This is a genomic window from Leifsonia sp. AK011, from assembly GCF_013410945.1.
Lineage (GTDB): Bacteria > Actinomycetota > Actinomycetes > Actinomycetales > Microbacteriaceae > Rhodoglobus.
This window is the reverse complement of sequence record NZ_JACCCH010000001.1, coordinates 566288-681630: the sequence shown is the minus strand read 5'-3', so window position 1 is coordinate 681630 and position 115343 is coordinate 566288. Positions and strand designations below refer to the sequence as shown.

Here is a 115343-nt window from a genome sequence, read left to right as displayed (position 1 = left end):
TCGACCGGGCTGCTGCTCGCGACAACCTCAGGGGTTATGGCGGCACCGCTTCCCCGTACAGACGATACGAACTGCTGGTATGCCGGAAGACAGTCCTCGACGACCACATCGGAGAACGTACCGGCCGGCACATCCGCGGTCAGAGTGGGCGTGAGGCGGTAGTCGACGGTGTTTCCCGCGGTGTACTGCGGTACCGCAGTCCCGGTGAACTCGCCGGTGCTCGGGTTGCGCACCTCCTTGGTGAGGCGGGCGATAGCCGCGCCGAGAATCAGGCGGTCACCGAACTTGCCCGTGTTCGCTTCGAAGTCGTAGGCAGAGAGGGTGGTGTCCACGTCGGAGGCGATGATCTGCGACGGCGTGAGAACACCCTCGACGAGCTTCTGCGCCGTGTAGTTGGGCAGATGATCGCCGACCTCGTAGTTGTCGAGCACACGAAGAGCGATGTCGATTCCGATCGCCGTGAGGTCCCCGTTGGGCGACGCCTTGTCGGAGAAGGTGGCTCGCACCCGGTTGACGCCTGAGTACGTGCCATCCGGCTGGAGAACGGCTCCGGGTACAGCAGCGGGGTCGTCGTACCAGATGCCGTTGTCACAGGCCGAGTCCGCTCCCGGACCGAAGGCGCCAGAGCTGTACTGGATGCTGAGGTTGTCGAGCTCAGCGAGGCTCGTCTGGTACTGCGCGTTGTAGTAGAAACCCCACACGAACGCCGCGTCGCCGCCGGAGTTCAGTTTGTCCTGGAATCCGCGGTACGTGCCGGGCGCGAGGGCGAACGCCGCTGGATCCCAAGCGTCACACACCAATGTCGTGCGTGAGTAGGTGGTGCCGGAGCCCGGTGGAATGTAGTGGACGTAGTACAGGGTGCTCATGACGGTCTGCCCGGGAAGAACCACCGTGTTGCCGTCGTGAGCGAGCCCCGACCCGGGCGGACCATCGAAGATGTTGAGACTGTACTGGGAACCGGGCGTGTTGGCGGGGTCACCGTACAGCCCGGTGAAGAACTTGTCGTAGCTGCCCGCATTGCGAAGGGTCGACTGGCCGACGCGATTGTTGTTCTCGGGCACGGGGTCGACATTGGGCTGACCGCTGATGTCCACGCCGGAGAGCTCACCGAAGGTGTTCTCCCAATTGAGAGTCCAGATGTTGTTGGAGTTGATTCCGAGATCGAGGATCGCGTCGGTCGGGATCTCCATGTAGAAGGAGGTCGAGACAACGTACGCGAGATCCGCCGGCAGGGCACTCGTGTTGTCGGAGCTCCGAGTCGGAACCGAATAGGCCGACGTATCGGCGCCGACGATGCTGACGTTGACCGGGGTGCCGAGTCCGCCGGGCTGGGTGCAGGTGACCGTGCCGCTGTTGCTGACGGCAGTAGACCCACCCCCCGTTGTACCGGGCAGGAGATTCCCGCTCGCTCTCAGGATGTCGCAGTAGGTGAGCCTGGGGGCGTACTTGGTCATCGGGTCCGAAGCTGCCAGCCATGCTGCGGAGCTTGTCGTGCCAGGGCCGTAGAAGGCGTCGGGTGAGATGTCGTCGGTGAAGGTGATCGGGTTCGCCGCGGTCGCTACGAGCGGCGAAACGCCCTTCGCGTTGTTCGGCGCCGTGATGGTGAGCGGAAAGAGCACTGCCATGCAGGTGCGGGAGACGTCAAAGCTGCAAGGCTGGGTCGCCTGGTAGAGCGGCCCAGTGTTCTCGGTGGTCGATGCGCTGCGCTTGGAGAGGTCATATTTCGGAGCCGAACTCACGCTGTGAGAAACCTCAGGCGAGACCACCGGGGTTGTGACCTGAGTGCTCACCGCAGAAGCAGAGACCGGGCCGAGCACGGTGCCGTTGGGCACCTCGGTGCGGACCTTCGCCGTGAAGGTGTAATCGAGAGACGTGCCGGGGCTCTCACCATTGACGCGACACACGACCGTCTGCTGCGGAAGGGAGAGGTACGACGTCGCGCTGAGGGGGAGCACCGGCGCGCCCACCGTTGCTGGCGTGACGGATGACCCGGAGAGACAGAACGGGGGCAGCGAGACCAGCTCTTCGCCCTGCGGGAGGGTGAAGGTGATCGTGGGATTGGTCTGGGCTTCGTCGCCCTCGTAGCGGATACCCACCTTGTACGCGACCGTGTCATTGGTGCGCACGATCTCGTCCGAACCACTGACGTCGTTGCCTGCTGCGGCGGTTGCGTCGAACGGGGCTGTTCCCGTGGTCTGGGTGAGCGTCAGCTGCAGCGTTGCTGCAGCGTAGGCCGGCGAGGCGGCCAGCGTCCCGGCGAGGATCGCGGAGACGGTCAGTGCTGTTGCGGTGGCGATTCGGGAGTGAGGAGTGTGGGCGCGCGGCATCCCGCACCTCGTTTCGTTGCTAGACGGAAAAGGTGACGGAGAGTTGCGGACCCCCACGGCGAGAGTATCGGTAATACCCCGCAGCCCGGACAGTCCCCCAAAGGGGGGACACGACATCTCCGGGCCGCGCCTACTCCCCGCCTCATGCCCGGGCGTATGCTCGCGGGCATGACCGAGCAATCGTCCCGCCGCCGCTGGCTCGGACTGGTTTTCATCAGCATCGCCGTTGCGCTCATCATCGTCGATTCGACAATCGTCAACGTCGCGATTCCGTCGATCGTGGACGACCTGGAGATCTCCTCCACGCGGGTGCAGTGGGTGCAGGAGACCTACACGCTCGTGTTTGCCGCGCTCCTGCTCGTCTTCGGAACCCTCGCCGACCGCTTCGGTCGTCGGCGCCTACTTCTCATCGGTGTCGTGATCTTCTCCCTCGCCTCGGTGCTGGCCGCCCTTTCCACGAGCGGCGAGCTGCTCATCGGCTCACGCCTGCTGCAGGGGCTCGGCGGCGCCATGATCCTGCCGTCGTCGCTGTCGATCATCAACGCCACCTTCCGCGATCGCGAGCGCGCGATCGCCTTCGCCATCTGGGGTTCGACCATCGGCGGCATGGCGGCCGTCGGGCCCCTGCTCGGCGGCTGGCTCACCACGTACTACTCGTGGCACTGGGCCTTCGGCATCAACGTTCCGCTCGGCGTGATCATCGTGATCGGGGTCTTCGCGTTTGTTCAGGAGTCGCGCGAGGAGGGAGCACCCCGCCGCATCGACGTCGTCGGCGCGCTGCTCTCGGTCGTGCTGTTCGGCTCGCTCGTATTCGGACTCATCGAGGGTCGCACCTACGGCTGGTGGTTCAGCGACAGCCCGCCATCCTTCTGGACGCTGGATGTCTCGCCCATCCCGTTCGCGTTCACGCTCGCCATTGCGGCCGGCGTGGCCTTCGTGCTGTGGGGACTTCACCGCGAGCGCGCGGGACGCAGCACCATGCTCGCGTTCGGCCTGTTCTCGATCCCCTCGTTCCGCAACGGCAACATCGCGGCCCTCGTGGTCTCGCTCGGTGAGTTCGGCATCATCCTCTCGCTGCCGCTGTGGCTGCAGAACGTGCTCGGGTACGACGCCCTGCAGACCGGTTTCGTGATCCTCGCGCTCGCGATCGGCTCGTTCGTGGCCAGTGGTTTCGCAGGGGCGTTCGGCAACCGGATCTCTCCCGTCACGATCGTGAGGGTGGGCATCCTCGCGGAGATCGTGGGCCTGCTGGCGGTGGGGCTCTCGCTCAGCACCGGCGCCTCGTGGCTGCAGGTGGTGCCCGGGCTGTTCGTCTACGGCTTCGGCGTGGGGCTCGCGACGGCGCAGCTCACGAGCGTGATCCTCAAGGACGTGCCCATCTCCGAGAGCGGCCAGGGGTCTGGCACGCAGTCGACGTCGAGGCAGGTGGGCCCCGCACTCGGCATCGCGATTCTGGGCACCATCCTGTTCACGTCACTCGGCACGGGCCTGCAAGCGCGGCTGGAGGATCAGGCATCCATCCCCGCCGACGTACGCACGCAGATCGTTGACGCCGTCGTCGACTCGGCGGGCTCGGCGATTCCGGGCCTCGAGGCGAAGTCGCCGGATGCCGCGACCGACGCCCGCGAGGCTTTCACCGACGCGACCCGCTACGCGACCTTCTCGGCGGCGGGATTCCTCGCCCTCGGCTTCCTCGCAACCCTCCGCCTCCACGGCGAGCGCCCCCGCCGCGAGGACCCCTCCCCCGGCGCCGCGTCGCCCACCCCGGGGGCCGCGACTCCCGTCTGACCGCGGCTCCTGTCCGAGCGCCGCTCCCGTCTGATCCGGCTCCTGTCCGACCCCCAAAGAGCGCGCTGATTGACGTTATGCGCGCAAAATTGCGCACACCTTGTCAATCAGCGCGCTCTTTGGGGAACTACGGAGAGGCACGTGCCGCCGCAACAGCACGGGATGCGAGAGCCGAGGTGGCTCCGTTTGCTCAGGCTCGGACGGGCTTGGCCGGGGCCTTCTCGGGGATGGGGGCGGTTCCCGTCTCGCGCTGGTGCGCGTAGTAGGCCCTGGCCTCATCCTGGCGCTCCTTCTCGGCGCCGAGAGCGATCGGCGCACCGATCAGCTCGGGGCTGAGCTCGAACGCCGCGATGAGCGGCAGTGCGTACTCGCGCAGGCGCGGCAGGAGTCGGTCGTCGATGTAGCTCGTGATCGCCTGCGCCCGCTGCGCCGAGATACGCCCGTGGATGAGGTACCACGCTGCGTGCTTCTCGATGAGGCCGAGACCGAAGAGGTCGCGCAGCCACGTGAGCACCTGACGGGTGTCGGCATCCTCGATCCCCTCGACCGCCTCCGTGAACGCCTCCCACTGCAGCAGCTCGCCGTGGGCGCGCGCCGCCTCGATGAGCGCGTTCTGGTTGCTGTTGAACAGCTGCGCCGCCTCCATCTTGGGGAGCTTGTTCGCGTCGCGCAGGCGTCCCGCGATCTCGGCGATCATCGTCTGCACGCGGTCCGTCAGCAGCTGGCGCTGCGCGTCGGCGTCGCGCACGTAGCCGACCGACCGGGCGGTGGAGCCGAAGTCGACGATGGACTGGGCGAGCTTGCGGAGTCCGGTGCGGTTGATCGTGGCATCCCCCACCTGGCCTGCGACGTACTGGGCGAGCGCGCCAGCATCGGCACCAACGAACTTGCGTGAGTAGTCGGTGAGGAGGCGCTTGGCTACGAGCTGCAGCAGCACGTTGTTGTCGCCCTCGAAGGTCGCGTAGATGTCCAGGTCGGCACGCAGCTGGGTGAGACGGTTCTCGGCGAGGAAGCCGTTGCCGCCGCAGGCCTCGCGCGCCTCCTGCAGGATGTCGAGTGCCGCCCAGGTCGACAGCGGCTTGAGCGCCGCGGCGAGGGTTTCCAGGTCCTGCCGGTCCTCGTCGGTGTCCTCGCGCCCGCTGAAGACGGCGTCGAACTTCTCGAGGAACACGTCGTGCGCGAAGCTCATCGCGTAGGTCTCGGCAAGGCGCGGCAGCAGGCGGCGCTGGTGACGCTGGTAGTCGAGGATGACCTCCTCCTCCGTATCGCTCGCCGCCGTGAACTGGCGGCGCTGCGATCCGTAGGAGATCGCAATGGTCATGGCCAGCTTGGATGCCACGACCGAAGCCCCGTCGAGCGAGACCCGACCCTGCACCAGGGTCCCCAGCATCGTGAAGAACCGGCGGCCCGGGCTCGCGATCGGCGAGGAGTACGTGCCATCCTCAGCCACGTCGCCGTAGCGGTTGAGCAGGTTCTCGCACGGGACCCGCACGTCGGTGAAGTGCAGGCGCCCGTTGTCGATGCCGTTGAGGCCGCCCTTCAGACCGTCATCCTCGCCACCGATGCCGGGGAGGAAGTTCTTGTCCTTGTCGCGGATCGGCACGTAGAACGCGTGCACACCGTGGTTCACGCCCTTGGTGATGAGCTGCGCGAAGACCACGGCAGCTTCGCCGTGGAGGGCTGCGTTGCCGAGGTAGTCCTTCCAGGCCGCGCGGAACGGAGTGTTGATGACGAACTCGCCGGTCGCCTCGTCGTAGGTGGCCGTGGTGCCGACCGCCGAGACATCCGAACCGTGACCCGTCTCGGTCATCGCGAACGCGCCGGGGATCTCGAGGCTCATGATGCCGGGGAGCCACTTCTCGTGGTGCTTCTCGGTGCCGAGGTGCATGACGGCCGCACCGAAGAGGCCCCACTGCACGCCCGACTTGATCTGGAGTGACGGGTCGGCGAGGAGGAGCTCCTCGAACTGGGCGATGTTGCCGCCGTGGTCCTCGAGGCCGCCCACGTTCTTGGGGAACGCCTTGTGCACGGCCTTGGACTCGACGAGGATCCGCAACTGCTCAAGCACGCGCTCCCGGTGCTCGGCCATCGTCTGGCCGGGGATGCGCTGCATCGCGGGGGTGGCGGATAGTTCGCGGGATGCTCGGCGCTCGTCGGCCCAACGCCCGAGGAGTCGCTGGCCGAGGGCCGCGACATCCACCGTGGGCTTCTCCGGCGCCTTCGCCGGAACCTTGCTGGTGCGATCGATTGTCTGGCTCATGACGTTAACGTACGACTGCTACAACGAATGCGTGAATGTGCCGTAGGTGTTGCACGAAGCCGGGTCGGGTGCGCCGCCACGACGTTGGGCACTCCGCACAATTGAGCGCGGTAGCGCGGTTGGCCGCCCCCTCTTCCGGCGACCAACCGTGCCACTGCTATCTGTCGCTAGGCCCGCGAGCGCGACCGCACGAGAGCGAGCCCTCCGAGCGCAGCGGCACCGAGGGCGAGGAGTGCAACCCAGGCGCTTGAGGAGCTGCCCGTGGCCGCGAGCACCGGGGTGTTCGGCGTGGGCACACTCGGCGTCACGCCATCGACGACGCACTCGCCCGAGAGGTCGGGGCCGGGCACCGCGACGGGCACCTGGTCAAGATGCGTCGTGATCGCGGCATCGTTTCCCGTGTTGATGGGCGTGAGGATGTCGGAGTTGTAGATCCAATCCGCATCGTTGTTCTGCCCCTGGAAGATCGCAGCGCCGTCAAGATTGACGTCGCCGCCCACATACCGGCGGTCGATGTAGCTGGGGCTCTGCAGCACGTTGTCAGCGGAGGTCAGCACCGTGCTCTGGAGCACCTCGGTGTCGTTGCCGCCTCCCTGGAAGATCACGGCGCCATTGTGGTCGACGTCGCCCCACCAGAGGGATGCGACGCCGCCCGAGATGTAGCGTTCGCTGCCGTCATAGTCGACTCCCGAGACATCCGTGCGATCCCACACGTCGAAGGCGGGATCGGCGAAGTCGACGAGCGGAGTAGTGGCGCCGAGCGTGACGGGGGTGGCGGTCATGACGCCCAGGTGATTGCGGTGCTCGATCGCAACGTAGTAGTCGCCGGCCGGGACCGAGAACTGTGCCGCCCGGGCAAGGTCGCCGTCACGCTGGACGAGGATCGCATCGGTCGCGACGACCTGAGTGGGGTCGGTGGGAAGACGAAGCTCGACGAGCACCCAGTCGACCACATCGTCGGCGGGTGCAGCAGCGGTGGCGAGGTCGCCGGTCGCGCCCTCACCGCCGTGCAGGTAGAAGCCGAGAGCCGAGTAGGGCTCGGTGGACGGAAGCACGGGCACGCCGTACGCCGCGCCGGTACGGAGGTCGTCGCGCATGAGTCCCGTCTGAGCGTCGAAGGCTCCGCCGAGAACGACGCGAGCGTCGAGCGTGAGAGGCACGCAGTCGTCAGCGACCGCGGCGGTGGGCAGCGCGGCGAGGCTCAGCGCGCTGACGGTGAGGGCACCGAACGCGGCTGCGCCGATGCGGGTGCGAGTGGTGGTGAGCATGAGTCGTCCCCTGAGGTGTGCGGTGAAGTGTCAATGCGATGACAGATATGAGAGAGGCGTCCGCTGGTTTCATGACGCGATTTCAGGAGCAGGGTTATCCCGGCAGTGTTCGCGCCACCGCGGGTACGCTGGATTGATGACGCTGCTGCGCTCGGATCGCTCCACGATCGACGAGATCCTCGAGCGTGTCGCGGCGGGAGGCCGGGCATCCGTTGACGACGCGGAAGCACTCCTCCAGGCACGCGGCGATGACCTCGAGCGGATGCTGCACCTCGCGTCGCACCTGCGTGACACAGGCCTCGCTCGCGCCGGTCGCCCCGGGGTCATCACGTACTCGCGCAAGGTGTTCCTGCCGGTGACGACCCTGTGCCGTGACCGCTGCCACTACTGCATCTTCGTCGACACCCCCGGCCAGCTGCTCAAGCTCGGCAAGCCCGCCTACATGAGTCGCGAGCAGATCCTGCAGGTCGCACGCGAGGGCGCCGCTCTTGGGTGCAAGGAGGCGCTGTTCACACTCGGCGACCGCCCGGAGGAGCGCTGGCCAGAGGCCCGGGCGTGGCTCGATGAGCACGGCTACGAGTCGACCATCCACTACGTCGCGCACATGGCACAGGCGGTGCTCGAGGAGACCGGGCTGCTGCCGCATCTCAACCCCGGCGTGATGACCGCTGCGGAGCTCGAGTACCTGCGGCCGTTCGCGCCGTCGATGGGCATGATGCTCGAGACGACGTCGACCCGGCTGTACACGGAGAAGGGGCAGGTCCACTACGGCTCGCCCGACAAGGACCCGGCGGTACGCCTGCAGGTGATCGAGGATGCCGGGGCCGCCCGTGTTCCGTTCACCACGGGCATCCTCGTGGGCATCGGCGAGACCGTGCGTGATCGGGCGGAGTCCCTCATCGCGCTGCGCGATGCGGACGATCGGCACGGACACGTGCAGGAGGTCATCGTGCAGAACTTCCGTGCGAAGCCCCACACGGCGATGCAGGGCGTTCCGGACGCCGAGCTGCTGGAGTACGTGGCGGCCGTCGCGGTCGCACGCATCGTGATGGGGGCGGATGCTCGCATCCAGGTTCCACCGAATCTCTCCGACGCCAGCGAGTTCGAACTGCTGGTGCGGGCCGGCGCGGACGACTGGGGTGGCGTGAGCCCCCTGACCGCGGACCACGTGAACCCCGAGCGGCCGTGGCCGCAACTGGAGGACCTCGCGGCGTCCACCGCGCGGTTCGGCTTCGAGCTGCGCGAGCGTCTGACCGCGCATCCCGAGTACCTGAACGACGAGTGGGTCGACGCGGGGCTTGTCGCGCGGGTGGTGGAGATGGCGGATGAGCGAGGGTTGGCAGCGACTCGTGGGATGAGTCTCGAAACCTCGCAGGGTGATGACGTTGGTGAGGTTTCGAGACGCCCGCTGCGCGGGCTCCTCAACCAGCGGGACGAGCCCCTCGACGAGCTTGTGGCACGGGCCAACGACCTGCGGCGGTACACCGTGGGCGAGGCGGTGAGCATCGTCGTCAACCGCAACCTCGACTCGTCGCGGTTCGCCGAGTACGGCATCGAGGGCGCGGCAGCGGTAGCCCGCGACGCCTGGGAGCTCGGTGCTACCGAGCTGTGTGTGCAGGGCCTCATGCCCGGAGGGGAATACCTCGAGTTGGCCCGGGCCGTGAAGAGCGCCGCGCCGGGCATCCACCTGCACGCCTTCCGCCCTGCGGACATCAACGACTTCGCCACCCGCAGCGGCCTGTCGTTGGATGCCGCGCTCAAAGCGCTCCGCGATGCGGGTGTCGACACCATCCCCGGTACTGGCCTCAAGATCCTCGACGAGCGCGTGCGTAGCCGGATCGCCCCCACCGACCTGCCGATCGAACGCTGGGTCGAGGTCATCACGGCGGCCCACCGAGTGGGCTTCCGCACGAGTTCCGTCATGTTCTATGGTCACGGCGAGACCGCCGAGCAGCGCATCGCGCACCTGGAACGACTCATCGAGATCCAGGACGAGACCGGTGGATTCACGGAGTTCGTGCCCATCCCCTTGCCCGGGTCGACGGTGAGCCTCGACGAGCATCGCGCGGTACATGCCGTGTCGCGCATACTGCTGAACGGGCACATCCGTCATATCCAGGTGCCGTGGACGCGGCTCGGGTTCGAGGCATCCGCCGCCATGCTTCAGGCCGGCGCCGACGACCTCGGCGGAACCCTCCTCGACGGCCGGGTGCGGCCGGAGTTCGGCGTCGAGTTCGGCCAGGAGCTGACCCTCGACCACGCGCGCAGGATCACGGGCAAGCTTTTCCGCCCCCTGCGCCAGCGCACCACCACCTACGGGGAACCCGACAGGAAGCTCGCATGACCCATGTGCGGGTCGCCATCATCGGCGCGGGCTTCGCGGGTCTCGGCGCGGCCATCGCGCTGCGCCGCTCCGGCGAGGAGTCGTTCGTCGTGATCGAGCGCGGCGAGTCGGTCGGCGGCACGTGGCGTGACAACACCTACCCCGGCGTCGCGTGCGATGTTCCCTCGCACCTCTACAGCTACTCGTTCCTGCCGAATCCTGGCTGGTCGAACGTCTTCGCCCGGGGCGGCGAGATCCACGCCTACCTCCGCCGCGCCGTCGTGAGCGAAAGCCTGGGCGACCACCTGCGTCTCGGCACCGCGATGACAGCCCTCCGCTGGGACGACGAGTGGGCGGTCTGGCGGGTCACGACGAGCGGCGGGAGCCTCACGGCCGATGCCGTGATCCTCGCGGCCGGGCGACTCACCGAGCCGCGCATCCCCGACCTCCCCGGCATCGAGACGTTCACGGGCGACATGATGCATACGGCCCGCTGGCGAGACGACCTCGAACTCGCGGGCAAGCGCGTGGCCGTGGTGGGCACGGGAGCCTCGGCGGTGCAGTTGGTTCCGGAGCTGGCCGGGGTGGCGGCATCCGTCACCGTCTTCCAACGCAGCGCGCCCTGGATCGTGCCGCGCCCGGACCGCGCCTACTCCTACGACGAGCTGAGCGAGTTCGCGAGCGACCCCGACGCCGTCGAGCGGGTGCGCACCGCCCAGTTCTGGGAGGGCGAGGCGATGTTCGCAGCCCGGGCTGGCGACCCAGCTGCAATCGCCGCGGCCCGGCAGGAGGCCCTCGATCACCTGCACTCCCAGGTGGCGGATGCCCGCCTCCGCGCTGCGCTCACCCCCGACTACGAGATCGGCTGCAAGCGGCGGCTCATCTCCAACGACTACTACCCGGCGGTCGCGAGCGGTGCGGTGCAGCTCGAGCCCTCAGCCCTCGCATCCGTGGACCAGGGCACGCTGGTTGCGGCGAGCGGCGAGCGCTATGACGCCGACGTCGTGATCTTCGCGACAGGCTTCGAATCCGCCGAACAGCCCTACGCGCATCTCGTCGAGGGTATCGGCGGCGTCACCCTTGCCGAGCACTGGAGCAACGGGATGACCGCCTTCGCGTCGACCAGTGTGCACGGGTTCCCCAACCTCTTCGTCGTCAACGGCCCCAACGCGGGCCTCGGACACAACTCGGCGATCTACATGATCGAGACGCAACTCCAGTACGTGCTCGGCGCACTCGGGCACCTCACCGAGGTCGGTGTGCTCGAGGTGAGTGCCGAAGCGGAACGCTCGTACGCCGCGGAGATCGACCGCATGGCCGAGCCCACGGTGTGGCTGAGCGGATGCGACAGCTGGTACCTCGATCCGCGTAGCGGGCGCCTCACCCTCCTGTGGCCGGGGTCGGCCAAGGAGTTCCGTGAGCGCAATGGCACGTTCGATCCGGCCCCGTACCTGCGGCCTCCGGTCAGGAGCAACACGCAGACGCGCACGGTAGCGCCGCCGGCATCCGTCGATCAGGCGCTGTCGGTCGGCTGGTAGCAGCAGGAATCACCGAAGGAGACACAGATGAAGCACCCCATCCGGTTCGGATACAAGGCCTCGGCCGAGCAGTTCTCGCCCACGGACCTGCTGCGGTACGCCGTGCTCGCGGAGGAGGTCGGGTTCGACTCGATCTTCGTCTCCGACCACCTCCAGCCGTGGAACCACGACGGCGGGCACGCACCGGCCGCCATCCCGTGGCTCGGCGCGCTCGGCGCGTCGACCGACCGCGTGCTCATGGGAACGTCGGTGCTGACGCCCACGTTCCGCTACCACCCCGCGGTCATCGCCCAGGCGTTCGGCACGCTCGGCTCGCTCTACCCTGGGCGCGTCATTCTCGGTGTTGGCACGGGTGAGGCACTCAACGAGGCCACCCTCGGCATCCCGTGGCCGGAGCCGCCGGAGCGCTTCGCTCGCCTCAAGGAGGCGCTGGGGCTCATCGAGAAGCTGTGGTCGGAGGAGCGCGTCACCTTCGACGGCGAGTACTACCGCACAGTGGATGCCACGATCTACGACCGGCCCGAAACGCCCGTGCCCGTCTACATCGGCGCCGCAGGGCCTGCAGCAACACGACTGGCCGGACGCATCGCGGACGGCTTCATCACGACCTCCGGCAAGAAGCGCGAGCTCTACACCGAGACGCTGCTGCCGGCACTGGCCGAGGGACTCGAGAAGGCCGGACGGTCGAGCGACGACGTCGACACCCTCATCGAGGTGAAGGTGTCGTTCGATCACGACCACGAGCGTGCGATGCAGGACACCCGATTCTGGGCCCCCCTGGCACTCTCGCCCGAGGAGAAGATGGGCGTGGAGGACCCGATCGAGATGCAGAGGCTGGCGGATGCCCTGCCCATCGAGCGCGCGGCATCCCGTTTCATCGTCTCAACGGACCCCGACGAGCACGTCTCGCGCATTCAGGAGTACCTCGACCTCGGCTTCAAGCACCTCGTGTTCCACGGCCCGGGCCACGACCAGGAGCGCTTCCTCAAGCTCTACGGCGACGAGATCCTGCCGAGGTTGCGGTCCAACCCCGCGGGTTGAGGAGCGACCGAAGGTCGCGTCTCGAAACCTCACCACCGAAGCTATTCGGATGTGAGGTTTCGATAACGCCGGGCTTCGCCGCGACTACTCAACCCACGAGGTGGAGTGTTACTGCGCCGACCAGCCCCCGTCGGAGGCGAGAATGACGCCCGTGATGTTGGTGGCGTCGTCGCTCAGCAGGTAGGTGATGGATGACGCGAGCTGCGCCGCCGTCGCGGGCGTCGGGATCGACCCCAGCAGGCCGCCCACTCGCTCCTCACCGAGCTCCGAGTCGAAGCTCGCCTGGATGTTCGTGAGCACCGGACCGGGCGCGACCGCGTTCACGCGGATGCCGAGGTTCGCGTACATGAACGCCGAACTCTTGGTGAGGCCGACGACAGCGTTCTTCGACGTCGTGTAGGCAAGGCCCGCGGCCGATCCGCGGAGCGCCGCCTCGGAGGCGACGTTCACGATCGACCCGCGGTGGGCCGCGAGCATCACGGGCAGCACTGCGCGGGTGAGGCGGAACGGCCCCTCCACATTCACGCGCATCACACGCTCCCACACAGCATCGCTGACCTCGTGCAGCGGCGTCATGTTGTCCATGATTCCGGCGACGTTCGCGAGGCCGTCGATGCGGTCACCCGCCGCCGCGACGATGGCCGCGACATCCGCCTCCTTGCTGATGTCGCCGACAACGGTAACGACATCGAAGTCGGCGAGTGTCGCGGCCAGCTCGGTGAGGCGATCCGCGACGACGTCGGCCGCGATCACGCGTCCGCCCTCACGTGCGATGCGGGATGCCGTGGCAAGCCCGATACCGGACCCTGCACCCGTCACGATCACCGTCTTGCCCGCGAAGCGCCCGGGAGTGATGGTCTCGACCCATTCCTCAAGTTCGGGGGCGGCGGCAGCCTCTTCCGCGGCGGGCGCGCTCGGCGCGACACCCGCGGCTGCCTCGGCAGCTCGCACCTCGGCGACGAGACCATCGACGATCTCCTGCGTCATCATGCCGCGGCTCATCGGGACCAGTCGCTTGAGCGCGAGTCGCCGCACGGGCTTCAGCTGGTCGACGGACCCGCCACCGGACTCCACGAGCTTGGTGAGGATGGGGCCGCCGATGGGGTCGGCGAGCCAGTCGGCGATGGAGGACTTGTCGGTCAGTGGTGAGGCCACGGTGTTCTGCTTTCCCTCGGGGTCGTATGCGGACAACCTTGTCCGGTTAGAAGAGATTATGCACCCGCACCGTGCAGGGCGAAAGGTCTTTCGGCCTACGGCAGGTGAATCCTCAGCATCGCGAGCGAGCGGCTCACGATGGCGGGGCGCTCCTCCGGGAGCGCTCCGTTGAGGGCACCCGCGAACATTCGAATGGACAGCATCACGTCGTCGATGTCGTAGCTCGACGGCACGGTTCCCGCCGCCCTGCCCGCCTCAAGGGTCGGGACGAGGATGCCACGCATGCGCCGCTCGAACTCACCCAGATGCGGGTCGTCGCGGAGGGTCGCGGTCAGCTCGATGAGCGCCGCAGCCTCGGTGACCTGCGCGACGACCTCGCCCAGGACATCGGCGAGGGTGCCGCCGCGCTCGACGATCGCGTCGAGGTCGTCGAGGTTGCGCTCGAAGGCCGCGAAGGCGAGCTCTCCACGCGAGCGGAAGTGGCGGTAGAGCACACCCTGGCTGACACCGGCGCGCTTCGCGATGGCGCTGAGGGGGGCATCCGCTCCCTGCTCGGAGAAGACCTCGGTCGCGGCCCGCAGCAGGGCGGCGCGGTTGTCGGCGGCCGCTGCTGGCCCCCGGTTGCTGCGCGCGGTGCTGGTCACTGGTGAAGTGTACGACTCGCGACCGGTGACCGACGCGAGCGAGAGGTGCCCAGAGTGACGAGAGGTGTGCACATGTGCGCGCTGGTTGCCAACCAGCGCGCTGATTGTGGATAGAACGGGAGCGGAGCGGGAGCGGGGCGCTACTCGTCGGGCGGGTAGTCGTCGTCGGGTGGGTAGTCGTCGAAGGGGGGCGCGTCGTCGGGCTCGGGCGCGAAGGTCGTGACCGGAGCCTTGGCGGGAGCGGCAGCGGGGGCAGCACTGGGCACGGATGCCGCGGCCGGCGCACCGCCGGGCTCGGGTATCGCACCGCCCGAAACCACCGCGAGCAGAGCTTCGCCGTACTGCTCCAGCTTCTTCTCCCCGACACCGCTGATCTCGGCCAGCTCGGCGAGGGTGGACGGCTCGGTCACCGCGATGCCACGGAGCGTGGCATCCCCGAACACGATGTACGCGGGAACCCCCTGAGCCCGAGCCTCACCCGACCGCCACTCTCGCAGGCGCTCGAAGAGGGGCAGGGCATCCGTCGGAAGGTCGGCCTTGACCGCCTTGCGCGCAGCCTTCGACTGCTTGGGAGCCTCGCGCCGCAGCAGCACGGGGGTGTCGCCCGAGAGCACGGAGCCGGAGGTCGGCGTGATCGCGAGCACCCCGTATTCACCCTGCACCGCGAGGAGCCCGCGCGCGAGGAGCTGGCGCACGACGCCGCGCCACTCCTGTTCGCTGAGCTCCTGGCCGATGCCGTAGGTGGAGATCTCGTCGTGGCGTCCGCGGGTGATGCGGTCGTTGGTCTTGCCGAGAAGGATGTCGATGATGTGGCCTGCGCCGAACTTCTGGTTGCGCTCTCGGTCGAGGCGCACGACGGTCGAGAGGAGTTTCTGCGCGGGCACCGTGCCATCCCACGTCTCGGGCGGAGCGAGGCAGGTGTCGCAATTGCCACAAGGCTCAGAGGTCTGCCCGAAGTACTGCAACAGCTGGACGCGGCGACACGAGATCGTCTCGCACAGGGCGAGCATCGCGTCGAGGTGGGCGGAGAGGTTGCGGCGGTGCGCGAGGTCACCCTCGGACTGGTCGATCATGCGGCGCTGCTGCACGACATCCTGCAGGCCGTACGCCAGCCAGGCCGTCGACGGCAGCCCGTCACGACCGGCTCGACCGGTCTCCTGGTAGTAGCCCTCGACCGACTTCGGCAGGTCGAGGTGGGCGACGAAGCGCACGTCGGGCTTGTCGATGCCCATCCCGAACGCGATGGTGGCGACCATCACGAGGCCGTCCTCGCGGAGGAAGCGCGACTGGTTCGCGGCACGCAGGCCCGAGTCGAGACCCGCGTGGTACGGCAGGGCCGGGATGCCGTTCTCGACAAGGAAGTCAGCGGTCTTCTCCACGGATGCCCGCGAGAGGCAATACACGATGCCCGCGTCGCCGGGGTGCTCGGTGCGCAGCAGCGAGAGCAACTGCTGCAGCGGCTGTGCCTTCGACTCGATGCGGTACTGGATGTTCGGCCGGTCGAAGCTCGACACGAACTGCTTCGCATCCCCGAGGTCGAGTCGCTGCGCGATCTCCGTGCGGGTGGCCGCCGTTGCGGTGGCCGTGAGCGCGATGCGCGGCACGGTCGGCCAGCGCTCGTGGATCATCGAGAGCCCGAGATACTCCGGCCGGAAGTCGTGGCCCCACTGCGACACACAGTGCGCCTCGTCGATGGCGAAGAGCGCGAGCTTCGCGCGGTCGAGCAGCCCGGACGCGGCGCGCAGCCGCTCGGGGGCGAGGTACAGGAGGTCGAGTTCCCCGGCGATGAGTGCGGCTTCGACGCGTGCGCGCTCCTGCGGGGACTGCGTCGAGTTGAGGAAGGCCGCACGCGCCCCGACGGCGGCGAGGGCATCCACCTGGTCCTGCATGAGGGCGATGAGCGGCGAGATCACGACGCCAGTGCCCTCTCGCACGAGCGAGGGGATCTGGTAGCACAGCGACTTGCCGCCACCGGTCGGCATGAGCACGAGGGCATCCCCGCCGTCGATGACGGTCTGGATGATCTCGCCCTGCTGCCCGCGGAAGCTCGAGTACCCGAACGTCTTCTCGAGGACGCCGAGCATCTCAGCGGTACCGGGTGCGGGCGTCATGAGGCCAGCCTAGGCGTGGCCGCCGACCCCACCACCCGCCAAAGGGCTCGATGGGGAGAGCTCAGGCCTGGGGATGCCAGCCGCCACCGCCGCGGTCAGGGTCGCTTCGTCGAACGGGCCCTCGTAGCGGACACCGCCGATGAAGAACGTCGGTGCCTGCTCGAGGCGCATGGCCGCGGCATCCGCGATGTCCTCCTCGAGACGTTCGCGACCGATTCCGCGACGACGATCCTCCTCGAATCGCCGCAGGTTGAGCCCCGCCCTGGCTGCGGCGCGGCGCATCTGGAGGTCCGACTCGATCGGTGCCTCTCGGATGAGTTCGTCGTGCAGCTCCCAGAACCGACCCTGCTCGCCCGCGGCCTCCGCGGCGAGCGCGACGTCTCGGCCCAACGGCTCGTCCAGGGGCAGGTGCCGGTAGGCGTACGCGATGTCCCGGCCGAAGCGCGCCTGCATGGCGCTGCGAACTTCAGCGGCGGTGGGCATGAACGGGCTCCCGTAGTTGCCGTACTGAACGACCGTCATCGCCGCGTGTGCCGGATCTCCGAGCACGTGATCGCGAGTCGGGTCGAGCGGTCGCACCAGGATCGTGCGATCTGGCGCGCCCCGACGCTCCCGCGAGGAGAGGAGTCCGAACGCCACCGACCCGAGCGCGGCGGCGATGACCGTGGCAGTCAGCACACCGATCTGTGCACGCTGAACGAGCAGCGGGTTGTCGAAGGCGAGCTCCGTGACGAACAGCGAGATCGTGAAGCCCATGCCGGCGAGCGTGCTCAGGGCGAGGATGTGACGCATGCCCAGGGCGCCACCGAGTGCCCCTGGCCTCACCCGTGTCACGATCCACGTCGATGCGGTGATCGCCACGATCTTGCCGACCACGAGACCCAGGATGACGGCCCAGGTGAGCTGGGAGGCGAACGCGTCCGCGAGGGAGTCCCCCGTGATGCGCACACCCGCGTTGGCGAGGGCGAAGACCGGGAGGATCATCCAGGTGACATAGGGGGCGAGCATCCGATGGGCTCGCTCGTTGACCGAGACCGCGCGCGAGAGTGACTCCTCTGCACTGCGAGCCGAGGTCGCGCTCGGCGAGATCTGGAAGGCACGGACGTGCTCTCGCGCCCGGCGAAGGTCGGCGAGCCGCGTCGGGAAGATGGGCAGCAGGAAGGCGATCGCGACCCCCGCGAGCGTGGCGTGCACCCCGGAGAGCAGGAACCCCACCCAGACCAGAACCGAGGGGATCAGGTACAGGATGCCGCGCCACACCCCCAGCCAGCGCATGACCCCGATCGCGATCAGCCCCAGGACAGCCAGGGCCAGAGGCAGCGGCGTGAAGTGGTCGGTGTACGCGAAGGCGATGACCCCGAGCGCTCCGACGTCGTCCGCGACCGCGAGCGTCACGAGGAAGACGCGGAGTTGCGGTGGCATCGCGCGACCGACGAGGGCGAGCATCCCGAGCACGAAGGCGGTGTCGGTCGAGACCACGATGCCCCACCCGCCGACGGCATCGCTCCCCCAGGTGAGCCCCGCGAAGAACAGGGCCGGAATGACGAGTCCCGCGAGCGCCGCGATGACCGGGACGCTTGCGCGTCTCCAGTCCCGCAACTCCCCGAGTTCGAGCTCACGCCGCACCTCGAGTGTCACGTGCGCGAAGAACACCGCCATGAGCGCGTCGTTGACCCAGTGGCGCAGGTCGAGGCTGAACGTGAACTCACCGAGTTCGAACCCCAGCGAGAGGTGCCAGAACTCGGAGTAGGTGTCGCCCGGCAGGTTGGCCCAGACGAGCGCGACCACGGTGGCGGCGATGAGCACGAGCGCCCCGCGCAGTGCCTCGGGGCTGCTGCGGATCCGCGCCAGCAGCGTCACGACCCTCCCCCCGTCGGGAGGAGTACGACCTCCGCGAGATTCGTCCCACGCGGAAGCTCGGCCGCCACTCGGACCACCGCGGCCATGGCCTCCGGCGTTACGGCCGACTCCGAGCGACCAAACCTTGGATCGGCGGCGGGGCTCTTCTCGGCGGCATCCGGCCTGCGGAAACCCGGGGCGATGAGGTGCACGCGCACACCCCGTGCGCCGTATTCCCCGCGGAGTGTCCTCGCGAGCTGGGACACCGCACTCGACACGGCGTTGAACACGGCGAACTGCGGTGCGTGGTCCTCCTGGCTCACCGGTCCGAACAGCACGAGGTCAGCGGTCCGCCCCGTCGATGCCCCCTCGAGGAGCGGGTCGGCCAGGATCTGCGTCGCGTGGAGCACGCCGCGCAGGTTGACGTCGATCATCTCGGCCCAGTCGGCGGGAACGCCATCCTCGAAAGCTGATCCCGTGATGACGCCGGCGAGCACCACCACGAGATCGATGTGGCCGAAGTGGTGGAGGGCCGCTGCTCGCGCATCGTCGAGATCGAGGGGGGACGTGACATCCGCGACGATGCTCAGCACGCGATCGCCCGCCGCAAGTTCCCTCCGCAACTCGGCCAGGCGTTCTGCGTCGCGCGCGATCATGGCGACGCTCGCGCCCGAGCCCAGAAGCTCCCGGCATACCGCCCGACCGATCCATCCCGTTGCTCCCAGCACGACCGCGACGCGGCCCTCCAGCGTCATGCTCGGCTCCGCGCCGCGAACGGTGCGAGCCGCTCCCAGTACAGCTCGGTGAGCGCCTCCCGGTTGGCCGAGTCGGTTACCTCTGCGCTCGGCGCGACGACGTGATCACCCTCGAGATACGAGCCCGATGCCACGTCAGCCGTCGCGGCGAAGAGAACATGCTCGGCACCGACCCTCGGCGGACCCCCAATACGCCCCATCATCGCCGAGCTGAGGGGCGTGTCGTTCAGCCCGGGGCAGAGCGCGACAACCGTCGTGGACGTGCCTCGCAGTTCTTCGGCAAGCAGCGTCGACCACGTGACCATGGCGAGTTTCGCCCTCGCGTAGGCGGCGACGGGTGTGTAGTCCAGAGCCAGATCGATGTCGTCGAAATGGAAGCGCTCAACGCGGTGCGCCGACGACCCGACATTCACGATCCGGGCGTGCTCCGTGAGCGACGGCACGAGCAGCCGAGTGAGGAGCGCAGCCGCAAGCGCGTTGACCTGCAGGGTGCGTTCGAACCCGTCGACCGTGACGATCCGCTCCGGAGCACCCGGCACGCCCGCGTCATTGATGAGCAGGTCGATTCCGTCGGGAGCGAGGGCACGGATGCCACCTGCCGCCTCGGTCACGGCATCCAGCCGGGTGAAATCGCACGAGACGTACTCCACCGCGGCCCCGCGTCCTCGCAGCTCAGCCACCAGTGCCGTGACGGAACCCTCGGGCTCCGGACCCTGCACGATCAGCCGGTCGCACCGAGTCACGAGAAGCCGAGCCGTCGCCTCGCCGATGCCGCTCGTGGCTCCCGTGAGAACGACGGTGCCCCAGCGGGTCACAGGGCGTACCCGCCGGAGACCTGAATGTCCTGGCCCGTGATCCACGCGGCGTCATCCGAGACGAGAAAGGCGATCACCGAGCCGATGTCCTGCGGCTCACCGAGACGCCCGAGCACGGTCTTCGCGACGAGCGGCGGGATCACCTCGGGGTACTTCTCGAAGGCGTCATCCCCCAACCGGGTCCGGGTCGGTCCCGGCGCGATCGTGTTCACGCGGATGCCGCGCTCCCCGAGTTCGCGCGCCATGAACCGGCTCGCCGTGATAAGTCCCGCCTTCATGCCCGCGTATCCCGAGTACCCCGGCTCGGTGTCCCCAGGCCGCACGGAGCTGCTCGACACGCTGAGGATCGATCCGCCGTCCTCGAGCATCGGCAGGAGGGTTTGCGCGAGGAAGTACGGGCCGCGGAACAGCACGCGGTAGTAGGCGTCGAACGCGTCCTCGGTCATCTCGGCGAAAGCCATACCCCCACCGAAGCCCGCATTGTTGACGAGCGCATGGATGCGGTCGACGCCCCAGGTGTTCTGGACGACCGCGGCGAGCGACTTGCGGAATTCGGGGAAGGTGGTCGTGTCGCTGACGTCGAGCTTCAGCGAACGCGCGCGCCCGCCGAGCTCCTCGATCATGGCAACGGTCTCGTCGGCGCCCTCCGGCCGTGAGTTGTAGGTGACGACGACTCCGGTGCCGCGACGGGCGATCTCGATGGCGGCGCTGCGGCCGATTCCTGCGGTGCCGCCCGTGACGACGGCGACGGTGGTTGTGGTGTGAGTTGTCATGTATCCAGACAACTCCGGCCGGTCCATCGGGCGTTAGGGCGTTCCCATCGAGCTCTTGCCCAATCCTGCTCACTTCGCCATGAACGTACTAGGGCCGTGCTTGGATGTGAACCATGGGACTTGCAGAACTCCGAACCCTCATCGAACGCGTCGCCGATGACGCAGAGGGCATCATCCCCACAGCCATCCCGGGCGTCGTCGTCTCGCGCATGACCAGTTCACGACCCGAGGACGAGCCGACGACGGGGACTCTCCTCGCGGTTGTCGCCCAGGGCACCAAGCGACTCTCGGTGGGCTCGAGCGTTCACGACTACGGTCCAGGCGACTACCTCGTGGCGTCGGTCGATCTTCCGGTGTCCGGCCAGTTCGCGGATGCCACACCCGAACATCCGGCATTCGGCTTCGGTCTCGACCTGCGCGCCGAAGTGGTTGCGGAGCTCATGCTCGGTCCTGCTGCGGCCGAGTTCGCCCGCAGCGGTCGGGGCGAGCCTGCACCGCCCGCAGTCGCCGTGGGGGTGGCATCCGCTCGGCTGCTGGATGCCACGTGCCGCATGCTGCTCCTGCTCGACGAGCCCCGCGACATCCCCGTACTCGCACCCCTCATCGAGCGGGAGATCCTCTGGCTCATCATGACGGGCAGCCAGGGCGCCACCGTGCGCCAACTCGGCCTCGCCGACAGCAGCCTGGCGCGCGTGCGCCACGTCGTTCGGCGGATGCGCGAGAACTTCTCCGAACCCGTACGCGTCGATGAGCTCGCCCAGCAGGCCAGCATGAGCACGTCAGCCTTCCACCGGGCCTTCCACGCGGTCACCGCGATGAGTCCGATCCAGTACCAGAAGAACATCCGCCTGCAGGAGGCCCGCTTGCGCTTGCTCGCCGACCCGACCGACATCGCCGGGGTCGCGTTCGCGGTCGGCTACGAGAGTCCATCGCAGTTCAGCCGCGAGTACCGCAGGCAGTTCGGGGCGCCGCCGAGCCAGGACGTGCTGGCCCTGCGCGGGTAGGCGCACCACCGACACTGGGCGGCGACCCTGAGTATCCAACGCCCCCCACTACCCTGAACACAATGTCCGCACCGAACCCCTTCCTCTACCTGCAGAAGAACGCCGACGAGAACCCGCGCGGCGTCTTCCTGTACACGCCGACACAGACGATCACGAACGCGGACGCCGTCGTCCACGCGAAGAAGATCGCCTACGAGTTGCGGCGCCTCGGGGTGAAGCCCGGCGACATCGTCGCGCTCGACCTGCCCGACCAGCTGAGCATCATGTTCACGGAGGCGGTCTACCACGAGGGTGGCATCAGCACGGTCATCCCGGATGACGCGACCATCGACCCGCGCGTGCCCGTGACGTGGCTGTTCACCAACCGCGGCACCACTCCGCCGAGCACGGCGCAGGCTGTGCAGGTCGACGCCCGCTTCCTGCAGCAGGTCGACGAGAATCCCTACGGCATCCGACCCAGCGAGGAGCCCATCGAGACCCTCCGCATCGTGTTCTCGAGCGGTACCACGGGCACTCCCAAGGCGATCGCGCTCGGCCGGCGAATGGAGATGCTCATGGATGCCGCGCTCCCCCGGTGGTTCCAGGGCAGCCCGTATCTCTCCCTCATGGACACCGGCACCGTCGCGGGTATCGGCGAGTTCTTCCTCAGCGTGAAGGGCGGGCAGCCCTTCCTGAGCGCCGGCGGGGCATCCCCGACGGTCCTGATCGACATGATCGACAAGCACCAGGTGAAGACACTCAAGGGCTCGCCCGCGCAGGCGGTGGCGATCATCGACGCACTCGAGGCTCAAGGGCGCACCCTGCCGAGCGTGCAGATGGCGATGCTCGCCGGCACGGTGATGCCTCCAGCCGCCACCGAGCGGGCGCGACGCGCCTTCGAGGGATGCCTCGTGCTCACGAGCTACGGATCGACCGAGGCCGGCGGCGCGACCACCCGCGCCTACGAGTCCGACGACCCCTTCGACGTCGGCCACGTGGACCAGGGGTCGATCGTCGAGGTCGTGGACGACGACGGCAGCCCCGTGCCCACGGGAACGGTCGGCGCGATCCGCCACCGCAGCCCCGGCATGGCCGAGGGCTACCTCGGCAACCCGGAGGCCTCAGCTGAGGTGTTCCGGGACGGCTGGTTCTACCCGGGCGACCGCGGCTACTTCCGCGAGGACGGCGGGCTCACACTCGCGGGCCGCGACTCGGAGGTGCTCAACGCCGGTGGCGTGAAGTTCGACCCGAACGTGCTCGACCACGCCGCGCAGGAGCACCCCGGAGTCCTGGATGCCGCGAGCTTCGCCTTCACGTCGGCTTCCGGCCTGCTCCAGGTGGGCATCGCCCTCGTGACCACGGATGACGCGGATGCCCCGGCCCTCGTCGAGCGGCTCAAGGCGCAGTTCGGACCCGCCGCTCCCACCCTCGTCGCGCGCGTGGACGAGATCCCGCGCGGACGCACGGGCAAGCCGCTGCGTCGCGAACTCGCGGAACGCTACGGCGCCGTGTGACCGACGCCGCCCGGATGCCCGGGCGGGCGAGGTGCGCTAGGCCTGGCGACGGCGACGCGAGGCGGCGATGAAGAGCCCAGCGCCCGCTACGAGTGCAGCGAGGCCGATCGGCAGGGCCGCGGCATCCGCGGTCGAGCCGGTCGCGGCAAGGGCTGCCGTCCACTTCGCGTAGTACGTGGTCGACGCGCTGAGCGGCGCCGTGAAGTCAGCGGGAACCGTGAGCGCGGCATCGGCGAACCAGCCATCGAAGCTGTAGCCGGACGCCTTGGGGTCGGCGGGCTTCACCGGAGCGGTCCCCGCGATCACCGTCTGCGATGCGGGGGCGACGCCATGGCCCTTCACGTCGAACGTCAGGGCGACCGTTGCACCATTCCAGCGGGCGATCACAACACCATCGGCACCAGCGCGAAGCTCAGCGCTCTGGGTGGTCGTGAGACCACCTCCGCCACCGCCGCTGTTGGCAACCGGCGCGAAGAGTCCCGTGCCGAGCGCATCGACAGGCCCGCCGGCTCCACAGCCGGGGATGCCCTGCACGGTCGCCGATCCTGCAGCACCGCCGCCGCCGAAGCAGCGGTCGTCGGCAGCGAAGAGGGAACCATCGACGGAAGCGACGAGATCGCCGACGACCACGCCATCGCCGCCGTTCTCAGCGTCGGCGTTTCCGCCAGCTCCGCCACCGCCGGCGAGCGTGCCGCTCGACCCGGAGAACTCGCCGTCTCCGCTCGCGCCACCCGCGTTGCTGCTCTCAGAAGTGACGGCGTCGTCGCCGTTCACGGCCGTCGCGGACGTGGTGCCGTCGTCGGCGCTCGTGTCAGCGCCACCCGCGGCACCTACCGTGACATCGATGGGATCGGCGGAGCCACTGAAGTCGACGTACGTGACCTGGCCGCCCCCGCCCGCTGCGGCGTATCCGTTCGTGTTCGGTGCAGTCTGGTCGGCACCCGATCCGCCTGCGCCCACGAGGAGCATCTCGAGCTGGGTCGCCGAGGCGGGAGCAGTGAAGCTCGTCGTGCCCGAGGTGAAGCTCAGCTCGCAGACACCCGGTGCGATAAGCGTGCCCTCACCGCAGGCATCAGTATCGGCTGCGCTCGCGGGAGCCACTCCGAACATGAGCGTGGAGGCGCCAGCGGTGGCGGCCGCGGCGAAAATAGTGGCGGACTTGCGGGCGGCGAGCTTCATGGCGTCTCCAAGGTAGGCGTGCGGTGCCTGGCGCGAGTCGATCAGCTACTGCCGCATCGAAACTCCAGCGCGAGAGTTCTGATGATTATGGCAGACCGAGGGCGGATGGGGGACCCCACCCGCCCTCGGTACTTGCTAGAGATCTAGCCGCAGGACTTCAGGTTCTGGGCGTCCACCGACACGGAATCCGTGCCGCCCAGGACCGTGGCGGTCTGCACGTCGAGTGTGTCGAGTGCATCGAGCGCGCTCTGCGGCACGCACTGCGGTCGAACGATGAAGAGCGGGATGCCCTCCACCCCGGCGATCGCGGAGGCCGCGAGCGCATCCGGGAAGTTCAGCCCCGTCGAGATGAACACCTGGTCGGCGCTCTCGAACGCGTCGAGGTTGATCGCCACTGCCGTCTCGAACCGGTCGATCCCCGAGAGACGAACGGCGGGAGCGATGTCGTTCAGGTCGTCGAACAGCGCGTCGGTGACCGTGAGGTTCGAGCCAGTCACCTTGAGGGATTCGACACCCAGGCCCTCGAGGAGCTCGGTGGTCGCGGCATCCAGCGCCGTCGCGTTGCCGGGCACGAGCACAACGGGTGCGTCCTGTGCGCCCGCGGCGGCACCCGCGGCGAGCGCGTCGGGGAACGTCTGGCCGGTCGCGACGTACGCGAGCGATGCGGTGCCGAAGACGTCCTCGGCGATCATCCGGGATGTCTCGTACCGATCGACCCCCGCATAGCGCGTCATGTTCGGCGCACCCACCATGGCCTCCAGCGACGCGAAGACGTCGGCGGACACGGATGGCTCGCCACCGACGACCACGATCCGCTCCGGGTCGAGGCGCTCGAGCTCGGCGGCCACCGCCGCGGGAATCTCGTTCTGCCGCACCAGCAGTAGTGGTGCGCCCTCGTGCGCGGCGGCGGGACCAGCGGACAGCGCGTCGGGGTAGGTCTGCCCCGTCGCGATGTACACAACGTCCGCGGTGTCGTACGCCTGCGAGAGCTCGACGGCCGTCGCGTAGCGATCCTCGCCCTCGACCCTGTCGATCTTCTCGTCGAGCGAGGTGATCGGCAGCTCCACCGGGACGCTGGTCTCGGTACCGGGCACGGTGATCGTGAGCGGCAGGGTGCCCGTGGCATCCGCCGGGATCTCGACGGTGACGACCGCGCGGCCGACCTCGTCGGTGGTGTCGACGATCGCCGGGTCGATGGTCGCCGTGCCGAGCTGCTGAGCTCCAGCGCTCACCACGACGCTGCCCGTACGCGGCCCGTCCTTGCTGAACAGCAGCGACGAGAGCGTGAGGGTGACCTCGTCGCCGGGGTTGTAGCCGAAGGCTCCCGGGGACGACACCTGAACGCCGACGGCGCGCTGCGCGTAGTCGGGGGCCGCCGTCGGGAACTCCTCAAAGTACTCGACCATGCTCGCGAGGTCGACCTTGCCGGAGTCCGCGCTGTTGGCGCCGAGCGCGAAGGCCCCGAAGTTGTCGCCACCGGAGGCCAGGAACGAGTTCACCGTGACCTTGTAGCTCGCGGTCGGGTCGAGGGGTGCGCCATCCAGCCAGATGCCCGTGATGCGGCTGCCCGCAGCACCGATCGGGTTGTAAGTGTACGTAAGCCCCTCCGAGATGCCGAGCTTGAGGAACGGGCGGCTCGCGCCGCTCGGCTGCCACTGCTGCTCGAGTGCCTGGCGGATCTGGTCGCCCGTCAGGTCCTTCGTGACGAGGGTGTTGGCGAAGGACTGCACGGCAGCCGCCTCGGCGTAGGTGACCACACCCGTACCGTCACCCGGGGTGTTGGGGTTCACGGCGTACTTGAGGTCGGCGCGAAGACCGCCCGGGTTCATGAAGGCGATCTGCGAGCCGGCGGACTCCGTCGCCCAGAGCTGCACGTCGGCGACGAAGTTGCCGAGCGTGGACTCCGCGCCACGGTTCTCGGTTCCTGCTGCCTGGACGCCGCGGTTGAAGTCGGCGGTGATGTCTCCGAGCTTCACCGAACCGCGCTCGACAGCCACCGCGACGGCGTCCGACACGATCTCAGCCACCTCGGCGTTCGGCGGGTACGCGCCGAACAGGTTCTTGATCTCGGCGACCATCGACACGAGCTCACCCGTCGCAGGGTCGATCTGGATCGTGGTGTGGCTGAACTTCTCGCCGTACTGGCCAGAGGAGAGCACAGGGCGCGTCCTGTCGGTGCCGGGGATCGGAACGTTGTGGTTGTACGCGAGGTGGGTGTGGCCCGAGATGATCGCGTCGACGTTGGCGTTGGCGCCGGTCACGATCCGGCCGAACGGAGAGTCGTCGGTGGCGCTGGAGATGTTGGTGGTGGCCGCACCCTCATGAACGAGGAGCACCACAACATCCGCTTCACCGTTGGCGGGGTTGCCGTCGCTGAGCTGGTCCGCGACGCGGTTGACGGCGGGGACCACGGGACCGACATCGATGGATGCGATGCCCGCTGGGCTCACGAGGCTCGGCAGCTCCTCCGTCACCGCGCCGACGAACCCGACGGACACATCGCCGAACTCCTGCACGTAGTACTCCTTGAACGCGGGCGTCGTCGTGCCCTTGTTGTAGAGGTTCGCTGCGAGGTAGTCCCAGTCTGCGAGCGGTTCGATGCGATCGACGACGTCGTCGACTCCGTGATCGAACTCATGGTTACCGAAAGAACTGGTGTCGAGGCCCATCACGTTCAGCGCCTCGATGGTCGGGACATCCTGCTGGATGAAAGAGGTGAAGGTCGAGGCGCCGATGAGGTCGCCCGCCCCGACGAAGAGGGTGTTCGGGTTTGCAGCGCGATACGAGTCGACCATCCCCGCGAGCACCGCGGCACCCGCGATAGGGGAACTCGCCTCGAGACGACCGTGGAAGTCGTTGATGCTGAGCAGATCGATGGTGACCGGGTCGGCGGCGTGCGCTGGCGCGGTGCCGACTCCGGTGAGAGCGAGCGCGAGGACGGCCGCTGCGGCGATCCTCTTCGTGAATGGATGGGGGGATCGCATGTGTTTCTCCCTGCAGAGTAGCCGTGCGTCGGGTGTGCCCCCTTTGGGGGCCACCTTCGAGCGTAGGCAGGGGGTGCGACAGAAGTCGAGGGCCCAGTCGGACTATTCACGAAGCCGTAACGGGGCGTTCGAGCGGGCGCCCCGTCACGACCGTCCCGTCTAGAAGACGCCGTTCCCGTGGGGCAACTGGGCAGGAACTGCCGCAACGAGGCTCCAGCGCTCGACGGCCCGGTCGCCCTCCACCCGCCACAGGTCGTTGAGGATCGCCGCGGCATCGCCCGCTGTTCCCTCGGAACGCGTGAAGACGAAGTCCCCCTCCGCGATCACTTGTCGCACCGTGCCCACCACGTACGGGCCAGCTGCTGCGAGCGCCGGGGCGTGGTCAACGGCTGCGGACCGGGTGCCCGCGGAGAGCAGGCCCAGCACGACTTCGCGATTGTGATCGGCGGGTCCCTGTGAGGGCTCGGTAGGACCATCCACGGCGGCCCGCTCGTCCGGGCTCGTCGAGGGGGCGAGCGCGTCCCAGTGTTCGACGATGCGACCGTCCTGCACTCGCCACACGTCGAAACCGACGACGGGGCCGGGACCGTATCCGAAGTACAGTCCGTGGGTCACAACGAGGTCGCCGTCCGACACCGCACGCACCAGTTCGTAGCGGAATCCCGGCGGCAGCTGGGCGAGCAGGTCTCGGACGCCCTCGAGCCCGTCTACACCCAGCGCCGAGTGTTGCACATACACGGGGCCGAAGTAGTCGTCGATCGCGCTCGCATCCTTCTGGCCGAAGAGTCGACCGACCGCGGTGACGACCGTCTGCTTGGGAGTGGTCATTGTTGTTCCTTTCGTGGAGTCGTCGGCGCTCAGTCGAGCGTCAGCACGACCTTGCCGGGGGCGTGCTTGGTGGCGTGGGCCCGCGCCGCCTCGGGGAGGGGGTAGGTGGCCGCGACCGTTGGTCGAAGAGCCCCGGATGCCGCGAGCCCTGCCAGCGCTGTCATCCCGACACGGTCAGACTCGACGAACAGCCCGGCGATGCGGATCCCCGACTCCCGGGCGCTGGGGACGGCGGGCGCGAGACTCTGGGGCAGCGTCGAGACGAGGATGCCCCCGGGCCGAAGCACGCGCAGGGCCTTGAGCGGGTAGTCGGCGCCGACCACGTCAAGTACGACGTCCAGATCGGACAGCACCTCGGCGAAGTCGACCGCCCGGTAGTCGAGCACCTCGTCCGCACCGAGGGCGCGGACCGCGTCCACATTCGACCCCGAGGTGAGGGCCACGACGCGCGCGGCGAGGTGTGATGCGATCTGCACGGCGAGATGCCCGACCCCGCCAGCTGCCCCCGTGATCAGCACGCGATCGCCCGCAGCGAGGTGCGCGGTCTCGGCGAGTGCCTGCCACGCCGTGAGCCCCGCGAGCGGAAGAGCAGCCGCCTGGACATGCGTGAGCGCCGCAGGCTTGGGCACGAACGCCCGTGCGGGTCCGACGGCGAACTCCGCATACGCACCTCCGCCCCGGGGGAACGGCAGGAGCCCGAAGACCTCGTCGCCCGGGCTGTGGACGGTGACACCCGGTCCAACGGCGGCGATCACGCCCGAGACATCCCACCCCAGAACGAAGGGAGGCGGCCCACTGAAGATGCCGGTACGACGGTTCATCGCATCAGCGGGGTTGACACCCGCCGCGTGAACCCGGATGAGGACCTCGCCGATCCCGGGCTCTGGGCGATCGATGCGGGAGACATGCAGAACGTCGGCTTCGCCGAGCGCATCCTGGGTGATGGCGTTCATTGTTTCTGGCACCGTTTCACGCTAGAAGTCCGGCGGAGGCGAGCCAATGACTGGAATGTCACCTTTCGATACAATTGCGCCATGACTGGTACCGGCCCTCACCGCGTCGTCGTGCTCGCGCAGGAGGGCGCCTACCCCTTCGAACTCGGCATCCCCTCGCGCATTTTCGGAGCCGCAGATGGGGCATACGATGTGCAGCTCTGCACTCCCACCGGCCGGGCGATCACCACCAACGCCGGCTTCGACGTGGTGCCGAACGTGTCTCCCGAGGTCCTGCGCACAGCCGACACTGTGATCGTCGCGCCCGTCGACCCCCGGTTCCTGCGGCGTGAGCTTTCCGCCGAGATGGCTGCGGCGCTGGAGCTTGTGCCAGATGATGCCCGGCTGGTGTCCATTTGCACCGGAAGCTTCACCCTCGCGGCGGCAGGCCTCCTCGTAGGACGAAGGGCCTCCACTCACTGGCAGTGCACCCCGATTTTCCGCGACTGGTACCCCGACATCGAGCTCGATGAGAACGTGCTCTTCACGGGAGACGGATCCGTCGTGACCTCAGCGGGTGCGGCATCCGGAATCGACCTGTGCCTGCACCTCATCCGGGAGGATCACGGCGTGGAGATGGCCACGCGTGCCGCCCGCCGCTGCGTCGTCGCGCCCTATCGCGGTGGCGGCCAGGCTCAGTTCATCGAGCGACCAATCCCGGACGCCCCCGACCTGTCCACGTCGACGACGCGGGAGTGGGCGCTCGAGCGGCTCGACGACGACCTGACGATCGCGCGACTCGCACATCACGCGCACATGAGCGAGCGGACCTTCGTGCGACGCTTCCGCGCCGACACGGGTCTCGCCGTGCGGGAGTGGCTGACGCAACAGCGCCTGGGTGCGGCCCGCAGGCTGTTGGAGACGACTGACCTCGGAGTCGATGCCATCGCGGCGGAGGTGGGGTACGCGACCGGAACCTCGCTGAGGCGTCACCTCGCGTCGCACCTCGGTGTGTCCCCGAGCACCTACCGGCGAGCACATCGCTCGTAGCGAGCCCTAGGTGATCGGCAGGCCCACCACCACAACCAGCCCGCCGCCCGCGCGCGGCGTGAGGTCGATCGTGCCGCGGTGTGCACGCACGATGGATGCCGCGATCGCAAGCCCCAGGCCCGCTCCGGTTGCTCGCTCCCCCGCGGCTCGCACACGCCCAGCCCCGCGCACGAACGGCTCGGTGAGCACCGCAACCGCGGACGGATCGATCACCACCCCCGAGTTCTCGACGCGCAGGTAGGCGAGCCCAGCACCGGTCGAGGTCGACACCCGCACCTCGCCGCCCTCGACGTTGTGAACGAGGGCGTTGCGCACAAGGTTGGAGACGAGTTGGGAGAGGAGCGCGGCATCCCCGCGAACCCGCGCGGGGTCGCAGCGGACCGTGACGTCGAGCTCCCTGAGCTCCGCGTCCTCGCGCATCTCGTCGACCGCGACCTCGGTGAGAGCGGCGAGATCGACGTCCTTCGTCTCGCGCGTGCCGTTGTCAGCACTTGCGAGGTCGAGGAGAGCTTCGGTCAGGGCGATGGAACGCTCGTTCATCGCGGCAATGCGAGCGAGAAGGGTGTCGACATCCCGGTTCTCGTCCGCCTGGGCCACTTCGATCATCGTGCGTGTGACCGCCAATGGCGTGCGGAGCTCGTGCGACGCGTTGGCGGCGAAACGTCGGTACTCGTCGACGGAGGCCTGCACCCTGTCCAGCATGCCGTCGAAGGTGTCGGCGAGGTCGGTCAGCTCGTTGGAGGCGCCCGGCATTCGGATGCGATGGCTCAGGTCCCCGTCGCTCACGTGTCGCGCCGCATCCGTGATCCTCGTGAGGGGCGTGAGCACCTGCCCTGCGAGAACCCAGCCGCCGACCAGACCCACCACGGCGAGGCCGACGAGACCCCACGCTGCGTAGCGGAGGTAGACCTCGAGGAGGTCTGACCGGTCGGGAACGAAGTCGCCGTTGAGGTCGTAGATGTAGCCCTCGGGAACGAAACGCAGCAGAAGCAGGCCGGCCACGAACATCACCAGTCCGGCCGCGACCACGAAGCCGGCATAGCTCAGGGCAAGCCGTGTGCGGATAGACAGCCCCTGCTGCCGCTCACTCATCGGTGCCACCGATCCGGTAGCCGACTCCTGCGACGGTCTGGATGAGCCACGGTTCGCCGAGGCGCTTGCGCAGGGAGGAGATCGTGATGCGCACCGCGTTCGTGAAGGGGTCCGCATTCTCGTCCCACGCGCGCTCCAACAGGTCCTCCGCGCTGACCACGCCGCCCTCGGCGAGCATCAGCTCCTGGAGCACCGCGAACTGCTTGCGCGTCACCGCCACGTAGCGACCGTCGCGGAACACCTCACGCCGGAACGGGTCCAGCCGCAATCCGGCCGCCTCCATCACCGGAGGCCGACCCGTGTGCCGACGCCGCTCAAGGGCGCGGAGCCGCAGCACGAGTTCCCGCATCGCGAACGGCTTCGTGAGGTAGTCGTCGGCCCCGCTCTGGAACCCGGACTCCAGGTCGTCGAGCCGGTCCGCCGCGGTGAGCATCAGGATGCGCGGGCCTCCCGTCGTTGCGGAAAGCTCCCGAGCGATCGCATCACCGTCCGGGCCCGGGATGTCGCGGTCGAGAACCACCACGTCGTACTCGTTGATCGACAGCAGTTCCAGCGCGGCATCCCCGTCGTGCGCGAGGTCGGAGGCGATCGCCTCAAGCCGAAGGCCGTCTCGAACGGCCTCGGCGAGGAACACCTCGTCCTCGACGATCAGCACCCGCATGGCTCCACGATAAGTCGGGGCGAGTATCGCGGGCGTATGAGATTTGGGATACGTCACGGCAACACCCGGTCGCGTGGGATCGGATGCATGCAGAGAAGAAGCACCTTCCAGAAGACCCGAGCCCGGCACAGCCCCGGCGGAATCGCGCTCGTGGCGATCGTGTCAGCGCTCGCCATCGTCGCGGTGGCGTGCGGGGTTCTCGCCTACCTCTCACTACCGAAATCAGACGCGGTCACCCTCCCACCGATCGGCGAAGCGCCTGTCGGGCTCGTGGGAGAGGATGACGGCGTCATCCCCGAGATGTCCGGGTTCACCGTCGACACTGACGTACAGGCGATCGCGAAGCTGGATCCGGAGCTGCGCGCGGCCCTCGCAGCGGCCACCGCCGCAGCAGCCGAAGACGACCAACCGATCTACATCAACAGCGGCTGGCGCAGCACTCGGTACCAACAGCAGCTCTTCGACGAAGCCGTCGTCACCTACGAGAGCGAGGAGATCGCCCGGCAGTTCGTGGCGCCGCCCGACCTCTCGGCGCACACACGTGGTCAGGCCGTGGACATCGAACCGCTCGATGCCCAGCTCTGGCTCCAGGAGCACGGCTACGAGTTCGGCCTCTGCCAGATCTTCGCCAACGAGCGCTGGCACTACGAGTTGGCGACCACCCCCGGCGGTACCTGTCCGGACATGCTGACGGATGCCTCAGAGCTCGGCGATTGAGCCAGGGGCCGCAAATCGCGCTTATCGAAGAGACTTCGATTTCCTCCATGCAGGGAAACCGAAAGTGACTGGCTACGGACTACGACCTCTAGGACCGACGTTCTCGATGGCATCATCTCCGGCGTCACCGAATCGGTCGGGGCCGCGTTCTGCCCGCAAGTCCAACAGAACGAATTCGCCAAGAGCGCTAGCGGTCTACCGGCCCAGCTGGCCGCAGGAGGATGTCAGCGAGGCCCCAATCTGGACCACGTCCCATGTAGTGAGCCCGGGTCATCTTGTGCGATGCTTTACTGCAAATACCCGAGGCGGACATCGATGACCCGAGAGAATGATGTTTTTGTGGAGGTTCTGCCGGACTCGGCAGTTCCAGACTTTCTAGAGCTGTGCAGGCTGCGATCCATGCGGCCCGATACTTTTCCGAGCAAGGAGCGGCTGACCCGGCTTTTGGCGTCGCCCGGCGCTATACTCCTCGGCTTTCGACGTCGCGGCCGATCGGAACTCGTGGGGGCAGCTGTGGTCTACCTCCTGAACGGCGCCGCATCAAGGTCGTTTGCCAATGGCGAATGGCTGGACGCTCGCTTCGTCGAAGTGCAACATCTCACCAGCACAGCCGCTACTAGCGCCTACATCTCGAACATCGTTTCGCGCGACGGGCACGGCAGTGACGTCGCCTCCCGCTTCGCCCAATGGATGGGCGATCGCAACTATCCAATGATCTACGCCCGACCGGCGACCCAAGCGGGTCGCCGGCTCGCGAGACGTTTTGACTTCAAGCCTGTGGGCGAGGGCCACGGAGTCTGGAGCCGTCCTCCCGACCCAGACAAGCTCGAAAAGCGAGTGCAGTCGTCTAGCAAACAACGTCTTGGACAATACGATCGACACTCTGCTGGCACGGCGCGAGTGTCTCGTGTGCTGAACTTCTTGGTTTTGATCCTTGCAGTGCCCCTGATGGTCGGGACACCGCTCCTCGTGTGGATCGCAGCACCAGCGTTGTTCGCTCAGTACGGATCCCACGTATCCCAGCTGGGAGCGCCGATCGCAGGTACCGCTGCGACTCTCGGCGGTTTAGCTTCCACCCTCTTCTTCTTAACTGCCCAGTTGAGAGTCACGGGATTCAGGCAATACGGAATGACCGCCATTTACAGAGCGCGCGCGTACGCCCCGCTCCTCATACTCACCGCTTCTACTATCGGTCTCAGCTTATGGTCGCTGATACTCAACACGCGGGGGGAGACCCAAGCTTGGGCGATCGCTCTGTCCATGATGGCTCTCACTTCGCATGCGCTCCTCGTCACGATCATCTTGTCGCTAAGCCTTCGTCTTGTGACCAACATGGACCCAGTTAGTCTCGCGCGACACTTCGCGCTTTCGATTAGGGGCTCGGACGGTAGCGAGTGGGGGGTAGTGCGGGTTTCGCCTTCGTCCAGCGAAACTGGCTACAAGGTTTCCATCAACCCCAACCGCACAAACTTCGGACTCCGTGACCCGCTCATGCCGATCCATGAACTAATACTCGAGGCAGAATCGCAACGCTACGGGCAAATTCTGAGCGTCATGGCTGAGCGCATCACGCGCATCTATCGTCTCAGGTGGACCATGCAATTCCCTGACGCAGAGGCATGGAGTCTGCTGCCCTCAATCGGCTGGTCGGGACGAATCCATCACACGTTCTGGCGGCGGAAGGAGGAGGCATTCTTGCCGATGCAAGATCGGCTTCAACTAGTACTACTTATACTTCACTACTTCAGGCGAGTACATCAGAACACCAATCTGAAGGCGAAGCTGGACACGCGCAGACAGGCCGCTCAGTTCGTGTTGGCTCGGCTCGCAGCCGTCTTGGTTCTGGGGAATCAACCAGGCCGCTTTGGAAGGTACCTTGCTCGTGTTCGCGAGCTGAATGCACGAGAGACCTCGTTTTGCGACCGGGTCGCTCTGCGAATGACGCGCAAATCAGTTGCTAGCGCGGAGAGACGCCGTCGGGAAGTAGCTCATGTGGTCACTCACTGCATCGACGCAATCCTCGGCATCAGCGTGGATTACGCACATCCGGCCAGTGAGGAAGCCAGTTGGCCGCACGGATATGGTGAGGGGTTGCGCGGCCTCATTGCCACGGTGAAGCTGTTGCACAATGCCGGATATGACACGCAGGCAGAGCATGGTGCTCGAGCCTTGGCGTGGATTAGAGCCCAGGCGCACAGTCCGCTTCTCGAGTCGAGAATCCAAGACCTTGCGATCACTTTCGCCGCCTATCCCACGCTCCAAGAGATCTTCAATGGGGGAGCTTCCGCTCAACCCCCGTTCTCGCCAACCAACCCGTGGACCCATATCGGAGCCCGAGCAATGAGCTCCTCGCAGGCCTGACTTGGGTCGGCGTCGACTGGGCTATGCCTCGTAAACCTGCGGCGATTCCTCGGGCATCACCGATTCGGTCTGACCCGCGTACTGGGCCGAGATGCGTCGGTACGACTTGGTCAGGAAGGCGAGCGCTGCGGCGAGCACCATCACGAGCCCTGCGATGAGGAACACGAGAGCAATGCCGCGGGCCTCGCCCTCACCCAGCAGCCAGCCGAAGGTGGAGCGCCCGGCATCCGTGTCCATGAACGGGATGATGATGAACTCGGCGATCGGGGCGATGAGGAAGGCCGTGATGGGCGCGGCCGCCGACTCGAACGCCTGCGCGAACCCGAACACGCGCCCCTGGGTCGCGAACGGAACGACCTTCTGGATGACCGTCTGCTCCGCCGCCTCGACCGCCGGGATGATCGCCATGTAGACGAAGATGCCCGCGGCGTACAGCCACCAGAACTCGCGGATCGTGAAGGTCGCACCGAGCAGGCCCATGAGGATCACGAGCAGCAGCATCGTCTTGATGGGATTCGTGCCGAGGCCGAACTTGGCGATGAACAGGCCACCCACGATGAAGCCGGTGGATGTCACGCCCAGCACGATGCCCCACAGCTCCACCGGGAACAGCTCGAGGCCGTAGGGGTCCATGAGCGCCATGTACACGCCACCGATGAAGTTGTTGAACGTCGAGAAGATGATGAGGGCGAACAGGCCGGTCGCGGCGCGGACAGCGGTGATGCTGCCGCGGAGGTCGATGAACGGCGCGCGCTCGGAGACCTCCGGCTGCTCCTCCGGGATGCGCAGGAAGAGCAGGTGCACCAGGGCCACCGCGGTGAGGGCGATCGCGATGAGGAGGGTCCAGCCCATCCCGAGCAGTCCGATCGAGAGGCCGCTGAACACGCTCGTGACCATGAAGGCGACACCCTGCACCGTGCCGACGAGTCCGTTCGCGTTGGCGCGGCGGTCCTCCTTCACGAGGAGGGTGACCGTGGTGGAGAGCGCGATGTTGCGCATGTTCTCGACCACGGCACCGAAGAGAATGATGCCAGCGAAGAGCCAGAACATCGGGCTGCCGAGACTGAGCAGGGTACTCTCCGGGAAGAGTAGGTAGATAACGCCGGCCACCGCGAACGCCGCGAGCGTGACGGTGCCGGCGAACAGCATGACGGCGTGCTTGCGGTGCCGGTCGACAATCGTGCCGAAGACCATGGAGAAGATCGCGACGAGCAGCATGTACGCGCCGCCGATGATGCCCGTGGCGAGCACGGAGCGGGTCTCGAGGTAGACCCAGAACGTCAGCGCGAACCAGAGGTAGCTCGTGGTGATGTTGGCGAGCGCGGTGTTGACGAGGATCTGCGCGAAGGTGCGCATGCCGTCGGCTGGCGGCTCATGAGTCGAGGGCGCCGACGCGCCAGCTTCGGCAGTGACGTCGCCGGAGGGGGAAGTCATAATTCCTCCACTTTATGTGGACAGCGTTTACATGTCGAGTGCGAAGTTCGACCTGTGGAGAAGCTACCCGCGACCACCGTCACTCGAGCCGCGTCATCCCGTCGCGAGGCGATCGAGCTCCTCACGAATGCGTCGCAGGTGGTCAGGCGAGACCTTGTAGCCGGCCTCCAGCTCGGCGAGCCTCGTACGCAGTGCCTCGAGTTCCTCCTCGTGGGGGCTGACGGATGCCGCCCCGCTCCCCGGCGCAGGATTCTTCGCGACCTCCTCCCGAGCCTGGTCCATGGCGTTGAGCACGATGCCGATCAGCACATTGAGCACCGTGAACACGATGAAGAACATGTACGAGAGGAAGTAGAGGAGCGCGAACGGCGTGATGTCGAGGCCGCTGAGAAACGCGTCGGGAAAGTTCTCGAGCGTGAGCATCACCGTGAGCGTGAGAAAGGCGGTGCCCAGGTTGCCCCACCGATCCGGGTCGGCCGCACCGAAGAGGTACACACCGGCCATCGCGTAGATGAACATGAGGAACCCGATGAGCACCGCGAGGTTGGCGAGCGGCGCCACCGACTTGACCATCGAGAGCATGAGGATGCGCGCCTCAGGCAGGAAGCGGAAGATCCGCAGGATGCGCATGAGGCGCACGAGACGGAAGACCACGGTGCCGTTGCTGAGGAACGGGATCAGCAGCACCACGAGGAAGTCGAACACGTTCCACGGGTTGCAGAAGAACATCCACGGCTTCGTCCCATAGGAGATGATGCGCAGCAGCAACTCGATCGAGTAGAAGATGATCGCGAAGAGGTCGATGGCCTGGGCGACCGCGACGACGGAGGGCGCGACATCCTGGAACGTCAGGATGCCCAGCGAGACCGCGTTGGCGATGATGACGGCAATAACGACGATCTCAAATGCGTTGCCGTACATGAGCTTCGCGAGCCACTGGATGCGGTACGCGGGGAGCGTCACCTCGGTGTCGCTGAAGAGGCCGGGACGAGCGGTAGTTCGGGAATCTTCCTCAGAGGTCATGACGAGACAGTAGCGGGATGCCGCGCATCCCAGCCGAACGATCCGCCGTCGCCACGTCAGCTCCCAAGGTGCTCCAGTGTGAGGAGAGGCACGGCGGAGGGGATTCGCGCGGGCCGACCATCGAGGAGGTTCTGCGCCTGCCCCCTCACGTAGCCCGGCACGTGAGCGGCGATGGACGCGTGAGCCTCGAGGCTTCTGGTCGCGGCGATGATGGCCTCGAGCGTCTCGTCGACGATGGGTCGAGCATCCGCCAGCCCCCATCCCGCGGCCTCCTCCACGAGGTCGTCGCGCGTGACGTCGGGCAGTTGGCTGACCCCGTTCACGCGCATGGCGAGCGTCTGCGTGCCGTCGTAGGCCAGGGCGAGGGGGGCGGCGTCGTAGTACGGCGCCAGTTCGGTAGAGCCGTCGTCCGCGTGCAACAGCGAGAAATTCTTGGCATGGGCGTCCGTGTTCCCGCCGGCGACGGTGAGCACCGTGTATCGCAGGAGCTTCTCGGCGTCGGGTCGGCCCGGCGAGAACACGGTGCGCCCGGTGTCGAGAAGGCCCGCGACGGACACGAGGGATGCCCGGCTGTCGTTCTGCTCGAACTTCTCGCTACCACCCCACGGGAGGCCGAGTGCCTGCCCCGTGTCCTCCTGGTGGAGTCGCACGATGTCGTCCCCCTGCTGCCTCCGGTCGTAGCGCTCCACGACGAGCACAAAACGATCGCCGATCCTCTCCGTCCACGACTCGTACGTGACGAGGCCCAGCTCCCGGCCGATCGCAAGCAGGTAGGCCTCGCCCTCCACCGCTGACCGGTGCTCGGTGAGCACAGGCTTGAGGATGTGCGTCGAAGCGATGGAACCGTTCCCGCGCCACCATGATCCGTCGCGACGGGTGAGCGTGAGCTTGCGCTGGAAGCCCGGGAGAGCAGTACCGCCCCCGCCCACGAGGAAACCGGACGCCGTGTCGAGCAGGAGGCTGACCTCGCGCTCCGAAAGGCGGTCCGGCTCGGTGGCATCCCGGGGTCGACCGATCCGCAGGGCGCCAGCGAGGTCCGCGCCGACGTGCTCGAGAAGCCCGACGAGATCGTCGCTCGCGACCTTCGCCTCCTTGGCAAGACGGTCGAGGTGCATTCCTTCGGGGAGCAGGGCACCGAAGAAGGACTCGGCCTGGCCGCGGTTGGTAGTACCAACCAGGAGGGATCGGCTGAGTACCGCGGAGTTCAGTCCCCAGCGTCGCTCGGCGGCATCTGACCAACGGAAATCGGCTCCGCCCCGACCGCGCACGAGCTCACCGATCACCGTGCCGTAGAGGGAGACCTCGAGCGACTCCTCAGGCATCCGGCGCTTCCGCGGTGAGCGTGATGCCGAGGAGCGCGAGCAGCTCGAAGTACCGGTCGTCCGCCATCTTGGGTTTGCCCGCTTCGAGCTCGTAGATATAGCGCTGCGATGTGCCAAGCCGATCCGCGAGTTCACGCTGGCTCAGCCCGTGGGATTCGCGGAGTCGTTTGACCAGTCGGCCGAGGTCGGGCGGCGTTCTCACGACTGCTCTCATGGCGCCCCCCGAAACCCGCATTGACTACGTTCGAGTAGTCAGTCTACGCCGACTACTCGGAGGTAGTCAACCACCCTACGACTACCCCACGGTAGTCATCGAGCTGTGACTACGGTGAAGTAGTCACCCCACGCGACCGCGGTTACGTCGCCGCGTCGCCTTGGGCGCCCGCCCACCGAGGAACGACTGACCGGATGCCACGACGAAGCCGCGCCGCAGTGCTTCACGCCCGATGAGCATCCGAAACCCCATCTGGTCGCGGTTGCTCAGGGTGACCTCGGCCTCGACCGTACGACCCACGAGCACCACCTTCATCATCACAACGAGTCGCTCCTGGACGTGACCGGACGAGCTGCGCACCCTGCGCCTGTCGTGCACCGGGCACTCGACGACGACCTCGTCCTCCGTGGACTCCTGCCAGGGTCGAACTGTGAAGCGCACCCAGTCGATTCCGTCACGCTCGAAGACCGTTTTGTTGAACGCGTGGAGCGACGACGTGCGCGCCCCGGTGTCGAGTTTCGCCTTGACCCAGGGGATGCCGACATCCGGCAATTGCACCCATTCCCGCCACCCCGCGAGGGTGTTTGAATGGGGTGTCTTACTCACCGCACCATCTTGACAGGACACCTCCCATGAAACTCGCGATCCTGTCGCGCGCGCCGCGCTCGTACTCGACCCAGCGACTGCGCGCCGCCGCCGAGCAGCGCGGCCACGACGTCCGGGTGCTGAACACCCTGCGCTTCGCGATCGACCTCTCCGGCCCCGATCCCGACCTGCAGTACCGCGGCAACCCGCTGAGCGACTACGACGCGATCCTGCCCCGCATCGGCGCCTCGATCACCTACTTCGGCACGGCCGTCGTGCGCCAGTTCGAGCAGATGGACGTCTACACGCCCAACACCTCCAACGGCATCTCGAACGCGCGGGACAAGCTGCGGGCGACGCAGATCCTGTCCCGCCACAACATCGCCATGCCTGCGACCGCGTTCGTGCGCAACCGTGCGGATGTCAGGCCCGCGATCGAGCGCGTCGGCGGCGCGCCCGTCGTCATCAAGTTGCTCGAGGGCACCCAGGGCATCGGCGTGATCCTGGCCCCGGAGGTGAAGGTCGCGGAAGCCATCATCGAGACACTGCACTCCACCAACCAGAATGTGCTGATCCAGCGGTTCGTGAGTGAGAGCAGGGGGCGTGACATCCGCGCGCTCGTCGTCGGTGACCGGGTTGTCGCGGCGATGCGACGCACAGCGAACGGCGACGAGTTCCGGTCGAACGTGCATCGCGGCGGCTCGGTGGAGGCCGTCGCGCTCGCGCCGGAGTTCGAGGCCGCTGCCGTGCGCTCGGCCCAGATCATGGGCCTCCGGGTCGCGGGCGTCGACATGCTGGAGGGCTCCGACGGGCCGCTGGTCATGGAGGTCAACTCCTCCCCCGGCCTCGGCGGCATCGAGGCGGCGACCCAGCTGGATGTCGCGGGTGCGATCGTCGACTACATCGCGAACCAGGTGGCGTTCCCCGAGATCGATGTGCGCCAGCGACTCAGCGTGTCCACGGGCTACGGCGTCGCGGAGCTCCTCGTGCACAACAACGGCGACTTCGTCGGGCAGACCCTTGGCGAATCGGGGCTGTGGGAGCGCGACATCACGGTGTTGACCGTGCACCGCGGGGCATCCGTCATCCCGAACCCGCGCAAGAACGTCGTGCTCGAGGCCGGTGACCGCCTGCTGTGCTTCGGCAAGCTCGAGGAGATGCGCTCGATGATCCCCGAGCGCCGACGCCGACGCGCGAAGGTGCGCAAGCTGCCGGCGGAGGCCATGCCCGCAGAGTGACGCGCCTCAACCCCCGCGAAAAGCCACCTACCGAGCGTTCGTGGCGGGTTTTGTCGCGGTAAGTGGCTTCTCGCGGGGGTTGAGCGGGCGATAGCGTGAGTGTCCATGCTCACCGTCATCGTCGGACTCACCTCCGCGCTCGTCTACGGCGCGGCCGACTTCCTCGGTGGGCTCGCGGCGAAGCGCCTCAGCGCGATCACGGTCACGGCGATCGTCGCACTGTCCGGGCTTGTGGTGGTTGTCGTGGTCGGCCTGCCCATCGTGGGCGGCGTGTGGTCCCCGGAGGCCGTGCTGCTGGGGGCGCTGTCGGGTGTGGCGGGGGCCGTGGCGATCGGCCTGCTGTACGCGTGCCTCGCGATCGGGCCGATGAGCATCCTCTCCCCGCTCACCGCCGTCGTGAGTGCGATCGTTCCGCTGACGATCGGGCTGCTCGGCGGCGAACGCCTCGGAACCCTCGGCTACATCGCACTCGGCCTCGCGCTGGTGGCGATCGTGCTCGTCGGGTTCACGCCCCCCGGCAGGGGCGAACTCGTGCGCAACGCCGTCAAGCCGAGCCTCACCGGCGTGCTCATGGCCGTCGGGTCGGGCACGGCGATCGGCATCTTCCTCATCATCATCGACGAGACCCCGGATGACTCGGGCATAGTGCCCCTCGTCGCCAATCGCGCCACGAACTCGGCCATCATGTTCACGCTGGTGGGAGTCCTCGCCCTTATCGCGTCGCGCCGTGGCAAGCCTCGCGGCAGCGTCGTACCCACCGCACTCTGGCTCGCGATCGCGGGAGGCGTGCTCGATGCCGCGGCGAACACCGGCCTGCTCTTCGGGGTGCGGTTGGGCGAGCTCTCGGTGATCGCGGTGCTGACCGCCCTGTACCCGGCTGGCACGATCATCCTCGCGGCTATCGTGCTCAAGGAGCGCATCGCGGTGCTGCAGTACGTGGGCCTGGTGCTCGCGATCGTGGCGGGAGCGATGCTCGCGCTCGCCTGAGCCCCGATAGGCTCCCCTCGTGCGAACCCGACTCACATTGCTGGCGATCCTCGTCGCTGGCACGATCATCAGCCTCCTGCGAGTGCCCGTCGCACACATCGACACGATCTGGGCGGAGGACGGCGACGTCTTCCTCAAGCAGTACCTCGACGGCGGCGGAGGACCGTTCCGCGGGTATGCCGGCTACCAGCACCTCATCCCCCGCATCGTCACGGGCATCCTCGCGCCCATCGTGCCCCTCGAGTGGTACGGCATCGCGGTCTTCGTCGCGTGCGCGATCCTCACGGGAGCGGTCGGCGCGGCCGTGTTCTGGCTCAGTCGCGACCTCGTCCCCTGGGTGCCAGCCCGCCTCGGTCTCGCGGGCATCACCTTCCTCCTCCCCCTCAGCGCGGTGGAAGTCGTTGGCAACCTCGCCGACTTCCACACCTACTGCCTCTGGCTCATGCCCTGGCTGCTCCTCTACCGGCCCCGCACCCTCCCCTCCGGCATTGGCTGGGGCGTCGTCGCCCTCCTCTGTGCGATGACGGAGATCCAGGCGCTGCTGTTCCTGCCCCTGCTCGTGTTCATGGCGCCCCGACAGCACCGTTTCGCGTGGCCGATCGGTGTCGGCTTCCTTCTCGGCATTGCCGGACAGGTCGTCACCACCCTGCTGCTCCCCCGGCCGAGCAACGCGTCGTGGCTGGGCTTCCCCTCCCTGCTCCTCGGTTATCTCTACAACACGGTCCTGCCGATGGTGAGCCCCAACACGAACTGGCAGGTCACCGTGCTGCTGGAGAGCGGGGCGCTCGTGCCAGCGCTCGCCCTGATTCCCTTCGCCGTGGCGTCCATCGTCGTGCTGGTGTGGGGCACACGGATGCAACGCACCCTCGTGGTCACGCTGGTGCTGGCATCCGGTGCCATCTACGCCGCCGGCGCGCTGATCGACGGCAACAACTACTTCCTCTACGCGCACCACTCGAACTCGAATGGCTTCGAGGGGATGCTGAGCGTGCGCTACGGAGTGGCATCCGGATTCTTCCTCGCCGCGACGGTGCCTCTCGCCGCGGCGGTGCTTGTGCGGCTCGGCGCCTCGCGCGGAGTGCGGTGGCCGAGCATCGTCGCGTGGATCGCCGTTGTCGCGCTCATGGTGCAGTTCGGTGTCGCGAGCACGCAGACCTCCTCGGCCCGCACGACCGGTGTCTCGTGGTCCGAGAACGTGGAGGAGGCACGCGAGGCCTGCGCGAACTACCCCCCGGAGACAGTCGTGGGAATAGAGACTGCGCCCGTGCGCCTGCTGCTCCTCGACTGCGGTGAGCTAGCCCCCCAGTGAGCGGCACCCGGCCCCTCCGGGAGCACGCAGATAAGCTGGCGACCGTGAAAACACGGCTCATCCTCATCGCCATCGTCGTTGTCGGGACCGTCATCACGCTCCTCCGCGTTCCGTTCTCCCACCTGGATACCGTGTGGGCGGAGGACGGCCAGATCTTCATCCAGGAGCACATCAACGACTCCGCGTGGGCCGTCATGTTCAAGGGCTACGCGGGCTATCAGCACCTCATCCCCCGCATCGTCACCGCGCTGATCGTGACGGTGCTGCCCATCGACGCCTTCGGCCTGGCCGTCTTCATCGTGTGTGCGATCCTCACCGGCGGTATCGCGGCGGCGGTCTTCTGGCTGAGCCGCGACATGGTGCCGTGGATGCCAGCCCGCCTGGGTCTCGCCGGAATCACGCTGCTGCTCCCCCTCAGCACACCCGAGGTCGTCGGCAACCTCGCGGACTTCCACACCTACTGCCTGTGGCTCATGCCGTGGCTCGTGCTCTACCGGCCGCGCACCTGGGGCGGCGGCATCGGCTGGGGCATTGTGGCCTTCCTCTGCGCGATGACCGAGATCCAGACCCTCCTGTTCGTGCCGCTCCTGCTGCTCATGGTGCGCAAGCAGCACCGGTTCGCGTGGCCGATCGGTGCTGGCCTGGTGCTCGGACTCCTCGGGCAGGTCATCACGACCCTGCTCCTGCCGCGACCGAGCACGGCGGCCTGGCAGGGCATCCCCTCCCTCGCGCTCGGCTACCTCTACAACACGGTGCTGCCGATGCTGAACCCTGACACCGTGTGGCAGGCGAACATCCTCCTGTCGACCGGTCCGCTCATCCCCGCGCTCGTGCTGCTGCCCTTCGTCGCCGCGACCGTCGTGGCGCTGGTGTGGGGAACGGGGCGCCAGCGCATCCTCGTGATCACGTTGGTGCTGGCATCCGGCGCGGTGTACGCAGGTGGCGCCACGATCGACGGGGGTGGCTACTTCCTCTACGCGCACCACACCAACACGTGGGGATTCGAGGGCATTCAGAACGTGCGCTACGGGGTGGCATCCGGGTTCTTCCTGGCGGCGACCGTTCCGCTGGCTGCCGCGGTGCTCGTGCGACTGGCCGAGGAGCGCGGTGTTCGCTGGCCCCGGGCGATCGCGTGGGTCGCCCTCGTGGGGCTCCTGCTGCAGTTCACTCTCGCGAGCACACAGGCGGTCTCGAGCCGTGAGTCGGGGGTGAGCTGGTCGGGCAACATCGCGGCCGCTCGCCAGGCCTGCGAGACTCTTCCGCCGGACACGGTCATGGAGATCGCGAACGCGCCCTACCGCCTCGTCAAGATCCCCTGCGAGCAGCTGACGCCCTAGAGACCGGTCTAGTCCTTGGCGGGGTGCGGGCCGGTCGGGGGCTCGTCCGCTGAGTGCCAGTCGCCGAGTTGCGCGTACTCGTTCGAGGCGGTGTCGCGCGCCCGCAGGCTGCGACGCATGACGAGCACCAGGATCACGGCGGCCCCGGCCAGCAGCAGGTCGCCCGCGGTGAACATCGCCCGCGACAGAAGGCTCGCGGCCTGCGCGTAGGCATCGGGGACGGAGACGGCGAGCATCACGAGGATGAGCACGAGCTCACGGATGCCAGCTCCCGACGGCAGGATCGGAGCGAACAGGCTCGCGGTGAAGCCGAGGCTGATGGCGCCGCCGAGCATCAGGATCGTGATGAACGACCACGGCAGCACCTCGCCCACCAGCAGGTGCAGGTGCACCCCGTAGAGCACGTAGGAGAGCAGCGACCACCCCATGGCGACCGCGATCGTGCCGTAGCGCACGCGGTGCTCGAGCGGCGGACGGCGGAACACCTTGAGGGTCAGGTTCGACAACCACGTCATGACGCGGGGGTGCAGGCACACAAGCCCGATCGGAAGCAGCAGGTACAGCCACGCGAGCGCGGGCTGGTCGGCCGCGACCGAGGGGATGACCGAGACGCCGAGGATGAGGGATGCCACGACCCCGATGCCCGCCGCGTACAGAGTGGTCACGAGCACTCTCGCGCGGGCGATCCCGTACTGGCGACCGAGCTCCATCTGCATGACGTAGCCCCACACCGAACCAGGGACGTACTTGCCCAGTTGGCCGACGAGCATGATCTGCGAACCACGCGGCAGCGGCACGACGTGACCGAGGCCGTTGAGGATCGTGACCCAGCTGAGCACGTTGGCGACCATGCCGAGGAGCATCACGACGAACGAGGCGACGACGCCCCAGACGGGGATGCGCGAGATCACATCGGTGATCTGGGTCCAGCGTTCGGCGAAGAACGCGACCGCGAAGCCGATGACGACGGCGAGTGCGATGTAACGGAGAGCCGTGAAGAGATGAGCTCGGGTGCGCGAGGCTGGCTTGCCCTCCGCCTGCTCGTCGACGTCCGTCACGATCTTCCTCCCACTGGCACCCGTGCGGGCGCACCAAGTCCGTGGACTACCCTATGTGCATCCCGTTCATCTCCCTGAAAGCTGACTCACATCGTGCCGACCGCCCCTGCGCTGGTGATCATTCCGACGTACAACGAGAGGGAGAGCATCGAGCGGATCCTCCCTCGTGTGCTCGCCACCGGGGTCGACATCCTGGTCGTGGATGACTCGAGCCCCGACGGCACCGGAGAGTACGTTGCATCCCTCGCCGAGTCCGAGCCGCGCATCCACCTGCTCACTCGCGGCGGCAAGCAGGGCCTCGGACCCGCCTATCTTGCGGGCTTCGCATGGGGCCTTGAGCGCGACTACGGCGTGCTGCTCGAGCTGGACGCCGACGGATCGCACCCGCCGGAGGTGATTCCGACCATGCTCAAGGTTCTGGCGGATGACACGTCCGGCCGTGTCGGCGGGGTCATCGGTTCGCGGTGGGTCGAGGGCGGCTCGGTCGTGAACTGGCCCGCCAGCCGCAAGTTCATCAGCCGTGGTGGCAGCTGGTACGCGCGCACGATGCTCGGCCTCAAGGTTCGGGATGTCACGGCCGGCTACCGCGCCTACCGTGCGGACGTGCTCCGATCGCTGCCGCTGGCCGGCATCGAATCCCACGGCTACTGCTTCCAGATCGACATGACGCGCCGCATCGCAGCGGAGGGTCTCGAGCTCGTCGAGGTGCCGATCGAGTTCCGCGATCGTGAGTTCGGGGACTCCAAGATGAGCGGTGCGATCGTGCGCGAAGCGATGGTCAAGGTCACCGAGTGGGGTTTCGCGCGGGCCTTCCGTCGCCCCATCCAGTCGTAAAGTTGCGGAAACTGCGTTCGCGTATGCTCTCGGTGTGCCAAACCGTCTAATCCTCATCTCCATCGTGGCGGTCGGTGCCGTCATCACGCTGCTGAGGGTGCCCGTGTCGCACATCGACACCATCTGGGCCGAGGACGGCAACACCTTCCTGCAGCAGCACATCGATGGCACAGCCGGCCTGTTCAGCGGCTATGCCGGTTACCAGCACCTCATCCCGCGCATCGTCACCGCGCTCCTCGCGTGGACGGTACCGATCGACGCCTACGGCATCGCGGTCTTCGTCGCGTGCGCGATCCTGACGGGGCTCGTCGGGGCCGCCGTGTTCTGGTTGAGCCGGGACCTCGTGCCGTGGGTACCCGCTCGCCTTGCCCTGGCTGGCGTCACCTTCCTCCTCCCGCTGAGCGGCCAAGAGGTCGTCGGCAACCTCGCCGACTTCCACACCTACTGCCTGTGGCTCATGCCGTGGCTGCTGCTCTACCGCCCGCGCACGTGGGCCTCGGGCGTCGGCTGGGGCGTCGTCGCATTCCTGTGCGCGATGACCGAGATCCAGTCCATCATCTTCGTCCCCCTGCTCGTGCTCGTGCTCATCGATCGCCACCGCAAGTCCTGGCCGATCGGCATCGGACTCCTGCTCGGTCTGCTCGGCCAGATCATCACGACGCTGCTCACGCCCAGACCGACCGGCGCTTCCTGGCTCGGCTTCCCGTCGCTCGCCCTGGGGTACCTCTACAACACCGTGCTTCCGATGCTCAACCCGAACCCCGACTGGGAGGCTGGCGTGCTCGTGGCTACGGGCCCACTCGTGCCCCTGCTCGTCGCACTCCCGTTCGTCGCCGCGATCGTCCTCGTGCTGGTGAGGGGCACGAGTCGCCAGCGCATTCTCGTTATCGCGCTGGTGCTGGCATCCGGCGCCACCTACGCCGGCGCGGCCGTACTCGACGGGGGCGGGTACTTCCTCTACGCCCACCACACCAACGCGTGGGGGTTCGAAGGTCTGCTCGGCAGCCGTTACGGGGTGGTCTCCGGACTGTTCCTCGCAGCAACCGTTCCCGTGGCCGCTGCGGTGCTGTGGCGGATCGGCGAGAGCGAGGGGCGCCGCTGGCCAGGAGTCGTGGGGTGGGTTGCGATCGTCGGCCTTCTCCTGACGTTCGCGATCGCCAGCACACAGTCGGTCTCAAGCCGTGAGTCGGGTGTCACGTGGTCGGGCAATGTGGCCGCGGCACGCGAGGAGTGTGCGACGCTCGGGCCGACAGACATCGTGGATGTGGCGGATGCCCCGTTCCGCCAGGTGCAGGTGCCCTGCCGTCTCCTCGTGCCCTAGCCGCACGGAAAAACCCCCGCGAGAGGCCACTTATCGTGGCCCTCGCGGGGGTTTTCGTACGAGAAGTGGCTTCTCGCGGGGGTTTAGAGTGCGGCGAGCGTCTCGAGGAGCTCGTCGCCGGGGGCGACGTGGCTGACGTTGGCCTCGATCTCGGCGCGGCCGAGCAGCTCGTCCATCTTGCGACGACGGTTCTTGTTGACCAGCGTCACGACGGTGCCCTGCTTGCCGGCGCGGCCGGTGCGTCCCGAGCGGTGGAGGTACGTCTTGTACTCCTCCGGTGCGTCGGCCTGGATCACGAGCGAGATGTCATCGACGTGGATGCCGCGTGCCGCGACATCCGTCGCCACGAGCACGTTGACCCGGCCGCTGGTGAGCAGCTGCAGGTTGCGCGTGCGGCGCGACTGGTTGAGGTCACCGTGGAGGCTCGTCGCGGGGATTCCGGCGTCCTCGAGGAAGTCGCTCATCTCCTCGGCGAAGGCACGCGTGCGGGTGAAGACGAGGGTCTTGCCCGAGCCGCTCGAGAGCTGCTCGATGATCGCACGCTTGTCGCGCTGCTCGATGAGGAGCACGCGGTGGTCGATCGTCGACGACGCCTGGTCCTCGCCAGCGACCTCGTGGACGGACGGCTCGACGAGGAACTCGTTCACGAGGGTGGCAACACCCTTGTCGAGAGTCGCGGAGAAGAGCAGCTTCTGGCCACCCTCCTTGGTCTCGCGCAGGATGCGCTGAACGGGCTCGAGGAATCCGAGGTCGCACATATGGTCGGCCTCGTCGAGCACGGTGACCATGACGTTGCTGAGGTCGAGGCGACCCTGCTCCACGAGGTCCTCAACACGGCCGGGGGTCGCGATGACGATGTCGACACCGCGCTGCAGCGCCGAGACCTGCTTGTACTGGGGAACGCCACCGACGATCGTCGTGGTGAACAGGCCGACGCTACGTGCGATGGGCTGCACGGTGCGGTCGATCTGCTGGGCGAGCTCACGCGTGGGGGCGAGGATCAGGGCGCGCGGCTTGCGGCCCATCTGACGGTCCTTGCCACCGTTGTTCTCCATGAGGCGCTCCACGAGGGGCGCACCGAAGGCGATGGTCTTGCCGGAGCCGGTCTTGCCGCGACCGAGAACGTCCTTGCCTGCAAGAACGTCCGGGATGGTCGCTGCCTGGATCGGGAACGGGGCGGCTGCACCCATGGTCGCGAGCTGGCGCACGATGTTGTTGCCGAGGCCCAGGTCGGCGAACGTGGTTCCCTCGACGTCGCCGGCGGTGATGGCGGATGCCTCGAGCCGCTCGAGTACGACATCGTCCACGGGACCCGTGGTGCTGCGGGCCGTGTAGTAGTCGCTCTCGCGCTTGGCGGGGCGGTCGTCGAAGTCGCGACGCGGAGCGCGGTCGCTGTTGTACGAGGGGCGCTCGGTGCGAGCGGGACGGTCGGCGCGGTCGTACGACGGACGCTCGGCGCGAGCCGGGCGGTCGTTGTAGGACGGGCGCTCCGTGCGGGCACCGCGGTCGTTGCGGTCACCGTACGACGGGCGGTCCGTGCGCGGCGCACGGTCGTTGTACGAGGGACGGTCGGTGCGAGCCGGGCGGTCGTTGTAGGACGGGCGGTCCGTGCGAGCCGGACGGTCACCGTAGGAAGGACGCTCGCCACGTGCGGGGCGGTCGTTGTACGAGTCGCGCTGGGGGCGGTCGCCGTACGACGGGCGCTCTGAACGCTGCGGACGGTCGCCGTAGCTCGGGCGGTCGTTGCGGGCCGGGCGGTCTCCGTAGGAGGGACGCTCGGAGCGCTGCGGGCGGTCACCGTACGACGGACGGTCGGTGCGGGGGGCGCGATCGCCGTACGAGGGGCGCTCGGTGCGAGCAGGACGGTCGCCGTAGGAGGGACGCTCGGCGCGGTCGTTGCGGTCACCGTACGCGGGGCGCGCGGGCTTCTCGCGAGGCGTCCAGTCGGGGCGACGGTCGTCGCGAGCCGGCTTCGAGTTGCCGTAGGCGGGGCGGTCGCCGGTGCGAGCGGCGCGCTCGTCCGCGGTCCAACGCTTCTTGGGCGCGGATGCCGCGTCAGCCTTGTAACCGCGGTGGTTCGGGCTGCGCGATCCCTTGGGGGCGCCTGACTTGGAGTTCTTGCCGTAGGCCGGCTTGTCGTACTGGGGCATGGTGGTACTTTCCGGGTTTCTCGTTTACGCATGGCAGCGCGCCACGGAATGAACCGCGCGCACTACTGAACCCGGGCAGTCTTTGACCGAGGCCGTCACATACATGGTGATTGTCGAGCAGCAGATGTGCTGTCGAACCGGCCTAAAGACACACAAACCCTGTGGCGCACGAAAGCGCCCGTCTTGAGCCGACTGGTCAACGTTACTCGATCGCCCTCGAGACGTCTAGGGTTCGCTCGTTCCCGGGCGTGTTGCGGTACCCCAACCCCCGCGAAAAGCCACTTGTCGTGGCATCCGCCCGTCAAATCCGCAATAAGTGGCTTTTCGCGGGGGTTGGTGGGCCGCTCAGCGCTCGAAGTGGGTGATCCCGTCGAACTCGACCGCGGTTCGGATGCGCTCGAGCATGTCGGGTTCCATGTCGGGCAGGGCGTCGAGCTCGAACCACGCCGCATCCGTGTTCTCACCGTCGGCGGGCCACGGGTCACCCGAGACGAAATCGCAGCGGAAGGTGATGTCGACGTACTGCGAGACATCCCCGTTGGAGTAAGTGATCGGCGGGATGACGTGGATCCAGGTGACCGCGGTGGCCCTCGCCACGACTCCGGCCTCCTCGAGGGTCTCGCGCTCGGCGGCCGTTGCCGGCTCCTCCGCGGGGTCGACGATGCCCGTGACGGGAGTCCAGGCTCCGTTGTCGGCGCGCTTGACGAGCAGCACCTGGGTGCCGCGCAGAACGACGGAGCTCACCCCCATCAACCAGAGGGGGTCATTGCCGATCTTGGCGCGCAGGGCGAGGACGAAGTCAGGAGTGGCCACCCGCCGAGCCTAGCGACCGTCCGGGCCCTGCTCCGGCTCCGACGGCGCCTGCTCCGGGGGGACTGGGGCGGATGCCGGGGGCGCTGCCTGCGCGGGCGGAGCCGCAGGCTCCGCCAACGGAGCAGGCGCGGGCCAGGCCGGCAACGTCGGTGCTTGCTGCTGCGGGGCAGCGGGAACCGGCGGCGTCGGCGGTGCGGGCGGCAACTGCTCCGGCACCGGAGGCGCGCTCGGCAGCGTCACCGAAGGTGCCGGGGGCGCTGGTGGAGCGGGCGGGGCCGGGGGCACCGGAGGGGCAGCCGGTGCCGACTGTGCAGGCGGCGTCGACGGCACGGGTGCGGCCGGGGGAGGTGGCGCGAAAGGCACGGGAGGCGCAGACGCCACTGGCGGCGCCGGGGATGCCTGCGGCGCCGACGGCACAGGAGGGGCAACCGTCACCGGTGGCACCGGTGGCACTGGCGGCACAGCGTTCGCGGGCTCGCTCGGCGGCGTCGCGGGCGCTGCGTGAACCGCGGCACGACGTCCGGGCGCCGCTGCCGCGTGAGCCGCGACGGGTCCCGCGACCGCGGCACCCTCAGACCCGGGCGTCGTGGGTGGCTTCGGTGGGAGGCCAGCCGACTTCGCGGCACGGCGGTCGTCCCGACGCTCCTTGGCGCCCTCGACGAGGTAGTACAACACCGGCAGCACAACGAGCGTGAGCAGCGTCGACGAGATGAGACCGCCGATCACGATGATGCCGAGCGGCTGGGAGATGAACCCGCCCTGGCCGGTGAGTCCCATCGCGAGCGGCAGCAGCGCGAAGATCGTCGCAGCCGCCGTCATGAGGATGGGCCGCAGACGCCTCGAGGAACCGTGGATCACGGCATCCCGAACCTTCATGCCCCGCTCGCGGTACTGGTTCACGAGGTCGACGAGCACGATCGCGTTGGTCACCACGATTCCGATGAGCATGAGCACACCGATGAGCGACGCGACGCCGAGCGGGATGCCCGACGCAAGCTGCAGCAGGATCGCGCCGGTGGCTGCGAACGGCACCGAGATGAGCAGCAGCAACGGCTGGCGGAGGCTCTTGAAGGTCGCCACCATCACGACGTACACGATGAGGATCGCCACGAGCAGCGCGAGACCGAGCTGCGTGAACGCGTCGGACTGCTGCGACGTGACACCGCCCAGTTCGGCGGATGCTCCGGCCGGAAGGTCGAGCGACTCGAGCTCGGTCGACACCACGGATGACGCGGTGCCCACGTCATCGCCGTTGGGGGTCACCGCGACCGTCGCGCTGCGCTCACCCTTGATCGTGGTGATGCTCGACGGTCCGTTGGTCTCCTCGACGGTCGCGAGGTCGCTCAGCGGCACGAGGCCGAGAGCGGTCGGGATCTCGAAGGCGCGAAGCTCCTCGATGGTCGTCGGCGCGTTCTCGTTGAGGATGTAGATCGAGAGGGTCTTCTCGTCGATGACCACGGAGCCCACGGCGCTCGGGTTCATCGCGGCCGTCACGATGCCACCCACCGCGATCTCGCTCAGCCCGCGCTCAGCGGCCTTGTCACGATCGACCGCAATCTCGATGAAAGGCTGCTCGTCGGAGAGGTTGCTCGTGGCCTGCGCCACCACGTCGAGATCCGCCATCGCGGTCTGGATCTGGTCGGCGGTCTGCTTGAGCTCCGCCTCGGTCGTCGCCGTGATGTTGATGTTGATCGTGGATGACGCGAACCCACCCTGCGCCGCGGCAAGGGTCACCTCGCCGACGTCGCTGAGGCTGTCGATCTTGGCGCGAACCTCGTTCTGCAGCTCGGTCTGGTCGAGCTCCGGGTCGGTCGTGAGGGAGAACGTTGCGCCGCTCGAGCCGCTGAAGGCCGCACGCAGGGAGCTGCCCCCCGAGCCGATCGAGGTCTGCACCGTCTCAACCCCGGGGACGTCGAGGAGAGCGGCCTCGACCGTCATCGCCGCCTCATCCTGAGCTTCGAGGCTCGAGCCGAGTCCGAGCTTCTGGTTGACCGTGAGGGTGTTCTGACCGCTGTCGCCGATGAAGTTCGTCGGCAGGAACTGCGCTGACCACAGCGTGCCACCGAGCAGAAGCACCGACGCGAAGAGCACGATCGCGCCCTTCCAGGCGGCCGACAGTGTCCAGCGGATGATCGGGAGGTACGCCCTCTGCAGGCGCGTGGGCGTCTCCAGCTCGTCGCGCTCCTCGGCGGTCGCCGGGACCGGTCCGTCGTGCTTGTGCACCTTCACCTTGTTGCCGAGGAACCAGTACGCGAGCACCGGAACGATCGTGAGCGAGACGAAGAGGGATGCCGCGAGCGCGATCGATACCGTCAGGGCGAAGGGCCGGAACAGCTCACCCGTGATGTCCCCGACGAGCGCGAGCGGGAGGAACACGGCCACGGTCGTGACGGTCGACGCCGTGATCGCGCCGGCGACCTCCTTCACCGCGGTGAGGATGGCCTGCATCTTCGGCTCGCCGAGAGACATGTGCCGCTTGATGTTCTCGATCACGACGATCGAGTCGTCCACGACGCGACCGATCGAGATCGTGAGCGCACCGAGGGTGATGACGTTGAGGGTGTAGCCGGAGACCTGCATGCCGATGAAGGTGATGAGCACCGAGACGGGGATCGAGATCGCGGTCACGAGAGTCGATCGGATCGACAGCAGGAAGATCAGGATGACGATGACGGCGAAGGCGAGGCCGAGCAGTCCCTCGGTCGCGAGGCTGTTGATCGACTCCTCGATGAACGGTGCCTGGTCGAACACGACGGTGAACTTCGTGTTCGATCCGAGGGCCGCCTCGAGGTCGGGGATCGCGGCGACAACCGCCTGCGACACCGAGACGGTGTTGCCCGAGGCGGCCTTGGAGATCGCGATCGTGACCGAGGGCTCGCCGTTGACGCGGGAGATGCCGGTGACGGGATCGTCGACGATCTGCACGGTCGCGACATCCGCGATCGTGGTGACCTCCGCGAGGGTGGGGATGCCTGCGCCGGCGGCTGGCGTCGCAGGCAGCAGCGGCAGGGCGGCGATCTCGTCCGTGTCGGTGAGGCGGGCTCCGGCCTGGACGGTGAGGGTCTGGCCGTCCTCGGTGATCTGGCCGGCCGGCAGCAGCACGCCGTTCGCGTCGAGGGCGTCGCGGATCGCCTGCGTGCTGAGGCCACGGAGCGCGAGCTCCGCGGGGTCCGGGGTGATGACGACGCGCTGCGTCGTGGTGCCGAGGAGCGATGCATCGCTCACTCCGTCGAGCTTCTTGAGGTCGACGATCGTCGAGGACTCGAGCCTCGCCGCGAGATCCACCGGATCGAGGTCACTCGTGACGGCGATCTGGATCACCGGCAGGTCGGAGAAGTTGAACGTGAGCACCTGGGTGTCCACGGAATCCGGGATCTGGGAGCCCAGTCGGTTGATCGCCGACTGGATCTTCTGCTCCGCCGTCGAGATGTTCGTGCCGTAGGCGAAGGCGGCGGTGATGCTCGAGACGTTGGCACTCGAGGTCGCGGTTGTCGAGTCGAGGCCGGCGACACCCTGGATGGCGGCCTCGATGGGGGTCGAGACATCCTTATCGACAACAGCGGGGCTCGCGCCCGGGTAGGTGCTGACGATGAACACCTGTGGCAGCGACAGGGAGGGGATCAGCTCCTGCTTGAGCGAGGTGAGCGCGAGGCCGCCGAACACCCCCACCACGATGGTGACGAGCGCGATGAGAGCGCGGTTACGCAGGCTGAAGACAGACAGAAGGTGCACACGAGATTATCGCTCGGTTCATGGGCGGCCCGCATACTCCTGTGGGAGTAAGCCTCACACTATCGAGGCGAGATCCTCCTGCACCTCAGCTGCGGCCGGGTACCGCATGACGGTAGCCCAGGCGCGGGCGAGAGCATCCACTCCTCGCACCGTGTGCTCCTCGGAGTACGAGAACGGGATGCGGATGAAACGCTCGAAGGCCCCGTCGACACCGAAGCGTGGCCCGGCAGCGATCACGAGACCCTCGTTGCGCGCGGCGATCGCGAGCTGCGAACTGACCGGCTCGCCGAGGTTCACCCACGACGTGAGGCCGCCGGATGTGTGCGGGACGGTCCACTCCGGAAGCCTCTCGTGCAGCAGGCGGACGAGACGGTCACGGCCCTCACGGAGGTAGGCGCGGCGTTGCTCGAGCACGGAGTCGAAGTCGCGCAGCAGGTGAGCAACCACGAGCTGCTCCATGATCGGCGTGCCCAGATCGCTTGAGAAACGGGCGCGGGCCAGACGCTGGATGACCGTGCGATCGGCGCGGATCCATCCCACTCGGAGTCCGCCCCACACCGTCTTGCCCACCGAGCCGACGAGGATCGCGTTGCCGTGAGCGGCGATCGGGAGCGGTGACGGCTGTCCGTCGAGCCCGAGCTCGGCCATCGTCTCGTCGGCAACGATCGTCGTGCCGTGGCGGGCGGCGAGCGCAAGCAGCCACTCGCGCTGCTCCTCGGGCATCGTGCGTCCCGTGGGGTTGTGGTTGTCGGGCATGAGGTAGCCGAGGGCGGGACTCGAGCGCTGGATGGACTGCTCGAGGGCCGCGGCATCCCACCCCTCGTCGGTCGTGACGCTGACCGGGATGACGCGTGCCCCGGCCGTGCGCAGTGCGTCGAGCGCGTGGGGGTAGGTCGGGTGCTCGATGAGCGCCCGATCTCCCCTGCCCATGATCGTGCGGGCGATGAGGGCGATCGCGTTCTGGGCACCGACCGTGACCATCACCTGGTCGGGGCTCGTGGGAAGACCGCGCGCCGCGTAGCGATCGGCGATCGCCTCGCGCAGGGCGTCGAGCCCATACGCGTCGAAGCCGGACTCTCCCAGGTAACCGGGCAGTTGGGCGGCCGCGGCCTGAGCGGCATCGGCGACCTGCGGGATCGCTGGCATGGTCGCCTTGCTCAGGTCGAGCAGGTCGGGATAGGTGCCATCGAAGGCCACGTGCTGGCGAGCGGGGAGCTGGGCGACGCTGCCGGAGCCGCGCACGCTGAGCAGGTAGCCCGAGTCGCGGAGAGCCGCGTAGGCCGCGGTGACCGTCGTGCGGCTCACCCCGAGCTGGGCTGCGAGTTCGCGCTCTGCGGGCAGGCGCGTACTGGTGGCGATGCGACCGTCGAGGATGAGCAGGCGGATGCGGTCGGCCAGCGCCGCATACGCGACTCCAGCATCACGCCATCCCGCAAGAAGGGTGGCCAATGCGCGGGCTGAAAGAGTGCTCATCGGGCCACAGTAGATCGATTGGCCTCTTGTGTCCAGTCCAATACAGGAATTGGATTGCAACATGTCCAGTCCACGCCTGCTCTTCGCTCGACGCGCCAGCCAATTGGTCGTCGGGCTCTTCCTCTACGGGTTCGCGATCGCTCTGATCGTGCGGGCCGCGATCGGAGTCTCGCCGTGGGACGTGCTGACGCAGGGCATCGTGGCGCAGACCGGACTCTCGTTCGGCCTGGTCACCAACATCGTCGGCGGACTCGTGCTCCTGCTCTGGATCCCGATCCGCCAGAGGCCGGGGGTTGGAACCGTGCTCAACGTGCTGCTGGTCGGCCCCAGCGCCGAGTTCGGACTCTGGTTGATCCCTGAGCAGACGAACCTCATCGTTCGCGTCGCACTCTTCGCGGGGGGTCTCGCGCTGCTGGCCGTCGCCACGGGCCTCTACATCGGGGCGGGGTACGGACCCGGGCCACGCGATGGCCTGATGACGGGCATCCATCGGCGCTGGGACATCCGCATCTGGATCGTGCGCACCGCTATCGAGGTGACCGTGCTCTCGATCGGGTGGGTGCTCGGCGGAAACGTCGGCATCGGCACCCTGCTGTTCGCCCTGCTCATAGGCCCCATGGTCGGCGTGACCTTGCCGCTGCTGCGGGTCCGCCTCCCCAGGGACACCGCGACTCCGCGAGAGGTGGTGACGACATGATGGTGATGATGATCGCGCTCGGCGGCCTCGCCCTGTGGAGCGCAATCGCGACCGTGGAGCTGGTCTCCCGCGACGGCTACAGCCGAGTCCCGACCCTCGAGTGGTGGGCGGTCGGCGGCTGACCCGGCCCCTCTCAAACCCCCGCGAAAAGCCACTTCTGAGCACATCTCTTGCCGAAACGCTCGACAAGTGGCTTCTCGCGGGGGTTTCTTTAGCGCAGGTGCTTCTCCGCGTAGACACGCATCGCGTCGCGCACGAAGGTCGCGTTCTCGGCGCCTCCGTAGTTCGCGGCGAAGCGCTCATCGGCGACGTACATGTCGGCGAGTCCCATGAAGTACTCCTTCGTGGGCGCGCTGCCGGCCCCGGGCGTTCCCGGAATGCTGCTGAGCCACTCGGCGTGGCGCTTCGCGAGTGCCTGCGCCTCGTCGCTCTCCGGTGGAATCCCGGATGCCGCGGCAGCAGCCCAATCGGAGCCCAGCTCAGTGACCTTCCGCTTCCACTCTGCCTGCTCCTGCTTCGACATGGAGCGCCACCACTTGTCGCTGTCGGCGTAGGCCTGCGCACCCCAGCGCTCCTCCACCTCCTCCTTGTACTGGGTGTGGTCGAAGCCGTCGAACATCTTCTCTGCCATCAGTTGTTCACCTCCCTTCAGATCGTTGATGGTGCGCTCGACGCTGGCGATCTGCCGGTCGAGCCTGTTCCTCTCCTGCTGCAGCCAGTCGAGGTGTGAGAGCAGGGCCTTCGTGTCATCCCTCTGACCGTCGAGCACCTCGGCGATTGCTGGGATGCCGAGGCCGAGGTCCCGCAACATGAGCACCCGCTGCAGCCGCACGAGCGCGCGCTCGTCGTAGTAGCGGTAGCCGTTGTCGCCGATGCGCGTCGGCCGCACCAACCCGACGCTGTCGTAGTGCCGAAGCGTTCGGGATGTCGTGCCAGCCAGCCGCGCGATGTCCTGGATCGACCAGTCCACTGTGGGCCTCCTCTCTCGTGGTCACCACGCTAGAGGTTGACGTAGCGTCAAGGTCAAGCCCGCGGCATCCGCTCCCTCCACCGGTTGTATTCCCTCTTTTCCGGAGGTGTTGCCCGTGGGAGCGCTCATTGCCATAACGGGTGTGCCTTCGAGCCACATCCTCCGGAGAAGAGTGAAAAACAGCGCAGGGCAGAGCCGGCAGCAGTGATGGGAAGCTGAGCTACTCCCGGTCGGGGGTGGTGGGCCTCGCGCGCAGGTGGATGCGCTTTCCCTCTTTACTGAAGATGGAGAGGATCTCGGCGGGGCCCGATCCGGTGGCGGCGAGCCAGTGAGGGATGCGGGTGTCGAACTCTGCCGCCTCCCCGGGGCCGAGCGTGACATCCTGCTCGCCGAGCACCAGCCGCAATCGACCCGAGAGAACGTAGAGCCACTCCTGGCCGTCGTGCACCTTGGGCTCCGGAACCGCTGTGACACCCACCGGGTTCGCGGGGAACGTCACCTTGTACGTCTGCACCGGGCTCGACTCCGGCGAGAGAGTCTCGTACTGCGTGCCACCAACGCGTTTCGTCGTGCGCGACACCCGCGGGTCGGGGGCGGCACGCGGCACGATGTCGTCGAGCTCGAGTCGCAGCGCTCGAGCGATCGGCACCACGAGTTCCAGGTTGGGGGCACGCTTGCCGGCCTCGAGCCGCGACAGGGTGCTCGAGGAGATCCCGGTCGTTCGGGACAGTTCGGCAAGTGTCATGCTGCGCTTCTCGCGCCAGCTCTTGAGGCGCGGCCCGATGAGCGCGAGCGAATCGTCCGGCATGTCGCCTCCTTGCCAATTCGGCACTGTTTGTTGCTGACACGGTAGCAGCTCGGGATGCTGGCACCATGACCCATCACGAACCCACGGCATCCGACATCTCCTCCCCCCTGTGGGACGTCATCATCATCGGAGGCGGCGCGGCTGGACTGAGCGCAGCGCTCATCCTGGCGCGCGCCCGCCGCCGCGTCCTGGTGCTCGACGCCCAGGAGCCGCGCAACAGATTCGCGCCGCACATGCACGGCGTGCTGAGTCGTGACGGCTACTCGCCCCTCGACCTCGTGTCCGACGGCTACCGCGAGGTGCGAGCGGTCGACGGAGTGATCGTGAACGCGCGCGTCGCGCAGACCCGGACGCGTGGCGAGCGCTTCGAGATCCTCACCGAGGGCGGCGAGCGCGCCCTGACCAAGCACCTCATCGTGGCGACGGGCGCGCGGGACGAGCTCCCTTCGATCCCCGGGCTCGCCGAGCAGTGGGGCCGTGGCGTGGTGGCCTGCCCCTACTGCGATGGGTACGAGTCGTCGGGGCGCCGGATTGCGGTGCTCGCGGCATCGGTGCCCGGGCTCCACAAGGCCCACATGCTGCGGCCGTACTCGAACGACGTCACCGTGTTCTCCGCTCTCGTCGGCGAGCTGCCCGAGAACGACCGACTCGTGCTCGAGGAGCTCGGCATACGAGTGGATGCCCGTGCCGTGACGCGCGTCGTCACCGAGGGCGACACGATCACCGGCTTGGCCCTCGACGACGGAACGGTCGCCGCGGTGGACGTGGTGTTCGCCGAGCCGACCATCGTCGCCCGGGACGAACCCCTCAGGCAGCTCGGTGTCGAGCAGGTCGAGACCCCGATGGGTCCCTGGACGGCGGTCGACTCGTTCGGGCGCACGAGTGTCCCCGGCGTGTGGGCCGTCGGCAACTCGGCCAACCCGGGCGCGCTGGTTCCGATCGCCGCGGGTTCAGGAGCGACGGCGGCGCTGGCGATCAATGGCGAGCTGGTCGCGGGAGAGGTGGCTGCGGCATCCGCTCGGGTGGCAGCGGACGCCCTCACCGACCCGGCCGAGTTCTGGGAGGCGCGCTACGTGTCGCACCGCCGCGAGACCGGCCAGGTATGGAGCGGGCACGTGAACGCCACTGTCGAGAACGAAGCGAGTGGGCTCACGCCTGGCTCCGCACTCGACCTCGGCAGCGGGGAGGGCGGCGATGCCCTGTGGTTCGCCTCCCAGGGGTGGACCGTGACGGCCGTCGACATCTCGGCGACGGCGCTCGCAGTGGGAGCGGCTCGCGCCGAGGAGGCCGGACTGGGTGACCGCATCGAGTGGGTGCGCGCGGACCTGGGCACGTGGCATCCGACCGCAGAGTACGACCTCGTCTCCGCGGCGTTCCTGCACTCCCCCGTCGAGCTGGCCCGAGAGGAGATCCTGCGGCGAGCGCTCTCGGCCGTCGCCCCGGGCGGGCGCCTGCTCGTCGTCGGTCACGGCGCCTTCCCGCCCGGGTCGGGCCACGACCACACGGATGCCCCGCCCCTGCCGACCGCGGACGAGGTGCTGGCTGCGCTCGACCTGCCCGCCGGCTGGACGGTGGAGGTGAGCGGCACCGTGGACCGCGTCGGGACGGGGCGCGACGGCGAACCCACGACTTTCGTCGACACCGTGGCGCGTGTGCGCCGCGGGAGCTGATCTCGCGATATAGCTTGACTCTCTCGCAAACGCGATATAACGTGTCTTTCGACATACGCGATATAGCGCGAAAGGGAGGTCCACGATGGCTCAGGAGAAGTGGATCGTCGACGGCGAGAAGATCATCGACCTCGACGGGATTCGTAGTCTCAAGGTCGGGCTCATCGCCGGCCAGGTCAACATCATCGGACACGACGAGCCGGGCACCCGGGTCGAGGTGCACTCCGTCACCGGTCGGGAGCTGAAGATCAGCGTCGACGGGCACACGCTCGAGATCGACCACCCGCAACTGCGCTGGGACAACTTCATTGACGTCTTCTCCTCGTGGCGCGGCGGCAACGCCAAGGCGGACATCAGCATCCGCGTACCGCGGGATGTTGCACTCAAGTTCGGTGTGGTGTCGGCGAGCGGCCTCATCTCGGGGCTGCGGTCCGATGCATCCGTCTCGACCGTGAGCGGCGACCTCGTGCTCGACGACATCGCGGGCAACCTCACGCTCAACGCGGTGGGCGGCGAGCTCTCGGTTCGCGCCCACACCGGCTCGATCACGGCGCACACGGTGAACGGGGATGTCACGGCATCCGGTGCCATCTCCCGGTTCTCCGCCGACAGCGTGACGGGCGAGGTGTTCCTCGACCTGACGGGCATCCCCGACGAGGTCGCGGTCAACACGGTCAGCGGCAACGTCACCACGCGGCTCGCCCCCGAGGTTCCCGTGCAGTACCGCATCAACACCGTGAGCGGGCGGATCCTGCTCGACAACGCCGAGGTGCGCGGTGTGCGCGGCTCGTACACGGGTCGCGTCGGCGACCTCGACAAGCACTGGCTCGACTTCAAGGTGAACACCGTCTCCGGTCACGTGTCGGTGCTGCACTCGGTGTCGGCATGACCCCGCCCGTCTTCGCCCACGGCCACTTGCGCCTCTACCTGCTCAGCCTGCTCGCCGAGTCGGGCCGCGGGATGCACGGCTACGAGCTCATCCAGGCGCTCGGCGATCGCTTCGGCGGCACCTACGTGCCGAGCGCCGGAACGATCTACCCGCGCCTCGGCAAGCTCGAGGAGGAGGGACTCGTGACGAAGGTGGCCGATGGCCGCAAGACCGTCTACGAGATCACCGATGCCGGGCGCGCCGAACTCGAGGCGAGGGCCTCCGAGCTCGACGGCATCGAGAACGGGGTGACCGACTCCGTGCGACGCCTGGCCGATGAGGTGCGCTCCTCCGTCAACGATGCGATGCGGTCGCTCCGCGCCGAATTGGCCGCCGCGGCACGGGAGGCCAAGGCCGAGGCCCGGTACACGGCCACCGTGATCCCGGACAACGAGCACATCGAGTCGCGCACGCGACTGCAGGAGGCCGAGGCACTTCTCGCCGAGTTCAGGGCGAGCGTGCGGTCGGAGCTGCGGATGCGGGCATCCCGCGGCGACCTCACGGCCGAGACGGTCGCAGCCCTCCGCGAGGGCCTCGACGCGATCCGCGGGCGACTGTGAACCCACAGTGGGTTGAGTAGGCCCGCGAAGCGGCCGTTATCGAAACCTCACCTACGTGCAACAAGATCCACGTTGGTGAGGTTTCGATAACGCCGGGCTGCGCCGCGGCTACTCAACCAACTAAGGGTGACGCCGGCACTACGACGCGAAGGCGACCGGCAGGTACAGGTCCTGCACGCGGTCGTTCAGCGCGGTGTGGTCGTTGCGCGTGAAGATGCCGCACGCATCCACGCGGCAATCGAACCCCTCACCGACGGGGTCGCCCACCTCGAGGTACGCCGTGAAGGTGCCCGTCGCCTCGTCGTCGTAGCTGCGAGCGCCGAACAGCTTCCAGGCCCAGTCGTCGTTGATCCAGTTGCTCGGGGCGTACTGCACGGTGCCCTCCGCGACATCCGTCTGCTCCTGATCGGGCACCCCGCCGATGCAGGGGCCGGGCTTCACCGTCGGGTCGCTCGGGATCACGCAGATCGCGACGTAGATGCCCTGGGATGCGTCGTACCCGGTGCCACTCACGATGAGGCGTTGCCCGGGCTCGAGAGCCGTCAGGTCCGGCGTCATCCCCGGCCGGACCGAGAACACCTCAAGGGCGCGCTCGCGGCCATCATCGCCCGACGCGGTCACCTGCACGGGGAACTCGTCGACCGGTCGATCCTGCCCGGCCGTGCCCTGGTTCTGGTGCGTGAGGATCGGCACCACGATGAACGCGATCGGCACGAGCAGCACAACGAGCGCCGCGGCAACGATCCAGGGCCAGCGACGCCGGCGCACGCGAGGGGAGGGCATGGGGGAATTCTATGGCGCGCGCGCTTGTTGACAGTGGGTTGCGCAGGAGTACGCTTGCCCCTCGTGACAGACGAAGCCCGGTCACCCAAACGGTGGCTGATCGGGGAGCCTCTGGCCTCCGACAAACTCGAAGGTCAGCTTCTCCCCAAGCATTTGGCGCTCCCCATTTTCGCGAGCGACCCCCTCTCCTCTGTGGCGTACGCTCCACAGGAACTCCTCATGATCCTGCTGCTCGGCGGGCTCGCGTTCCTGTCGTTCGCGCCGTGGGTCGCTGCGGCTGTCGTGATTCTGCTTGTGGTGGTGGTGCTCAGCTACCGCCAGCTCATCAAGGCCTACCCGAGCGGCGGCGGCGACTACGAGGTCGCGTCGAAGAACCTCGGCGAGAAGGCCGGGCTGGTCGTGGCATCCGCCCTGCTGGTCGACTACATCCTCACAGTCGCCGTGTCGGTGGCCTCCGGCGTCGACAACATCATCTCGGCGTTCCCGGAGTGGAACCCGGGGCGTGTGGAGATCGCGGTCGGTTTTGTCGTGATCCTCGCTGCGGTGAACCTCCGCGGGGTGCGTGAGTCGAGCAAGGCGTTCGCCGTGCCGACCTATCTGTTTGTGGCATCCATCGCCTTCATGGTTGTTGTCGGTCTCGTGCGCACCGCCCTCGGTGACCCACCGGTTGCCGAGAGCGCCGACCTCGTGGTGCAGGCCGAGAGCCTCGGGCAGGCCGCGTTCATCCTTCTTCTCCTGCGCGCGTTCGCGAGTGGATGTGCCGCCCTCACCGGTGTCGAGGCCATCTCGAACGGCGTGCCGGCGTTCCGCCGCCCCAAGATCAAGAACGCGCAGAAGACCCTCGTCGCGATGGGTGCGATCGCGATCACGCTCTTCGTCGGCCTCGTCGCCATCTCTCTCATCGCGGGCGTGCACTACCTCGATTGCACCGAGTTGCTCGAGTACGAGGGATGCCGCGCAGGCGACGATCCCCAGCGAAGCCTCATCGCCCAGATGGCGGCCGCCACGTTCGGCAACAACACCGTCTTCTTCTTCATCATCCAGGCGGCCACGGCCGCAGTGCTGCTCCTCGCGGCGAACACGGCCTTCAACGGCTTCCCGCTGCTCGGCTCTGTGCTCGCGACCGACCGCTACGCTCCCAAGTCGCTTGCCACGCGCGGTGACCGCCTCATCTTCTCCAACGGCGTCATCGCCCTCGCGATCGCGGCCACCGTTCTGCTCGTCGCCTTCCAGGCCGACGTGACGACCCTCATCCAGCTCTACATCATCGGTGTGTTCGTCTCGTTCACCCTCGGGCAGATCGGGATGGTCAAGCACTGGTCCGGCATGCTCCGCAACGGATGCGACGACCGGGGCGCCGTGTGGCGGGGGCTCGCCATCAACGCCCTCGGCGCGACCATGACCGCCAGCGTTCTCGTGATCGTGACGGTCACCAAGTTCACGCACGGCGCGTGGATCGTGTTTGTGGTCATGCCCATCCTGTTCTTCCTCATGCTCGGCGTGAACCGGTACTACCGCGACGTGGACAAGGAGATCGAGGCCGACCCGACGACCCGCTTCGGCGCGAACGGCGACCACGCGATCGTGCTCGTCGGTCGGATGCAGAAGCCCGTTCTCAAGGCGCTCGACTACGCGATCGCTGCCAGGCACGACTCGATCGAGGCGGTGCACGTCTCCATCGACGAGGAGGCGACGAAGGAACTCGAGCGGGAGTGGATCGAGCAGAACATCAGGGTTCCACTCACCATCGTCGAGTCGCCCTATCGCGACATCAGCGCACCCCTCGCGAAGTACATCAAGTCCCGTCGTGCTGAGCACGGCGCCGAGGTGGTCACGGTCTACACGCCGCAGTACATCGTGGGGCACTGGTGGGAGCACCTGTTGCACAACCACAAGTCGCGTCGCATCCGCCAGAAGCTCTCGCTCGTGCACGGTGTGGTGATCGCTGTCGTGCCGTGGCTACTCGACTCGTCGACTCTCATCTACGGTCGCCGGTCGCGCCCGCTGCCCGGACAGGACCGCCGCGGTGAGCCGCGCCGCCCCGTCGTGCGCAAGCCCATGCCGCCCGCGTCGCCCGCTGCCAAGAAGCCCACCGCGACGACCACGAAGAAGCCGTAGTGCGGGACCTCCTGGCCGTCGTCATCGGTGGACTACTCGGCACCGGTGCGCGGTTCGCAGTGGATGGCGTGCTGCTCCACCAGGACGACCAGTTCCCGTTGTCGACCCTCATCGCCAACGCGCTCGGAGCGTTCGCCCTGGGCTTCCTCGTCGCCCGCGTCTGGCCCACGGCGCCCAGTTGGCTACGGGCCGGTCTCGGCGTTGGGCTGCTCGGGAGCTTCACCACGTTCTCCGCAGTGGCGGTCTCGTTGGTCTCCCTCACGGCCGCAGGCTGGGGGATGCTCGCCCTGGCGTACCTCGTAGCGACCATCGTCCTCGGCCTCGCCGCTGCGTGGCTCGGGTTGCGCCTCGGCCGCGTCCGAGGTGCGGTCCCTGGGGATGAGCCTGTCCCGATTGATGAGGTGGACGAGTGAGCGCCGCAACAATCGTCGCCGTGCTCGCCGCGGGCGCCCTCGGTGCGGTGCTGCGCTACCTCGTGTCGCGATTCTTCGCCCCACGACCCGGCGACTTCCCGTGGGCGGTCCTCGTCGTCAACGTCGTCGGCTCCGCCATCGGCGGCGCGGCACTGGGTCTCGCGCAGGCCGGGCTCGTGTCTGCGGATGCCCGTCTCATCCTGCTCACCGGTCTGTGCGGTGGCCTCACCACGTTCTCGACGTTCAGCGTGGAGACGATCCAGCTCGTCATGGAGCGCAAGGCGCGGTCAGCCGTCGCGTCGGTGGCGCTCAACTTAACACTCGGCATCGGGGTGGCCGCCGTGGCGTATGCGCTCACCGCCCAGGCGTAGCCTGAGGCCATGCGCTTCGGATTCCACTTCTTCGACATGACCCTCCCCGGCGGCCCCGCCGGTCTCGCCCCCGCCATCCGCTCGGCTGGCCGCAACGCCGACCAGGTCGGCGCGAGCTGGTTCACCGTGATGGATCACTTCTTCCAGATGGAACAGTTCCGCACCGCCCACGACCCGATGCTCGAGGGGTACACGACGCTCGGCTATCTCGCGGGCATCACGGAGAACGTGAAGCTCGGCACGGTCGTGACCGGTGTGACCTACCGGCATCCGGGCATCCTGTCGAAGACCGTCACCACCCTCGACGTGCTGTCGGAGGGGCGCGCGTTCCTCGGCATCGGCGCCGCCTGGTACGAGCGGGAGCACCTTGCACTCGGCGTGCCGTACCCGCCACTGGGGGAGCGCTTCGAGCGCCTGGAGGAGACCCTGCAGATCGCGCTCCAGATGTGGAGCGACGACGAGGGTCCCTACAACGGCACGCACTACCAGCTCGCCGAGACCATCAGCATCCCTGCGCCCGTGCAGTCGCCCCGCCCGCCCATCGTGATCGGTGGCAGCGGCGAGAAGAAGACCCTGCGCCTTGTTGCCCAGTACGCGGATGCCACGAACCTCATCGCCGCGGACACCGAGACGGTCGTGCGCAAGCTCGACATCCTGCGCGAGCACTGCGATGACGTAGGACGCGACTACGAGACCATCGAACGCACCGCCCAGGCCCGGCTCATGCCCGACTTCGACGCGGACGACGTGCTCGCCAATGCCGAGGCGTTCGCTGGCGCGGGAATCCAGCACCTGCACTTCGGTGTGCTGGGCCCGGACCCGGCAGCGTCGATCGCCCGCTTCGGCGACGAGGTGGCACCGCGCCTGCGCGAGGTGCAGTGACTCGTCGGTGAGGTTTCGATAACGCCGGGCTTCGCCGCGGCTACTCAACCAGCAGTAGCTTCCGTGGGCTGAGTAGGCGCACACTCAACGAGCAGTAGCTGTGCTGTGGGTTGAGTAGGCGCGAAGCGCCGTATCGAAACCTCACCACCGCGGAACCTACGGCAGCGCGCAGTAGTCCCCGTAGAACGCGTACATCTGCGCACGCAGTTCGTCCGTCGCGGGCAGCACGAGCCGACCCGACAGCTCGCCCACCGTGACTTGCAGCGGGATCCGAGTGCCGATCTTGTCCTCGGCGAGGGCGTGCGCGTCACACCGGTTCGGCACGAACGGGATGCGTACCTCGGGAGGCCCATCGGCCCCGAGCACGAGGTCGAGCGGCACCGTCGGCACCCCGCTCACCCCGTCGAAGGGCGCGAGCAGCGTCGTGCTCTCCACGCTGTGCACCTCCACCGTGCCATCCGCCCCGGTCGGCTCCGTCGAGAGCACCAGCTCACCGACGGCACCCACGGTGCCACTCGACTCGAGCGCGATCGCCCGCAGATCCACCACTTCTGCCACACCCTCGGCAAGGCACGCACCCTCCCACAGCCCCGGCAGGGCGATCGTGGGGTCTGGAGCGGAGACGATCGCTGTGCCGGAACCGCCACCCTCGATGGAGTAGCCGATGGTCGCCGAGGCGTCGGCTGTGGCATCCGTATCGCAGTCCCATGTGTCGAGCGGCACCCGCAGGTCGACCGCGCGACCCGGTGCGAGAGTGACCGAGTCGCCCTCCCAGACGAGCGGTGCGCCCAGGTAGTCGGAGTCGAGCTCGGCGGATGACACATCGATCGTTGTCTCGCCTGTGTTCTTCACCTGCATCGCGATGATGCCCATGGCGATCCCGGTGCGCGGCTGGACGACGGTCACGGTGAACGGTGGCTCCGCCGGAACGCCCGGCGTGCATCCGGCGAGCAGAGCGCAGACGGCGACACCGCCCACGATCGCAGCGCGCGCACCCACGGTGCTACTCGGCAGTCTCGCGAGGTGCTTCGGCCTCCGCATCGGCCTCGACGGCCGCGGGATGCCGCCCAGCATCGACCCGCATGATGACGAGCAGTACGGCGAGCGCCGCACCCACGACGATCATGATGTCGGCGACGTTGCCCACGAAGAAGGTGCCGTACCCGATGAAGTCCACGACGTGTCCGCGCGCGAAGCCCGGCTCTCGGAACAACCGGTCGCCGGCGTGCGTGATGGCTCCGCCGAGGATCATCCCCAGCACGATCGCCCAGGCGAGCGACTTCACTCGCCACGCGTACCAGGCGATCGCCACGACGGCCGCGACTGCGACGAGCGCGAGGATCCAGGTGTATCCGGTGCCGAGACCGAAGGCCGCACCCGGGTTGTAGACGAGCACGAAGCGCAGCCAGTCACCGATGACGGGGATGACCTGACCGTCGGACAGGTTCTCGATGGCCCACCACTTGGAGAGCTGGTCGAGCGCGACCACCACGACCGCGATCGCAATGACGATCCAGAAGGCGCGATGCGACCGCTTCGGCGCGGCTGCGCTATCGGTGGCCTCGGTTTCGGGCTGGGACATGCTTACCTCGCTGCCTGTAGCTTGCTGAGAGTCGCGATCACCTGGCGGGCGATCAGGCGCCCAGCTCGGTTCGCGCCGATGGTGGATGCCTGCGGGCCGTAGCCGGCGAAGAAGATGCGCGGGTCCTTCCAGGATGCGCCCTGGGCGACCACGACGCCGCCCTCCTTCTCACGGAGCTTGAGCGGTGCGAGGTGGCGCAGTTCCGGCCGGAAGCCGGTGGACCAGATGATCGCGTCGGCGTACTTGAACGCGCCATCCGCCCAGCGCACACCGTGCGGCTCGATCGAGTCGAAGATGGGGCGCGGGGTGAGCACTCCGCGCTCGATGCCGGCCTGGATGCGACGTGTGCGGGGAACCCCGGTGCCGCTGACGATGCTCGGGAGTGCCCGCCCGGCGCGAGCCGCTTCATCCTGAAGGCGGACCGCCTCGCTGCGGGCCTCGAGGTTGAGCTCGCCATCCTCGAGGAAGTCGATCGGGCGGCGGCTCACCCAGGTGAGGTCGGCTGCCACCCCCTCCAGCTCCAGCAGGAACCCGATCGCCGACGTGCCCCCACCGACCACCACGACACTCTGCCCCGCGAAGTCCTGCGCCGAGCGGTAGTCGTTCGTGTGCACGTGGCGACCCTCGAAGGACTTGAGCCCCGGGTACCACGGGATGAAGGGTGCACCCCAGGTTCCCGTCGCGTTGACGACCGTGACCGTCGTGACGTCCTTGGGGTCGTCCCCGTCGAGCGTGAAGTTGACTTTCAGGTCGGTGCCGAAGTTCTCGACGGAGGTGACGTCGGCCGGTCGCACGACCTGCAGCCCGTAGTGATCCTCGTACCGGCGGTAGTAGTCGGCCACGACATCCTTCGCCGGGGCGTGCCGGTCGGCCGTGTCGAAGCTGATGCCGAGCTCGTCCATTCCGGGCAAGTCGTTGATCCTGTGCGCCGAGCCGATGCGCAGCGCCTCCCACCGGTTCTGCCAGGCGCCGCCGGTGCCGGGGCCGCGATCGAGGATGACGAAGTCGTTGCCCGGGTCGAGTCCGAGGCGGCGGAGGTAGTAGCCCACCGAAAGACCGGCCTGGCCAGCTCCGATGACCACCACGGAGGTGTCGGTACTGGCGGTAGTCACGCGCACAACGTTACCGGCCAGCGCACCAGTGGAGAGAGGGATCGCGCCCGGGGCCGCGTGATAAGCTCGTCGCTAGATTTAATCCACCCTGTTCGCTCGTGTAATGGTGCGATCCTTCCGCCAACAATCTGAGCGCGCGGCAGAGAAAGAGGGGGTCACGCATGGGGCGGGGCCGTCAAAAGGCGAAGCACACCAAGGTCGCTCGCGATCTGAAGTACTTCAGCCCGAACACGAACTACACGGCGCTTGAGCGCGAGCTCGCTGGTTCGAGCCACTCCAGTGACGAAGCACAGGATTGGCCGGAGTACGTTGACCCGTACGCCGATGTCGTCGACAACGTCGAGGACATCGGCGAGGACGAGGACGAGACGCGCACGGCGTGACTCTCGTGCGGCGTCTGCGCGACGTGCCGTGACTCAGTTCGCGCTGTGACTCGGTTCGCCCTGTGACTCAGTCTGCGTAGCGTCCGGTGAGTCGCACGGCACCGCCGTCGACGCCCTTCGCACCCTGCGACCAGTCCGCGTCCGGGCGCGCGCCCAGCGAGACCGTTCCGGCGACCCACGAGGGGATGCCATCGGCCTCCAGCTCCGCGATCGTCGCTGCCGCAGCATCCGCCGAGACCACCGCGAACATTCCGATGCCCAGGTTCCAGGTGCCCTCGCTGCTCTCGAGCGTTGACCCAGCGAAATCCGACAGGGTGCGGAACACCGCGGGGGGCGACCACGTGGAGCGCTCGAGTTCGACCCAACTCCCCTTCGGTAGTACACGGGCGAGGTTGGCCGCGATTCCGCCGCCGGTCACGTGGCTGAGCGAGTGAACGGCGCCCGGCTGCGCAGCGAGCAGGGCTAGCAACGGGGACGTGTAGAGGCGCGTCGGCTCGAGCAGCACCTCGCCCACGAGTCCGCCGAGCTCATCCGACCGGTCGGTGAACGCGAGACCGCGCTCGCGCAGAATGTGGCGCACGAGCGAGAAGCCGTTGCTGTGGAGTCCGGATGACGCGAGCGCCACCACCACGTCGCCCTCGCGCACACGTTCCGGGCCGAGCAGGTCCGCTGCATCCACGGCGCCCACCGCGGCACCGGCGACGTCGTAGTCGTCCGGCCCCAGGAGCCCGGGATGCTCGGCCGTCTCGCCGCCGACGAGTGCGGTGCCGGTCGCCTCGCACGCCTCCGCGATGCCACGGACGATCTCGGCAATGCGCTCCGGTACGACCTTGCCGCAGGCGATGTAGTCCGTCATGAAGTAGGGCTTCGCGCCGACCACGATGATGTCGTCGACGACCATGCCGACGAGGTCCTGGCCGATGGTGTCGTGCTTGTCGATCGCCTGTGCGATCGCGACCTTGGTACCGACGCCGTCTGTCGAGGTGGCGAGCAGGGGGCGGTCGTAGGACTTGAGGAACGAGACATCCACCATGCCCGCGAAACCGCCGACACCACCGAAGACCTCCGGGCCGTGGGTGCGGCTCACCGCAGCCTTCATGAGTTCGACGGCGAGGTCACCGGCCTCGGTGTCGACTCCTGCGCGGGCATAGCTTGAGGTATTGGCCGTCACGCCACCAGAGTACCGCGCTACCTCATGGGCTCTTTATGATACATTTCCCAGAACATTCTCAGGTAATAGATTAAAGGGGACACCTGTGCGCAGAACTCTTGGCGTGGCCACCGCACTCGTCGGCATCGCGGCACTCACGTTCGCGGCATCGCCCGCGAACGCAGCATCACTTCCGGCGGGCGACAAGGCCTACATCCTGCCGTGCGACAGCGATGAATTCAACGGCCTGCTCTACGAGGTGGACACCACCACCGGCGTGGCCACGCAGGTCGGCGACTGGGAGAACCCGGACACCGATGTGTTCGCGTGCGCTGGGCCCGCCGCCTACAACCCGGTCAACGGCCTCGGCTATTGGATCTCCTGGGCGAACAGTGAAGGGTACCTCATCTCGGTCGACCTCACTACGGGAGAGAACACTGTCGTCGGGCAGTTCACGATCGAGGGCGAGCCCTACTACACCCCGATCGCCATTGCGATCGATGCAGCGGGCAATGCTTGGGCAACGTCGTGGAGCGTCAGCCCCGACGTCCTCTACTCCCTCGACCTCTCCACCGCCGCACTCACCGAGGTCGGCCCGACCGGCGTAACGGACGAGTCGGACAACTACGGCCTGGCATGGGATTCCGTGACGAAGACGGTCTACGCGTACAACGTTGGCACCGAGGACTTCTACACGGTCGACACCACGACCGGAGCCTTCACCACGTTTGCCGAGGATGTTTTCGGCGACGTCGTGCCGTACGCGATCGCCTTCGACTCCGCCGGCCAGGTCTGGGGCATCAACGAGGACATCATCTCCGCCCCGATCACCGACTTCGCGTCGGCCGAGGTGCTCTCGGTCATCAACCCCGACCCGAACGGCGAGTCCCCCGAGGACAACATCTACTCCGAGTCGATCCTTATCGTCCCGGCACCCGCTCCGGCCCCCGCGCCTGCTCCGGAGCCCGTCCTCGCGGCAACCGGGTCGGACAACGGCAACCTGGGCATGCTCGTCGGCTTCGGCGCCCTGCTCGTGGTCGCCGGTGCTGTCATCGCGCGTCGTCGCACGGCCTAACCGCTAGGACAAAACACAGCGAACAAAGAGTCGCGGTGGTTGCTGGTCTCCAGCACCGCCGCGACTCTTTCGTTCGTGGGGGCTCACACCACGACGAGGGCGTGCTTGTGGGCGAAGACGACAACCTGCACGCGGCTGCGCAGGTCGAGCTTGCGCAGGATTGCGGCGATGTGGGTCTTGACGGTCGCCTCGCTGACATAGGCCGCCCGCGCGATCTCCGCGTTCGACAGGCCGCGCGCCACCAGCAGGAACACCTCGCGCTCGCGGGGGCTGAGGGCGTCGATCGTCTCGTGCTGGCGGGCGGCGGATGTCTCGCCACCCATCTCCGCGACGAGCTCGAGGGTCGTCGCGAGGTCGGGTATCGAGTCCCCGGAGTGGACGGTGCGGATGCTCGTGAGCATCTGTTCGGTCGTGGCATCCTTCGTCAGGAAGGCGCTCGCGCCGGCCTCCAGCGACTGCACCACGATGTCGTCGCGGCGCAGGGTCGTGAGCACGATCACGCGCGGCCTGTCGTCGGCGTTGCCATGGCGGAGGATCTCTCGGGTGGCATCGATGCCGTTGAGTCCGGGCATCCGCAGGTCCATCAGGACGATGTCGGGGGTCAGCTCGGCAATCGTGGCGAGTGCACTTCGTCCGTCGCTCGCTGTGGCGATGCAGCTCATGTCGTCCTGGGCGTCGATGAGCATGGCCATTCCGGACGCGAACAGGGGCTGGTCGTCGACCACCACGACCGAGATCTTCGAGGTCTCAGGCATCGATCAGATCCTCCGTCTCAGGCTCGGCCGGAGACCGGGTGCTCGCGGGAATGAACGCGGTCACCAGGAAGTCCCTGCCCTCTGCCTCGGCCGTGAGCCATCCCCCGGCAAGCCTCGCGCGCTCCTTCATGCCCGCGATGCCGATTCCACGACCGGCGGCCGGGGCTGGAGGCTCTCCAGAAGGCCGTGACACCACCAGAATCGCGAGCCCCGGCCCTTGCCAGTCGAGGGTGACCCTTGCAGAGGCCGTCGAACCAGCATGCTTGAGGGCGTTGGTGAGGCTCTCCTGCACGATCCGGAAGACCGCGAGTTCGCGCGGATCGGAGAGCGGCTCTGGAGTCCCGAGAACCTGCAGCGTGGCATCCATCCCCACCTGGCGCATGCGGTGGATCACCTCAGGCACATCGTCGATGCGCGGTGCGATGCTCGTGAGGTCCTGGTCGTGGATTCGTTCGACAAGGCTCCGCACGTCGGTCAACGCACTGCGACCGACGGACGCGATGCTGCCGAGCGCATCACCGACGACCTCCGGTTTGCGCCCCTGCAAAGCAACGGCGCCCTCCGCTTGCGAGACGATCACGGCAAGCGAGTGGGCGAGCGCATCGTGAACATCCCGCGAGATGCGTGCTCGATCCTCCGCGAGGCGCAGCTCGAAGTCCGTCTCAACCAGTCGGACCTCAGCATCCCTCAAGACCGTCACGGTCCGCCTCTCGCGGAGGATCGTCCTGCCCGCAACGCCAGCTGTCCACAACAAGACGAACAGGAGGAACCAGCCGACGCTCAACGTCACGAGGTCGACCCAGAAATCGTGGAGTGTGTCGCCCCGGCCGACCCAGCTCGCCCAACCGACTCTGTTCGGCGAGGGCATCACCATGAGCAGGGCGAAGAGTGCGGATGTCGCGGCCCCCACCGGCAGCACAACCCGACGAACGAGTCCGACCCCCGTGAAACCGATGATGAACGCCACGAGCGCAACAGCCTCGTACATCGGCCAGGAGTTCTCCATCGGTGGGTAGAGGATGCCGAGCAGCTGGAGTAGTGGAACGGCGAGCAGGAGTGAGAGGGAGATCAGCGGCTTCCAGCCGGCAACAGCGATCGCAACCGCGAGGATCGCGAAGACGACGGTCTTCTCGAGGATCGCGTAGCGGCCGGCCTCAGCGATGATCCAGAGCGCGAGAAAGATCGCCCCGCCCGCCGGGGGCATCCACGTGCGGAGTCCCCCTGCGATCCACTCGAGTGTCTTGTACGTCCTCTGCATACGACGACGGTAGGTCGCCGCGGCCGGATCTACCAGCGTATGAGTCACGATTCATACCAAGTGATGAGGCTCAGGGAGCGACAAGGCCCTTGGCGTGCGCGTGCGCCGCAAGCTGGGTCCGGCTGCGGAGTTCGAGCTTGCGCAGGATCGAACTCACGTGGGTCTTCACAGTGGTCTCCGAGATGTGCTCGCGCGAGGCGATCTCCGCGTTGCTGAAGCCGCGGGCAACGAGGGCGTAGATCTCGAGCTCCCGGGGGCTCAGCCCCGTGAGCGTGGTGTGGACGGGGCGGGTGGATGCTTCATCCGCACGCCCCTCGGAGAGCACCGCCGCGATACGGGCGAACCTGCCCTGCAGCGCCAACCTGTAGAGCACGCCGATAGCCCAGAGGAGGAAGTACAGCCCGAAGGCGACGAGGGCGATGATGACGAAGTCCTGCTCGTGGGGGTTGAGCCGGCCGTAGAGCGCGTTCCACTGCGCCCAGCTGCCCTGTGGGCCGGGGGCCGCCATCAAGTACGCCGCGAGTCCGGCCCACAGGAAGCCACCGACGAGTGCGAATCGTCTCGCACGCCCCTCCGCGACGCCGCCGAGGATCAGAGCCACGATGGGCACGACGAGGTAGACAGGCCACGTGATCGACCCGGGCCCGATGATGAGTCCGACCGCCTGCGCAGCAGGAAGGAGCACCATGATCGCGAGAGCCGCGAAGGGCGCCCAGGGTGCGATCCCGAGCATCACGGCGGCAGGAATCATGAACCACAGGAGGTCCGGCCAGGGTCCGCGCCCGGCCTCCGACACGATCCAGTTGAGCAGAACGAGGGCGGCGATGATCGGGGCGATCCAGTGGGCGGGGTGCCGGAGCATCCATCGACCGCCTAAAGCGAGTTTCTCTCTCATGCCGTCACGCTAACCCGACCCGACCGCCAGTGGCGCCGTGTTCAGCGCGAATCCATCGAAGGTATGACAGGCGGATGCCCGCCCCAGGTATGCGAGACTGGAACGTACCCCCTGCCGCGGGTACGACCTCGAGTCTCAGGGAGTCACCGCCCCATGTGCGGAATCGTCGGAATCGTCTCGGCCACTCCGGTCAACCAGCAGGTCTACGACGCACTGTCGCTGCTGCAGCACCGCGGGCAGGACTCCACAGGTATTGCCACAGCGGATGGCAACACCATCCACATGTTCAAGGCCAAGGGCCAGGTGCGTGAGGCCTACCGCACGCGCGATATGCGCAGCCTTCTCGGAACGATGGGCCTCGGCCACGTTCGCTACGCGACCAAGGGGGATGCCCGCAACGAGCAGGAGGCACAGCCCTTCTACGTGAACGCCCCCTACGGCATCACCCTCGTGCACAACGGCAACCTGACCAACACGCGGGAGCTCACGGACGAGCTCTTCAACATCGACCGCCGCCACCTCAACACGACGAGCGACACCGAGCTCCTCGTCAACGTGCTCGCGCACGAGCTGCAGGCGCAGGTCTCGGGTCGCGACCTCGACCCCGACCAGGTGTTCAACGCAATCACCCGCCTGCACGAGCGGGTCGAGGGTTCCTACGCTGCGATCGCGCTCATCGCCGGGCGCGGCCTGCTCGCGTTCCGCGACCCGTTCGGCATCCGGCCGCTCGTGGTCGGCCGCCGCACGACCGGGCTCGTCGGTGCGGAGTGGTTCGTGGCATCCGAGTCTCTGGTTCTCGAGAACGCAGGGTGCGACTTCATCCGCGACGTCGAGCCGGGCGAGGCCATCTTCATCGCGCCCGACGGTGAGATGACGTCGCGCCAGTGCGCGGCGAACCCGCAGCTCATCCCGTGCTCCTTCGAGTACGTCTACCTCGCCCGCCCCGACTCCGTGATGAACGGCATCTCGGTGTACGAGGCACGCCTGCGCCTCGGCGACCGCCTGGCCGACACCGTCGCGAAGTACACGCCCATGGGCGACATCGACGTGGTCATGCCGATCCCGGACTCGTCGCGCCCGGCGGCCATGCAGGTGGCACAGAAGCTCGGGGTCGAGTACCGCGAGGGGTTCTACAAGAACCGCTACGTGGGCCGCACGTTCATCATGCCCGGCCAGGCCGAGCGCAAGAAGAGCGTCAAGCAGAAGCTCAACGCGATGTCGAGCGAGTTCAAGGGCAAGAACATCCTCATCGTCGACGACTCGATCGTGCGCGGCACCACCTCGAAAGAGATCGTTCAGATGGCCCGCGAGGCCGGCGCCAACAAGGTCACCTTCACGTCTGCCGCTCCCCCCGTGCGCTTCCCGCACGTATACGGCATCAACATGCCGACGCGGCAGGAGCTCGTTGCGCACGGACGCAAGATCCCCGAGATCGCGACGGAGCTCGGCGCCGACCACATGATCTACCAGGAGGTCGCCGACATGCAGGCCGCCATCATCGAGGGGTCGGATGTCACGGCCCTCGAGATGAGCTGCTTCACGGGCGACTACGTCACCGGCACCGTCACGCCCGAGTATCTCGCGTGGGTCGAGGCGAACCAGCTCAGCTGACGCTCCGCCGAGCGCGGCGCGATGCACACGGACGAGGCGACGCGCCGGCCGGAGCCGCCCATCACGCGGCGTGGCCCACAAACGTGTGCATCCACCCTCTGGCCGTCCGTGCGACGATGGGCGTGAGATGAGTGACGCACCCCGGACCCCTGACGTCGAGACCCCTGAAGTTGCCGACCGGCTTCGATCGAAGCGACTGTCCCGTCGCGCACGACTCTGGCTGCTCATCGGTGGCGGCGCACTCGTTCTGCTTCTCGCGGCCGCCGGCGTCGTGGTCGCGCAGGTGATCGCAGGTCAAGCAGCTGAGCAGGAGGCGCTCGCCTCGTTCCAGACAGCCGAGGACGAGCTCAGCGACGCCGAGCAGGCACGTGATGCGGCCCTCACCGCACGAGGCGCCGCTGCTGCGAATGCCCTCGACGACCGCGCGAAGGCGAAGGCTCTCGAGGCCGCGATCGACCCGGCGCTGCTCGCCGACGCCGCGAAACGCGACGCCCTGTCGGCGTCGATCGGGCAGCTCGAGAAGGCCGCAGCCATCACGATCGCGGCGGATGGCACGGCGACGCTCAAGAAGCTTCCCTCGCCATCTGCCGTGCCGGCGCAGAGCGTCCCCGCTGACACCGCGCAGATTCCCGACGCCGTGGCCGAGATCGGTTTGCTCGTCGAACAACTCGCGGACGAGACGACTGCGACCGACGCGGAGACGAAGGCGATCGAGGATGCGCGCACCGCACTCGCACGCAACGCGGCTGCTGTCGTGGCATCCGCCCACGAGAAGGGCGCTGCCACCGCGCCGCCGGAACTCGCCTCCCAGGAGACCAAGGACGCCTACGCCGCGGCCGTCGCAGCCCTCGAGAAGCCCGCGAGCAACGCAGACCTCGCGGCTCTCGTGACTGCGTACCAAGGCGCATGGGGCGCCGCGGTGGCATCCCACAACGAGGCCAGTGGCGAAAGCGAGCCGGATGCCTCGGGCCTCCAGCCCACCTACATCCAGGGCGTTCTCATCGTGAACAAGACCTACCCACTGCCGTCCTGGTATGGCGACGGCCTCACTGCGGAGACGCAGGCGGCGTTCAACGCGATGCAGGCCGAGGCGGCCGCGTACGGGCTAGGCCTCTACATCTCGAGCGGCTTCCGGTCCTACGACACCCAGGTCGCCGTGTATGGAAACTACGTGGCAACCCTCGGCCAGGCGGGAGCCGACCGCACGTCAGCGCGCCCGGGACACAGCGAGCACCAGAGCGGTCTCGCCTTCGACCTGAACACGATCGACCACGCCTTCGCCGACACGGCCGAAGGCCAGTACGTGCGCGACAACGCTCACAGGTTCGGCCTCATCATCCGCTACCCACCGAACAAGGAGAGCATCACGGGCTACGAGTGGGAGCCGTGGCACATGCGCTACGTCGGTGTGGACCTGGCGACCAAGCTCTACACGAGCGGTCAGACGCTCGAGGAGTACTTCGGCATCACATCCGCCTACTCCGGCTGAGGCGAAGAACTATCACGCGCCCGCGCCGTCCGTCTGGCGGGCTAGCAGTTCCCTCGTCAGATGTTCCAGCCCGCCCCGCTTTAGTGCTGACATGCCGACAGGTGCCGGACGCACAGGCTGCACCACCACCGCTCGATCGTTCGTCGGACTGAAGATCGCGATCCCGTCGTAGGCCCTACCCTTTTCCACATACTCAACGACCCCGACGCGGACGACCTCAGGCCAGCCGAGGGTGAGGATGGGCTCGGACACGTTGTGCACGCTCATCACACGTACCCCTTGTCCATCCGCGACGATCACTAGGAACGGGGAGGCGGGCATCGACTCAGGCGGCCCCGGCCACGCACTGCGAGCGGCGCCATCCGGCAACCGGGCTGCGAGCGTCACTGCAGAGGGGTTCTCCCGCCTCGCGAGAGCTTCAGCGGCTTTGAGAGGCGCCCAGTACCTGACCAAGATCACCACAATCACAGCCACGATAGGGACACCGAGCGAAATCCCGATCGCCGTGCCCCACACGCGCGTCGGCTCGCCGCGGTCGAGAGTCGACCACACGAGAACTACGCAGAAAGCCAGAGTGACCGCCCCAACGGCGACTTGAATCACCCGGGCGTAGCGCTCGAGCCAGGCACTGATCCACCGTGGTGCGGCCGGGTCGCCGAAGCGAGTCACTTCACCGTCGCGCCCGGCCATCCGCCTACTCCGGCTGAGGCGCCTCGGGCAGCTCCGGCTGCTGGGGAGCGCCCACGGTCTCCTCCTCGGCGGCGAGGGTCCTCGCGCGCTTCGAGGAGCGTCGGTCGACGATCAGCGCGATCACGGCCGCGATGGCGATGCCGGCGGGAATCGTGAAGAGGCTGAAGTAGGCGACGAGCGCCGGGTAGCCGACGCTCGGGTCAGAGGGGAACAGCGCCGTGACGATGAGCGTCGCGATGAGCGCGATACCGGCGCCGACCACGATGAATGCGCCGAACTTGGGCGCGCGTCGCACCCTCACATCGACCTGCTTGGCTGAACCGGGTGTACTCACTCCCCCATTGTCCCCCACCGCAGCGGCAAGAACGCCGTGAGATCGGCGCGCTGGCCGGAGGCTGACACGGCACCGGATGCCACGGCATCCGCCCACCCCAGGCTTCCCGTCGCGAGCGCCAGCCACGCCTCCCCGCCCAACTCGATCACGTTCGGTGGAGTTCCTCGCGTGTGCCGCGGACCCTCGATCGCCTGCACCGCGCCGTACGGCGGAACCCGCACCTCCACAGTGTTGCCCTCCGCGGTGGTGGCGAGCACCTGGAGGAGGTAGCGGACTGCGGTCGGCAGGTCGGCGGTCGTTCCAGCGAGCGCGCCTCGAACGGCGGCCTGTCCGATGGCGTCGGGGATGCGCTTGGGGGGCATGACCCCACGCTACTTCGGCAGCCGCCCCTCAGCGCGGCTCGGTAGTGTTGAACAGTGAGAATTCTCGTTCTGGGCTCGGGCGCGCGAGAGCACGCCATCATCACTGCTCTCCTCCGCGAAGACGCGGACCATGACATCACCGCTGCGCCAGGCAACGCCGGCATCGCCGCCGACGTTCCCGTCGTCGCACTCGACCCGACCCGCGGCGACGTCGTCTCGGCGTACGCGCTCGACAACGACATCGAACTCGTCGTGATCGGGCCGGAGGCTCCCCTCGTCGCGGGCGTGGCCGATGCCCTCCGACAGCGCGGCATCGCCGTCTTCGGGCCGGGCAAGGCCGCCGCCGCCCTCGAGGGCAGCAAGACCTTCGCCAAGCGGATCATGGATGACGCGGGCGTGCCCACGGGCCGCGCCACCCGCGCGGGCACCATCGAGGACGCCATCGAAGCGATCGATGAATACGGCGCCCCCTACGTGATCAAGGCGGACGGCCTCGCCGCGGGCAAGGGTGTGCTCGTCACGCCCGACCGCGACGCCGCGATCGCGCACTCCGACTACTGGCTGCAGCAGGGCCCGGTGCTCGTGGAGGAGTTCCTCGACGGCCAGGAGGTTTCGCTCTTCCTCCTGAGCGACGGCCACACCGTGCTCCCGCTCTCCCCTGCCCAGGACTACAAGCGCGCGCTCGACGGCGACCAGGGTCCCAACACGGGCGGCATGGGTGCCTACAGCCCGCTCCCGTGGCTGCCGGAGAACTTCGTCACCGAGGTCATCGAGACCATCGCCGTGCCGACGATCCGCCAGCTCGCGAGCGAGCGCACGCCGTTCATCGGCCTGCTCTACTGCGGCCTCATCATCACGGCGAAGGGCATTCGCGTGATCGAGTTCAACGCCCGCTTCGGTGACCCCGAAACCCAGGTGGTCCTCCCGCGACTCATCACACCGCTGAGCGAGCTGCTCATGGCCGCGGCAAGCGGCGAACTTGCCTCGCACGCCTGGCCGGAGTTCAGCGACGAAGCCGCCGTCACGGTTGTGCTCGCGAGCGAGGGCTACCCCGAGGAGCCCGTCACGGGTCGCCGCATCACGGGCCTCGACAAGATCACCGACGTCACGGTCGCCCACGCAGCCACCGCGATGGTCGATGGCGAGTTCATCGCGACGGGCGGTCGCGTGCTGAGTGTCGTCGCGCTCGGCTCCGACTTCACGGATGCCCGCCGCAAGGCCTACGCCGCGCTCGAGACCATCCACCTCGAGGGTGGGCACTACCGCACCGACATCGCGGCGAGGGTCGCGCAGTGACACTCCCCGGCTGGAACCACGTCTACTCGGGCAAGGTCCGTGACCTCTACGAGAACCCCGACCAGCCGGGCAGGATGCTCGTGGTCGCCAGTGATCGCGTGAGTGCATTCGATCACGTGCTCGAGCCGGGCATCCCGGGTAAAGGCGAGCTGCTCACGCAGCTGAGCCTGTGGTGGTTCGCCCACCTTCCCGTACCAAACCACCTCGTGGACGACGCATCCGAGGTTCCACCCAATGCCATGCTCGTGAAGTCGCTCGACATGTACCCGATCGAGGCCGTCGTGCGCGACTACCTCGTCGGTAGCGGTTGGGCCGAGTACCGCGAGACTCAGACGGTGTGCGGCATCCCGTTGCCCTCCGGACTTGCCGAGGGCGACCGGCTCCCCGAGCCGCTGTACACGCCGGCGTGGAAGGCCCCGATGGGCGAGCACGACGAGAACATCACGTTCGAGCGCACGGTGGAGCTCGTCGGCGCCGAGGCTGCCGAGGCGATTCGGGATGCCTCCCTCTCCGTGTTCACGACGGCGTCGGCCATCGCGGAGGAGCGCGGCATCATCCTCGCCGACACCAAGTTCGAGTTCGGTGCCGACCCCGCGACGGGTGAACTGACGCTCGCGGACGAGGTGCTCACGTCAGACAGCTCGCGTTATTGGGACGCCGAGCGCTACGCGGCGGGCGGCGCGGACCGCCTGGACAGCTTCGACAAGCAGATCGTGCGCAACTGGCTCGCCGCGAACTGGGACAAGACCGGCACGCCTCCCGCGCTCCCTTCGGAGATCGTCGAACAGACCGCCGCCCGGTACCGCGAACTGATCGAGCGACTCACGGCCCAGGACACGAGCGGCCGCGCGGTACGCCATGATGGTTGAGTGAGCGATCTTCAGCCTCCCCTTCCCCCTATCGAGCCTTCCGAGCGCGTCACGACGGTGCCGCCCGAGCCGCCCGCAGCGGTGATCCCGCCGGAGCCGCGCCGCTCGCGTCGTGGCCTGTGGATCGGGCTCATCGTGGGTGGGTCGATTTTGCTGCTGGTCATCGCCGGTCTCGTCGTCGCAGCGGCAGTGTTCTCCTCCCAGCACACACCCGAGGCCGTGACCTCGCGGTTCGTAGGCGCCCTGATCGCCGGGGATGACGCGGCGGCACTGGCAACACTCGAGGAGAGCCCCGGCGGCCCCGGTTACTTCCTCGTTGACGGTGTGTACGCGGGTGCCACCGACACGATCTCGGGGTACCGCGTGCTGGACTCAAGCCGCCAGGGCGGGATGGCTGCCGTGACGGTCGAGGTGCAGCAGGGCGACCAGGTCTACACGGCGAGGGTGCCGCTGGTGAAGACCGGCCGCGACCTCCTCTTCTTCGACCGGTGGGCGATCAGCCCCGACGTGCTCCCCAAGGCGCGAATCATCAACCCGCGGCCCGCGGGAATGGGGCTCCTCATCAACGGAGTCGACACTCCCGCCTTTACCGGGGGAATCCAGTTCGACCTCCGCGCACTCCCCGGCACCTACACGCTCGAGGCGACGGGCGGCGGCGACCTCTACGGCGCGGAGCCGGTCTCGGCACCACTCCTGCTCGGCGCAGCCGACAACGTCAACATCGATGTGTCGATCGTCCTCACCGAGGCTGGCATCGCAGCCGCCCAGCAGGCAGTCGACGCCCAGTTCGACGCCTGTGTCGCGCAGGCCAGTGTCGCTCCCGGGCCGGGATGTGGGTTCCGCGTGACGGGCACCGACGGCCTGACCCTCACGACCCTGACGTGGTCCATCACCACCCGTCCGACCGTGGCCTTCGAGCCCTACGACGGTTCGGCTGTGCTGTCGGCGGGGTGGCCGGTGGTGTCGGATGGTGCGGGCAGCCTCAAGTTCTCTGCATCCGGGCCCGACGGCTCGGGCGATGCCTTCGTGGGCGGGGTCAACCAGCAGGGTGTGATCGTGTTCCGAGACGGCGTCGCGGAGTTCATCAGCGGCTTCACCGATTAGGAGCTTGCCGGACTCGTCACGCTCACGATGCGTTCGGTGATGCGCGCGAGGAGCGCGAGTTCCTCCGTGCTGAACTCGGCAATCACCGGCTCGCGGATCTCCCGCACCTGGCCGGGCGTCACGGCGCGCACAATCTCCCGCCCACTCGGGGTGATGCTCGCCAGTTGCACTCGCTTGTCGTCGAGCGAACGCTCACGTCGCGCCCATCCCGAGCGCTCGAGGCTCGCGAGCGCGTGAGTCAGCCGACTCGGCGAGTACTGAAGCTGCTCGGCGAGCTCAGACATCGGGATGCCCGACTGACCGCCCTCGTAGAGAAAGACGAGGAGCTTGTAGTGGGAGTGCGGGATGCCGCCATCCCGACGCGACTGGCGATCGAGAGCCTCCTCGAGGCTGTGGGCGGCAATCACGAGCCCACGCCAGGCGTTGGTTTGGGCATCCGTCATCATGGGTCCAGTCTAGGGAATATTTGAGACTTCAACTAAGTTGGGGCCATCATGAACGCCTCACAGGATCTCCTCGCCGCCGACACCGCCATGGGCCCCGTCACCCTGAGCGTCGGCAACCTCGATGCGATGACCGCGTACTACCGCGACGCCGTCGCCCTGACGGTTCTCACCGAGACCGCGGACACGGTCACGCTCGGCCGCGGCACCACGCCCGTCGTCATCCTCAGGTACGCGCCGGAGCTGAAGCACGCCAGCCCTCGCGACGCCGGACTCTTCCACACAGCGATCCTCTTCGACACCGAGGAGGCGCTCGCCGCCGCTGTGTACTCGGTCGCGCGCAAGTACCCCAACACCTTCACGGGCAGCTCAGACCACCTCGTGAGCAAGGCCTTCTACTTCACCGACCCGGAGGGCAACGGCGTCGAGCTGTACTGGGATCGCGACCGCAGCCAGTGGAGCTGGGCCCACGGCACGATCGAGATGAGCACCCTCTACCTCGACCCGAACGGGTTCCTGCAGGAGAACCTCACCGAGGACGCCGTCGCCAATCCCGTGATCGGCGGCGCCCAGGTGGGCCACGTCCACCTGCAGGTGGGCGACATCGCGTCGGCCCACGAGTTCTACATCAACCGCCTCGGCTTCGAGCAGACCGCGACCTACGGCCCCAGCGCGCTCTTCGTGAGCGCCGGTGGCTACCACCACCACATGGCCATGAACACGTGGAACAGCCTCGGAGCGGGCAAGCGTCAGCTCGGCCTCGGGCTCGCGCAGGTCGACATTGAAGTGCCATCGACGGATGATGTCGGCGCCCTGGTCGAGCGCATGAAGCACTACGGTGTCGCCACGCGCGATGACGGCCGGACCGTCAGCTTCGACGACCCCTGGGCGAATGCGATCCGGGTGGTGGCGCGGGGCTAGGCGACCGCGACCTGACACAGATCGTCGCTTTAGGGTCGCCTAAGGAGCGTTCTGTGTCAGGTCGATGTGCGACTGTCGCCACTGGGCTGCACTGGGATCAACCCCCGAGTCGCTCGTCCAGCTCACGGATGACGGGCCACGCGCCCTCCTCCGAGTTGGAGAGCACGGCGATGTCGATGCGCTCCTCCACGTAGTGGCGCACGATGCCGGACGCTCCTGCCCCGACCCCGTCCTTGTAGTACGAGCGCACCGAACCGTCGTCGTTGAGGTCGAACTCGAGGCCGAAGCCGTACCAGGTGACGGGGTCGTGCTCGACCTGCGGGGTGAGGAACTCGTCCGTGTACTCCTTGTCGAGCAGCGAGCCGTCGCGCACCGCCTCGAGGAACAGCACGAGGTCCGAGGCGGTCACGTGCGCGCCGGTGTCTGGGGAGCCGATGGGCGGGGAGTCGAAGAGGGTCGAGCGCCACGCGCCATCCACCAGTTCCCATCCCTCGGCGATGCGGGGGGCTGCCTCGCGCTTGTCGTAGAAGCCGGAGTCCCTCATGGCAGCGCGCGTCAGCACCTCGTCGAACACGTACTGCCGATACGGGATGCCGGTGACCCTCTCGATCGCCAGGCCCGCGAGCACATACCCGGCGTTGCCGTAGAGCGTGCCGATCCCGGGAGGCGCAACCGGCGGCTTGGACGAGAACAGCGGGAGGTAGTCTGCGGCCTCCATGAGGTTGTAGCTCGGAACGGTCGCGTAGAGGTCGGCGTAGCTCTCGTCCTCCTCCTCGTCCACATCGTCGGCGATGCCGCTCGTGTGCGTGAGGAGGTGCAGCAGAGTCACCTCGGGCGCGATCGTCGAACCCGAGAGGTCAACGTAGTGGTGGATGGATGCCTCGAGGTCGAGGTTGCCCTTCGAGACCTGCTGCAGCACCGCGACACTCGTGAAGAGTTTCGTGATTCCGGCGCAGTCGAAGCGGGTGTCGAGCGTGTTCGCCACGTCCCAGCGCCGTGTGGCGAGACCCGTCGCGGCCTCGTAGAGCGTGCCCGAATCGCGTCGCACGAGCACCACGCCGCTGAACTCGTTGTCGGCCAGAACGTCATCGAGTCCAGTGGTATCCATGTCTCCGAGCGTAGTCAACATGTGTTGGGCGCGGTCAGGATGTCGCGCCGCGTAACTAGCATGGCCGGATGGGTCCACTCCTCCGGCTGAGCCGCCTGGCCATCATTCCGACGGGCCCCGCCCTCTACGTTCAGGGTCGCCGCCTCCGCCGTGACACCCCGCGACTTCCGGATGCCGCGCTGCCCTGGCGCGGCTCGATCCCCGGGCCGCACCCGCTCCGCCTGCTGGTGCTCGGTGACTCGACCGCTGCCGGTGTCGGCTCCCCGACCCAGGAGGAGGCCCTTCCTGGGCATCTCGGCCGCGGCATCGCCGCTCTCACTTCCCGGGGCGTCGAGTGGCGCGCGATCGGCGAGAACGGGGTCGACGCCCGCGAGTTCATCGAGCGCTACCTCGATGACGCCGCAGCAGAGACATGGGACGTGGTCTTCGTCAGCCTGGGTGCGAACGATGCGCTCGGGTTGCGCTCGCGTCGAGCGTTCGCCCGTGACATCCGTACGATCCTCCGACGGTTGCGCGCGACCTCCCCAGGCGCACGGATACTCGTCTCGAGCCTGCCCGCATTCTTCCGGTTCGAGCTCCTCCCCAACCCGCTGCGCTGGAACCTCTACCTCCATTCGAGGAATCTCGAGGCGGGTGCCCGCAGGGTGGTGGACGCATTCCCAGGAGCGCATATGTCCCCACCGCCTCCGCCCTACACCGAGGGGTTCTTCGCGAGCGACCTGTTCCACCCTTCGCCCATCGGATACCGGGACTGGTCGCGTTTTGCGATCGAGGACGCCGTCAGGGCAGGAGCGCTGGGCGCCGACTGACGGCGAGCGCCCAGACCACAACAACCACCACAAGCACGCCAGCGACCCACGCGAGGCCGGAGTACCCGACCAGCGCGAGCACGGGACCGGCGAGCCCACCGCCGAGCGCGCCGGCGAGGCTCATGATCGTGTCGGTACGGCCCTGCACCTTGAGGCGCGCCTCACCCGTCACAAGGTCCGACACGAGGGCCGAGCCGGAGACCGTCGCGGCACTCCAACCGAGGCCGAGCAGAATGAGGGCGACGACCACGGCCACGTGATCCTCGGAGCCCACCCCCACGAGCACCACAGCCGCAGCGAGGAGTGCCTGACCGAAGAGGATCAGCGGCATCCGGCCCCAGCGGTCGCTCGCCCAGCCGAAGACCGGCGACAGAGCGAACATCCCGGCCACATGGAGGCTGATCGTGAACCCGACGATCACGAGCGTCGCGCCATGTGTGGTGAGGTGCACGGGTGTCATGGACATGATGGCGACCATCACCGCGTGGCTCGCGGCAATGGAGCCGACGGCGAAGAACAGGGTCGCGCGGCCGCGTACGATGCCCGCGTCGGCTGGGGCGAGCTCGACGGGCCGGTTGCGCGCGAGCGTAAGCGGGTCGGGACGGAGGGCGATCAGGTACAGCGCGGTGGCCGCGAGCTGCGCCGCGAGTGCGATGACGAACGAACCGGTGAGCGGCGGCAAGCCCAGGGCATCCTGGATCAGCACGCCAGGCCCGAACAGGTTGGGCCCGGCGACAGCGCCGATCGTCGTCGACCAGACGACCAGCGAGAGATCCCGACCGCGACGCTCGGGCTCCGCGTTGTCGGTTGCGGCGAACCTCGCCTGCAGGCCGACCGCCGTTCCCACACCGAGCAGGGCGAACCCCACGAGCAGCAGCGGGAAGAAGGCGAGTCCCGTCGCCACGACCGTGATCACCGATCCGAGTGCTCCGAGGGCCGCGCCGAGCGCGAGCGCTGGCCGCCGGCCGAGTCTCTGGGCGAATCGGGCCAGCGGGATGGATGCCACGGCAGCACCCAACGTCGACGCCGTTGCCGCGGCCCCGGACAGACTGGCCCCGGCAATCTCGTTGGCGATGACGGCACCCATCGCGAGCGTGGCGCCCTGACCGAGCCCCTGAAGCACCTGACCGGCCACGAGCACACCGACGGTCCGCGACTGCACTGCGCTCGTTGTTCCGCTCACCTGCCCAGTCTCCACCCGTGGGGCCGGATCGTCTCGCCGACCACACGGCCTGCTGCCGGTAGACTGGTATCTGTCACCCCACCGGCAACTCTCGGGAGCCCATCGTGCCCACCATCGTCGTCGAAGTCATGCCCAAGGCCGAACTTCTCGACCCCCAGGGCAAGGCCGTCTCCGGCGCCCTCCACCGTCTCGGCAAAGGCCACTTCACGAACGTTCGTGTCGGCAAGCGCTTCGAGCTGACCGTCGACGGTCCCGTCACCGAAAGCGTGCTCGCCGAGGTGCGGGAGATCGCGGAGGACATGCTCGCCAACCTCGTGATCGAGGACGTCGTGAGCGTGCACGAGGCCAGCACCGAGAGCGTCGTCGCGGGAGAGACCCGCTAGTGGCAGCGCGCATCGGCGTCATCACCTTCCCCGGCTCGCTCGACGATCGCGACGCGCAGCGCGCCGTGCGCTTCGCCGGAGCCGAGCCCGTCGCACTCTGGCACGGCGAGCACGACCTCAAGGGCGTGGACGCGATCGTGCTGCCTGGGGGCTTCAGTTACGGCGACTACCTGCGCTGCGGCGCGATCGCAGCCCGCTCGCCCATCATGAGCGAGGTCATCGACGCTGCGAAGTCCGGGATGCCCGTACTCGGCATCTGCAACGGCTTCCAGATCCTCGTCGAGGCGCACCTCCTGCCCGGTGGCCTCATCCGCAACGATCACGGCGACTTCGTGTGCCGCGACCAGCGCCTGCGCGTCGAGAACAACTCCACCGACTGGACCAACGCCTTCACCGCCGGCCAGGAGATCACGATCCCCCTCAAGAACGGCGAGGGCGGATTCATCGCCGACGCCGAGACGATCGCGCGCCTCGAGGGCGACGGTCGGGTGGTCTTCCGCTACCTCGACGTCAACCCGAACGGGTCGATCAACGATATCGCGGGTATCACCAACGACCGCGGCAACGTCGTCGGCCTCATGCCGCACCCGGAGCACGCGATCGAACCCGGCTTCGGACCGGACACCCCGGATGCCATGCGCTCAGGCATCGACGGACTCCCCTTCTTCACCAGCGCCGTCGCCGCCCTCCTCGCCACCGCGTGACCCCCAAGCAGCTCTTCCGCCTCGCCGCCATCGCCGAGGCCATCACCTGGACCCTGCTCATCACAGCCCTCATCGTGCGGGCCGCCACCGGGTTCGCCCTCGGTGTGACGATCGCGGGTGGCATCCACGGTTTCGTGTTCCTCGCCTACGGCGCGACGGCCGTGCTGCTGGCGGTCAACCAGCGCTGGCACCCGGGAGTCGCCATCACCGCGATCGCGAGTGCCGTCATCCCCTACGCAACGATCCCCACCGAGATCTGGCTCGCCCGCACCGCACGCCTCGATGGCGCCTGGCGCCGTGACGAGACCGATGACCCGCGGGACCGCACCTGGATCGATCGCCTCGCGCGCTGGTTCATCCGCCACCCCTGGCTGTTACTGCTGGTCATCGGAGCGGCCGTGGTCGTGCTCTTCGTGGTGCTGCTCACTGCCGGCCCGCCTGAACTCCCCGGCTCGAAGGGCTAGCTGCGGCGTTCCCACGCCTGGTGCACGAGCCGTTCGAGCACCTCGGCGTTGACGTTCTCGAGGCGCTTCACGTACAGGCACGACTTGCCCAGCCGGTGCGGCCCCAGTTCGTCGAGGAGCGGATCCGGTTCCTCGTACGCGTTGGTGAGCCCGTAGAGAGTGAGGTCGGCTTTGCGGGGCGAGAAGCCGAGGATGAACATCTCGTTCGTCCCGGTGGTGTTGGTGTAGGGCTTCGAGCCGAAGCCGACCATGGTCGGACCCCACATGACGGCAGGCTCTCCCGTGATGCGCTCCATGAGCGCGCGCATCGAGTGGCCGTCGCGTCGACGAGTCTCGTCTGGTACGGCATCGAGGAACGCCGTGACATCCGCACCCGTTGGCTTCGTCTTGATCTCCGCCATGCAGTGAGGTTACCGAGTCACGGCGAGATGAGGAAGAACGGGATCACGCCGTCGTTGCGCGCGTGCACGATCACGAGGAACACGATCGCGTCGAACAGAAGGTGCACCGTGAGCACGTACGGCAGCGACTTCGTCTGGAAGTAGATCCACCCCTGGAGGAGCGCGAACGGGATCGTCAGCAGGGGCCCCCAGGCCTGGTACCCGAGTTCCCACAGGAACGATACGAAGATGATCGTCTGCAGGACGTTTGCCTGCCAGGTCGGGAAGTGCCGGCGGAACAGCACGAACACCGTGAGGATGAAGAACAATTCATCCCACGTTCCGACCGCGTTGACCCCCACGAACAGGCGCAGGATCTCGTGCCACTCGTACACGGCGGGCCAGTTCAGGTAGACGCCCGAGGTGATGAAGTAGAACGGCAGGATCGCCCAGCCGAGGAACAGCACGAGCACGAGGTAGCCCCACTGCACCCGTGACCAGGGCCATCCTCCGCGCCACCTGAAGCGGATCGAGTAGTCCTTGAACACGAACCGCGACACGAGGTAGGGCACCGCCACGGCGAGCGCCAACACGAAGCCGAGCAAAAAGAAGTTGCCCCACGAGATATCCGCCTCGACCGAGATCGTCGAGACGATCACCATCCCAAGGGCGATAAGCGACAGGTCCTTCGCGAGACCGGTGCTGAGCCCGCGGCGGTCGAGCAGGTAGGCCACGACGACGGATGCCACGAGCATCCCGTAGCCCGCAATGATCACGCCCACCGATGCATGCCGCCAGGCGAAGAGGAACAACGCGGATCCGGACAGCAGGATGCCCGGCACGAGCGCCCACGACAGCCTGGGGTGTCTCGGGGCGTCGATCACGTCGGCGGGCACGCCATCAGCCTACGTGAGCACTGTCGGCGCTACTCCTGTACGGGGATTTCGGAGGTGGCCGTCCTGAACTGCGAACCCCGAGCCTCCGCGTCCGCGTTGCCGCTGAACACTCCCTCGGAGTGAGCCTCGTCCTTGGAGCGACGGGTGGCACCGACCGCTTCGACAAGCTCGACCCGGGTGCGCGGCATCCCGCCCCGCTGGCGCTGCACCCACTCCACGAGGTGCTCGCGAACGGCGCAGCGAAGGTCCCAGAGGCTCCCGGCGTCGGATGCGCTCACCAGCACCCGAACGCGGACGTTGCCGTCGACGGCATCCGTCACCTGCACGTTGCCGACGCGGCCGTCCCAGCGATCGTCCGCCTCGAGTGCGCGCTGGAGTTCCTTGCGCATAGCGGAGGGCGAGATCGTCCAGTCGACGTCGAACATCACCGACCCGAGCAACGCGCTGTCGTTCCTCGTCCAGTTCTCGAAGGGTGTCGTCGTGAAGTAGGTCGAGGGAAGAACGAGGCGTCGGTCGTCCCAGATGTGGACGACAACGTAGGTCAGCGTGATGTCCTCGATGCGGCCCCACTCGCCATTGGCGATCACGACATCGTCGACGCGGATCGCATCGGTGAACGCGAGCTGCACCCCGGCGAAGACATTGGCGAGAAGCGACTGGGCCGCGATTCCAGCGACGACGGAGACGATTCCGGCGGAGGCGAGCAGGCTGGCCCCGAATGCCTGAACCCCGGGAAAGGTCAGGAGTGCTGCGCCGAGGCCGAGGAGCCAGACCACAACGACAACTACCTGTTGGAGCACCCGGAGCTGGGTATGCACCTTCCTCGCGACGCGGTTGTCGGAGACGTCGATGTCGTACCGGCCGCTGGCGATCAGGAAGCCGAACCGTACGAAGCCCGTCGCCAGCCACGCGAAGGTGATGATCACGGCGACGAGCGCGCCGTGATTGAAGGCGGCCGCCCAGGGTTCGCCGAGACTGACGATCGCACCACCGATCCAGAACAGGATGACACCCACGAAGGCCCGGAACGGGGTGCGCGTGTGCCTGATGAGCGGATCGGGCCACGTCGCTCGTTTGGCGATGATCCGCAGGATCAGCGAGGCAATCGTGCCGACGAGCCATGCTCCAGCGATGGCCGCCGCGAGTGCGATAACCGAACCAATGAGTACTTCCCAGGTGAACACGGGGATACCTCCGTCGTTTGCCAACCCCCTTCAGGCTAGGCGGTCTGTCTGGACTGCGTCGGGATGCCCCCGTGCGCCGGGTCTGATTGACTGGGTGGCGGGACGGAGAACACCGTGACAGCACAGTCCGTCAATGGCGTGAAGCGCAACTCACTGCGCCGGGCGATCGCCTCAGCCCGCGAGAGCCTCGCCACCGAACTGTGGCCCCTTCCCACTCTCGCGGTCGTCCTGGCTGTCGCTCTCGGTATCGCCCTGCCCCTCGTGGACCGCGCGGTGGATGCCAGCCTCCCGCCTTCCGTCGCAGGCTTCCTCTTCGCGGGCGGCGTCGACAGTGCCCGCGCGGTGCTCTCGGCCATCAGCGGGTCGCTCATCACCGCAACCTCCCTCACGTTCTCCCTCACGGTGGTCGCCCTGCAACTGGCGAGCAGCCAGGCCTCACCTCGAGTGCTCCGCACGTTCGCGAAGGATCGAGCCGTGCAGGACACGCTGGCGATGTTCGTGGGCACGTTCGCATACGCCCTCACCGTGCTGAGGACGGTGCAGGATGCCACCGACGCCTCCGACGCGCAGGTTCCGCGTATCGCGGTCACGCTCGCCTCCCTCCTCACGTTCGCGAGTGTGATCACCCTCGCTCTCTTCCTCGGGCACCTCGCACGACAGCTCCGCGTGGATACCGTCATGCGGCAGGTGCACAGTGAGACCGGGCACACCATCGACCTTGTGGCGTCCACCTCGACGGAGGGCCCCGAGGTGCTTCCATCGGGTCTCCGGCCCGAGACGCGCGAGGTTGCTCTCGCGAGGGGATCCGGTTTCATCCGCAGCGTTGACCGGGCCCGTCTCCTGACGATCGCGGTCGAGCACGATCTCGTGATCGAGGAGGAGCATCCGGTCGGCCACAACGTGGTCAAGGCGACGCCGCTCGCCCGATGGTGGACCCGCGACCGACTGGTCCATCTCGGTGCTGACGACGTCGAACGTCGTTCTCGCGACATCGCTGGCGCGTTCGGCCTGTCCTACGAGCGCACGGCCAGTCAGGACATCGGTTTCGGGATCCGCCAACTGACCGACATCTGCGTGCGCGCCCTCTCGCCGGGCGTCAACGATCCGACAACGGCGGTGCACGCGCTCGGCCACGTCTCCGCGATCCTCGGCGATCTCGCCGAACTCCCCGGCCAGGCCGTGGCACTCGAGGACGACGACGGCCACCTCCGCGTCATCCTGCGCACTCACCGATTCACCGACCTGCTGCGCACGGCCATGGAACAGCCCCGCCGATACGGATGCTCCGACCCCGATGTCGTCGAGCGGCTCCACCAGCTCCTCAGCGAGGTGGGCTACCGCGCGCGCGGGCCCGACCAGCTCGAGGCCCTTGGCCGGGAGCTGGACCTACTCGTCGCCTCGGTCGGCCAGGCGGACTATCTGCCAGCGGAACGGGAGCGATTCAGTGCCCTCGCGGAGCGCACCCGCACCGCGCTAGCCGGGGAGTTGCGGTAACCCTCCGGTAGGATCGGCGGGTACCTCACGCCCCCGTTCTCTGGAGCCTCGTGACCCCCATCTCCGGTGCTGACACCGTTTCGAATGCCGCCGCGACCCCCGAGAAGGAGCAGCCGTATGCGGCGCTCGGACTCAAGGAGGACGAGTACCTGAAGATCCGCGAGATCCTCGGTCGTCGCCCCACGAGCGGCGAGCTCGCGATGTACTCGGTGATGTGGAGCGAGCACTGCTCCTACAAGTCCTCGAAGACCTACCTGCGCCAGTTCGGCCAGAAGGTCAACGACACCATGAAGAAGAACCTCATGGTCGGCATGGGCGAGAACGCCGGTGTCATCGACGTGGGTGAGGGATGGGCTGTCACCTTCAAGATCGAGAGCCACAACCACCCCAGCTACATCGAACCCTTCCAGGGTGCGGCAACGGGCGTGGGTGGCATCGTGCGCGACATCATCTCCATGGGCGCTCGCCCGGTTGCCGTGATGGATGCCCTCCGCTTCGGTGACATCGCTGACCCCGACACCGCGCGGGTTGTCCACGGTGTCGTCTCCGGTATCTCGTTCTACGGGAACTGCCTGGGCCTGCCCAACATCGGCGGCGAGACCTGGTTCGACCCGGTGTACCAGGCGAACCCGCTCGTCAACGCTCTGGCGGTCGGGGTGCTGCGCCACGAGGACCTGCACCTCGCCAACGCGCGCGGCGTGGGCAACAAGGTCGTGCTGTTCGGGGCCCGCACGGGCGGCGACGGCATCGGCGGCGCATCCATTCTCGCGAGCGACAGCTTCTCCGAGGGTGGCCCCACCAAGCGCCCCGCTGTGCAGGTCGGCGACCCCTTCGCGGAGAAGGTCCTCATCGAGTGCTGCCTCGAGCTCTTCCAGCAGGATCTCGTCGAGGGCATCCAGGATCTGGGTGCCGCCGGCATCTCGTGCGCGACGTCGGAGCTTGCTTCCAACGGCGACGGTGGAATGTTCATCGAGCTCGAGAAGGTGCTCCTGCGTGACCCCACCCTCACGGCCGAGGAGATCCTCATGTCGGAGAGCCAGGAGCGCATGATGGCGATCGTCACGCCGGAGAAGCTCGAGGGCTTCCTCGCGGTGACCGCCAAGTGGGATGTCGAGACGAGCGTGCTCGGCGAGGTCACCGACACCGGCCGTCTCATCATCAACTGGCACGGCGAGGAGATCGTCAACGTCGAGCCCCGCACGGTCGCCGTCGACGGCCCCGTCTACGACCGTCCCGTCGCTTACCCGACCTGGATCGACGCGCTCAACGCGGACACTGCAGCTCGCCTCCCGCGCTCCTCCGACCTCAAGGCCGACCTGCTCCGCCTCGTCGGCACACCGAACCTCTCCGACAAGTCCTGGCTGACCAACCAGTACGACCGCTACGTCATGGGCAATACCGCGCTGAGCTTCCCCGACGACGGAGGCATGGTCCGCGTCGATGAGGAGTCCGGCCTGGGCTTCGCCGTGGCGACGGATGCCAATGGCCGCTACTGCCAGCTCGACCCCTACCGCGGCGCCCAGCTCGCCCTTGCCGAGGCCTACCGCAACGTCGCGGCGACGGGCGCGAGCCCGGTCGCCGTCTCGGACTGCCTCAACTTCGGCTCGCCCGAGAACCCCGAGGTCATGTGGCAGTTCAGCAAGGCCGTCGAGGGCCTGGCCGACGGATGCCTCGAGCTCGAGATCCCCGTCACCGGCGGCAACGTCTCCTTCTACAACCAGACCGGCGATGTTCCGATCCACCCCACGCCGGTCGTTGCGGTGCTCGGTGTCATCGATGATGTGGCCCGTCGCATCCCCTCGGGCTGGCAGGACGAGGGCAACAACATCTACCTGCTCGGTGTCACGCGTGACGAGTTGGATGGTTCGGCCTGGGCCGGTGCCATCCACAACCACCTCGGTGGTGTGCCGCCCATGGTCGACCTCGCCGCAGAACGCAAGCTCGCCGGCCTCATTGCTGGCGGAGCGCAGGAGAGCCTCATCGCCTCGGCCCACGACCTCGCCGACGGTGGTCTCGGTCAGGCGCTCGTCGAGAGCGTGCTGCGGTTCGGTGTCGGCGCGCGCGTTTGGCTCACCGAGATCATGGAGCGCGACGGCGTCGACGCCACGGCTGCGTTGTTCAGCGAGTCGGCGGGACGGATGCTCGTGAGCGTGCCCCGCGAGGACGACGTGAAGTTCCGCGGCCTCTGTGAGGGGCGCGGGTACCCTGTGCTCCGTATCGGTGTCACCGAGAATTCCGGAACCCTCGAGATCCAGGATGAGTTCACGCTCACCGTGAGCGAGCTGCGCGGCATCCACACGGAGACCCTGCCCGCGGCCTTCGGGCCGCTCGTCGGCGCGAGCTAACGACCTTCAACGAACAGAGAAAGCGGGCACCCTCTCGGGGGCGCCCGCTTTCTTCGTTCTGCTAGGTGCCGTGAAGGGTGGCCTCCGCGCCGCTCGCCCGTGTGTCGTCTTCAACGTCCGCAACGGGAACATCGTTTGCGTCGGTCCATAATCTGGGGGGACGAACCGACAACGAGGAACCCTCGTCTGGACGACGGGTAAAGAGGGCAAACGGCGCGGAGGGTCTATGGCCTTCGAGCGAGCCGAGGCGTCTCGTCCGGCGGTACCGGGGTCGCTTCAGCCACAACACGAAGGCAAGAATTGCGCCAGAGAGTGACGCGAGGATAGCCGCACATGCGAGCAGCGTCTCGGTCAGGGTCATTGACTCAGGGGCAACCGCGTCGACCTTCGACGCTGGCGAAACCCCCCTCTCTGGGAATGAGAGCCCCCGGGGGGCGATCCATTACGCGGTTTACCGAAAAACTTCCGAGAAGTTTTTCGGCGTCTATCGCGTGGTGACCGTGACCACTCCGATGGCGTACTGATCGCCCGTTGTCGACGCGGAGAGTGTGGCCCGAGAAGAGGCAAGCGGAGTGGGAAGGAAGCTCCCGACATCGACCCCGAAAGTGTTCGCCACGGCGGAGCCCACCGCGTAGGAGTAGAAGTGGTTGTCGGCCGGGGCGTCGGCCTCGGACCGGGCCAGCGTCACCCCGTCGAGTGACAGGCTGTCTCCACCGGTTCCGGCGTCACCCTCCCACGCAACAACGCCCGCGGTGACCTGCGAATTGGGAAGTCCCGCGACGACAAACGACACGTCGGAACTCGTCACGGGCTCGAAGCCGTCGAAGACGGCAACGCGGCCCGCGCTCAGGGAGGAGTCCTCGTACACGACCACGAGAGCCCACCCGGCGCTCACCCCACTCCCCACGACATCGAGGGGAACTGCGCTGGCACCCGGTCCGATGCGCGGGGCACTCGCTGCCCAGGAACCGGCTCCCCCCGCCGCGACGATGGATGTCACGTCGGCGAATGCCTGGTAGCTGTCGACACCGGAGACGATGGTGCGGTCGACCCGGGCCGCGGTGATCGGCGAGGAGTCGCCGCTCGGGGAGCGAAGAGTGAGCGACCCGATCGCCGCATCCGTATCGCCGGCCGGTTCTGGTGCCGACCAGTACAGCCCCGCGAACGCCACGTCGGCACCCTGCGGCATCGTGAGGGTGGTGCTCGATGAGACGGAACCAGTGCCCGCGGCGTCTTCTGCGATGAGATTCCACTGCTGGTTGTTCCACGCCGTACTATCGCCCTCGCGCGCCAGTGCTTCAGCGCAGCCCGGCAGGCTCACATCGCAGGTCAGGAAGGATGCCCCGACCGAGGTCGACGCGAGCGCCCCATCCGCGACGAAGCGAGTACCGAGGCCGCGGTCGAGAACCGGCCAGGGTGCCGCAGCCGCCACGGGCCCCACGTTGTGCGCGCGCACCTCGACGGCGGGCACCTCCACGACGTCGGCGGCCGTCGAGACCGTCACGGGGATGTAGACGGTGGAGGAGGAACCGGCGGCGAGCGTGGCAGCTTTGCACGCGACATCCGTGCCCGACTGGGAGCACGCCCAGTCGACGCCCGAGGACCGGACGGAACGCACGGAATCGAGATCCACTCCCGCCGGGAGGCGGAACGTCATGACGAGCTGCTTCGCCTCTCCGGAACCAACGTTGGTGGCGCGCCCCCCGAGCATGCCGTCTCGACCGAGCACCAGGGCGCCCAGGTCGTCCATCGCCACCTCGAGCTCGGGGAGAGCAGGCGGCGGCGTGACCGTCGGAGTCGGAGTGGGCGTGGGCTTCGTCGGTTGCGTAGGCGGGCTGACCGGCGGCGGAGTGGGAGGCGCGGTGCGCGTCGGCGGGGCGGAGGGAACCGGCGTCGGCGTCGGCGTGGGAGTCGGGGTTGCCGTGGGCGCAGTCGACGGGCTCAGCGGGGCCGAGCTCTCAGCCGGTGCGGCCGGCTGCTCCAGGGCCGAGTCCTCACTCGGGGCGAGCGCGATGGATGCCACGACCGCGACAGCCGCCACGACGGCTATCGCCAGCGCCGCACCGACGGCCAGGCTGACCCGCGACCCGTTGCGCACACCCCGACCGGGAAGTGCCGCCGCAGTCGCCGGGCTCGCCTGCGCACCACCAACGAGACCCGCCGTCGCGGCGCCACCGAGGATGAGGGGCGCGATGATGACCCGAAGTCCATGCCCGACGTCCCGGAGTTCGACGAGGATCGCGGAGCACTCGGCGCATTCCTCGACGTGCTTCTCGACCTTCGCCGATTCACGAGCGGCGAGCGAGCCATTGGCGTAGGCACCCAGTTTGCGGCGAAGCGCCTCACACTCGGCCGTGCGGGAGTCCGATGAAACGTGCGCCTGAAGGTAGGACTCACGCAGTCCCTCCCTGGCACGGTAGGCGAGAGCCGAAACTCCGTTGGCGGTGAGCCCGAGCAGCACGGCAACCTCCGGCGGGCGCATCCCCTCGACCTCGAGGTACCAGAGCACCGCCTGCCAGCGCTCGGGGAGGCCGGCGAATGCCGTCGTGACCATGCGGTTCTCGAAGGTGTCGACGGCCGGGTCGTTGATCTCCTCGGGCATCTCGAAAGGCGTGAAGTCGTCGGTGACCTGGGTGCGACGGCCCTTCTCCGTGAGCTCGTAGGCCTGGCGGCGGATCGCGGTGTAGACGTAGGCGCGGAATGAGACGTCGGGGCCTCCCCCGGCTCGCAGGGTGGAGTACGTCTTCTCGAAGGCGTCGCTCACGAGGTCGTCTGCGGTGAAGTCGTCCCGCGAGTAGTAGCGAGCCATCGCGGTGGCCGCCGGTGCATGCCTGGCATACAGCACGCCGAACGCCGAAGGGTCGCCGGATCGCACGGCGGCGATCAGCTCGGCGTCGCTTCGTGGGTCGACCTGCGGTGAGTGCATGTTGTTCTCCGCCCTCTGCCGGCATGCTCTGAGGGGCTTTGTGAGCTGAGGACTCGCGAATCTTTGCGAAACCCCATCATTATTGTCGAGTTCACGCGCGCGCGTGTGCCTCTATACACAATGAGAGGGAGAAATCGCGTCATGATGACGCGGTTTTGCCCTCTCATTTCTGATGAACGTTCCCAAGACCACCGCCACATCCGGCAGTGCGCCTTTCCTCGCCGACAAGTGGCAGGCAGTCGCACTGGCGGATGGCTGGCTGCACCCCGGCGACTGGTACAGCACCTCCGTCGGCGCGATGGTCACGGCACTCCTCGCGGGCGAGGGTGTGAACGAAGCTGCCGGCGCTCTGGGAGCCGACCGCGCCTCTCGCGGAGTTGGCATCTCCGAGGGCCTCCTCGACCTCGCCGCCCTCTACCGGGCCGCGGATGCCGGTGAGCCACCGTTCGCGGTGGCCAGGGCGTTCGCCACGGAGTGGACAGAGATCGCCACCACCACCGCCCTGGCCACGGGAACGACCGATTCACTCACGGGACTGCGTACCCGCGAATACCTCGGGGCACGGCTGAAGGAGATGTACGCGGAGCAGAGCGAGACCGGGGTCGCGGCATCCGATGCCTGGCGGCTCATCACGATCGAGGGGGATCGGATCACCGGCTGGCGCAGGGTGCTCCGCAACTGCGCGGTCGCGCGCGTGCTGTCCGAGGTGCTCGCCGCGGGTCAGACCAACGCGATCCTCGAAACCGGAACGTTCGTGAGCGTCGTGCATGCACCCACCGTCGAGGAGCACGCGATCCGCCTCCGGCATCGACTTCTCGCGCTCGACGACATGGAGAGTGTCACGGTGTCGACCGCGATCATGCCCCCGACCTACGACTCTGCGATCGAGTTGATCGCTGGCCTGTAGCGGCCAGCGCGCGTCGCTTCTGCCTACTGCTCGTCGCTGACGGCGATGGCGCCCGTCGCGATCGACTCGTGGTGGTGGATGACCTCGGCGACGATGAATCCGAGGAACTTCTCCGCAAAAGCCGGATCGAGATGGGATTCCTCGGCGAGCGCCCGCAACCGTGCTACCTGAATCGCCTCGCGATCGGGGTCGGATGCCGGGAGCCCGCGAGCAGCTTTGAGCACACCAACCTGCTGCGTGAACTTGAACCGCTCCGCTAGCAGGTGAACGAGTGCCGCATCGATGTTGTCGATGCTCTGGCGCAGCGAGGCAAGTTCGACGGGAGTGGGCTGGCTCATACGGTCAATCTAGTCGTCGTTGGCCGCACGATCATCCGCACTCGCGGGCGCAACCGGAGCATCGAAACGCTCCAGCCGCTCGCGAAGGGCGGAGCGCACCCGCGGCCAGTCGTCGATGGTCACGGAGTAGACGGCGGAGTCGCGCCACGTGGCATCCGCTCGCAGCATGTCCCGGCGCACGATGCCCTCGAAGGTGGCGCCGAGCTTGAGGATCGCAGCACGCGACCGCGAGTTGAGAGCATCAGCCTGGAGCTTGACCCGACCGAAGCCGTGGTCGAACGCCTCACCGAGCATCAGCAGCTTTGCTTCGGGATTGACCGCGGTGCCCCACACGGTCGGAGACCACGCCGTCCAGCCGATGTGCGCATGCTCGCGGGGTTCGTCGAAGTCGGAGAGCGTCGAGGTTCCGACAAGGCGGCCGGCCTCGGGTCCGCCCTGCAGCCGGGCGCCGTAGGTGATTCCGCGAGCCCACGGGTAGTACTCGGCCACGAACTCCCGGAAGCCCTCGATCGTGGGGGCGAACCCGGCAGGGCCACCGCCGTATCCACCCGCGAAAACGGAGGGATGCCCGATCGCCTCGTACAACTCGTCGGCGTCCGACGGCGACAGTGGTTCAAGGGTGATGAACTGGCCGCGAAGGATCCGAGGGAGCGGCGTGGAAGCGGTCATCCCCCGGCTAGCCGAGGAGGTCGTGGCGCACCACGATGGCGTCGCGCTGCGGGCCGACACCGATCGCCGAGATGCGGGCACCGCTCATGGCCTCGAGCGCGAGCACATAGTCCTGGGCGTTCTTCGGAAGGTCCTCGAAGGTGCGCGCACCGGAGATGTCCTCCGACCAGCCGGGGAACTCCTCGTAGATCGGCACGGCGTGGTGGAAGTCGCTCTGGCTGACCGGCACCTCGTCGAACCGCACGCCCCCGACGTCGTAGGCGACGCAGACGGGGATCCTCTCGAGACCCGTGAGGATGTCGAGCTTGGTGAGAACGTAGTCGGTCACCCCGTTGATGCGTGCCGAGTAGCGCGCGATGGGTGCGTCATACCATCCCGTACGGCGCGGACGACCGGTGGTGGTGCCGAACTCGAAGCCCCGCGTGCGCAGCCACTCACCCCACTCATCGTGGAGCTCGGTCGGGAACGGGCCGGCGCCGACGCGCGTGACATAGGCCTTGGCGATGCCGATGACGCGGTCGATGCGGTTGGGCGCGACGCCGGAGCCCGTCGCGGCTCCACCGCTCGTGGAGTTGGACGAGGTCACGAACGGGTAGGTGCCGTGGTCGACATCGAGCATCGTCGCCTGGCCGCCCTCGAAGACGACGGTCTTGCCCGCCTCCAGTGCCTTGTTGAGGAGGAGACCGGTGTCCGCGACCATCGGGCGCAGGCGCTCGGCGTACGACAGCAGGTCTTCCACGACCTCGTCCACCGCGATCGCGCGCCGGTTGTAGATCTTGACCAGCAGGTGGTTCTTCTGGTGCAGTGCACCCTCCACCTTCTGGCGCAGGATGTTCTCGTCGAAGATGTCCTGGATGCGGATGCCGACGCGGTTGATCTTGTCGGCATAGGCCGGCCCGATGCCGCGACCCGTGGTGCCGATCTGGCGCTTTCCGAGGAAGCGCTCGGTGACCTTGTCGAGGGTGCGGTGGTACTGCGTGATGACATGGGCGTTCGCACTGACGACGAGCTTCGAGACATCCACCCCACGGCTCGCGAGCGCAGTCAGTTCGTCGAAGAGCACCTCGATGTCGACGACCACGCCGTTGCCGATCACGGGCACGACGCCGTCGGTGAGGATGCCGGAGGGCAGCAGGTGCAGGGCGTACTTCTGGTCGCCGATGACGACCGTGTGGCCGGCGTTGTTGCCGCCGTTGAACTTGACGACGTAGTCGATGCGATCGGCAAGAAGGTCAGTAGCCTTGCCCTTGCCTTCGTCGCCCCACTGGGCGCCGATGATGACGATGGCGGGCATGAGTCACTCCTCAGTCGGGCTTGGGCCCCGGCCGCCGGTACCGTCGCGTCGCGTCGAAGACGCGGCGGGGCGGCCGTGCTCAGGGAATGACCAGTCTATCCGGCGTGCTGCCGCACGGTCATGTGCTGGCCCGAACGTCGACTGCCCGAATACCATTCACACATGACCAACGCAGGGCAGCCCCCATACGTACCAGCACCACAGGCCGCGGCACCGCGCAAGACAGGCGTCTGGCAACTCGTCGTCGGCATCCTGCTGATCTTCGCGTCGCTGTTCAGCCTGCCGCGGGGAATTGTCGGTGTCATCGTGACACTCACCCAGCCCGGCATGGTGAGCCCCGGGTACCCCCTGGGCGTTGCGATGTTCGGCGCGACGCTTCTCACCATTGGCATCGTGCTCGTCGTCCGCTCCGCGCGCATCAGGGCGGAGAATCGCGCAGCCCTTGTTGCCCCGGCCGTAGCTCCGGCACCGCCGTACGGTCCACCAACCGTGCCCCCGACGGCCTGACCTCTCTTACCGGGCGTGCTGCCGCACCCACGTGTGCATCACGATGGCGGCAGCCGCCGAGGCGTTGATGCTCCGGGTGGAGCCGTACTGGGTGATCTCCACCGCCAGGTCCGCAGAGGCGAGCGCCTCGGGCGTGAGCCCGGGACCCTCCTGGCCGAAGAGCAGGATGCAGCGTTCCGGCAGCTCGGTGCGCTCGATCGGCACGCTGCCCTCGAGGTTGTCGACGGCCACGATCGGCAGGTCGTGCTCGCGGGCCCACGCGACGAAGTCGGCGATCTCGGGATGGTGCAGAACGTGCTGGTAGCGGTCTGTGACCATCGCTCCGCGACGGTTCCAGCGTCGACGCCCGATGATGTGCACCGTGTCGGCGAGGAACGCGTTGGCCGTGCGCACGATCGAGCCGATGTTGAGGTCGTGCTGCCAGTTCTCGATCGCGACATGGAAGCCGTGGCGGCGCGTGTCGAGGTCGGCGACGATCGCCTCCATCGTCCAGTAGCGGTACCTGTCGATCACGTTGCGAGTGTCGCCGCGCTGGAGCAGTTCCGGGTCGTAGCGGGGATCATCCGGCAACTCCCCCTGCCACGGGCCGACACCGTGCGTGGTGAGCTCGGGGGTGGGGTTCTCGGCACTCACGTCGCCAGCCTACGCAGTGACGTCAATCCCAAGTGCAGGAGTTCCGCGTCGGTCGACGGCGATCTCCGGCATCCCGGCGCCCTGAGGTGGCCGCGTCCTGCATTTGGGATCAGGGTGGGCCACGCGAGGGGGCCCGGCCTGTTAATGTCAGGGAATGCACGAGCGCTGGCACGCGGACGGCCCGAACCGCGTCATCCACGGCGACAACCTGGACGTGATCCGCGAACTGCCGGATGCCAGCTTCCGCCTGATCTACCTGGACCCGCCGTTCAACACCGGCCGCACCCAGTCGCGCCAGAGCATCACCACGACACGCAATCCCGACGGGGCACGGACCGGCTTCAAGGGCCAGCAGTACGACACCGTCAAGGGTGCGCTCTACGGCTACGACGACCGGTTCGCCGACTACTGGGAGTTCCTCGAGCCACGGCTCGCCGAAGCGTGGCGGCTGCTCGACGACAGGGGCACCCTCTACCTTCACCTCGACTACCGCGAGGCGCACTACGCGAAAGTCGCTCTTGACGCGCTGTTCGGTCGGGAGTCCTTCCTCAACGAGCTCATCTGGGCCTACGACTACGGTGCTCGTGCCACACGCAAGTGGCCCTCCAAGCACGACACGATCCTCGTCTATGTGAAGGATCCGACCCAGTACTACTTCGACAACGCCGCGGTCGATCGCGAGCCGTACATGGCCCCCGGCCTCGTCACGCCGGAGAAGGCGGCGCTCGGCAAACTCCCGACGGACGTGTGGTGGCACACCATCGTCTCCCCGATGGGCAAGGAGAAGACGGGGTATGCCACGCAGAAACCGGAGGGGGTGCTGCGGCGGATAGTCCAGGCATCCAGTGCGCCCGGCGACTGGGTGCTCGACTTCTTCGCCGGGAGCGGCACGACGGGTGCAGTGGCCGCAGCCCTCGACCGGCGTTTCGTGCTCGTTGACGCGAACCCCGACGCGATCGGCGTGATGCGCTCACGGCTGCCCGAGGAGACACAGTTCATCCAAGGGGTGCGCCGCTAGCATTGCCGCATGGGTAACCGTGGCGAGATCGAATGCTGGCTGACCGACATGGACGGCGTGCTCGTCCATGAGAACAACCCGATTCCGGGTGCCGCAGAGCTGTTGCAGCAGTGGCGCGACGAGGGCAAGCCCTATCTCGTGCTCACGAACAACTCGATCTTCACGCCGCGCGATCTCAGTGCGCGGCTGAAGGCCTCCGGCCTGGTCGTGCCCGAGGAGTCCATCTGGACTTCAGCCCTGGCCACGGCCGACTTCCTCAAGTCGCAGATGCCCGGCGGCAGCGCGTTCGTGATCGGCGAGGCCGGCATCACGACTGCCCTCCACGAGGCTGGCTTCATCATGACGGAGACCAGCCCTGACTACGTCGTCATCGGCGAGACGCGCAACTACTCCTTCGAGGCCATCACCAAGGCGATCCGCCTGATCGGTGAGGGTTCGCGCTTCATCGTGACCAACCCGGATGCCACGGGCCCGAGCGCCGAGGGACCGATGCCCGCGACGGGCGCCGTCGCCGCCCTCATCACCAAGGCCACGGGACGCGAACCGTACGTCGTGGGCAAGCCCAACCCCATGATGTTCCGCTCGGCCATGAACAAGATCGGCGCGCACTCCGAGAACACGGGCATGATCGGTGACCGCATGGACACAGACATCGTCGCCGGTATCGAGGCGGGACTCCACACGATCCTGGTGCTCACGGGCATCAGCGACCAGGCCGAGATCAACCGCTACCCGTTCCGCCCTGACGAGGTGCTCACCTCGGTCGCCGAGCTCGTGTCCGCCGAGCCGATCGAGTCCGACGCGTAGCCGTTACGGGGCTGCCTGCGGCACGACGATCGACGCCGTGAGGTCCGCGCCGGAGGCGCGGTTGGCGAAGCAGAAGTAGGTGCGGTTGCCGGAGGCCCAGTCCGCCTCGTCCACGGCGAAACTCGCCGCGACCTGGATGTCCTGCGCGGTGCCCGCCACCTGGTAGTTGATGACGGACGGGGCTGTGCAGAGGAGGCCGATGCGCTTGGTCAACTCGTCGAAGCCCGGGTAGGCGGCATCCGCTGCGTCATCGAACTGGCCGCGCACGAGCATCTGTGCGGGATGCGGCGTTCCACAGTCCACGACGGTGTACTGCTCCTGCCACGCCGACTCGAAGGGTGCGAGGCACTCGCCGCCCAGCAGCTGGTCCCACTCGTACTCGCCCGGAAGCACCGGGCCGACCTGGGGCGCGGCGACCGTGGGCTCGGGAGTCGGGCTGGCCGTGGGGGTGGGCGCGGGCGCCGCGGTCGGGGCGCCCGCGAGACGCTGCCCGAGCATGAAGAGCGCCAGAAGTGCGAGCAGAGCGACGAGGCCTCCCGCCACCCAGAGCAGGATCTTCTGCGTGCGGGGCATGGGTGCGCGCGCCGCGGGCTTCGAACGAGCACCCGGGTCGGACGGCGGCGGACCGGAGAGGAGGGGCTCGCCCTCGTAGTCCTGGAACTGGTTGTCGCCGAAGAGATCGTCGATCGGAGACTGTGGGTTCGACTCGCCCTCCGGGCCATCGAGCCCGATGATCTCGGCTTCGATGACCTCGGTCGCGCCGTCGAGGGATGCATCGACAGGGCGTGCCTGCCACGGCTCCCACTGCTGGGGCTCCAGTTCCCGGCTGGAGAGACTCGTCTCGGCGAGCTCGGGGAGCGTGAACGCCTGGGTCGGAACATCCGCCGAGGGCATCGCAACGGTGGGCGGGAAGTCCGGAACGACAGGCGGAGGCGACGCGGCGGGAGCGGGTGGGACGGGAGGGGTTGGCGGCACCGTCGGCGGAGGCACGGGAGGGCTGGGGACCTCGGCACCCGGCTCGAGGTTCCACGTGAATGTCTGGGCTGGCGGCTCCACGAGCGGGGGCGGCGCTGCGGCGGGAGGGGGCGTTGCGGGCGCTACCGGGGGCGGCGCCGCTACCGGCTGGGGCGGCAGCTGCGTGGTGGGTGGTGCGGGCGGAACAGGAGGCGTCGGCGGAGCAGGAGCTGCGGGCGGGACCGGCGGCACGGGGCGCTGCACGGGCACGGTGCCGGTGGGGTCGAACTGGCTCGCGAGCCAGTCACTCGGATCGAGTTCGTCCTTCTCGTCCTCGCCCTCCCGGTCGCGCTCGTCGGTCATCGCGGGAGCCCGAGATCATCCAGTCCGATCGCGGCGAAATACGGGTAGCCCTCGGCCTCGATGCGCTCGCGAGCGCCGGTGCTGCGGTCGACGACGACGGCGACGGCGGCGATCTCCGCGCCGACCTTCTTGAGTGCTTCGATCGCGGCAAGAGGCGAGCCGCCAGTGGTGGATGTGTCCTCGAGGACGATCACGCGCTTTCCCGCGAGATCCGGCCCCTCCACCTGGCGTCCGCGGCCGTGGTCCTTCGGTTCCTTGCGCACGACGAAAGCATCGTACGAGAGGCCGCGAGCCGCACCCTGGTGCAGCACGGCGGAGGCGATCGGGTCGGCGCCCATCGTCAGACCGCCGACGGCCGCGACATCCGGAACCTCGGCGATCAGATCGAGCATGACCTGCCCGATGAGCGGCGCGACGCGATGGTCGAGGCTGACCTTGCGCAGGTCGACGTAGTACGTCGCCTTCTTGCCGCTCGTGAGCGTGAAGTCGCCATGGAAGACGGCGTCGGAGGAGATGTAGTCGATGAGCTGCTGCTTCGCGTCGGTCACACCGCAAGCCTACTGAGTGACCCCCGGGGTCGGGATGCCCGCCACCGCAGCGAGAACGCAGGCGACAACGAGCACAACCAAGGCGACAACGGAGACAACGATCGCGCGGCGGGAATCCGATCGATCCTGCGCCGCTTCATGGTCGAGGAGCTTGTGAGGGAACGTCACTCATGAACTGTACGTCTGTACCCCGGTGTTGTACCCGCCCCAGTTGAGGGGAGGACAGGACGTGGTTCTCCCGTCGGTGCAACCTTGTACCGTGGAGTTCATGCGTGTTGCGACCTGGAATGTGAACTCCATCCGAAGCCGGGTCGGCCGGGTGGTGGACTGGCTCGGGCGCGAGGACGTCGACGTGCTCGCGATGCAGGAGATCAAGTGCACCGAGGCGCAGTTCCCCTATGCGGCCTTCGCCGACGCGGGTTACGAGGTCGAGCTGCACGGTCTCAACCAGTGGAACGGCGTCGCGGTCGCGAGTCGACTCCCCATTGAGGATGTCACCGTCGGGTTCCCCGACGCCCCGGGTTTCGGCAAGCCGCTGCCCGACGGCAGCCTGCCCCTCGAAGCACGCGCGCTCGGTGTCACCGTCAACGATGTGCGCCTGTGGAGCCTGTACGTGCCCAACGGTCGCGAGCTCGACAATGCCCACTACCCCTACAAGCTCGCGTGGCTCGCGGCCCTCGCGGCGGACACCCGCGCGTGGCTCGCCGAGAACCCCGGCCAGCCCCTCGCGCTCATGGGCGACTTCAATATCGCCCCCTTCGACCACGACGTGTGGGACATCCAGGCGTTCGCCGGCAAGACGCACGTGAGCCAGCCTGAGCGCGACGCATTTGCGGCGCTCGAGAACGCAGGCCTCGTGGATGCACTCCGCTCCCGTGGCATCGAGGGCTACACGTACTGGGACTACCAGCAGCTCCGATTCCCCCGCAACGAGGGCATGAGGATCGACTTCATTCTTGGTTCGCAGGCCTTCGACGACCTCGTCACCGCTGCCCGAATCGACCGCGAGGAGCGCAAGGGCGATGCCCCCAGCGACCACGTTCCGGTTGTCGTGGATCTCGACCTGGAGACCGAGGACGAGGACGACCGCCCGATGTTCCTGTAGGCGACGCATCCGTCTCGTCGTGGTTCGCTCCCCCGAACGGGGGGCACTTAGGATGGCGGCATGAGCACGATCGATCCACGGATCTCGTCGAGTCCGGTGGTCACGCAGGTCTTCGAGCAGTTATTGTCCGAGATGATGAGTGGCGAACTCCTGCCCGGCCAACGCATCAGCGATGCTGATCTGGCCGTGCGGTTCGGGGTGTCGCGCACGCCTGTTCGGGAGGCACTGCAGAAGCTCCGCGATATCGGGCTGATCGAGGCATCCGCCAGTCGCTTCACGCGCGTGACAGACGTGACGCCGGAGCAGACCGACCAGGCATTCACCGTGTGGAAGGCGCTCTACCCACTGCTTCTCGAGGACGCGATCCCCGTCGTCGATGCCGATACCGTCGCGCTGCTCGAGGCGGACCACGCCGAGTATCTGGAGGCGCTCCCCACCCTCGTGGGGCAGCGCATCGCCACCGCCAACTTCCTGTTCTTCTCGCGCCTGAACGCGTTCACGAGCAACGCGATTCTTCTGCGGTCGCTCGTTGCCGTCGTGCACATCGTGCGGATCGGCAGCCTCTACCTACCGAGGCACATCGACTTCACGAGCCTCGCGCGAGCGCAGAGCCTCATCATCGATGCCGCTCGACAGCACGATCCCGCGAAGGCACGCGAGGCGATGGAGCAGCTGCGCGGCATCGAAGTTCCGCTCTCCTGAGTTCCCTTGCGCGAGATCAGGGGAAAGCTGCGCGTTCTCTGGCGTTGACGCAACGATGCCTCGCGCATCGCAATCAAAGAGCGACAGGGCGCGGATAGCCTCGAAGTAAGGATCAATCGAGGAACGGAGGTGACCCATGTCACGTGTCCAACAGACCGTCGTAGGAGAACCCGAGGTTCTCGAGGACTCGCAGGCATGGCTCGACCTCAAGGCCGCCGCCTCCGAGCTGCGGCAGTTCCAGTCGAAGGACGGCAGCATCGAGGATGCCGCGGCTCACGCACGAGCGAATGAGCTGGTCGCGAGCATCCGCGCCGCCCTGCCGACGTTCGCCGGGGCGCTCCCGCACGACGCGGAGTACCTCGACGCGCTCGACGTCGACTTCGCCCGCTGGGCCGATGAGGGCTTCGGTGTGCCCGACTTCCTCGACTCGCTGCAGGCGTTCCAGCCGCAGCGCGACCGCGTGAACGGACTGCGTCACCTCGTCGTCTTCCCCATGTACACGCAGAACGGGTCGAGCGAACGGCTCGTGGAGGCGGTGCTCGTCGAGGTCGTGTGGCCGGACTTCGTGGCATCCCTCGAGGCCGGTGACTACTCGAACGGCCTGTTCGTGCCGATCCGGTTCCTCGACTTCACCGAGGGCTACGACACGAACTCGGCGGTGCTGTTCCCCGAGACCGTCGCGATGCGCTCCATCCCCACCTTCACCTGGGGTGCGATCTTCGCGGATCGTGAGGCTGCCCGCTTCCGTCGGGTGGTGCGCGCGGCATCCGAGATCACCAAGCTCGAGCTGCCCGAGGACGCCCAGCGACTCCTGGACGACCAGGCTGTGGCGGAGGAGACCTTCGTGATGTGGGACCTCATCCACGACCGCACCCACATGCGCGGCGACCTGCCGTTCGATCCGTTCATGATCAAGCAGCGGATGCCCTTCTTCCTGTACTCCCTCGAGGAGCTGCGCTGCGACCTCACGGCGTTCCGCGAGTCGGTGCGCCTCTCGCGGGCGGACGACGCTTCGAGTGCCTCAGCGAACGGGGAGGTTACGCGCGACCGCGCCAAGCTCGTGCAGTACGCCGTGATCTTCGACAGGATCTTCCGGTTCGCGATCACCGGCACACGCGTGCGCAACTACGACGGGCTCGGCGGCCAGTTGCTCTTCGCGTGGCTGCACCAGCACCACGTGCTGCACTGGACCGACACGGCGCTCGCGATCGACTGGGAGCAGGTGCCGGATGTCGTCGTGGCGCTGTCGGATGCGATCGACGAGCTGTACTGGAAGTCGATCGACCGCCCGAAGATCGCGCACTGGCTCGCCGCGTACGACCTCGTCGCCTCGACGCTGACGCCGCACCCGGCCTCGGCCTGGGCGCGCGGGCTGCCAGACGAGATCCTGGCCGGGCCGCCCAAGGGCTACACGGATGCCGTGATGGACGACGAGTTCCCGCTGTCCATGTTCTACGAGGCGCTCTCCAAGAAGATGGCCGACGTGATCGAGTCGACTCGCGGGATCACCGCTAGCGGCCTGCAAGACTGACTCCATGACGAGACTGCACGACCCCTCCTACCGCGGTTTCGCGAGCGACAACTACGCCGGCGCGCACCCCGAGGTTCTCGCCGCACTTGCGGATGCGAACGAAGGCCACCAGATCGCCTACGGCGAGGACGTCTACACGGCGCGGCTGCAGGAGGTCGTGCGCGGTCACTTCGGCGACCAGGCTGAGGCGTGGCCGGTGTTCAATGGCACGGGCGCCAACGTGACAGCCCTCACGAGCATGCTCCCTCGGTGGGGCGCGGTGGTCGCGACGTCGACCGCGCACATCCACACCGATGAGAACGCGGCGCCCGAGCGGGTATCCGGTCTCAAGCTGCTCACGGTTGACACCCCCGACGGCAAGCTCACGCCCGAGCTCATCGGCACCGAGGCGTGGGGCTGGGGCGACGAACACCGCGCGCAGCCCCTCGCCGTGAGCATCACGCAGACGACCGAGCTCGGCACGCTGTACACGGTCGACGAGGTGCGTGCGATCGCGGACTACGCGCACGAGCGCGGGATGCTGCTGCATATGGACGGTGCACGCGTGTCGAACGCTGCGGCGGCGCTCGGGACGGGGTTCGCGGAGTTCACGTCCGAGGCTGGCGTTGATGTCCTCAGCTTCGGGGGGACCAAGAACGGGCTCGTGTTCGGGGAGGCCATCGTGGTGCTGAACCCCGCAGCATCCGACGGCCTCGTGTACCTGCGCAAGCTCAACATGCAGCTCGCATCGAAGATGCGGTTCGTGTCGGCGCAGCTCATCGCGCTGCTCGAAGGCGACCTGTGGCTGCGGTCGGCGTCGCACGCGAACGCGATGGCGGCGCGGCTGCGGTCGGCGCTCGAGGATGCGATCTCGACGGGCTCGATCAACGGAAGTTCGCTCGGCTTCACGCAACCAACCCAGGCCAACGCCGTGTTCGCAACACTGCCGCCCGGGGTCGCCGACAAGCTGCGCGAGAGTTTCCGGTTCTACGACTGGAACCCCGCCACCGGAGAGGTGCGCTGGATGACCGCGTGGGACACGACCGAGGCCGACATCGACACCTTCGTGGCAGCGATCGCAGACCAACTCGCTCGCTGAGGAGGTGCGCAGCACCGTCTCGAAGTGCACCACGCGGGTGACCCTTCGAGACGCGACCTTCGGTCGCTCCTCAGGGAGCGGTTGGACTACGGGCGCAGCAGCACCTTCGTAGCGCGGCGCTCGTCCATGGCGGCGTAGGCCTCGGCTGCCTCGCTCAGCGGCAGCTCGAGGTCGAAGACGCGACCCGGGTTGATGGCTCCCGAGAGCACCTCGGGCAGCAGCTCGTCGATGTAGTTGCGCACGGATGCCACGCCGCCATTGACCCCGACGTTGGTGCCGAACATCGTCTGGATAGGCAGCTCCGGTCCGCCGTTCGGCACGCCGACGAAGCCGACCATGCCGCCGGGGCGCGCCGACTTCAGCGCCTGGTCCATCGACTCCTTCGTGCCGACGCACTCGAGCACGCAGTCGGGCCCGATGCCATCGAACATCTCCTTCACGCGCTTGATGCCCTCGGCCCCGCGCTCCTCGATGATGTCGTCGGCGCCGAACTCGCGCGCGATCTCCTGGCGGTCAGCGTGACGCGACATCGCGACCACGCGGGATGCCCCGAGCCGCTTCGCGGCGAGTACCGCACAGAGCCCGACCGCGCCATCCCCGACGACAACCACGGTGCTGCCCGCGGTGACGCCTGCCGAGACTGCGGCGTGGTGGCCGGTGCCCATGACGTCGGCGAGGGTCAGGAGGCTCGGAATGAGCTCGGGGGCGGGCATCCCCGGCGTTGCGACGAGGGTCCCGTCGGCGAGCGGCACGCGCACGACCTCGCCCTGGGCGCCGTCGACGAAGTCACCGTTGCGGTCCGGTGCGCCCCACCAGCCACCGTGGAGGCAGCTCGTGCTCACGCCATTGCGGCAGTTGATGCACGTCATGTCGCACCAGTAGAACGGCGCGATGACGAAGTCGCCGACCTTGATCGTCGTGACCTCGTCGCCGATCTGCTCGACGATTCCGACGAACTCGTGGCCGATGCGGCGCGGCTTGGTCGTGGGCGTGACCCCGCGGTAGGGCCACAGGTCGGAGCCGCAGACGCACGCGGCGCTCACGCGCACGATGGCATCGGTGGGCTTGAGGAGCGCGGGGTCCGGGACCTCTTCGCTGCGGATGTCGTGCGGGGCGTGGATGACGGTGGCGAGCATGGGTTCAGGCTACGCGCACGCTCGCCCGTGCCGCGACGACCGGCATGATCCCAAATACAGGAGATCGGCACGACCGACAGCGGCGGCAACCCGAAGAGGCGCGCTTGAGCGCCCCCACTCCTGCATTTGTGATCGCGCGGTGATGTTTCGGCGAGTGACAACTGCTTCGGGATGCCGCGGGCCCGTCGCATAGCGTTGAGTCGTGACATCCGCGCCCTTCAATGAACTGCTCGTCGAGACCCGCTCGTTCCCGCCGCCCGCGCACTTCGCGATCGACTCGAACGTGGCCGCCGATGCTTGGGAGCGCGCCGCCGCCGACCCCGTCGCGTTCTGGGAGGAGGCGGCCGGGCGACTGAAGTGGGACACCCCCTGGACCGTCGCGCACACGTGGGAGCCCGCCGCCGGACCCGACGGCCTGCAGCCGCCCGTCGCCGAGTGGTTCTCGGATGGCACCCTCAACGTCGCGGTGAACTGCGTCGATCGGCACGTCGATGCCGGCCTCGGCGACAAGGTCGCGTACTACTTCGAGGGCGAGCCGGGCGACCGCCGGGCGATCACCTTCGCCGAGCTGCAGCGCGAGGTGTCGAAGGCCGCCAACGCGCTGGAAGCACTCGGCGTGACGAAGGGTGACCGCGTCGTCATCTATCTGCCAGTGATCCCTGAGACCGTGATCATCACGCTCGCGGTGGCCCGCATCGGTGCCATCCATTCGCTCGTCTTCGGTGGGTTCTCGGCCGAGGCGCTGCGATTCCGCGTCGAGGACACGGGGGCGAAGCTCGTGGTCACGAGTGACGGGCAGTTCCGCCGGGGCAAGGCCGTGCCCGTGAAGCAGAACGCGGATGCCGCGGTCGAGGGCCTCGACCATGTCGAGCACGTTCTCGTGGTCAACCGCACTGGCCTCCAGGTCGACATCACCGAGGGACGCGACGTCTGGTGGCACGACATCGTGGACTCGCAGCCTTCGCATCACGAGGCCGAGTCGTTCCCCGCCGAGACCCCGCTCTTCATCATCTACACCTCGGGCACCACGGGTAAGCCGAAGGGCCTCGTGCACACCTCCGGCGGCTACCTCACGCAGGCGAGCTGGACGCACTGGGCTGCCTTCGACGCGAAGGACAATGACGTGCACTGGTGCACCGCCGACCTCGCGTGGGTCACGGCGCACACCTACGAGCTGTACGGGCCGCTGTCGAACGCAACCACGCAGGTGATCTACGAGGGCACGCCGGACACCCCGTCGCGCACCCGACACCTCGAGATCATCGAACGCTACGGCGTCACGACGTACTACACGGCGCCCACGCTCGTGCGGACGTTCATGACGTGGTTCCCCGAGGGGCTGCCGTCGGGGTTCGACCTCTCGAGCATTCGCCTGCTCGGGTCGGTCGGTGAGTCGATCAACCCCGCGGCGTGGGTGTGGTTCCGCGAGCAGTTCGGTGCCGGCACCGCACCCGTCATCGACACCTGGTGGCAGTCCGAGACGGGCGCCGCGATCATGGCGCCCATCCCCGCCTGGACCACGATCAAGCCGGGCTCGGCGACTCGAGCGCTGCCCGGCCTGAAGACACTCGTGGTGGATGACGCGGGCGAGCCGGTACCGCCGGGCGCTGGCGGCTACCTCGTGATCGAGGGCACATGGCCCTCCATGGCGCGCACGGTGTGGGGCAACCCCCAGCGCTACCTCGACTCGTACTGGGCGCGCTTCGCCGACCGCGGATACTTCTTCTCCGGCGACGGCGCGAAGGCCGACGCCGACGGCGACATCTGGCTGCTCGGACGCGTCGACGACGTGATCAATGTCTCCGGCCACCGTCTGTCGACCATCGAGATCGAGTCGGCGCTGGTCGCCCACCCGCTGGTGGGCGAGGCCGGAGTGACGGGAGCCGACGACGCGACCACGGGAGAGGCGATCGTGGCCTTCGTGCTCGCCGCAACGGATGCCGCGACCGACGACCTCGCGCAGGAACTGCGCGCCCACGTGGCCGCCGCCATCGGGCCGATCGCCAAGCCACGGGACATCCACATCGTGCAGGACCTGCCGAAGACCCGCTCGGGCAAGATCATGCGACGCCTGCTGCGCGACATCGTCGACGGTCGCCCGCTCGGCGACACGACGTCACTCCAGGACCCGACGGGCCCGGAGCGCATCGCGGCAGTGGTGGCTGCGTCGCGCACACCCGCTCGCTGAAGTCTCGCCTAATCCCAAAGAGCGCGCTGATTGACATCCTTCGCGCACATATGCACGCCTCTCGCCAATACCGCAGCTTCTCGCGGTGTGCTCCTCAAACAGCGCGCTGATTGGCAGACTACGAGCAACTAGGCGCGCGGCGACCCGCGCGGCACCGCGCAGAACCAGCCCGCTGCCGTTACTCCCCCAGACGCGTGACGGAGAGGCCGTCTCCACCGTCGGCGACCGTCACGTAGACCGTCTCGCCGTCGCGGATCTCGCCCGAGAGCAGCGCCTTCGCGAGTCGGTCGTCGATCTCGCGCTGCATGAGCCGCCGAAGCGGGCGCGCACCGTAGATCGGGTCGTAGCCGCGCTCGGCCAGCCAGTAACGGGCATCGGGGGTTACCGCGAGCTCGAGACGGCGGTCCGCCAGTCGACGCGACAGCCGGTCGATGTACAGCTCGACGATCTGCGAGAGGTCGTCGGTCGACAGCGGCGAGAACACCACGATGTCGTCCAGACGGTTGACGAACTCCGGCTTGAACGCCTGGCGCACGAGCTCGTTCACCGCTTCCTTGCGCTGCTCCCACGGCAGCGACTGGTCGGTGATGAACTGGCTGCCGAGGTTCGACGTCAGGATCAGGATGACGTTGCGGAAGTCGACCGTACGCCCCTGCCCATCGGTCAGGCGGCCGTCGTCGAGAACCTGCAGCAGCACGTCGAAGACCTCGGGATGCGCCTTCTCCACCTCGTCCAGGAGGATCACCGAGTACGGCCGACGCCGCACTGCCTCCGTGAGCTGGCCACCCTGCTCGTAACCGACATAGCCGGGAGGGGCGCCGACGAGCCGCGACACGGAGAACTTCTCCCCGTACTCGCTCATGTCGATGCGCACGAGGGCCTTCTCATCGTCGAACAGGTACTCCGCGAGCGCCTTGGCGAGTTCTGTCTTGCCCACACCGGTGGGCCCGAGGAACAGGAACGAGCCCGTCGGACGGTCGGGGTCGGAGATGCCGGCACGTGTGCGGCGCACCGCTTCGGACACGGCGGCCACGGCATCCTTCTGTCCGATCAGTCGCTTGCCGAGCTCTGCCTCGAGGTGGAGGAGCTTCTCGGTCTCGCCCTGGGTGAGCTTGTCGACGGGAACGCCTGTCCACGCGGCGACGACGGCGGCGATGTCCTCCTCGGTCACCTGGTCGTTGACCATGCGCGGGCCGGTCGGCTCGTTCTGCTCCGCCGCCGCGAGGGCCTCCTCGATGCGCGGGATGGTCTCGTAGTTGAGCTTGGACGCCTTCTGATAGTCGCCCTCGCGCATGGCGCGGTCGAGCTGAATGCGGGCATCGTTGAGCTGCGTCTTCAGGTCGCCCACTCCCGTGAGCGACGCCTTCTCGGTCTTCCACCGCGCCTCGAGCGCGTCGAGCTCCTTGCCGCGGGCGGCGAGATCCTCGCGCAGCTTCTCGAGACGGGCCTTGGATGCCTCGTCCTTCTCCTTCTTGAGTGCGAGCTCCTCGATCCGAAGCCGATCCACCGCGCGCTTGAGCTGGTCGATCTCGACGGGCGACGAGTCGATCTCCATCTTGAGCCGCGACGCGGCCTCGTCGATGAGGTCGATGGCCTTGTCGGGCAGCTTGCGTCCGGAGATGTAACGGTTGCTGAGCGTGGCGGCGGCCACGAGAGCCGAGTCCGCGATCGCGACCTTGTGGTGGGCTTCGTAACGCTCCTTGAGACCACGGAGGATCGCGACTGTGTCCTCGACGGAGGGCTCACCCACGAACACCTGCTGGAAGCGGCGCTCCAGCGCGGCGTCCTTCTCGATGTACTGGCGGTACTCGTCGAGCGTGGTCGCTCCGATGAGACGCAGCTCACCGCGGGCGAGCATGGGCTTGAGCATGTTGGCTGCCGCCACCGAACCCTCACCGCCACCAGCACCCATAAGGGTGTGGAGCTCGTCGATGAACGTGATCACCTGGCCGTCGGAGTCGTTGATCTCCTTGAGAACGGCCTTCAGCCGCTCCTCGAACTCACCGCGGTACTTGGCGCCCGCGACGAGCGCCGCGAGGTCGAGCGCGATGAGGGTCTTGTCTTTGAGGGAGTCGGCGACGTCACCCGCGACGATGCGCTGGGCGAGGCCTTCGACCACGGCCGTCTTGCCGACGCCGGGCTCCCCGATGAGCACGGGGTTGTTCTTGGTTCGGCGCGTGAGCACCTGACTGACCCGGCGGATCTCAGCGTCCCGCCCGATGACCGGGTCGAGCTTGCCGCTGCGGGCGATGTCGGTGAGGTTCACGCCGTACTGCTCGAGGGCAGTCTTCTGCTCCTCGTCGGTGCCAGGGGCACCCTGCATGTTCGCCATCTGGGCGTGCCTTTCTAAAACTTGAGTTGGTTCGACTCAAGTTTACTCCTCGCAGGGGGT

General features: G+C 67.7%; 102 protein-coding genes (1 of these 102 cut by a window edge). 47 read left to right on the top strand and 55 right to left on the bottom strand.

The window, feature by feature from the left end; all coding sequences use genetic code 11:
- On the bottom strand, nucleotides 1-2327 hold the 5' portion of the coding sequence (locus HDC94_RS03325) for an SdrD B-like domain-containing protein (protein ID WP_179494844.1). Its footprint begins 1741 nt before the window's first position; the window shows 2327 of its 4068 coding nt (coding positions 1-2327); its start codon is at nucleotides 2325-2327; the stop codon falls past the left edge of the window.
- 168 nt (nucleotides 2328-2495) lie between these two features.
- On the opposite strand from HDC94_RS03325, the gene HDC94_RS03320 reads away from it, so the two are divergent.
- Nucleotides 2496-4115 carry a DHA2 family efflux MFS transporter permease subunit gene (locus HDC94_RS03320; protein WP_179494843.1) on the top strand — a complete coding sequence of 540 codons (1620 nt, stop codon included), beginning with the start codon at nucleotides 2496-2498 and terminating at the stop codon, nucleotides 4113-4115.
- Nucleotides 4116-4305: 190 nt separating this feature from the next.
- Here the strand turns inward: HDC94_RS03320 and HDC94_RS03315 are convergent, their stop codons facing one another.
- Together HDC94_RS03315 and HDC94_RS03310 are read right to left on the bottom strand one after the other, a co-directional pair.
- Nucleotides 4306-6375, bottom strand: coding sequence for an acyl-CoA dehydrogenase (locus HDC94_RS03315; RefSeq protein ID WP_179494841.1), 2070 nt, complete (start codon nucleotides 6373-6375; stop codon nucleotides 4306-4308).
- 167 nt (nucleotides 6376-6542) lie between these two features.
- Nucleotides 6543-7643, bottom strand: a complete 1101-nt coding sequence (locus tag HDC94_RS03310) for an LPXTG cell wall anchor domain-containing protein (RefSeq protein WP_179494839.1) — start codon at nucleotides 7641-7643, stop codon at nucleotides 6543-6545.
- Between the two features lie 136 nt (nucleotides 7644-7779).
- Between HDC94_RS03310 and cofG the strand changes: the two genes are divergently transcribed.
- From cofG to fgd, 3 genes are read left to right on the top strand one after another with little or no spacing between them, the layout of a single operon-like run.
- The gene (gene cofG, locus HDC94_RS03305; protein WP_179494837.1) at nucleotides 7780-9987 is read left to right on the top strand and encodes a 7,8-didemethyl-8-hydroxy-5-deazariboflavin synthase CofG; all 2208 of its coding nucleotides are present in this window, start codon (nucleotides 7780-7782) and stop codon (nucleotides 9985-9987) included.
- The gene (locus HDC94_RS03300; RefSeq protein ID WP_179494835.1) at nucleotides 9984-11504 is read left to right on the top strand and encodes an NAD(P)/FAD-dependent oxidoreductase; all 1521 of its coding nucleotides are present in this window, start codon (nucleotides 9984-9986) and stop codon (nucleotides 11502-11504) included. The genes cofG and HDC94_RS03300 overlap by 4 nt, the downstream gene beginning before the upstream one ends.
- 27 nt (nucleotides 11505-11531) lie before the next feature.
- On the top strand, nucleotides 11532-12545 hold the full coding sequence (fgd, locus tag HDC94_RS03295; RefSeq protein ID WP_179494833.1) for a glucose-6-phosphate dehydrogenase (coenzyme-F420): 1014 nt from the start codon (nucleotides 11532-11534) through the stop codon (nucleotides 12543-12545).
- Nucleotides 12546-12653: 108 nt separating this feature from the next.
- Here fgd and HDC94_RS03290 read toward each other — a convergent pair whose 3' ends face one another.
- The 7 genes from HDC94_RS03290 to HDC94_RS03260 form a co-directional block, all read right to left on the bottom strand.
- Nucleotides 12654-13700 carry an SDR family NAD(P)-dependent oxidoreductase gene (locus HDC94_RS03290; protein ID WP_308495615.1) on the bottom strand — a complete coding sequence of 349 codons (1047 nt, stop codon included), beginning with the start codon at nucleotides 13698-13700 and terminating at the stop codon, nucleotides 12654-12656.
- 95 nt (nucleotides 13701-13795) lie between these two features.
- Nucleotides 13796-14344 carry a TetR/AcrR family transcriptional regulator gene (locus HDC94_RS03285; protein WP_179494829.1) on the bottom strand — a complete coding sequence of 183 codons (549 nt, stop codon included), beginning with the start codon at nucleotides 14342-14344 and terminating at the stop codon, nucleotides 13796-13798.
- Nucleotides 14345-14484: 140 nt separating this feature from the next.
- The gene (gene recQ, locus HDC94_RS03280; protein WP_179494827.1) at nucleotides 14485-16455 is read right to left on the bottom strand and encodes a DNA helicase RecQ; all 1971 of its coding nucleotides are present in this window, start codon (nucleotides 16453-16455) and stop codon (nucleotides 14485-14487) included.
- Nucleotides 16456-16464: 9 nt separating this feature from the next.
- A complete protein-coding gene (gene nhaA, locus HDC94_RS03275; RefSeq protein ID WP_179494825.1) occupies nucleotides 16465-18315 on the bottom strand; it encodes a Na+/H+ antiporter NhaA in 1851 nt (616 codons plus the stop codon).
- Nucleotides 18312-19049: an SDR family oxidoreductase gene (locus HDC94_RS03270; RefSeq protein WP_179494823.1), complete on the bottom strand. Its 738-nt coding sequence runs from the start codon at nucleotides 19047-19049 to the stop codon at nucleotides 18312-18314. The genes nhaA and HDC94_RS03270 overlap by 4 nt, the downstream gene beginning before the upstream one ends.
- Complete coding sequence (locus HDC94_RS03265; RefSeq protein ID WP_179494821.1) at nucleotides 19046-19864, bottom strand: SDR family NAD(P)-dependent oxidoreductase; 819 nt, start codon at nucleotides 19862-19864, stop codon at nucleotides 19046-19048. The genes HDC94_RS03270 and HDC94_RS03265 overlap by 4 nt, the downstream gene beginning before the upstream one ends.
- Nucleotides 19861-20637, bottom strand: coding sequence for an SDR family NAD(P)-dependent oxidoreductase (locus HDC94_RS03260; RefSeq protein WP_179494819.1), 777 nt, complete (start codon nucleotides 20635-20637; stop codon nucleotides 19861-19863). Before HDC94_RS03260 ends, HDC94_RS03265 begins: the two co-directional genes overlap by 4 nt.
- A gap of 113 nt (nucleotides 20638-20750) precedes the next feature.
- On the opposite strand from HDC94_RS03260, the gene HDC94_RS03255 reads away from it, so the two are divergent.
- Together HDC94_RS03255 and HDC94_RS03250 are read left to right on the top strand one after the other, a co-directional pair.
- The gene (locus HDC94_RS03255) at nucleotides 20751-21641 is read left to right on the top strand and encodes an AraC family transcriptional regulator (RefSeq protein ID WP_179494817.1); all 891 of its coding nucleotides are present in this window, start codon (nucleotides 20751-20753) and stop codon (nucleotides 21639-21641) included.
- 62 nt (nucleotides 21642-21703) lie between these two features.
- Nucleotides 21704-23134 (top strand): class I adenylate-forming enzyme family protein, encoded by a 1431-nt coding sequence (locus HDC94_RS03250; RefSeq protein WP_179494815.1) that lies wholly within the window; start codon nucleotides 21704-21706, stop codon nucleotides 23132-23134.
- A 36-nt stretch (nucleotides 23135-23170) separates the two neighbouring features.
- On the opposite strand, the gene HDC94_RS14750 is transcribed toward HDC94_RS03250, so the two are convergent.
- The 4 genes from HDC94_RS14750 to HDC94_RS03230 form a co-directional block, all read right to left on the bottom strand.
- Entirely contained in the window at nucleotides 23171-24313 is a 1143-nt protein-coding gene (locus HDC94_RS14750; RefSeq protein ID WP_179494813.1) for an InlB B-repeat-containing protein, read from the bottom strand.
- A gap of 143 nt (nucleotides 24314-24456) precedes the next feature.
- Complete coding sequence (locus tag HDC94_RS03240) at nucleotides 24457-27297, bottom strand: cell wall-binding repeat-containing protein (RefSeq protein WP_179494811.1); 2841 nt, start codon at nucleotides 27295-27297, stop codon at nucleotides 24457-24459.
- A gap of 159 nt (nucleotides 27298-27456) precedes the next feature.
- Nucleotides 27457-28125, bottom strand: coding sequence for a nuclear transport factor 2 family protein (locus HDC94_RS03235; RefSeq protein ID WP_179494809.1), 669 nt, complete (start codon nucleotides 28123-28125; stop codon nucleotides 27457-27459).
- A 29-nt stretch (nucleotides 28126-28154) separates the two neighbouring features.
- Nucleotides 28155-29090 carry an NADP-dependent oxidoreductase gene (locus HDC94_RS03230; RefSeq protein WP_308495614.1) on the bottom strand — a complete coding sequence of 312 codons (936 nt, stop codon included), beginning with the start codon at nucleotides 29088-29090 and terminating at the stop codon, nucleotides 28155-28157.
- A 69-nt stretch (nucleotides 29091-29159) separates the two neighbouring features.
- Between HDC94_RS03230 and HDC94_RS03225 the strand changes: the two genes are divergently transcribed.
- Complete coding sequence (locus HDC94_RS03225) at nucleotides 29160-30107, top strand: GlxA family transcriptional regulator (RefSeq protein WP_179494807.1); 948 nt, start codon at nucleotides 29160-29162, stop codon at nucleotides 30105-30107.
- A gap of 6 nt (nucleotides 30108-30113) precedes the next feature.
- Here the strand turns inward: HDC94_RS03225 and HDC94_RS03220 are convergent, their stop codons facing one another.
- Both HDC94_RS03220 and HDC94_RS03215 read right to left on the bottom strand, forming a co-directional pair.
- A complete protein-coding gene (locus HDC94_RS03220) occupies nucleotides 30114-31199 on the bottom strand; it encodes a HAMP domain-containing sensor histidine kinase (protein ID WP_179494805.1) in 1086 nt (361 codons plus the stop codon).
- Nucleotides 31192-31860 (bottom strand): response regulator transcription factor, encoded by a 669-nt coding sequence (locus HDC94_RS03215; protein ID WP_179494803.1) that lies wholly within the window; start codon nucleotides 31858-31860, stop codon nucleotides 31192-31194. The genes HDC94_RS03220 and HDC94_RS03215 overlap by 8 nt, the downstream gene beginning before the upstream one ends.
- An 87-nt stretch (nucleotides 31861-31947) precedes the next feature.
- Here HDC94_RS03215 and HDC94_RS03210 point away from each other — a divergent pair, with 87 nt between their 5' ends.
- Both HDC94_RS03210 and HDC94_RS03205 read left to right on the top strand, forming a co-directional pair.
- Nucleotides 31948-32577, top strand: a complete 630-nt coding sequence (locus tag HDC94_RS03210; RefSeq protein ID WP_179494801.1) for a M15 family metallopeptidase — start codon at nucleotides 31948-31950, stop codon at nucleotides 32575-32577.
- A gap of 315 nt (nucleotides 32578-32892) precedes the next feature.
- Complete coding sequence (locus HDC94_RS03205; RefSeq protein WP_179494799.1) at nucleotides 32893-34938, top strand: hypothetical protein; 2046 nt, start codon at nucleotides 32893-32895, stop codon at nucleotides 34936-34938.
- Nucleotides 34939-34959: 21 nt separating this feature from the next.
- Here the strand turns inward: HDC94_RS03205 and HDC94_RS03200 are convergent, their stop codons facing one another.
- The 5 genes from HDC94_RS03200 to HDC94_RS03180 form a co-directional block, all read right to left on the bottom strand.
- Entirely contained in the window at nucleotides 34960-36294 is a 1335-nt protein-coding gene (locus tag HDC94_RS03200) for an MFS transporter (protein ID WP_179498803.1), read from the bottom strand.
- Between the two features lie 171 nt (nucleotides 36295-36465).
- Nucleotides 36466-37395: an ion transporter gene (locus HDC94_RS03195; RefSeq protein WP_179494797.1), complete on the bottom strand. Its 930-nt coding sequence runs from the start codon at nucleotides 37393-37395 to the stop codon at nucleotides 36466-36468.
- A gap of 56 nt (nucleotides 37396-37451) precedes the next feature.
- Complete coding sequence (locus HDC94_RS03190; protein ID WP_179494795.1) at nucleotides 37452-38717, bottom strand: type II toxin-antitoxin system HipA family toxin; 1266 nt, start codon at nucleotides 38715-38717, stop codon at nucleotides 37452-37454.
- Nucleotides 38710-38931, bottom strand: a complete 222-nt coding sequence (locus HDC94_RS03185; protein ID WP_179494793.1) for a helix-turn-helix transcriptional regulator — start codon at nucleotides 38929-38931, stop codon at nucleotides 38710-38712. The genes HDC94_RS03190 and HDC94_RS03185 overlap by 8 nt, the downstream gene beginning before the upstream one ends.
- Before the next feature lie 123 nt (nucleotides 38932-39054).
- Nucleotides 39055-39537 carry a RimK/LysX family protein gene (locus HDC94_RS03180; RefSeq protein WP_179494791.1) on the bottom strand — a complete coding sequence of 161 codons (483 nt, stop codon included), beginning with the start codon at nucleotides 39535-39537 and terminating at the stop codon, nucleotides 39055-39057.
- A gap of 26 nt (nucleotides 39538-39563) precedes the next feature.
- Between HDC94_RS03180 and HDC94_RS03175 the strand changes: the two genes are divergently transcribed.
- From HDC94_RS03175 to HDC94_RS03160, 4 genes are all read left to right on the top strand, one after another.
- A complete protein-coding gene (locus tag HDC94_RS03175; protein ID WP_179494790.1) occupies nucleotides 39564-40754 on the top strand; it encodes a RimK family alpha-L-glutamate ligase in 1191 nt (396 codons plus the stop codon).
- Between the two features lie 105 nt (nucleotides 40755-40859).
- Nucleotides 40860-41741 carry a DMT family transporter gene (locus HDC94_RS03170; RefSeq protein WP_179494789.1) on the top strand — a complete coding sequence of 294 codons (882 nt, stop codon included), beginning with the start codon at nucleotides 40860-40862 and terminating at the stop codon, nucleotides 41739-41741.
- A 19-nt stretch (nucleotides 41742-41760) separates the two neighbouring features.
- Nucleotides 41761-43050: a hypothetical protein gene (locus tag HDC94_RS03165; protein ID WP_179494788.1), complete on the top strand. Its 1290-nt coding sequence runs from the start codon at nucleotides 41761-41763 to the stop codon at nucleotides 43048-43050.
- A 44-nt stretch (nucleotides 43051-43094) separates the two neighbouring features.
- Nucleotides 43095-44387, top strand: coding sequence for a hypothetical protein (locus tag HDC94_RS03160; RefSeq protein WP_179494787.1), 1293 nt, complete (start codon nucleotides 43095-43097; stop codon nucleotides 44385-44387).
- 8 nt (nucleotides 44388-44395) lie between these two features.
- Here HDC94_RS03160 and HDC94_RS03155 read toward each other — a convergent pair whose 3' ends face one another.
- The gene (locus HDC94_RS03155) at nucleotides 44396-45445 is read right to left on the bottom strand and encodes a lysylphosphatidylglycerol synthase transmembrane domain-containing protein (RefSeq protein WP_179494786.1); all 1050 of its coding nucleotides are present in this window, start codon (nucleotides 45443-45445) and stop codon (nucleotides 44396-44398) included.
- A 93-nt stretch (nucleotides 45446-45538) separates the two neighbouring features.
- Here HDC94_RS03155 and HDC94_RS03150 point away from each other — a divergent pair, with 93 nt between their 5' ends.
- Both HDC94_RS03150 and HDC94_RS03145 read left to right on the top strand, forming a co-directional pair.
- Nucleotides 45539-46279, top strand: coding sequence for a polyprenol monophosphomannose synthase (locus HDC94_RS03150; RefSeq protein WP_308495613.1), 741 nt, complete (start codon nucleotides 45539-45541; stop codon nucleotides 46277-46279).
- A gap of 34 nt (nucleotides 46280-46313) precedes the next feature.
- Nucleotides 46314-47600 (top strand): hypothetical protein, encoded by a 1287-nt coding sequence (locus HDC94_RS03145; RefSeq protein WP_179494785.1) that lies wholly within the window; start codon nucleotides 46314-46316, stop codon nucleotides 47598-47600.
- A gap of 83 nt (nucleotides 47601-47683) precedes the next feature.
- Here the strand turns inward: HDC94_RS03145 and HDC94_RS03140 are convergent, their stop codons facing one another.
- The 4 genes from HDC94_RS03140 to HDC94_RS03125 all read right to left on the bottom strand — a co-directional run bounded on the left by HDC94_RS03140 (nucleotide 47684) and on the right by HDC94_RS03125 (nucleotide 55768).
- Nucleotides 47684-49750: a DEAD/DEAH box helicase gene (locus HDC94_RS03140; protein ID WP_179494783.1), complete on the bottom strand. Its 2067-nt coding sequence runs from the start codon at nucleotides 49748-49750 to the stop codon at nucleotides 47684-47686.
- Nucleotides 49751-50095: 345 nt separating this feature from the next.
- On the bottom strand, nucleotides 50096-50563 hold the full coding sequence (locus tag HDC94_RS03135; protein ID WP_179494781.1) for an NUDIX domain-containing protein: 468 nt from the start codon (nucleotides 50561-50563) through the stop codon (nucleotides 50096-50098).
- 9 nt (nucleotides 50564-50572) lie between these two features.
- Nucleotides 50573-54295, bottom strand: a complete 3723-nt coding sequence (locus HDC94_RS03130) for an efflux RND transporter permease subunit (RefSeq protein ID WP_308495612.1) — start codon at nucleotides 54293-54295, stop codon at nucleotides 50573-50575.
- 54 nt (nucleotides 54296-54349) lie between these two features.
- Nucleotides 54350-55768 (bottom strand): PLP-dependent aminotransferase family protein, encoded by a 1419-nt coding sequence (locus tag HDC94_RS03125; RefSeq protein WP_179494779.1) that lies wholly within the window; start codon nucleotides 55766-55768, stop codon nucleotides 54350-54352.
- A gap of 61 nt (nucleotides 55769-55829) precedes the next feature.
- Between HDC94_RS03125 and HDC94_RS03120 the strand changes: the two genes are divergently transcribed.
- Nucleotides 55830-56465 carry a YitT family protein gene (locus tag HDC94_RS03120; protein ID WP_179494777.1) on the top strand — a complete coding sequence of 212 codons (636 nt, stop codon included), beginning with the start codon at nucleotides 55830-55832 and terminating at the stop codon, nucleotides 56463-56465.
- Nucleotides 56462-56587 (top strand): hypothetical protein, encoded by a 126-nt coding sequence (locus HDC94_RS14515; RefSeq protein ID WP_257021620.1) that lies wholly within the window; start codon nucleotides 56462-56464, stop codon nucleotides 56585-56587. The genes HDC94_RS03120 and HDC94_RS14515 overlap by 4 nt, the downstream gene beginning before the upstream one ends.
- 89 nt (nucleotides 56588-56676) lie before the next feature.
- Here the strand turns inward: HDC94_RS14515 and HDC94_RS03115 are convergent, their stop codons facing one another.
- Nucleotides 56677-57435, bottom strand: coding sequence for a MerR family transcriptional regulator (locus HDC94_RS03115; RefSeq protein ID WP_179494775.1), 759 nt, complete (start codon nucleotides 57433-57435; stop codon nucleotides 56677-56679).
- A gap of 220 nt (nucleotides 57436-57655) precedes the next feature.
- Nucleotides 57656-58243, bottom strand: a complete 588-nt coding sequence (locus HDC94_RS03110; RefSeq protein ID WP_179494773.1) for a helix-turn-helix domain-containing protein — start codon at nucleotides 58241-58243, stop codon at nucleotides 57656-57658.
- A 65-nt stretch (nucleotides 58244-58308) separates the two neighbouring features.
- On the opposite strand from HDC94_RS03110, the gene HDC94_RS14510 reads away from it, so the two are divergent.
- From HDC94_RS14510 to HDC94_RS03095, 3 genes are all read left to right on the top strand, one after another.
- The gene (locus HDC94_RS14510; RefSeq protein WP_179494771.1) at nucleotides 58309-59913 is read left to right on the top strand and encodes a bifunctional NAD(P)/FAD-dependent oxidoreductase/class I SAM-dependent methyltransferase; all 1605 of its coding nucleotides are present in this window, start codon (nucleotides 58309-58311) and stop codon (nucleotides 59911-59913) included.
- An 85-nt stretch (nucleotides 59914-59998) separates the two neighbouring features.
- Nucleotides 59999-60802 (top strand): DUF4097 family beta strand repeat-containing protein, encoded by an 804-nt coding sequence (locus HDC94_RS03100; protein ID WP_179494769.1) that lies wholly within the window; start codon nucleotides 59999-60001, stop codon nucleotides 60800-60802.
- Entirely contained in the window at nucleotides 60799-61401 is a 603-nt protein-coding gene (locus HDC94_RS03095; protein ID WP_179494768.1) for a PadR family transcriptional regulator, read from the top strand. Before HDC94_RS03100 ends, HDC94_RS03095 begins: the two co-directional genes overlap by 4 nt.
- Nucleotides 61402-61539: 138 nt before the next feature.
- Here the strand turns inward: HDC94_RS03095 and HDC94_RS03090 are convergent, their stop codons facing one another.
- On the bottom strand, nucleotides 61540-62184 hold the full coding sequence (locus HDC94_RS03090) for a hypothetical protein (RefSeq protein WP_179494766.1): 645 nt from the start codon (nucleotides 62182-62184) through the stop codon (nucleotides 61540-61542).
- A gap of 96 nt (nucleotides 62185-62280) precedes the next feature.
- Between HDC94_RS03090 and HDC94_RS03085 the strand changes: the two genes are divergently transcribed.
- From HDC94_RS03085 to HDC94_RS03070, 4 genes are read left to right on the top strand one after another with little or no spacing between them, the layout of a single operon-like run.
- Nucleotides 62281-64302 (top strand): APC family permease, encoded by a 2022-nt coding sequence (locus HDC94_RS03085; RefSeq protein ID WP_179498799.1) that lies wholly within the window; start codon nucleotides 62281-62283, stop codon nucleotides 64300-64302.
- Entirely contained in the window at nucleotides 64302-64715 is a 414-nt protein-coding gene (locus HDC94_RS03080) for a CrcB family protein (RefSeq protein WP_179494764.1), read from the top strand. Before HDC94_RS03085 ends, HDC94_RS03080 begins: the two co-directional genes overlap by 1 nt.
- Complete coding sequence (crcB, locus tag HDC94_RS03075) at nucleotides 64712-65086, top strand: fluoride efflux transporter CrcB (protein ID WP_179494762.1); 375 nt, start codon at nucleotides 64712-64714, stop codon at nucleotides 65084-65086. The genes HDC94_RS03080 and crcB overlap by 4 nt, the downstream gene beginning before the upstream one ends.
- A 9-nt stretch (nucleotides 65087-65095) precedes the next feature.
- Nucleotides 65096-65968 (top strand): LLM class F420-dependent oxidoreductase, encoded by an 873-nt coding sequence (locus tag HDC94_RS03070; protein WP_179494760.1) that lies wholly within the window; start codon nucleotides 65096-65098, stop codon nucleotides 65966-65968.
- 156 nt (nucleotides 65969-66124) lie between these two features.
- Here HDC94_RS03070 and HDC94_RS03065 read toward each other — a convergent pair whose 3' ends face one another.
- From HDC94_RS03065 to HDC94_RS03055, 3 genes are read right to left on the bottom strand one after another with little or no spacing between them, the layout of a single operon-like run.
- On the bottom strand, nucleotides 66125-66967 hold the full coding sequence (locus HDC94_RS03065; protein ID WP_179494758.1) for a hypothetical protein: 843 nt from the start codon (nucleotides 66965-66967) through the stop codon (nucleotides 66125-66127).
- A gap of 4 nt (nucleotides 66968-66971) precedes the next feature.
- Nucleotides 66972-67550, bottom strand: a complete 579-nt coding sequence (lspA, locus tag HDC94_RS03060; protein ID WP_179494756.1) for a signal peptidase II — start codon at nucleotides 67548-67550, stop codon at nucleotides 66972-66974.
- Nucleotides 67551-67552: 2 nt separating this feature from the next.
- Nucleotides 67553-68662 carry an NAD(P)-binding domain-containing protein gene (locus HDC94_RS03055; RefSeq protein WP_179494755.1) on the bottom strand — a complete coding sequence of 370 codons (1110 nt, stop codon included), beginning with the start codon at nucleotides 68660-68662 and terminating at the stop codon, nucleotides 67553-67555.
- 161 nt (nucleotides 68663-68823) lie between these two features.
- On the opposite strand from HDC94_RS03055, the gene HDC94_RS03050 reads away from it, so the two are divergent.
- Nucleotides 68824-69045 (top strand): DUF3073 domain-containing protein, encoded by a 222-nt coding sequence (locus HDC94_RS03050; protein WP_179494754.1) that lies wholly within the window; start codon nucleotides 68824-68826, stop codon nucleotides 69043-69045.
- 67 nt (nucleotides 69046-69112) lie between these two features.
- Here the strand turns inward: HDC94_RS03050 and purM are convergent, their stop codons facing one another.
- A complete protein-coding gene (purM, locus tag HDC94_RS03045) occupies nucleotides 69113-70216 on the bottom strand; it encodes a phosphoribosylformylglycinamidine cyclo-ligase (RefSeq protein WP_179494753.1) in 1104 nt (367 codons plus the stop codon).
- An 85-nt stretch (nucleotides 70217-70301) separates the two neighbouring features.
- On the opposite strand from purM, the gene HDC94_RS03040 reads away from it, so the two are divergent.
- Nucleotides 70302-71270 carry an LPXTG cell wall anchor domain-containing protein gene (locus tag HDC94_RS03040; RefSeq protein ID WP_179494752.1) on the top strand — a complete coding sequence of 323 codons (969 nt, stop codon included), beginning with the start codon at nucleotides 70302-70304 and terminating at the stop codon, nucleotides 71268-71270.
- An 83-nt stretch (nucleotides 71271-71353) separates the two neighbouring features.
- Here the strand turns inward: HDC94_RS03040 and HDC94_RS03035 are convergent, their stop codons facing one another.
- The 3 genes from HDC94_RS03035 to HDC94_RS14745 all read right to left on the bottom strand — a co-directional run bounded on the left by HDC94_RS03035 (nucleotide 71354) and on the right by HDC94_RS14745 (nucleotide 74178).
- Nucleotides 71354-72025, bottom strand: a complete 672-nt coding sequence (locus HDC94_RS03035) for a response regulator transcription factor (protein ID WP_179494751.1) — start codon at nucleotides 72023-72025, stop codon at nucleotides 71354-71356.
- Complete coding sequence (locus HDC94_RS03030; protein WP_179494749.1) at nucleotides 72018-73283, bottom strand: sensor histidine kinase; 1266 nt, start codon at nucleotides 73281-73283, stop codon at nucleotides 72018-72020. Before HDC94_RS03030 ends, HDC94_RS03035 begins: the two co-directional genes overlap by 8 nt.
- A gap of 70 nt (nucleotides 73284-73353) precedes the next feature.
- Nucleotides 73354-74178, bottom strand: a complete 825-nt coding sequence (locus HDC94_RS14745) for a response regulator transcription factor (RefSeq protein ID WP_306457265.1) — start codon at nucleotides 74176-74178, stop codon at nucleotides 73354-73356.
- Nucleotides 74179-74331: 153 nt separating this feature from the next.
- Between HDC94_RS14745 and purF the strand changes: the two genes are divergently transcribed.
- Nucleotides 74332-75789, top strand: coding sequence for an amidophosphoribosyltransferase (purF, locus tag HDC94_RS03020; protein WP_179494748.1), 1458 nt, complete (start codon nucleotides 74332-74334; stop codon nucleotides 75787-75789).
- Between the two features lie 127 nt (nucleotides 75790-75916).
- Nucleotides 75917-77278, top strand: coding sequence for a D-alanyl-D-alanine carboxypeptidase family protein (locus HDC94_RS03015; RefSeq protein WP_179494747.1), 1362 nt, complete (start codon nucleotides 75917-75919; stop codon nucleotides 77276-77278).
- Between the two features lie 12 nt (nucleotides 77279-77290).
- Here HDC94_RS03015 and HDC94_RS03010 read toward each other — a convergent pair whose 3' ends face one another.
- The 3 genes from HDC94_RS03010 to HDC94_RS03000 are packed head-to-tail and all read right to left on the bottom strand — an operon-like array spanning nucleotide 77291 to nucleotide 78664.
- Nucleotides 77291-77968, bottom strand: a complete 678-nt coding sequence (locus tag HDC94_RS03010) for a hypothetical protein (protein ID WP_179494746.1) — start codon at nucleotides 77966-77968, stop codon at nucleotides 77291-77293.
- A gap of 4 nt (nucleotides 77969-77972) precedes the next feature.
- Nucleotides 77973-78302 carry a hypothetical protein gene (locus HDC94_RS03005; RefSeq protein ID WP_179494745.1) on the bottom strand — a complete coding sequence of 110 codons (330 nt, stop codon included), beginning with the start codon at nucleotides 78300-78302 and terminating at the stop codon, nucleotides 77973-77975.
- Entirely contained in the window at nucleotides 78299-78664 is a 366-nt protein-coding gene (locus tag HDC94_RS03000; protein ID WP_179494744.1) for a sterol carrier family protein, read from the bottom strand. Before HDC94_RS03000 ends, HDC94_RS03005 begins: the two co-directional genes overlap by 4 nt.
- A gap of 54 nt (nucleotides 78665-78718) precedes the next feature.
- Between HDC94_RS03000 and purD the strand changes: the two genes are divergently transcribed.
- Genes purD through HDC94_RS02985 form a run of 3 tightly spaced genes read left to right on the top strand, consistent with a single transcriptional unit; the run spans nucleotide 78719 to nucleotide 81933 of the window.
- The gene (gene purD, locus HDC94_RS02995) at nucleotides 78719-79960 is read left to right on the top strand and encodes a phosphoribosylamine--glycine ligase (protein WP_179494743.1); all 1242 of its coding nucleotides are present in this window, start codon (nucleotides 78719-78721) and stop codon (nucleotides 79958-79960) included.
- Nucleotides 79957-80829: a phosphoribosylaminoimidazolesuccinocarboxamide synthase gene (locus HDC94_RS02990; protein WP_179494742.1), complete on the top strand. Its 873-nt coding sequence runs from the start codon at nucleotides 79957-79959 to the stop codon at nucleotides 80827-80829. Before purD ends, HDC94_RS02990 begins: the two co-directional genes overlap by 4 nt.
- Nucleotides 80830-81933 (top strand): hypothetical protein, encoded by a 1104-nt coding sequence (locus HDC94_RS02985; protein WP_179494740.1) that lies wholly within the window; start codon nucleotides 80830-80832, stop codon nucleotides 81931-81933.
- Here the strand turns inward: HDC94_RS02985 and HDC94_RS02980 are convergent.
- On the bottom strand, nucleotides 81930-82379 hold the full coding sequence (locus HDC94_RS02980) for a MarR family winged helix-turn-helix transcriptional regulator (RefSeq protein ID WP_179494738.1): 450 nt from the start codon (nucleotides 82377-82379) through the stop codon (nucleotides 81930-81932). The genes HDC94_RS02985 and HDC94_RS02980 overlap by 4 nt on opposite strands.
- A gap of 48 nt (nucleotides 82380-82427) precedes the next feature.
- On the opposite strand from HDC94_RS02980, the gene HDC94_RS02975 reads away from it, so the two are divergent.
- Nucleotides 82428-83297 (top strand): VOC family protein, encoded by an 870-nt coding sequence (locus HDC94_RS02975; protein ID WP_179494736.1) that lies wholly within the window; start codon nucleotides 82428-82430, stop codon nucleotides 83295-83297.
- A gap of 97 nt (nucleotides 83298-83394) precedes the next feature.
- Here the strand turns inward: HDC94_RS02975 and HDC94_RS02970 are convergent, their stop codons facing one another.
- The gene (locus tag HDC94_RS02970; RefSeq protein ID WP_179494734.1) at nucleotides 83395-84405 is read right to left on the bottom strand and encodes a serine hydrolase; all 1011 of its coding nucleotides are present in this window, start codon (nucleotides 84403-84405) and stop codon (nucleotides 83395-83397) included.
- A 68-nt stretch (nucleotides 84406-84473) separates the two neighbouring features.
- Between HDC94_RS02970 and HDC94_RS02965 the strand changes: the two genes are divergently transcribed.
- Nucleotides 84474-85214 carry an SGNH/GDSL hydrolase family protein gene (locus tag HDC94_RS02965; RefSeq protein ID WP_179494732.1) on the top strand — a complete coding sequence of 247 codons (741 nt, stop codon included), beginning with the start codon at nucleotides 84474-84476 and terminating at the stop codon, nucleotides 85212-85214.
- Here the strand turns inward: HDC94_RS02965 and HDC94_RS02960 are convergent.
- Nucleotides 85186-86397 (bottom strand): MFS transporter, encoded by a 1212-nt coding sequence (locus HDC94_RS02960; RefSeq protein WP_308495611.1) that lies wholly within the window; start codon nucleotides 86395-86397, stop codon nucleotides 85186-85188. The genes HDC94_RS02965 and HDC94_RS02960 overlap by 29 nt on opposite strands.
- A 104-nt stretch (nucleotides 86398-86501) precedes the next feature.
- On the opposite strand from HDC94_RS02960, the gene purS reads away from it, so the two are divergent.
- The 3 genes from purS to HDC94_RS02945 are packed head-to-tail and all read left to right on the top strand — an operon-like array spanning nucleotide 86502 to nucleotide 87948.
- Complete coding sequence (gene purS, locus HDC94_RS02955; RefSeq protein WP_179494730.1) at nucleotides 86502-86780, top strand: phosphoribosylformylglycinamidine synthase subunit PurS; 279 nt, start codon at nucleotides 86502-86504, stop codon at nucleotides 86778-86780.
- Nucleotides 86780-87484 (top strand): phosphoribosylformylglycinamidine synthase subunit PurQ, encoded by a 705-nt coding sequence (purQ, locus tag HDC94_RS02950; protein WP_179494728.1) that lies wholly within the window; start codon nucleotides 86780-86782, stop codon nucleotides 87482-87484. Before purS ends, purQ begins: the two co-directional genes overlap by 1 nt.
- Nucleotides 87481-87948, top strand: a complete 468-nt coding sequence (locus HDC94_RS02945) for a DUF3817 domain-containing protein (protein WP_179494726.1) — start codon at nucleotides 87481-87483, stop codon at nucleotides 87946-87948. The genes purQ and HDC94_RS02945 overlap by 4 nt, the downstream gene beginning before the upstream one ends.
- Here the strand turns inward: HDC94_RS02945 and HDC94_RS02940 are convergent.
- Genes HDC94_RS02940 through HDC94_RS02930 form a run of 3 tightly spaced genes read right to left on the bottom strand, consistent with a single transcriptional unit; the run spans nucleotide 87945 to nucleotide 90432 of the window.
- Nucleotides 87945-88349, bottom strand: a complete 405-nt coding sequence (locus tag HDC94_RS02940) for a DUF1801 domain-containing protein (protein ID WP_179494724.1) — start codon at nucleotides 88347-88349, stop codon at nucleotides 87945-87947. The two genes, HDC94_RS02945 and HDC94_RS02940, sit on opposite strands and share 4 nt — an antisense overlap.
- A 17-nt stretch (nucleotides 88350-88366) precedes the next feature.
- On the bottom strand, nucleotides 88367-89224 hold the full coding sequence (locus HDC94_RS02935) for a type II CAAX prenyl endopeptidase Rce1 family protein (RefSeq protein ID WP_179494722.1): 858 nt from the start codon (nucleotides 89222-89224) through the stop codon (nucleotides 88367-88369).
- Nucleotides 89225-89253: 29 nt separating this feature from the next.
- Nucleotides 89254-90432: a mechanosensitive ion channel family protein gene (locus HDC94_RS02930; RefSeq protein WP_218870430.1), complete on the bottom strand. Its 1179-nt coding sequence runs from the start codon at nucleotides 90430-90432 to the stop codon at nucleotides 89254-89256.
- Between the two features lie 90 nt (nucleotides 90433-90522).
- Between HDC94_RS02930 and HDC94_RS02925 the strand changes: the two genes are divergently transcribed.
- Both HDC94_RS02925 and purL read left to right on the top strand, forming a co-directional pair.
- The gene (locus HDC94_RS02925; protein ID WP_179494720.1) at nucleotides 90523-91902 is read left to right on the top strand and encodes a DUF2254 domain-containing protein; all 1380 of its coding nucleotides are present in this window, start codon (nucleotides 90523-90525) and stop codon (nucleotides 91900-91902) included.
- Nucleotides 91903-91952: 50 nt separating this feature from the next.
- Nucleotides 91953-94247: a phosphoribosylformylglycinamidine synthase subunit PurL gene (gene purL / locus HDC94_RS02920; RefSeq protein WP_179494718.1), complete on the top strand. Its 2295-nt coding sequence runs from the start codon at nucleotides 91953-91955 to the stop codon at nucleotides 94245-94247.
- Nucleotides 94248-94731: 484 nt separating this feature from the next.
- Here the strand turns inward: purL and HDC94_RS02915 are convergent, their stop codons facing one another.
- Nucleotides 94732-97173: a sigma-70 family RNA polymerase sigma factor gene (locus HDC94_RS02915; RefSeq protein WP_179494716.1), complete on the bottom strand. Its 2442-nt coding sequence runs from the start codon at nucleotides 97171-97173 to the stop codon at nucleotides 94732-94734.
- A gap of 172 nt (nucleotides 97174-97345) precedes the next feature.
- Between HDC94_RS02915 and HDC94_RS02910 the strand changes: the two genes are divergently transcribed.
- Nucleotides 97346-98080, top strand: a complete 735-nt coding sequence (locus tag HDC94_RS02910) for a hypothetical protein (protein ID WP_179494714.1) — start codon at nucleotides 97346-97348, stop codon at nucleotides 98078-98080.
- Between the two features lie 23 nt (nucleotides 98081-98103).
- Here HDC94_RS02910 and HDC94_RS02905 read toward each other — a convergent pair whose 3' ends face one another.
- From HDC94_RS02905 to HDC94_RS02895, 3 genes are read right to left on the bottom strand one after another with little or no spacing between them, the layout of a single operon-like run.
- Nucleotides 98104-98418, bottom strand: coding sequence for a chorismate mutase (locus HDC94_RS02905; RefSeq protein ID WP_179494712.1), 315 nt, complete (start codon nucleotides 98416-98418; stop codon nucleotides 98104-98106).
- Between the two features lie 9 nt (nucleotides 98419-98427).
- Entirely contained in the window at nucleotides 98428-99087 is a 660-nt protein-coding gene (locus HDC94_RS02900; protein ID WP_179494710.1) for a GNAT family N-acetyltransferase, read from the bottom strand.
- A 7-nt stretch (nucleotides 99088-99094) separates the two neighbouring features.
- Nucleotides 99095-100381, bottom strand: coding sequence for an adenylosuccinate synthase (locus HDC94_RS02895; protein ID WP_179494708.1), 1287 nt, complete (start codon nucleotides 100379-100381; stop codon nucleotides 99095-99097).
- Between the two features lie 162 nt (nucleotides 100382-100543).
- Between HDC94_RS02895 and HDC94_RS02890 the strand changes: the two genes are divergently transcribed.
- Nucleotides 100544-100888, top strand: coding sequence for a hypothetical protein (locus HDC94_RS02890; RefSeq protein WP_179494706.1), 345 nt, complete (start codon nucleotides 100544-100546; stop codon nucleotides 100886-100888).
- Nucleotides 100889-100894: 6 nt separating this feature from the next.
- On the opposite strand, the gene HDC94_RS02885 is transcribed toward HDC94_RS02890, so the two are convergent.
- Nucleotides 100895-101521 (bottom strand): TrmH family RNA methyltransferase, encoded by a 627-nt coding sequence (locus HDC94_RS02885; RefSeq protein ID WP_179494704.1) that lies wholly within the window; start codon nucleotides 101519-101521, stop codon nucleotides 100895-100897.
- A 154-nt stretch (nucleotides 101522-101675) separates the two neighbouring features.
- Here HDC94_RS02885 and HDC94_RS02880 point away from each other — a divergent pair, with 154 nt between their 5' ends.
- Together HDC94_RS02880 and HDC94_RS02875 are read left to right on the top strand one after the other, a co-directional pair.
- Nucleotides 101676-102539 carry a site-specific DNA-methyltransferase gene (locus HDC94_RS02880; RefSeq protein ID WP_179494703.1) on the top strand — a complete coding sequence of 288 codons (864 nt, stop codon included), beginning with the start codon at nucleotides 101676-101678 and terminating at the stop codon, nucleotides 102537-102539.
- Between the two features lie 9 nt (nucleotides 102540-102548).
- The gene (locus HDC94_RS02875; protein WP_179494701.1) at nucleotides 102549-103346 is read left to right on the top strand and encodes an HAD-IIA family hydrolase; all 798 of its coding nucleotides are present in this window, start codon (nucleotides 102549-102551) and stop codon (nucleotides 103344-103346) included.
- Nucleotides 103347-103349: 3 nt separating this feature from the next.
- Here HDC94_RS02875 and HDC94_RS02870 read toward each other — a convergent pair whose 3' ends face one another.
- From HDC94_RS02870 to HDC94_RS02860, 3 genes are read right to left on the bottom strand one after another with little or no spacing between them, the layout of a single operon-like run.
- Nucleotides 103350-104663, bottom strand: a complete 1314-nt coding sequence (locus tag HDC94_RS02870; protein WP_179494699.1) for a large membrane associated protein — start codon at nucleotides 104661-104663, stop codon at nucleotides 103350-103352.
- Complete coding sequence (gene pyrE, locus HDC94_RS02865) at nucleotides 104660-105211, bottom strand: orotate phosphoribosyltransferase (protein ID WP_179494697.1); 552 nt, start codon at nucleotides 105209-105211, stop codon at nucleotides 104660-104662. The genes HDC94_RS02870 and pyrE overlap by 4 nt, the downstream gene beginning before the upstream one ends.
- Nucleotides 105212-105220: 9 nt before the next feature.
- The gene (locus HDC94_RS02860) at nucleotides 105221-105379 is read right to left on the bottom strand and encodes a hypothetical protein (protein ID WP_179494695.1); all 159 of its coding nucleotides are present in this window, start codon (nucleotides 105377-105379) and stop codon (nucleotides 105221-105223) included.
- Between the two features lie 100 nt (nucleotides 105380-105479).
- Between HDC94_RS02860 and HDC94_RS02855 the strand changes: the two genes are divergently transcribed.
- From HDC94_RS02855 to HDC94_RS02840, 4 genes are all read left to right on the top strand, one after another.
- The gene (locus tag HDC94_RS02855) at nucleotides 105480-106316 is read left to right on the top strand and encodes an exodeoxyribonuclease III (protein ID WP_179494693.1); all 837 of its coding nucleotides are present in this window, start codon (nucleotides 105480-105482) and stop codon (nucleotides 106314-106316) included.
- 60 nt (nucleotides 106317-106376) lie between these two features.
- A complete protein-coding gene (locus HDC94_RS02850; protein WP_179494692.1) occupies nucleotides 106377-107018 on the top strand; it encodes a GntR family transcriptional regulator in 642 nt (213 codons plus the stop codon).
- A gap of 136 nt (nucleotides 107019-107154) precedes the next feature.
- Complete coding sequence (locus tag HDC94_RS02845) at nucleotides 107155-108549, top strand: DUF6421 family protein (protein WP_179494690.1); 1395 nt, start codon at nucleotides 107155-107157, stop codon at nucleotides 108547-108549.
- Between the two features lie 4 nt (nucleotides 108550-108553).
- A complete protein-coding gene (locus HDC94_RS02840) occupies nucleotides 108554-109627 on the top strand; it encodes a low specificity L-threonine aldolase (protein WP_179494688.1) in 1074 nt (357 codons plus the stop codon).
- Between the two features lie 86 nt (nucleotides 109628-109713).
- On the opposite strand, the gene HDC94_RS02835 is transcribed toward HDC94_RS02840, so the two are convergent.
- Entirely contained in the window at nucleotides 109714-110763 is a 1050-nt protein-coding gene (locus tag HDC94_RS02835) for a zinc-dependent alcohol dehydrogenase family protein (RefSeq protein WP_179494686.1), read from the bottom strand.
- A 202-nt stretch (nucleotides 110764-110965) separates the two neighbouring features.
- Here HDC94_RS02835 and acs point away from each other — a divergent pair, with 202 nt between their 5' ends.
- Nucleotides 110966-112951, top strand: coding sequence for an acetate--CoA ligase (acs, locus tag HDC94_RS02830; RefSeq protein WP_179494684.1), 1986 nt, complete (start codon nucleotides 110966-110968; stop codon nucleotides 112949-112951).
- A gap of 178 nt (nucleotides 112952-113129) precedes the next feature.
- Here the strand turns inward: acs and HDC94_RS02825 are convergent, their stop codons facing one another.
- On the bottom strand, nucleotides 113130-115283 hold the full coding sequence (locus tag HDC94_RS02825) for an ATP-dependent Clp protease ATP-binding subunit (RefSeq protein ID WP_179494682.1): 2154 nt from the start codon (nucleotides 115281-115283) through the stop codon (nucleotides 113130-113132).
- Nucleotides 115284-115343 lie beyond the last annotated feature (60 nt).

Coding starts and splice junctions, on each gene's coding strand:
- HDC94_RS03320 (WP_179494843.1), top strand. CDS start 2,496: ATGACCGAGCAATCGTCCCGCCGCCGCTGGCTCGGACTGGTTTTCATC.
- HDC94_RS03315 (WP_179494841.1), bottom strand. CDS start 6,375: ATGAGCCAGACAATCGATCGCACCAGCAAGGTTCCGGCGAAGGCGCCG.
- HDC94_RS03310 (WP_179494839.1), bottom strand. CDS start 7,643: ATGCTCACCACCACTCGCACCCGCATCGGCGCAGCCGCGTTCGGTGCC.
- cofG (WP_179494837.1), top strand. CDS start 7,780: ATGACGCTGCTGCGCTCGGATCGCTCCACGATCGACGAGATCCTCGAG.
- HDC94_RS03300 (WP_179494835.1), top strand. CDS start 9,984: ATGACCCATGTGCGGGTCGCCATCATCGGCGCGGGCTTCGCGGGTCTC.
- fgd (WP_179494833.1), top strand. CDS start 11,532: ATGAAGCACCCCATCCGGTTCGGATACAAGGCCTCGGCCGAGCAGTTC.
- recQ (WP_179494827.1), bottom strand. CDS start 16,455: ATGACGCCCGCACCCGGTACCGCTGAGATGCTCGGCGTCCTCGAGAAG.
- HDC94_RS03270 (WP_179494823.1), bottom strand. CDS start 19,049: ATGACGCTGGAGGGCCGCGTCGCGGTCGTGCTGGGAGCAACGGGATGG.
- HDC94_RS03260 (WP_179494819.1), bottom strand. CDS start 20,637: ATGACAACTCACACCACAACCACCGTCGCCGTCGTCACGGGCGGCACC.
- HDC94_RS03255 (WP_179494817.1), top strand. CDS start 20,751: ATGGGACTTGCAGAACTCCGAACCCTCATCGAACGCGTCGCCGATGAC.
- HDC94_RS03250 (WP_179494815.1), top strand. CDS start 21,704: ATGTCCGCACCGAACCCCTTCCTCTACCTGCAGAAGAACGCCGACGAG.
- HDC94_RS14750 (WP_179494813.1), bottom strand. CDS start 24,313: ATGAAGCTCGCCGCCCGCAAGTCCGCCACTATTTTCGCCGCGGCCGCC.
- HDC94_RS03240 (WP_179494811.1), bottom strand. CDS start 27,297: ATGCGATCCCCCCATCCATTCACGAAGAGGATCGCCGCAGCGGCCGTC.
- HDC94_RS03235 (WP_179494809.1), bottom strand. CDS start 28,125: ATGACCACTCCCAAGCAGACGGTCGTCACCGCGGTCGGTCGACTCTTC.
- HDC94_RS03225 (WP_179494807.1), top strand. CDS start 29,160: ATGACTGGTACCGGCCCTCACCGCGTCGTCGTGCTCGCGCAGGAGGGC.
- HDC94_RS03220 (WP_179494805.1), bottom strand. CDS start 31,199: ATGAGTGAGCGGCAGCAGGGGCTGTCTATCCGCACACGGCTTGCCCTG.
- HDC94_RS03215 (WP_179494803.1), bottom strand. CDS start 31,860: ATGCGGGTGCTGATCGTCGAGGACGAGGTGTTCCTCGCCGAGGCCGTT.
- HDC94_RS03210 (WP_179494801.1), top strand. CDS start 31,948: ATGCAGAGAAGAAGCACCTTCCAGAAGACCCGAGCCCGGCACAGCCCC.
- HDC94_RS03205 (WP_179494799.1), top strand. CDS start 32,893: ATGACCCGAGAGAATGATGTTTTTGTGGAGGTTCTGCCGGACTCGGCA.
- HDC94_RS03200 (WP_179498803.1), bottom strand. CDS start 36,294: ATGCGCACCTTCGCGCAGATCCTCGTCAACACCGCGCTCGCCAACATC.
- HDC94_RS03195 (WP_179494797.1), bottom strand. CDS start 37,395: ATGACCTCTGAGGAAGATTCCCGAACTACCGCTCGTCCCGGCCTCTTC.
- HDC94_RS03190 (WP_179494795.1), bottom strand. CDS start 38,717: ATGCCTGAGGAGTCGCTCGAGGTCTCCCTCTACGGCACGGTGATCGGT.
- HDC94_RS03185 (WP_179494793.1), bottom strand. CDS start 38,931: ATGAGAGCAGTCGTGAGAACGCCGCCCGACCTCGGCCGACTGGTCAAA.
- HDC94_RS03175 (WP_179494790.1), top strand. CDS start 39,564: ATGAAACTCGCGATCCTGTCGCGCGCGCCGCGCTCGTACTCGACCCAG.
- HDC94_RS03170 (WP_179494789.1), top strand. CDS start 40,860: ATGCTCACCGTCATCGTCGGACTCACCTCCGCGCTCGTCTACGGCGCG.
- HDC94_RS03140 (WP_179494783.1), bottom strand. CDS start 49,750: ATGCCCCAGTACGACAAGCCGGCCTACGGCAAGAACTCCAAGTCAGGC.
- HDC94_RS03125 (WP_179494779.1), bottom strand. CDS start 55,768: ATGAGCACTCTTTCAGCCCGCGCATTGGCCACCCTTCTTGCGGGATGG.
- HDC94_RS03120 (WP_179494777.1), top strand. CDS start 55,830: ATGTCCAGTCCACGCCTGCTCTTCGCTCGACGCGCCAGCCAATTGGTC.
- HDC94_RS14515 (WP_257021620.1), top strand. CDS start 56,462: ATGATGGTGATGATGATCGCGCTCGGCGGCCTCGCCCTGTGGAGCGCA.
- HDC94_RS03110 (WP_179494773.1), bottom strand. CDS start 58,243: ATGCCGGACGATTCGCTCGCGCTCATCGGGCCGCGCCTCAAGAGCTGG.
- HDC94_RS14510 (WP_179494771.1), top strand. CDS start 58,309: ATGACCCATCACGAACCCACGGCATCCGACATCTCCTCCCCCCTGTGG.
- HDC94_RS03100 (WP_179494769.1), top strand. CDS start 59,999: ATGGCTCAGGAGAAGTGGATCGTCGACGGCGAGAAGATCATCGACCTC.
- HDC94_RS03095 (WP_179494768.1), top strand. CDS start 60,799: ATGACCCCGCCCGTCTTCGCCCACGGCCACTTGCGCCTCTACCTGCTC.
- HDC94_RS03090 (WP_179494766.1), bottom strand. CDS start 62,184: ATGCCCTCCCCTCGCGTGCGCCGGCGTCGCTGGCCCTGGATCGTTGCC.
- HDC94_RS03070 (WP_179494760.1), top strand. CDS start 65,096: ATGCGCTTCGGATTCCACTTCTTCGACATGACCCTCCCCGGCGGCCCC.
- lspA (WP_179494756.1), bottom strand. CDS start 67,550: ATGTCCCAGCCCGAAACCGAGGCCACCGATAGCGCAGCCGCGCCGAAG.
- HDC94_RS03050 (WP_179494754.1), top strand. CDS start 68,824: ATGGGGCGGGGCCGTCAAAAGGCGAAGCACACCAAGGTCGCTCGCGAT.
- HDC94_RS03035 (WP_179494751.1), bottom strand. CDS start 72,025: ATGCCTGAGACCTCGAAGATCTCGGTCGTGGTGGTCGACGACCAGCCC.
- HDC94_RS03030 (WP_179494749.1), bottom strand. CDS start 73,283: ATGCAGAGGACGTACAAGACACTCGAGTGGATCGCAGGGGGACTCCGC.
- HDC94_RS14745 (WP_306457265.1), bottom strand. CDS start 74,178: ATGAGAGAGAAACTCGCTTTAGGCGGTCGATGGATGCTCCGGCACCCC.
- purF (WP_179494748.1), top strand. CDS start 74,332: ATGTGCGGAATCGTCGGAATCGTCTCGGCCACTCCGGTCAACCAGCAG.
- HDC94_RS03015 (WP_179494747.1), top strand. CDS start 75,917: ATGAGTGACGCACCCCGGACCCCTGACGTCGAGACCCCTGAAGTTGCC.
- HDC94_RS03010 (WP_179494746.1), bottom strand. CDS start 77,968: ATGGCCGGGCGCGACGGTGAAGTGACTCGCTTCGGCGACCCGGCCGCA.
- HDC94_RS03000 (WP_179494744.1), bottom strand. CDS start 78,664: ATGCCCCCCAAGCGCATCCCCGACGCCATCGGACAGGCCGCCGTTCGA.
- HDC94_RS02980 (WP_179494738.1), bottom strand. CDS start 82,379: ATGATGACGGATGCCCAAACCAACGCCTGGCGTGGGCTCGTGATTGCC.
- HDC94_RS02975 (WP_179494736.1), top strand. CDS start 82,428: ATGAACGCCTCACAGGATCTCCTCGCCGCCGACACCGCCATGGGCCCC.
- HDC94_RS02970 (WP_179494734.1), bottom strand. CDS start 84,405: ATGGATACCACTGGACTCGATGACGTTCTGGCCGACAACGAGTTCAGC.
- HDC94_RS02965 (WP_179494732.1), top strand. CDS start 84,474: ATGGGTCCACTCCTCCGGCTGAGCCGCCTGGCCATCATTCCGACGGGC.
- HDC94_RS02940 (WP_179494724.1), bottom strand. CDS start 88,349: ATGGCGGAGATCAAGACGAAGCCAACGGGTGCGGATGTCACGGCGTTC.
- HDC94_RS02915 (WP_179494716.1), bottom strand. CDS start 97,173: ATGCACTCACCGCAGGTCGACCCACGAAGCGACGCCGAGCTGATCGCC.
- HDC94_RS02910 (WP_179494714.1), top strand. CDS start 97,346: ATGAACGTTCCCAAGACCACCGCCACATCCGGCAGTGCGCCTTTCCTC.
- HDC94_RS02905 (WP_179494712.1), bottom strand. CDS start 98,418: ATGAGCCAGCCCACTCCCGTCGAACTTGCCTCGCTGCGCCAGAGCATC.
- HDC94_RS02900 (WP_179494710.1), bottom strand. CDS start 99,087: ATGACCGCTTCCACGCCGCTCCCTCGGATCCTTCGCGGCCAGTTCATC.
- HDC94_RS02895 (WP_179494708.1), bottom strand. CDS start 100,381: ATGCCCGCCATCGTCATCATCGGCGCCCAGTGGGGCGACGAAGGCAAG.
- HDC94_RS02890 (WP_179494706.1), top strand. CDS start 100,544: ATGACCAACGCAGGGCAGCCCCCATACGTACCAGCACCACAGGCCGCG.
- HDC94_RS02880 (WP_179494703.1), top strand. CDS start 101,676: ATGCACGAGCGCTGGCACGCGGACGGCCCGAACCGCGTCATCCACGGC.
- HDC94_RS02875 (WP_179494701.1), top strand. CDS start 102,549: ATGGGTAACCGTGGCGAGATCGAATGCTGGCTGACCGACATGGACGGC.
- HDC94_RS02870 (WP_179494699.1), bottom strand. CDS start 104,663: ATGACCGACGAGCGCGACCGGGAGGGCGAGGACGAGAAGGACGAACTC.
- HDC94_RS02855 (WP_179494693.1), top strand. CDS start 105,480: ATGCGTGTTGCGACCTGGAATGTGAACTCCATCCGAAGCCGGGTCGGC.
- HDC94_RS02850 (WP_179494692.1), top strand. CDS start 106,377: ATGAGCACGATCGATCCACGGATCTCGTCGAGTCCGGTGGTCACGCAG.
- HDC94_RS02845 (WP_179494690.1), top strand. CDS start 107,155: ATGTCACGTGTCCAACAGACCGTCGTAGGAGAACCCGAGGTTCTCGAG.
- HDC94_RS02840 (WP_179494688.1), top strand. CDS start 108,554: ATGACGAGACTGCACGACCCCTCCTACCGCGGTTTCGCGAGCGACAAC.
- HDC94_RS02835 (WP_179494686.1), bottom strand. CDS start 110,763: ATGCTCGCCACCGTCATCCACGCCCCGCACGACATCCGCAGCGAAGAG.
- HDC94_RS02825 (WP_179494682.1), bottom strand. CDS start 115,283: ATGGCGAACATGCAGGGTGCCCCTGGCACCGACGAGGAGCAGAAGACT.